Consider the following 112,326-nt stretch of genomic DNA (forward strand, 5'->3'; position numbering starts at 1 on the left):
TCCGGGCCCGGCTGGAGAAGCGTGCCGCCGAGCAGCCGGAGGCCGCCGCTCCGGTGTCGCTGCTGGCCGAGACCGTCGCCGACGGCACGTTCCTCGGCACCGGCGTGCTCTGGGGCATCAACGCCTTCAACGGGTACGCCCACCTCGGCATCACGCTGCTGCCGGAGGCGCGCGGCCAGGGCTACGGCACCGAGGTGATCCGGCTGCTCTGCCGGTACGGCTTCCGCAACCGCAACCTGCGCCGGCTGGAGATCGAGACGCTCGCCGGCAACACGGCCATGCGGCGTACCGCCGAGCGGTGCGGCTTCGTCCACGAGGGCACCCAGCGGGACCGCGAGTACGACGGCGACGGCTTCACCGACCTGGTGATCTACGGCCTGCTGCGGCGCGACTGGACGCCGTAGCAGGCGGTCCCGCGCTCAGCCGGTGCGGTAGAACCGCTGCGCGCCCGGGTGCAACGGGATCGGGCGGGTCGCCGCGGCACTGGACCGGTTGAAGTTCGCCGCCTCGGGGTGCACCTGGATCAACTCGCCCTGCCAGGTGAACAGCACCCGGGTCAGGTCGTACGCGAGCTGCTCCGGCATGTCCGCCGCTACCAGGATCACGTTCGACACGGTGATGGTCGGCGTCGGCTCGGGCGTGCCGTAGACCTCCTTCGGCAGCGTCGCGGTGGTGTAGACAGCGCCGAAGCGGGCGCTCAGCGGCTCGATCAGCTCGTCGATCGGCAGCAGCCGGAACGTGCCCGGCGCGGACGAGAGCAGATCCTTCACACCGGGAGTGGGCAGACCGCCGGAGAAGAACATGGCGTCCAGGCCCTTGGCGCGCATCCGCTTGACCGTCTCCGGCAGCGACAGGTTGAACCGCTGGATGTCCCGGTTCGGGTCGATGCCACCGGCGGTGAGCAGGCGCCCGGCGATGATGTCGGTGCCGGACTTCGGCGAACCGGTGGAGATGCGCTTGCCGCGCAGGTCGGCGAAGCTGCCGATCTTTCCGTCGGCGCGGACGATCACGTGGGTGTAGTTGCTGTAGACCCGGGCCAGCGCCCGTACCGGCTGCGGCTGCTTGTCGAACGCCCCGCGCCCGTCGACCGCGTCCGCCGCCGTGTCGGCCAGGCTGAACGCGATCTCCATGTCCCCGCTCGCCACCCGGGTGATGTTCTCCACCGACGCGCCGGTCGGCTCCGCCCGCGCCTCGTACCCGGGCAGGTGGCGGGTGATCAGGTCGGCGTACCCGCCGCCGAGCTGGTAGTACACGCCTGTGGTGTTGCCGGTGGCCAGGAAGATCCGCCCGCCGTGCCACGCCTCCGGGGCGGAGTCCTCGGCCGCGCAGCCGGCGACCAGCACCGCCGTCATCAGCGCGGCCAGCAGCCGCAGCGGGCGGCCGGTCACCGTCGCACCGCCGGTTCCAGCGCCTCCGCCACCCGCTGCACGAGCGTCGCCGTCTCGTAGCCGATCTGCCCCAGGTCGCAGCCGGGCGCGGCCAGCACGCCGAGCAGCGCCCGCTCACCCACGGCCATCACCAGCATCACCCCGCCGTCCATGTCGACGATCTGCTGGCGTACCCGGCCGGCGGACATCAGCCGGGCCGCGCCCACTGTCAGGCTCGCCAGCCCGCTGATCACCGCCGCGAGCTGGTCGACCTGGTCGGGGGCGAGGTCGGGTGAGGACGCCAGCCGCAGCCCGTCCTCGGAGACCGCGAGCGCGTGCGAGACGTCCGGCACCTGCTCGGCGAAGTTCGCCAGCAGCCAGTCCAGGCCGGCGGAGGACGGTGAGGTCATGGTCTTCTCCCGTTGGGTGTGGTGTTCGGGGCACGGCGGGTCGCGCTGGCCACCCCCTCGGCGAGGGCGGACAGCCGGGCACGTACCACTTCGGGGTCGAGCAGGTCGATCGCCGGCGGCGGCGCGGTGGTGTCCGGCATCGGCTCGGGCAGGTGGCCGCCCACCTGCCGCCGTGGCAGCCCGGCGGCGGTGGTCGGGACGGGCGTCGGCGGCACGCTCACCGGCCGGATCCGCGCCGCGCTCGGCGCCAGCAGCGCGCCACCGGGCGTGCGGACGGCGGCGACGCCGCGCACCGGGCCGACGGTCGTGGCGCTGGTGACGAGACTGCGGCCACCGGCCGGCCCGGACTTGAACCAGGCCGCGGCGCGCTGTCGCCGCTCGGCCGTCGGCCGGGACGCCACCGACTCGACCCGGGTCAGCACCGATTCCGGTACGTCGACCTGCGCCACAGTGCCGGTGCCCGGGTTGTGCAACTGCACCCGGATCCCGTGCCGGGCGGCCAGGTGGGCCACCACGTGCAGGCCCATGCTGCCCGCCGCCGCGCTGGACAGCGTGGCCGGCGCGGCCAGCCGATCGTTGATCTCGGTCAGCCGGCTCTCGCTGACACCGATGCCCTGGTCGTGTACGCGCAGCACCAGCCCGTCGACGGTGCGCCGCCCGTCGACGAGCACCCGGGCCTCCGGTGGCGAGTAGACGGTGGCGTTCTCCAGCAGCTCGGCCAGCAGGTGCACCAGGTTGCCGGCCGCCGCGCCGTGCACCGCAGCGGTCGGCACGTCGATCTCGACCCGCGGGTAGTCCTCGATCTCGGAGGCCGCCGCCCGCACCACGTCGTCCAGCAGCAACGCGCCCTCGTGCCCCCGGCCGGGCTCGCCACCGGCGAGCACCAGCAGGTTCTCGCCGTTGCGGCGCAACCGGGCGGCGAGGTGGTCCAGCGCGAACAGGCGGGCCAGCGCGTCCGGGTCGGTCTCCTCGCGCTCGAAGTCGTCGAGCAGCCGCAGCTGCCGGGTGATGAGCGTACGGATGCGCCGGGCCAGCGCCTCCGCCATCCGGGTCACGTCCAGCCGCAACTCGGCCTGCTGCCCGGCCAGCCGCAACGCGGCCCGGTTCACCGTGTCGAACGCCTCGGCGACCTGCGCCACCTCGTCCTTGCCGCGCCTGATCCCGTCGGTCATCCGGGTCGCCGGACCCTCCGCCGGGGTCCGCTCGCCCGCCGCGATCGCGGTGATCCGTTCCGGCAGCTCCCGGTTCGCCATGGTGAGCGCGGCCACCCGCAGCCGGCGCAACCGGCGGCTGGTGCGTACCGCCAGCAGCACTGCGGTGACGAGCGAGCCGAGTGCGACGGTGCTCGTCGCGCCGGCGGTCAGCACCGCACGCAACCGGGCCGTCCCGGCCAGGTCCGCCGCGTCCCGGTCCAGTCCGTCGGTCAGGTCCCGGCCGAGCAGGTTGTATCGGCGGATCGCGCCGCTCTGCGCCACGTACCAGGCGTCACCGTCGGTCTTCACCGTGCCCGGCGCGCCGTCGGAGTCGAGCACGGCGTCACGTATCCGGCGGGCAGTGGTCACGTCGGTGCCGTCGACCAGCCGGTACCAGGCCCTGTTCGCCGGGGCGGAGGCGATCCGCAGGAACTCGGCCTGCCGCTGCTCCCGGGCACCCCGCAGCCGGCCCAGCCGGGCCAGCTCGCCACTCTGCAGTCCACCCCTGACGAACACCGCCCGCAGCAGGTCGCGCTCCAGCGCGGACAGGTGCTCCTGGGCGGCCACCGCTGCCACCTCGCGCGCCTGGTTGGCCAGGTCGGCGTCGCGGAGCTGACTCGGCAGCGCGTCCGCGACCGCGAGCAGCGACTCCACGAGCGACACGTACGCCGGGTCGCCGCGCTCACCGGCCAACGCCAGGTCCCGGGTGGGTGCGAGCTGCGCCAGGCGCCCGCCCACGTCGTCGAGCACCCCGGCCAGATCCGGGGCGGCCCGGCGCGCGTCACCCTGCGCCGAGCGGTAGCGCTCCACCGCCGTGTCCACCCGCCGGCGCTGCGCGTCCACGAGCGGGCGGCCGGACGTACCGCCGCGCTGGCGCAACGCGGCCGTCTCGGCCAGTTCGCGTTCCAGCTCGTGCACCAGCCGTACGGTCGCGGTGGCGGTGCCGGCCAGCACGCGGGCCCGGTCGGCGTCGGCGGACGCGTCGAGCGCGGCGCCGGTCTGCGCCGCCCCCAGCACGACCAGACCGGCAGTGGCCACCAGGATCGGGGCCAGCAGTTGGACGCGGACCGAGCGGAGGCGTCCGGTGCGGTCCGCGGAGCGGTGATGCCGGCGTACGCGGGCCGGGTGGGGCAGCGGCACGGGGGTCTCCGGGTCGGGTCGGTGGGCCGGGCCCGGACGCGCGTCCGGGCCCGGCCCGTTCGGGTCAGCTCGCGCCGAGGTCGCTCAGCGCCCGCTCCGCGCCGCGGTGCAGCGGCACCGGGTCGGTCTTGCGGGCGTTGCCCAGCTCGATGCCCTTCGCCGCCGGGTTCGCCTGGGCCAGGGCGTCCTTGGAGTCGAACACCGTCCGGGTGATCGCGCAGGCCACGTCGGCGTCCAGGTTGTCCCGCACCAGCAGCACGTTCGGCACCACGATGGTGGGCACGTCGGCCGGGGTCCGGTAGATGTCCTTGCCGATGGTGCCCGCCTGGTACGCCGGATTCAGCTCGGCCATCTTCGGCAGCAGCGGGCTGATGTCGACGAACTTCACCTTGTCGCCCGACGTGGTGAACAGGTCGGTGACCCCGCCGGTCGGCACGCCGCCGGACCAGAAGAAGCCGTCGATGCTGCCGTCCTTCATGCCGTCGACGGTCTTGGTGAGGTCCAGCCGCTGCGCCTGGATGTCCTTGGCCGGGTCCAGTCCGGCGGCGGTGAGCAGCCGGTTGGCGATGACCTCGGTGCCGGACTTGGGCGAGCCGGTGGAGATCTTCTTGCCCTTCATGTCGGCCACCGACGTGATCCCCGCGTCGGCGCGGACCACCACCTGCGTGTAGTTGTCGTAGATCCGGGCCAGCGCCTTCACCGGCTGCGGCGAGCTGAAGCTCCCCTTGCCCTGCACCGCGTTGACAGCGGTGTCGAACAGCGAGAACGCCACGTCGTACTGGCCGGCGACGAGCTGCTCGACGTTCTGCACCGAGGCGCCGGTCTCGGCGGCCGTCCCGGTGAGCTTGCCGTCGGTGGACTTGCTCAGTTCACCGGCGAGCGCGTTGCCGACCACGTAGTAGACGCCCGTGGCGTTTCCGGTGGCGATGCCGACCCGGGTGTCTTTGGTGACCTTGCAGCTGACCTCGCGGGCGGCGTCGTCCTTCGCCGCGCCGTCCTGACGGCCCCCGCAGCCGGCGGCACCGGCGGCGACCAGGACAAGTGCCCCGACACCCGCCACTATCCTCGCGTCGATCCGTCCCACTCTCTCTCCTCCCCAAGGTCCACGGATTCTTCGACCGCCGGGCGGCCGGTGTGCCCGGCGGCGCCACGTCGGACGTACACGCCCGCGACCGCGAGCGCGGCGAGCGCCGCGCCGATCGCCATGGGCAGTGGTTCCAGCCAGAGCAGCACCAGCCCGGCGATCGCGCCGACGATCCGCTCCGGCACGCCGGCCGGGCCCACACCGGGTAGCCAGCCGCCGGCCGCGACCGCCAGCACCGCGACACCCAGTGCCGACACCAGGCCGGCCGTCACGATCCGCCCGGCCCCGCCGATGCCGAGCAGGCCGAGACCGGTCGGTGTGATCACGAAGGCCAGCGGGATCAGGTACGCAGGCAGCGCGTACCGCAGGGTCTGCCACATGGTCGGCACCAGCCGGCCGCCGGTGACCGCGGCGGCGGCGACAGCTGCGAGCGCGGTCGGCGGCGAGACCTCGGACAGCACCGCGAAGTAGAAGACGAACATGGCCGCGGCGGGCGCTTCGACGCCCAGGTTGAGCAGCGCCGGTCCGATGATCACCCAGCCGATGACGAACGAGGCGGTGACCGGCACGGCGAGGCCGAGCAGGCTGAGCGCGACGGCGGCGAGCACCGCAGTCAGCGCCAGCACCACTGCCGGCTCGGAGCTGACCGCCTGCGCGCCGTCGATCAGCAGCGCGGCGGCCTGCGGCCCGAGGCCGGTCTTCGTGGTGGTGGCGGTGATGATGCCGGCCGCGGCGCAGACGGCGCTCACCGCGAGCACCCCGCGTACGCCGTCGCGCAGCGCCTCCACCAGCCGGGCCGGCGTGAGGCGGTGTCGCCGGTCCAGGAAGGACAGCACGGCGGCGAGCGCGGTGGCGATGACGACCGCGCGCATCGCCGACGCGCCGAGCGCCAGCACCACGATGATCACGAAGAGCGAGAGGAAGTGGTAGCCGAAGCGGGCCAGCAGCCGCCAGGCCGAGCCGGTGTCGATGACCACCGGGCGGACCCCGGAGCGCCGGGCGTCGATCTCGACGGAGAGCAGGATGCCCAGGTAGTAGAGGATGGTCGGCACCGTCGCCCAGCCGAGCACCTGGAGGTAGGAGACGCCCAGGTACTCGGCGATGATGAAAGCCGCGGCGCCCAGCGTCGGCGGCGACAGGATCGCCCCCACACCGGCGGCGGCGAGCATGCCGCCCGCCCGCTCGGCCGGGTAGCCGGCGCGGCGCAGGATGGGCCAGGTCACCGCGCCGATGCTGACCGTGGTGGCGGCGCCGGAGCCGGAGACCGTGCCGAGCAGGAAACCCGAGGCGACTGCGGTGCGCCCGGCGGCCGTCCGGGAGCGGCGGAACGCGGCGGCGGACAGCTCCACGAAGAACCGGCCCGCGCCGGACAGGTTGAGCACCGCGCCGTAGATGGTGAACAGCACGATGTAGGAGGCGGCCACGTCCAGCGGGGTGCCGTAGAAGCCGCTGTCGGAGTTGTAGAACGCGTCGACGAGTTGCCCGAAGTCGAGCCCTGCGTGCGCCACCGGCCACGACTGCGGCAGCAGCCCGCCGTAGTAGCCGTACCCGAGGAACAGCACGCAGACCGCCGGCAGGATCCATCCGGTCGTGCGCCGGCACGCCTCCAGCAGCAGGAGCAGCAGCCCGGTGCCGAACGCCACGTCCAGCGGATCGAGCAGGCCCTGCCGGTCGAGGAAGGCGTCGTACCCGCCGCCACCGGCGCCGATGGTGACCGGCAGCACCGGGTAGAGGCAGACGACGAGCGCCGCGAGGGCCAGCAGCCAGTCCACGGGCGTCGGTCCGCGCCGGTCGTCCGCGTCGGCCGCGTCAGCCTTGGCGCGTCGTAGCCGCACCCCCGAGGGGTACGCGAGGAACACGATCGGCAGGACGCCGGCCAGGAAGAAGATCAGGTAGTACTTGCTGCCCTGGGCCAGCGGGAAGAACACCTGCCAGAGCGTCAGCAGCCCGACCGCGACGGTGATGCCGGTGAAGAGGACACCGACCGGTCCGGCGAGTACGCGTCCCGGCTTCTCCTCCTCGAACCGGGCGGCCAGTTCGCGGGCGTCCTGGGTCTGTTCCTGGCTCTCGCTCTTGTCGCGGGTCTCGTTCTCGCCCGTGGTGTCGTGCTCGCCTGCGGTGTGGTGCTCGTCCGCGGTGTGGTGCTCGCCTGCGGTGCGGTGCGCTGCTCGGCTGTGGTGGTGCGTCTCGCCCGGCCCGTCGTCGGCCCACTCGGGCCCGGCGACGCTTCCGTCGTCCGGCGGCAGCGACACCACCTCGGCGTCCACGTCGGACCCCGGTCGTCCGCCGGACGGCGGCCGGGGTTTGGGGGGAGTCGCGTCGGAGGGGCGAACGGGCGGCACGAGGGGGCACGATACGCGAATAGCGCGCATGTTGGGAACATTGCCGATCATGATTGCAATGAGTGACGGAATGGAGCTTCGCTCACTCGCGTCACTTATTTCTTGAAACTGTTTCGCAATGGCGGGAGAAGGGTTCTCCCGGCTCTCTCCCGATATCACTTACAACGATGAAGAAGCGACGTGCCGGGGATGCTTGTCGTCACGCAACGTGTCCACTGAGGTGAGTGCGTCTTTCGTGGCGCTCGCGCGGACGGCGCCCGTAGCGCCCCGCTCGCGCCGTGCTGTGTGCGCTCGCGCCCGCCACGCTCACCCGGTTGGGAAATGGCTGGAAAGCGTCTTCGCCGTCTCGCGTTTCCACGATCGACTCCACTTCGCCGAGGTGGTGGCATCGGAAGACGGATCACGCGTTACCTCAGCGCCCCGGCCTTCGCCGCCCGTACACCGCGCTCTCGCTTCCGCACAGGTGGCCGGTCGACCGGTGGCCGACCCTCGGTGAGTGGAACGTCATGGGTGCTTCCGGCCCCGTTTGACACCCATGACGTTCCACTCGTCGTGACGGTCGTCGTGATGGTGGCGATCGGTGGTCGCGGTGGAGCGACGGCTCGCCGGGATTCGGGCGGGAAGTGGTGGGGCGACGGTGGGAGCGCTGCCCCCGCCGCCTTTGCTCTGCATCCATCGGCGCACATGGTTACGGAGCGTGTCTGTCGCGCGCGTGGCTGCAGAGCCAGAGGCGGCGAGCGGGCGGAAGGTGCCGACGGGGGAGGCGGCGACAGGGCGCGGGCAGTGGAGCGGGTGGGAGTTGAGGGCCGGGCGGGGCCGTGGAAGGGGCCGGCAGGGAGGTGGGTGGGGACGGTCGCCGGCGGTCGAGCGGCCGGTTTGCGGGTGCGGTGGTTATCGCTGCCCTCGTCAGGGCATGTCGTGCGGGACGACATGACGACGAGGAGGTGCCATGGCCGCCCGCGACGACGCCCACGACGTCCACGAGGACACCCGCGACGGGCGCGAGGACGCCCCCACCACGCGCGACGACGCCCGCGCCGGGCACGACCGGCCCGACGGGCGGAAGCACGCCGGACCGGTGGGGCCGGACGACGGGCCGGACAGCCCGGCCGACCTGTCGGCGACGGGCTGGATGGCGACCCTCAAGCGGACCGTGCGGGAGTTCCAGGACGACAGCCTGACCGACTGGGCCGCCGCGCTCACCTACTACGGCGTGCTCTCCATCTTCCCGGGCGTCCTGGTGCTGATCTCGGTGCTCGGCCTGCTCGGGGACCGGGCCACCGAGGGGGTGCGGGACACCGTCGGGCAGGCGGTGCCGGAGGAGAACATCCGCCGCATCATCGAGAGCGCTATCGACCAGGCGGGCCAGTCCGGCGGGCTGGCGAGCATCGCGGCGATCGTCGGTCTGGTGGCGGCGTTCTGGTCGGCGTCCGGCTACGTCGCCGCGTTCATGCGGGCCTCGAACAGCATCTACGACGTGCCGGAGGGGCGGCCGATCTGGAAGACGCTGCCGGTACGCCTCGGCGTGACCGCGGTGATCGGCGTGATGCTGCTGATCAGCGCCGTGATCGTGGTGTTCACCGGCGGGCTTGCCGAGCAGGCCGGGAACGCGATCGGGCTGGGCGAGACCGCCGTGACGGTGTGGAACATCGCCAAGTGGCCGGTGTTGCTGGTGCTGGTGAGCCTGATGTTCGCGATCCTCTACTGGGCCTCGCCGAACGCCCGGCACGGCGGCTTCCGCTGGGTCAGTCCCGGCGGCGTGCTCGCGGTGGTGCTCTGGCTGGTGGTCTCCGGCCTGTTCGCGCTCTACGTCAGCAACTTCGGCTCGTACAACAAGACGTACGGCGCGGTGGCCGGCGTGATCATCTTCCTGGTGTGGCTCTGGCTGAGCAACGTCGCCATCCTGCTCGGCGCCGAGTTCGACGCCGAGCTGGAGCGCAGCCGCGCCATCGCGGCCGGGCACCCGGCCGACGAGGAGCCCTACGTGGAGCTGCGCGACGACCGCAAGCTGCGCAAGAAGGGCCGCGCGCACTCCCGCTGAACCCAGAACGCATCGCCCCGCCCGGAAGAATCCCCGGCGGGGCGATGCGTTTTCATGATCCGGAACTCGCTTTTGTTCGTATGGACAAAAGTTTGCATCAGACGTGCCGAAGCTATGGACATGCGGCCCAGAAGGCTCCTACTGTGTCGGACACAACACACATCGCTGTCGTCGATGTGACGGACTTCCGATGCGGAGGTGACTGCCGGTGCGGACGGTCGACCCCCTGCACGTACGGCTTCTGCGACTGCTCCGGGACGAGGGCGCGGTGTCCCGCGCCGAACTCGGCGACCGGCTCCAGATGCCCCGCCCGCGCCTGCTCGCCGAGCTGGAACGCCTGGTCTCCCTCGGCTACGTGGCCGAGGCGGGGCTGGCTGCCTCCCGGGGCGGGCGGCGCTCCACCCTCGTCGAACTGAGCCCGCACCTGCGGTTCGCCGCCGTCGACCTGGGCGCCAGTTCGATCGACGTGGAGGTGGTGAACGGCCGGCTGGAGACGGTGGCCGCCTACACCGAGACCGCTGACATCCGCTCCGGCCCGAAGGTGACGCTCCAGCGGGTCAACGAGCTGCTGCACAAGGCCAAGGTGGACGGCGCGTACGAGCGGCTCGACGCGGTGGGCATCGGCGTACCGGGGCCGGTCAGCTTCCGCGACGGCGTGCCGGTCTCCCCGCCGATCATGCCGGGCTGGGACCGGTTCCCGGTCCGCGAGCTGCTCACCCGTGAGCACGGCTGCCCGGCCGTGGTCGACAACGACGTCAACATCATGGCGATCGGCGAGCGGCACGGCGGCGTGGCCCACTCGGTCGACGACTTCCTGTTCATCAAGATCGGTACTGGTATCGGCTGCGGCATCTACCTGCACGGCGAGGTCTACCGGGGCACCGACGGCTGCGCCGGGGACATCGGCCACATCCAGGTCGACCCGAACGGCCCGATGTGCAGCTGCGGCAACCTCGGCTGCCTCGAGGCGGTGTTCAGCGGCGCCGCGCTGGCCCGGGAGGCGACAGTCGCGGCCCGCACCGAGGTGTCCCCGGCACTGGCCGAGCGGCTCGCGGCCCGGGGGGTGGTGACCGCGCTGGACGTGGCGCAGGGGGCGATCGAGGGGGACGTCACCTGCATCCAGCTCATCCGCGACGGCGGCCGGCGGGTCGGGAGCGTACTGGCCGGGCTGGTCAGCTTCACCAACCCGTCGATGATCGTGATCGGCGGCGGGCTCGCCCAGCTCGGGCACATCCTGCTGGCCGAGATCCGCAGCGTGGTCTACCGCCGCTCGCTGCCGCTCGCCACCGGCAACCTGCCCGTCGTCCTGTCCGAGCTGGGCCCGCGCGCCGGCGTCGCCGGCGCGGCGGTGCTGGCCAGTGACCTCGCATTCGGGGAGGCAGCGTGAGCGACACCGGCAAGCCGCTCGTCGAGGCGCCCGCGGACGCCGTCGCGGGCGAGGTGGTCCTGCGCCTCACCGACGTCGTCAAGACGTTCCCGGGGGTACGCGCGCTCGACGGCGTGCAACTGGAGGTGCGGGCCGGAGAGGTCCACTGCCTGCTGGGGCAGAACGGCGCCGGTAAGTCCACACTCATCAAGGTGCTGGCCGGGGTGCACCGGCCGGACTCCGGCGAGGTGCTCTGGCGGGGCGAGCCGGCCTCGTTCGCCAACCCGCAGGCCGCCATGCGCGCCGGCATCGCCACGATCTACCAGGAACTCGACCTGGTCGACGACCTGTCGGTGGCGGAGAACGCGTTCCTCGGCCACGAGCCGCGCCGGTTCGGCTTCGTCCGGCGGGGGCACATGGCCCGGCGTACCCGGCAGATCCTGGCACGGCTCGGCCACCCGGAGATCCCGCCGGGACGGCTGGTGCGGCACCTGCCCGCCGCCGGGAAGCAGATCGTCAGCATGGCCCGGGCGCTGTCCCACGAGGCGCGGCTGATCATCATGGACGAGCCGAGCGCGGTGCTGGCCCACGACGAGGTGGCGAACCTGTTCCGGATCATCCGGGAACTCACCGCGCAGGGCATCGCGGTCATCTACATCTCGCACCGGCTGGAGGAGATCCGCGAGATCGGCGACCGGGTCACCGTACTCAAGGACGGCCGGACCACGGCGGCGAGCCTGCCGGCCCGCGAGACGCCGACCCGCGACCTGGTCGCCCGGATGACCGGGCGGACCATCGAGTACGTCTTCCCGCAGCGCCCGGCCGACCACGGGGGCGGCGCGGAGCTGTTGCGGGTGGACGGGCTGACCCGGCACGGCGAGTTCGCCGACGTCTCGCTCGGGGTCCGGGCGGGAGAGATCGTCGGCATCGCCGGGCTGGTCGGTTCCGGCCGGTCGGAACTGCTGGAGACCATCTACGGCGCGCGCCGGGCGCACGCCGGGACGGTCCGGGTGGACGGCCGTGCGCTGCGTCCCGGCAGTGTGGGCGCGGCGGTACGGGCCGGGATGGGCATGGCGCCGGAGGAGCGCAAGAGTCAGGCGCTGCTGCTCGGCGAACCGATCTACCGCAACGTCACGCTCGCCACGTTCAGCAGGTACGCCCGCCTCGGCTTCACCGACACCGGACGGGAACGCGCCGAGGCGGACCGGATCGCCGCGTCGCTGGAGCTGCGGCCCCGGGACGTACGCCGGCCGGTGCGCACGCTGTCGGGCGGCAACCAGCAGAAGGTGGTGGTCGGGCGGTGGCTGCTCGGTGACACCCGGCTGCTGCTGCTCGACGAGCCGACCCGGGGCGTGGACGTGGGCGCCCGCGCCGAGCTGTACCAGGTGATCCGCGATCTGGCCGCCCGTGGCGTCGGGGTGCTGCTGGTCTCCAGCGAGGTGCCCGAGGTGCTGGGCCTGGCCGACCGGGTGCTGGTGATGCGGGAGGGCCGGGTGGTCCGCGAGGCCCCGGCCGGCGAACTGGACGAGAACACAGTGCTCGACCTCGTCATGGCGGGGTCTCTCATGGAAGGCGCACCGGCATGAGCGATGTCAGAGAATCCTCGCTGCCCGCGCAGTCGCCGCCGGTGGAGCGGACGGAGACCGCGAAGGTCGGCGCGCCGGCGAAGCTCTCCTGGTGGCGCGGTGACGGCGGGGAGGGCGTCAAGCGCAACCTCGGCCTGCTCGCCACGCTCGTCGTGCTGGTGGTCATCGGCGTCCTGACCCGCCCCGACCTCTACGGCGACCCGAATTGGGTGTGGGGCAACACGCTCACCATCCTCAAGCTCGCCTCGGTGGTCGGCGTGGTCACAGTCGGCATGACGTTCGTGATCATCGGCGGGGGCATCGACCTGTCGGTCGGCGCGATCGTCGCCCTCGCCGGGGTCTGGTGCACCACAGTGGCCACGCAGAGCTACGGCGCGGGCGGCATGATCTTCACCGCGCTCACAGTCGGGCTCGCCGTCGGCGTGGTGAACGGGCTGCTCGTCTCGTACGGGCGGCTGGTGCCGTTCATCGCCACGCTCGCCATGCTCGTGGCCGCCCGGGGGCTGGCGGCGGAGATCTCCGACAAGCAGACCCAGGTGTCGGGCAACACGTTCATCAACGGCATCGCCAGCACGAACGTGCTCGGCATCCCGCTGCTGGTCTACATCCTGGTGGCGGTGGTGGCGGCCGGCTGGGTGCTGCTGAACCGGACCACGTTCGGCCGCCGTACGGTGGCGGTCGGCGGCAACCCGGAGGCGGCCCGGCTGGCAGGCATCAACGTCCGCCGGCACACGGTGCTCCTCTACGCGCTGTCCGGCCTGTGCTGCGGCATCGCCGCGGTCATGCTGACCGCGCAGGCCACCTCCGCGCAGGCGGCGATGGCCAACCTCTACGAGCTGGACGCGATCGCCGCCGCGATCATCGGCGGCACGCTGCTCAGCGGCGGGCGGGGCACGATCATCGGTTCCCTGCTCGGAGTGATCATCTTCTCCACCATCACCAACCTGTTCGCCATCAACAACCTCTCCGCCGAGGCCCAGAACATGGTCAAGGGCGGCATCATCGTCGCCGCCGTCCTGGTCCAGCAGGTGCAGTTCGGCAGCCTGACCCAGTTCCTCGCCCGCAACCGCGCCACCACCACCTGACCCCACCCGCGCACACCCCGGCTGCCGTCGTACCGACTGTGGTCCGGCCCGCCACACCCGAAACCACCCCACCACCTCATCCCAGGAGGCGTCATGAGAACACCGCGCCATGACCTGTCCCGCCGCCGGCTGCTCTTCGGCGGGGCCGCCGTCTCCGCCGGGGTGCTGCTCGCCGGCTGCACCAGCAACGAGCAGAACCCGACCGAGGCGCAGACCAAGGCGGCCGGTTCCGGCGCCAACACCGAGACGGGCAAGAAGGTGAGCATCGGCTTCTCCGCCCCGGCCGCCGACCACGGCTGGATCGCCGCCATCACCAACAACGCCAAGGCGCAGGCCGGGGCGTACCAGGACGTCGAGCTGAAGTCGGTCGAGGCCGGCGCGGACGCGGCGGCCCAGCGGGCGGCGCTGTCCACGCTGATCTCGCAGAAGCCCGACGTGATCGTGCTGCTGCCGCACGACGGCAAGGAACTCAACGCGTTCGGCCTGGAGGCGATGAAGGCCGGCATCCCGGTGGTCAACCTGGACCGGGCCTTCCCGGACGCGCGGGCCTACCGGCTGCAGATCAAGGGCGACAACTACGGCATGGGGGTGGCCGCCGCCACCTACATCGCCGAGCAGCTCAAGGCCAAGGGCGTCAGCAACCCGGTGATCGGCGAGATCCCCGGCATCGAGTCGCTGGAGCTGACCCAGGAACGGTCGAAGGGGTTCGCCGACACGCTCGCCTCGTACGGGTTCAAGGTCGCCAACCGGCGGCCCGCGGAGTTCACTGTGGACTCGGGGCAGCAGGCCGCCACCGGGCTGTTCCAGGCGCTGCCGAAGATCGACGCGGTCTGGAACCACGACGACGACCAGGGCATCGGTGTGCTCGCGGCGGTCAACCAGGCCAACCGCAAGGAATTCGTCATGGTCGGTGGCGCCGGCTCCAAGAAGGCCATGGAGGACATCGCCGCCGACAACACGGTCCTCAAAGCCACAGTCACCTACAGCCCGTCGATGGCCTCCTCGGCCATCTCCCTGGCCCGCCTGATCGGCCAGGGCAAGGGCATGTCCGACCTGGTCGAACTCCAGGTACCGAAGGAGATCGTGCTCGCCTCCGAGACGATCACCAAGGAGAACGCGAGCGACTACCTGAAGCTCGGGTTCTGACACACGGGGGGAGACCCACCTTGTCCAGTCACGACAGCATCCTGCGGGTCGGCATGGTCGGCTACGCGTTCATGGGCGCCGCGCACTCCCAGGCGTGGCGCACCGTGAACCGGGTGTTCGACCTGCCGGCGCGGGTGCGGATGGCGCTCGTCTGCGGCCGCGACGAGCCGAAGGTGGCCGAGGCCGCCGACCGGCTCGGCTGGGACGGCTACACCACCGACTGGCGGCGGCTCGTCGAGTCCGACGAGATCGACGTGGTCGACATCTGCACGCCGGGGGACAGCCACAGCGAGATCGCACTCGCCGCGCTCGCCGCGGGCAAGCACGTGCTGTGCGAGAAGCCGCTGGCGAACAGCGTCGCCGAGGCCCGCGAGATGACCGAGGCCGCGGCCCGGGCACGCGAGTCCGGGGTACGCGCGATGTGCGGCTTCAACTACCGGCGGGTGCCCGCTGTCGCCCTGATGGGGCAGCTGGTGGCCGACGGGCGGATCGGCGAGATCCGGCACGTCCGGGCGACCTACCTCCAGGACTGGATCGTCGACCCGCAGTTCCCGCTGGTGTGGCGGTTGCAGAAGGACAGGGCGGGCTCCGGCGCGCTCGGTGACATCGGCGCGCACATCATCGACCTGACCCAGTACGTCACCGGCCAGCTCGTCACCGGGGTCAGCGCGCTCACCGAGACGTTCGTGCGGCAGCGGCCGCTCGTCGCCGGGTCGAGCGGCCTGGCCGCGCAGGCCGACGGCAACGGCAGCGCGACGGGCCAGGTGACAGTTGACGACGCGGCGGTGTTCGTGGCCAGGCTCGACGGGGGAGCGCTGGCCACGTACGAGGCGACCCGGTTCGCCACCGGCCGCAAGAACGCCCTGCGGGTCGAGATCAACGGCTCGCGCGGCAGTGTCGTGTTCGACCTGGAACGCCTCAACGAGCTGGAGTTCCTGGACGCCACCCGGCCGGCCGCCGAGCAGGGCTTCAGCCGGATCCTGGTGACCGAGCCGGACCACCCGTACCTGGGTGCGTGGTGGCCGCCCGGCCACATCATCGGCTACGAGCACTCCTTCACCCACCAGGCGCGCGACTTCGTCGAGGCGGTCGCCACCGGCGCCGACCCGGCCCCGTCGTTCGCCGACGCGTTGCAGGTCCAGCTCGTGCTCGACGCGGTGACCCGCTCGGCCGAGCGGGCCGCCTGGACGGAGGTGGAGCCCGCCCTGGCCGAAGCTTCCGCCTGACCCGAGACGGCCCCTACGGGGTCCGTCGACACTCACCGGCGCCGGCCGGCGAGGGCCCGCCGCGGTTGCGCCCCGCGGCGGGGACGAGGCCGGCTCCGGGGAGCGTGCCGCCGGTGTCCGCCGGCACGACCAGCACGGCCCTCCGGTGCGGCCGGACCGGGATTCCCCGGCCGCACCGGTGGACCGGCCATACCTGGGGAGGTAGCGCGAATGCGTACGGGTGTCTGGCTGGTGGGTGCGCGCGGCTCGGTCGCCACCACGAGCGTGGTCGGGGGACTGGCCCTGCGGGCCGGGCTCACCGCGCCGACCGGCTGCGTGACCGAGCTGCCCGACCTGCGCGGGCCCGCCCTGCCGGGCTTCGCCGATCTCGTCTTCGGCGGCCACGACGTGGTCACCACCCCGCTCACCAAACGCGCCGAGGCGCTCGCCGCCGCAGGCGTGCTGCCCGCCCGGCTGGCCGACGCCGTGGCGCCCGACCTGGCCGCCGTCGAGGCGTCGCTGCGGCCCGCGCCCACCGAGGGCGGCCAGGGTGAGCGGATCGCCGCCGTGGTGCGCGACCTGACCGAGTTCCGCACCCGGCACGGGCTGGACCGGGTGGTGGTGGTCAACGTCGCCGCCACCGAACCGGCGCCCGCCCCGCACCCGGCCCACAGCGACCTGGCCGCGCTGCGCGACGCGCTGACCGGCCCGGCCGACGTGCTGCCGCCCAGCTCCGGATACGCGTACGCGGCGTTCACCGCGGGCTGCCCGTACGTGGACTTCACCCCGTCGACGGGCGCCCGCCTGCCGGCCCTGGCCGCGCTCGCCGCCGAACGAAAGCTGCCGTACGCCGGGCACGACGGCAAGACCGGCGAGACGCTGCTCAAGTCGGTGCTCGCGCCGATGTTCGCGATGCGGCACCTGGCCGTGCGCTCCTGGTCCGGCACGAACCTGCTCGGCGGCGGCGACGGCGCCACGCTCGCCGACCCGGCCGCCAACGCCGCGAAGGTGGGCAGCAAACAGCGGGTGCTCGCCGAGACGCTCGGCTACCTGCCGCAGGGCCACACCCGGATCGAGTACGTCGAGGAACTCGGCGACTTCAAGACCGCGTGGGACCTGGTCACGTTCGCCGGTTTCCTGGGCACCGGAATGCGGATGGAGTTCACCTGGCACGGCTGCGACTCGGCGCTCGCCGCGCCGCTCGTGCTGGACCTGGCCCGGCTCACCGCCGCCGCGCACGCCGCCGGCCGCCACGGCCCGCTGACCGAGCTGGCGTTCTTCTTCAAGGACCCGCTCGGCGCGACCGGCCACGCGCTCGGTGAACAGTGGACGGTGCTGCGGGAGTTCGCCGCCGGCCTGCACGCCCGGGTGACGCCGTGACCCGCCTGGCCGACCTGGCCGAGCTGGTCCGGGCGCCCGCCGCGCTCTCCGTACCCGGGGACGTGCTCTCCGGCGCGGCGGCCGCCGGTGCGCTCGGTCCGCGTACACCGGCCCTGGCCGGCGCGTCGGTGCTGCTGTACTGGGCCGGGATGGCCGCCAACGACTGGGCCGACCGGCGGCTGGACGCGGTCGAGCGGCCGGAGCGGCCGATCCCGTCCGGCCGGGTGCGCCCGTCGGTCGCGCTCGGCGTCGCGTCCGGCCTGACCGCCGCCGGGCTCGCGGTCGCCACCGCCGCCGGGGGCCGCCGGGCGGCGGCAGTCGCGCTGCCGCTCGCGGCCACGATCTGGGGGTACGACCTGCGCGCGAAGAACACCGCCGCCGGGCCGGCGGTGATGGCCGCGTGCCGAGGGCTGGACGTGCTGCTCGGCGCGTCCGGCGGGCGGGTGGTCCGGGCGCTCCCGGCCGCGCTCACAGTCGCCGCGCACACCTGGACCGTGACCGCGCTGTCCCGCCGCGAGGTGACCGGCGCGGACCGGCGGTTGCCCGGCCTCACGCTCGCCGGCACCGCGCTGATCGCGCTCACCACCCCGGCCCGGCCGACCGTGTTAAGCGGGGCCCCCTCCTCTACCGGATGCGTTAAGAGGGGGCCCTTCCTTCGGCTCGGGGAGCTGGTGCCGGCGGTGCTCGCCGCCGGGTACGCCGCCCGGTACGGCCGGGCGCAGGCCCGCGTGCTCGCCGACCCGTCACCGGCCCGGGTGCGAGCCGCGGTCGGCGCCGGGATCACCGGGCTGCCCGCGTTGCAGGGCGCGCTGACCGCCCGCGCCGGGGCCCGGCTGCTCGGCCTCGCCGTGGCCGGCGCCGCGCCGCTCGGCCGCCGCCTGGCCCGACTGATCTCACCGACATGACCGCCGCGCCGGCCACCCGGCCCACCGCCGGCCCGCTGTCCGGGCCGGGCGCGCTGCGCTTCGGGTACGGCACCAACGGCTTCGCCAACCACCGGCTCGGGGACGCGCTCGCGGTCCTCGCCGACCTCGGCTACGTGGGCGTCGCGCTCACCCTCGACCACGACCACCTGGACCCGTTCGCCCCCGGCCTGGCCCGCCGGGTCGCCGCCGTCAGTCGACGGCTGGACGCGCTGGGGCTGGCCGTGGTGGTCGAGACCGGCGCCCGGTACCTGCTCGACCCGCGGCACAAGCACGCGCCGACGCTGCTGCACGACGACCCGGCCCGGCGGGTGGAGTTCCTGCGCCGGGCCGTCCGGATCGGCGCCGACCTGGGCGCGGAGGCGGTCTCCTTCTGGGCCGGGGTACGCCCACCCGGCGTACCACCCGGCGTCGCCGCCGACCGCCTGGTGGCGGGCTGCGCGACGGTGTGCGCCGCGGCGGCGGAGGCGGGCGTGCCGCTGGGCTTCGAACCGGAGCCGGGCATGTTCGTCGAGGACATCGCCGGGTGGTGGCGGCTGCGCGAGGCGCTGGGCGCGCCGCCCGGCTTCGGCATCACGCTCGACATCGGGCACTGTCGCTGCCTGGAGCCGATGCCGGTGCCGCAGTGCGTGTCGGCGGTCGCCGCGCACCTGGTCAACGTGCAGATCGACGACATGCGCCGGGGCGTGCACGAGCACCTGGAGTTCGGCACCGGCGAGATCGACTTCCCGCCGGTGCTGCGCGCCCTGGCCGACGCCGGCTACCGCGGGCTGGTGGCCGTGGAACTGCCCCGCCACTCGCACGCCGCACCGGCCGTCGCCGCCCGCTCACTGGACTTCCTGTGCGCCGCCGCCTCGCGCGGCGAGGGGCGGTGACCCACCACCTTCCACCCGGCAGAGGGGAGACGGCATGACACCCGACCGACTGCGCGCCGCGCTTCGGGGCGTACCCGATCCGCAGTGGCTGGACGCGGCGCTGCGCCGCGTCGCGACCGAACCCACGGCCATCGGGCGGTTCTTCGCCGCCGCCGCCCGGCGGTGCGGTCGCCTGCCGGTGCCCGACCCGCCCGGCTGGACGGCGGACGAGGCGGCCCGGGCGCTGCTGCTGACCGCGCTGCCGCACGGCCACGCCGCCGCCGCGGAGACGCTGTACCGGCAGGGCGACGCCGCCGAGAAACGCGGCGTGCTGCGCGCGCTGCCGCTGCTGCCGATCGGCGCGGAGTGCGTGCCGCTGCTGCACGACGCGATCCGCACCAACGACACCCGGCTGGTGGCCGCGGCGCTCGGCCCGTACGCCAGGCACCTGGAGCAGGCGACCTGGCGGCAGGCGGTGCTCAAGTGCGTGTTCACCGGCGTGCCGCTGGCGGTTGTCGACGGCCTGCCGGAGCGGGCCGACGGCGAGCTGGCCCGGATGCTCGCCGCGTTCGCCGCCGAACGGCACGCCGCCGGCCGCGACATGCCCGCCGACGCGACCGACGTGCTGCGCCGGCTGACCATCCCCACCACGGAGGCGTGACATGCGCATCTTCGACCCGCACATCCACATGACGTCCCGCACCACCGACGACTACGAGCGGATGGCCGCCGCGGGCGTCCGCGCGGTGGTCGAGCCGGCGTTCTGGCTGGGCCAGCCGCGTACGAGCGTGGACAGCTTCGTGGACTACTTCGACTCGCTGATCGGGTGGGAGCCGTTCCGGGCCGGCCAGTTCGGCATCCGGCACCACGCCACTGTGGCGCTGAACCCGAAGGAGGCGAACGACCCGCGCTGCCGCCCGGTGCTCGACCTGCTGCCCCGCTACCTGGACAAGGACGGCGTGGTGGCGGTCGGCGAGATCGGCTACGACGCGATGACGCCGGCCGAGGACGCCGCGCTGGCCGGTCAGCTCGCCCTGGCCGTCGCGCACGACCTGCCGGCGCTGGTGCACACGCCGCACCGGGACAAGGCGCGCGGCGTCGAGCGGACGCTTGCGGTGGTCGCCGAGTCGGGCATCCCGCCGGGACGGGTGCTCGTCGACCACCTCAACGAGGTGACCGTCGAGCTGGTCCGGGACACCGGCTGCTGGCTGGGCTTCTCGATCTATCCGGAGACGAAGATGTCGCCGCCGCGGATGGTGGGGCTGCTGAAGCGGTACGGCACCGAGCGGATGCTGGTGAACTCGGCGGCCGACTGGGGCCGGTCGGATCCGCTGCTGACCCGGGCCACCGGGGAGGCGATGCTGCTGGCCGGGTTCGACGCCGACGACGTGGACCGGGTGCTGTGGCGCAACCCGGTCGAGTTCTACGGCCAGTCCGGCCGGCTCGACCTGACCGACCTGGAGGCGAGCGACCCCACCTTCGCCGGCAACTCGATCGCCCGTGGGGGGCAGTGATGCGGCTGCGCCACGCCGACGGCACGACCGTCCATCTCGGCTACTGCACGAACGTGCACCCGGCCGAGGACCTGCCGGGCATCGTCGCCCAGCTCGACACGTACGCGGTGGCGGTCCGCCGGGCGCTCGACACCGACCGGCTCGGGCTCGGACTCTGGCTGGCCGCGCCGGTCGCCGCCGCGCTCGCCGCCGACCCGCCGGCCCGGCGCCGGCTGCGCCACGAGCTGGCGGTACGCGGGCTGGAGGTGGTCACGCTCAACGGCTTCCCGTACGCCGCGTTCCAGGCCCCTGTGGTCAAGGGCGCGGTGTACCACCCGGACTGGACCACGCCGCAACGGTCGGCGTACACGCTGGACCTGGCCCGGGTTCTCGCCGACCTGCTGCCGGACGACGCCGTCCGGGGTTCGATCTCGACGCTGCCGATCGCCTGGCGCACCCCGTGGGATTCCGGGCGGGCCGCCACCGCCCGGCGTCGCCTGGACGCGCTGGCCGAGGGCCTGGCCGCCGTGCAGCGGGAGACGGGCCGGGTGATCCGGGTCGGCTTCGAACCGGAACCGGGCTGTCTGGTGGAGTCGACGGGACAAGCACGCGAGGTATTCTCAGACATGGATACCGACCGGCTCGGGATCTGCGTGGATCTCGCGCACCTGGCGTGTGCCTGGGAGCAGCCGGCGGATGCCCTGGCCGGGCTGCGTGCCGCCGGTCTCCCCGTGGTGAAGGTCCAGGTGTCCGCAGCGGTCGAGGCCCCTGACCCGCCCGCCGCGAACGCGGCGCTGCGCCGGTTCGTCGAACCGCGCTTCCTGCACCAGACGCGGGCTGCCGGTTGCGCCGGCGCCGCCGATCCGGCCGATCCGGCGTACGCGGCCGACGACCTCGACGCCGCGCTCGACGCGCGGCTGCCCGGGGCGTGGCGGGTGCACTACCACGTGCCGTTGCACGCACCGCCCGAGCCGCCGCTGCGCTCCACAGCGCCGGTGCTGCGCGAGGCGCTGGCCGCGTTGTACGCCGGTCCCGTCGCCGGCTGCGACCACCTCGACGTCGAGACGTACACCTGGGGGGTGCTGCCGGAGGCGCGGCGGCCGCGCGGCGACGTGGAGCTGGCCGCCGGCATCGCCGCCGAGCTGGCGTTCGCCCGCGACGAGCTGACCGCGCTCGGCCTGGCCACGACGGTGGGGGCGTCCTCGTGAGCCGGCGGCTCGTGGTGCTCGACGTGGTCGGGCTGACGCCGCGGCTGCTGGCGCACATGCCCCGGCTGCGCGCGGTGGCTGACGCCGGGTTCGCCGCCGAGCTGGGCACCGTGCTGCCGGCGGTGACCTGCTCGGCGCAGTCCACGTTCCTCACCGGCGAGCTGCCCGCCGGGCACGGCGTGGTGGGCAACGGCTGGTACTTCCGCGACCTGGGCGAGGTGCTGCTCTGGCGGCAGCACAACGGGCTCGTCGGCGGCGAGAAGGTGTGGCAGGCGGCCCGTCGCGTCGAGCCGGGCTACCGGGTGGCGAACGTCTGCTGGTGGTACGCGATGGGCGCGGACGTGGACTGGACGGTCACGCCGCGCCCGGTCTATTACGCCGACGGGCGCAAGGAGCCCGACTGCTGGACCGACCCGCCCGAGCTGCGGGACACCCTCACCGACGCGCTCGGCACGTTCCCGCTGTTCAGCTACTGGGGGCCGGGTGCCGGGCTGTCGTCCTCGGCGTGGATCAGCCGGGCCGCGCAGCGCATCCTCGCCGATCACGCTCCCGACCTGACGCTGGTCTACCTGCCGCACCTGGACTACGACCTGCAACGCTTCGGCCCGTCCGGCCCGCAGGCAGCCGCCGCGGCGGCGGAGCTGGACACCGTGCTCGGCCCGCTGCTCGACGCCGCGCGGGAGCGGGACGCCACAGTGGTGGCGTTGTCCGAGTACGGCATCACCGACGTGTCCCGCCCGGTGGACGTGAACCGGATGCTGCGCGCCGAGGGGCTGTTGCGGGTCTACACCCAGGCCGGGATGGAATATCTCGACCCGTGGACGTCGCGGGCGTTCGCGGTGGCCGACCACCAGGTGGCGCACGTCTACGTCAAGGATCCGGCGGACGTGCCGGCGGTGGCGAAGCTCTGCGCGTCGCTGCCGGGCGTGGCCGAGGTGCTCGACGCCGCCGGGCAGGCCGGGTACGGGCTGGATCACCCCCGCTCGGGTGAGCTGGTGCTGGTGGCCGAGCCGGACGCCTGGTTCACGTACTACTACTGGCTCGACGACGCGCGGGCGCCCGACTTCGCCCGGCTGGTGGAGATCCACCGCAAGCCCGGCTACGACCCGGCCGAGCTGTTCTTCGACCCGGCCGCGCCGGGTGCGGCGAAGCGCCGCGCGGCGGTGGCGCTGGCCCGCAAGAAGCTCGGGCTGCGCTACCTGATGTCAGTGGTGGGGCTGGACGCGGGCGCGCGTGCGGTGCGTGGTTCACACGGGCGCCTGCCCGCCGACCCGGCGGACGGCCCGGTGCTGCTCTGCTCCGACCGGGCCGCGATCCGGCCCCGGGTGGAGGCCACCGATGTGAAGGCGTTGCTGCTCGAACTCGCCGGACTGGCCAGGGAGGCACCATGACCGTAACCGTCGCACCGACCGATCCGGCCCTGCTGCGGGGCCGCTTCGACGCCGCGCTAGCCGCGTTCCTGGACGCGAGAGAGCCGGATCGGCCGGACGACGGTACGGGGGCCGTCCACACCGCTGTGCGCTGGTTCGTCCTGGCCGGCGGTAAGCGGATGCGGCCGCTGTTCTGCTACTGGGGCTGGCGGGGGTTCGGTGGCCCGGACGCCTCGCCGATCGTGGTCGCCGCCGCCTCGCTGGAGCTGTTCCACGCGTTCGCGCTGATCCACGACGACATCGTGGACCGCAGCGACCGCCGCCGGGGCGCGCCGACGCTGCACCGGTTCTTCGCCGAGCTGCACGCCGCGTCCGGCTGGCCGGGCGACCCGGCGGCGTACGGGCGGCAGGCCGCGGTGCTCTGCGGCGACCTCTGCGCCACCTGGTCGGCGCAGATGTTCCACGGGTGCGGGTTGCCGCCCGAGCGGCTGCGCCGGGGGCACGTGCTGCTGGCCCGGATGCGCTCGGAGGTGATCGCGGGGGAGTACCTGGACGTGGTCGGGGCGGCCGGGGACGGTTCGGTGGCGAACGCGCTCACAGTGGTACGGCTGAAGACGGCCCGCTACACGGTGACCCGTCCGGTGCAGATCGGTGCCGCGCTCGCCGGTGCGGCGCCGGAGGAGGTGGCCGCGCTGGCCGGGTTCGGCGACCCGCTCGGTGACGCGTTCCAGCTGCGCGACGACCTGCTCGGCGTCTTCGGTGACCCGTCGGTGACCGGCAAGTCCAACCTGGACGACCTGCGTGAGGGCAAGCCGACGGTGCTGCTGGCGCTGGCCCGGGCGTCCGCCTCGCCGGCCGGTGCGGCCCGGCTGGGGGAGCTGGTCGGCGATCCCGGCCTCGACCAGTCGGCCGCGGCCGAGGTGCGGGGCATCGTCGAGGAGTCCGGTGCCCGGGAGGCGGTGGAGCGGATGATCCGTACCCGGGCCGACGCGGCACTTGTCGCGCTGGACGCGTTGCCGCTGGCGGAACCGGCGCGGCGGGTGCTGGCGGCGCTCGCGGAGCGGGCGGTCGACCGCCACGAGTGACACCTACTTTTGTCGCTGAGCGCCGAAAGTCAAAGCCAATCGATCAGAAGCTATGGACAGGCTGATCGAAAGGTCTTAATGTCGTGCACAGCACAACGCTGTTTCGCCGAGGCGACCGCCCCGCACCGCCCGCCTCGGCGAGGTGACCTCCGGTCCCGACCGGAGGTCGCGGCCCGCCGACCTCCCCGGCAGGCCGGCGCAGCATCCCCCTGCTCGGCATCCGGCGCGACGCGCGCCCGTTCCTGGCTGCGCGCGTCAGGAAGGGACAGCACAGCATGTCCAGCCACCACCACCCCCGTGCCCGACGACCGTTCGCCGCTGCCGCAGCGCTGCTGCTCGCGGCCACCGCCGGCACCGTCACAGTGGCCGCGGCGTCCGTCCCGGCGTCCGCCCACCCGATCCCGGCGAGCGACTTCCAGCAGGTCGAACTCGCCCGCGGTGTCGCCGAGACCGGCGAACCGATGTCGCTCGCGGTGCTGCCCGACCGGTCGGTCCTGCACACCGCCCGCAACGGCACGCTGCGCCGCACCGACGCGGCCGGCGCCACCACGGTCATCGGCACGCTGCCTGTCTACACCCACGACGAGGAGGGGCTCCAGGGCGTCGGCGTCGACCCCGGCTTCGCCTCCAACCGGCACATCTACCTCTACTACGCGCCGCCGCTGTCCACCCCGGCCGGCGACGCGCCCGCCACCGGCACCGACTTCTCCGCCTGGCAGGGCGTCAACCGGCTCTCCCGGTTCACCCTCAACGCCGACTTCACGCTCAACCAGGCCAGCAAGGTCGACGTGCTCGACGTACCGGCCGACCGGGGGCTGTGCTGCCACGTCGGCGGCGACATCGACTTCGACGCCGCGGGCAACCTCTACCTGTCCACCGGCGACGACACCAACCCGTTCGACTCGGCCGGCTATGCGCCGATCGACGAGCGCACCAACCGCAACCCCGGGTACGACGCGCAGCGCAGCGCCGGCAACACCAACGACCTGCGGGGCAAGATCCTGCGGATCAAGGTGAACGCCAACGGCACCTACTCGATCCCGGCCGGCAACCTCTTCGCGCCCGGCACCGCGCGGACCCGCCCGGAGATCTACGCGATGGGCTTCCGCAACCCGTTCCGGATCAGCGTCGACAAGGCCACCGGCATCGTCTACGTGGGCGACTACGGGCCGGACGCCGGCACCACCACGGCCCGCGGCCCGTCCGGGCAGGTCGAGTTCAACCGGGTGACAGGGCCCGGCAACTACGGCTGGCCGTACTGCACCGGCACCAACACCGCCACCGAGACGTACGCCGAGTGGGACTTCGCCGCCGGCACCGCCGGCCCGAAGTTCAACTGCACCGGCGGGCCGACGAACAACTCGTTCCGCAACACCGGCCTGGCCACGCTGCCGGCGGCGAAGCCGTCCTGGATCCGCTACGCCGGTGACGCCGGCAGCCCGCCCGAGTTCGGCGGCGGCTCAGAGTCGCCGATGGGCGGCCCGGTCTACCGGTACGACGCGGCGAACCCGTCCACCACGAAGTTCCCGCAGTCCTTCGACGGGCAGTTCTTCGCCACCGAGTTCGGCCGGGGCTGGATCAAGCCGATCCACGTCGGCGCGGACGGCTCACCCGGCACCATCGACAGCTTCCCGTGGACCGGCAAGCAGGTGATGGACTCGGCGTTCGGCCCGGACGGCGCGTACTACGTGCTCGACTACGGCACCGGCTACTTCAACGGCGACGCCAACTCGGCGCTGTACCGCTTCGACTACCTGGGCGGCGCCAACCGCGCCCCGGTGGCCCGCGCCGCGGCCGACCGGACCTCCGGCGCCGCGCCGCTGACTGTGGCCTTCTCCTCGGCCGGCTCGTCCGACCCGGAGGGCGGCGCGCTGACGTACGCCTGGACGTTCGGCGACGGCGGCACCTCGACCGCCGCGAACCCCTCGCACACCTACACCACCAACGGCAGGTACACCGCCACCCTCACCGTGCGCGACCCGCAGGGCGCCACCGGCACCGCGAGCGTGACGATCACAGTGGGCAACACCGCGCCGACAGTCGTCATCGAGACGCCCGGCAACGGCAAGCTGTTCTCCTTCGGCGACACCGTGCCGTTCCGGATCACCGTCACCGACCCGGAGGACGCCACGATCGACTGCACGAAGGTCAAGATGACCTACGTGCTCGGCCACGACCAGCACGGCCACCAGATCACCTCGGCGACCGGCTGCACCGGCTCGATCGCCGTACCCGTCGACGGTGAGCACGACGACGCGGCGAACATCTTCGCCGTCTTCGACGCCGAGTACACCGACTCCGGCGGCCTCACCACGCACACCCAGCACACGCTCCAGCCCCGGCACCGGCAGGCCGAGCACTTCAAGACCTCGTCCGGGATCAACACGTTCGACAAGGCCACCGCCGAGGGCGGCAAGACCGTCGGCGACATCCACAACGGGGACTGGATCGCGTTCCAGCCGTACCTGCTCGCCGACGCCACCGGGTTCACCGCCCGGGTGTCGTCCGCCGGCGCCGGCGGCACGCTCCAGGTGCGGGCCGGCTCGGCCACCGGCACCGTGCTCGGCTCGGCCACCGTCCCGGTCACCGGCGCCTGGGACACGTTCACCACAGTCACCGGCGCGATCGCCAATCCGCCGGCCGGCACCACCACGCTCTACCTGACGTTCGCCGGTGGCACCGGGGCGCTCTACGACCTGGACGCGTTCACGCTCACCACGTCGGCGGTCCGTACCGGCCCGGTGAAGGGCCTGGCCGGGAAGTGCCTGGACGTGCGCAACGCCGCCACCGCCGACGGCACCCAGATCCAGCTCTACACCTGCAACGGCACGACGGCGCAGTCGTGGACCGTGACGCCGAACGGCACCGTGAAGGCGCTCGGCAAGTGCCTGGACGTATCCGGCGGGGCCAGCGCGGACGGCACGAAGATCCAGCTCTACACGTGCAACGGCACCGGGGCGCAGAACTGGTCCGCGCAGGCCGACGGGACGGTACGTAACCCGCAGTCGGGCAAGTGCCTGGACGTGTCCGGCAACAACTCGGCCGACGGCACGGCGGTGCATCTGTGGACCTGCACCGGCGCGGCGAACCAGCGCTGGACCCTGCCGTGAGGATGAAGGAGAACCAGATGAAACTCGTGCGTACCGCACTGGGGGCGGTGACCGCCGTCCTCGCCACCATCGCCTGCACCGTCCCCGCGGGCCCGGCGGCCGCCGCCGACGCCCCCTACGACGTGCTCGTTTTCTCCAAGACCGCCGGCTTCCGCCACGACTCCATCGCGGTCGGCACGCAGGCCGTACGGGAACTGGGCGCGGCGAACAACTTCACCGTCACCGCGACCGAGGACGCCGCCCAGTTCACCACCGCCAACCTGGCCCGCTTCGAGGCGGTGATCTTCCTCAACACCACGGGGGACGTCCTCAACGCCACCCAGCAGTCGGCGTTCGAGGCGTACATCGGCGCCGGCGGCGGGTACGTCGGCGTGCACTCCGCCGCCGACACCGAGTACGACTGGCCGTTCTACGGCAACCTCGTCGGCGCCTGGTTCGCCTCCCACCCGGCCATCCAGCCGGCCACGGTGAAGGTGGAGGACCGGGCGCACGCCGCCACCGCGCACCTGCCGCAGCGGTGGAACCGCACCGACGAGTGGTACGACTACCGCACCAACGCCCGCTCCACCGCGCACGTGCTGGCCAGCCTGGACGAGTCCACGTACTCCGGCGGCTCGATGGGCGGCGACCACCCGCACGCCTGGTGCAAGACGTACAGCGGCGGCCGGTCCTTCTACACCGGCGGCGGCCACACCCAGGCGTCCTACGCCGACGCGGCGTTCCGGGCGCACCTGCTCGGCGGCATCCGCTACGCCGCCGGGCGCACGAAGGCCGACTGCCGGCCGGAGACCGGCTACACCGCGCTCTACAACGGCGGCACCACCGGCTGGTCGCAGGCCGGGCCGGGCAGCTTCACCAATGCCGACGCCACGCTCACCTCGGTCGGCGGCATGGGTCTCTACTGGTACAGCGCCAAGCAGTTCACCAACTACTCGCTGAAGCTGGACTGGCGGCTGGCCGGTGACGACAACTCGGGCGTGTTCGTCGGCTTCCCGCCGTCGAGCGACCCGAACTCGGCGGTGAACAACGGCTACGAGATCCAGATCGACCCCACCGACGCGGCCGACCGGACCACCGGCGCGATCTACGGTTTCAAGTCCGCCGACCTGGCGGCCCGGGACGCGGCGCTCAACCCGGCGGGGGAGTGGAACACCTACGAGATCCTGGTCGAGTCCGAGCGGCTCCAGGTCTTCCTCAACGGCGTGCGGATCAACGACTTCACGAACACCGACCCGGTGCGGTCGCTCGCCGGGCACGTCGGCATCCAGAACCACGGCACCGGCGACGACGTGTCGTTCCGCAACATCCGGATCAAGGAACTCGGCGGCACGCCGCCGCCGACCGGCAACACCACCGTCCAGGCCGAGGCGTTCGGTTCGGCGAGCGGCGTCAGCGCGTACCCCAAGGCCGGCGCCAACGGCGGCCAGACCCTGGGGTACGTGGACCCGGGCGACTGGGCCGCGTACCCGGGTCTGGACCTGACCGGTGTGACGTCGCTGCGCGCCCGGGTGGTGTCCGGTGGCCCGGGCGGCACACTCCAGGTGCGGACCGGCTCGCCGAGCGGTCCGGTGCTCGGCCAGGTGGCGGTGCCGAACACCGGTAGCTGGACCACGTTCGCCGACGTGAGCACCGCGCTCACAGGCGTGCCGTCCGGTACGCAGACGGTCCACCTGACGTTCACCGGCAGCGGCTCCGGGCTGTTCGACGTCGACGACTTCACGCTGGTCCGCTCGACCGGCACCGGCGGTGCCGGCCCGATCAAGGGCCTGGCCGGCAAGTGCCTGGACGTGCGGAGCGGATCGTCGGCCGACGGCACCCAGATCCAGCTCTACACCTGCAACGGCTCGTCGGCGCAGTCGTGGACGGTGACGCCGAACGGGCCGGTGAAGGCGCTCGGCAAGTGCCTGGACGTGTCGGGCGGCGGCAGTGCGGACGGCACGAAGATCCAGCTCTACACGTGCAACGGCACCGGGGCGCAGAACTGGTCGGCGCAGGCGGACGGCACGGTGCGTAACCCGCAGTCGGGCAAGTGCCTGGACGTGTCCGGCAACAACTCGGCCGACGGCACGGCGGTGCACCTGTGGACGTGCACCGGTGCGGCGAACCAGCGCTGGACCCTGCCCTGACGGAGGCCATAGAGTGGAGGCGGCGACCGCGAGGTGGCCGGTGACCCGGCGGGAGGCGCAACCCGTCCGGGAGCAGACGCTCCGGCGTCCACCGGTTCCCACGCGCCGCCGCCTCCGGTCGTCCTCGCCCCGGTCCGCGACGGAATCCCCCATCACCACAGGGGAGAAGGACAATGGCGCGACCCATCACGCTCTTCACCGGCCAGTGGGCCGATCTGCCGTTCGACGAGGTCTGCCGGCTCGCCGCCGAGTGGGGCTACGACGGGCTGGAGATCGCCTGCTGGGGCGACCACTTCGAGGTGGACAAGGCGCTCGCCGACGACTCGTACGTGGAGCGCAAGCGGGCCACCCTCGCCAAGCACAACCTCCAGGTGTTCGCCGTCTCCAACCACCTGGTCGGGCAGGCCGTCTGCGACCACCCGATCGACGAGCGGCACCAGGACATCCTGCCGGCCCGGATCTGGGGCGACGGCGAGCCGGAGGGGGTGCGGCAGCGGGCCGCCGAGGAGATCAAGGACACCGCGCGGGCGGCGGCGAAGCTCGGCGTGAACACAGTCGTCGGCTTCACCGGCTCGTCCATCTGGCACACGGTGGCGATGTTCCCGCCGGTGCCGCCGGCCGTGATCGAGCGCGGCTACCAGGACTTCGCCGACAGGTGGAACCCGATCCTCGACGTCTTCGACGAGGTGGGGGTGCGGTTCGCGCACGAGGTGCACCCCAGCGAGATCGCCTACGACTACTGGACGACGAAGCGCACGCTGGAGGCGATCGGGCACCGGGAGGCGTTCGGGCTCAACTGGGATCCGTCGCACTTCGTCTGGCAGGACCTGGACCCGGTGAACTTCATCTTCGACTTCGCCGACCGGATCTACCACGTCGACTGCAAGGACGCGAAGGTCCGTACCGGCGACGGGCGGCGCGGCCGGCTCTCCTCCCACCTGCCCTGGGCCGACCTGCGGCGCGGCTGGGACTTCGTCTCCACCGGCCACGGCGACGTGCCGTGGGAGGACTGCTTCCGGGCGCTCAACGCGATCGGCTACGACGGCCCGATCTCGATCGAGTGGGAGGACGCCGGCATGGACCGCCTGGTCGGCGCGCCGGAGGCGCTCCAGTTCGTCCGCCGCCTGGCGTTCGACGCCCCGTCCGCGGCCTTCGACGCCGCCTTCAGCAGCAGCCGCGACTGACCGGTCAGCGGGCGGCGTAGACCTGGTCGCTGACCAGGCGCGCCGCCCCGACCAGGCCGGCGGTGTCGCCGAGGTCGGACAGGACGATCGGCATGCTGCCGGTGGCCAGCGGCGTGGAGCGCCGGTAGACGACGCCCCGGATCTCCGCGAGCAGCACCGGACCGATCCCGCCGGGTGCGCCGCCGATGATCACGATGGCCGGGTTGACGAAGCTGACCAGCCCGACCAGCACCCGCCCGAGCCGGCGGGCGGCGTCGCGCACCAGCGTCTGCGCCGCCGGGTCGCCCTCGGTGGCCGCCGCCGCCACGTCGGCCACCGACAGCGTCCCGGCCGCGGCCAGCCGGTCCGCCAGCGCCGTCGAGCGCCCGGCCCGCGCGGCGCTCACCGCCTCGCGCACCAGTGCGACATCCCCGCAGTACGCCTCGACGCACCCGTTGTTGCCGCAGCCGCAGAGCGGCCCGTCCTCGGTGAGCTGGAAGTGGCCGATGTCGCCGGCCCCGCTGGCCGCACCCCGGTAGAGCGCGCCGGCGAGCACCAGCCCGCAGCCGATCGCCTCGCCCAGCTTGACGTAGAGGAAGTCGTCGAACGGGCGGCCGGTGCCGGCGTGCCGTTCGCCGAGGGCCATCGCGTTGGCGTCGTTGTCGACCTGCACCGGGCAGCCCAGCTCGGCGGCGAGCGTGTCGCGTACCGGGAAGCGGTGCCAGCCGGGCAGGGCCGGCGCGGACACCGGCGTGCCGTCGCGGACCTCGACCGGCGCGGGCAGCGCGACGCCGACGCCGGTGAGCGACGACAGTCCCGCCTCGACACGCAGTTTGCCGAGCAGTTCGACGATGCGCCCGACCACCACGTCCGGGCCGAGCCGGACGTCCACCGGCTCGTCGTGCCGGGCGAGCGGGTTCAGTTCGCCGTCGGTGAGCGCGACCCGCAGGAGGCCGTCGCCGACGAGCACCGCGCCGAACCGGACCTGCGCGCCGATGCGCAGCAGCGACGAGCGGCGTCCGCCCCGGGACGCGGCCGGCCCGGCGGTCTCCACCAGGCCGAGCGTGGTCAGCCGGTCGACCTCGGCGGCGAACCGGGCCCGGGGCAGGCCGAGGAGGTCGGCCAGCTCGACCCGGGAGCGTGGGCCGTCGTCGCGCAGCAGGCGCAGCAGTCGCGCCTGATCCGCCGTCTCCGGTCCGACCATCGGCATCTGGTCACCTCCCCACGGAGAATGTGCCACATCGCCGCCCGCGCACACGGGAGCGGGCCGGTCACCCGGAGGTGACCGGCCCGCTGTCCGCTGGTGTCAGAGCGTGTTGCCGGTGCTGGACGGCTTGGTGCTCGTGCCGGTGGTGGTCGAGCCGGACGCGCTGGTCGAGCCCGTCCCGTTGGCGCTGCGGCTGCCGACCGCGGCCGGCGTGCCGGCGAACGGCTTGTCGGCGTCGGTCATGCCCGGCTTGCCGCCGTTGGTGGCGAGCTTCTCACCGAGCTTGGTGTGCCCCAGCTTGTCCTTGCCCTCCGAGTAGAGCCGGGTCGCCTGGGCCTGCGCGACCCCGGCCGCCTCCTGGACGGTCGGGTGGTCGAGCACCTTGCGCCCGCGGACCACCAGCTCCTCGTACTTCTCCCGGCCGGCACGGGCGCCCAGGACGAATCCCGCAGCCAGCCCGCCAAGAAACATGATCTTTCCGCGCATGGCGGCTCCTTCCGTACCTGACGCTCTCGCCGGTTTCCGCCAGCTCGGCGGAATGACCGTCTCGCGCCTGCTTCTCTGTCGACGGCTAACTACCCATCCTGCTCTCCGCTCATGCCTCCCTGTGCCGAGATGACGATTTGTCCGTAATCCTGGCGCGTCAGCCGGTCCGGTCCTCCTCCGGTAACCCCCTGGCGCACCACCCCCCGATGTCCTGTACTCTTGTCCCCGTCGCACGGAGCGGAGAGATCCGAACCGAGCGGTGCACGGTCCCCTGTAGCTCAATTGGCAGAGCAGCCGGCTGTTAACCGGCAGGTTATTGGTTCGAGTCCAATCGGGGGAGCTTCGCTCCACGTCACGCCCGTCGGCATCGCCGGCGGGCGTTAGTCGTCGCTGGCCCCCTTCGCGTGCCTGGCTGCCCGGTTTCCGCCCCCGAGTCCTCGTTCGCCCGGCAGGATGGTCGGCGTCGACTTAGACTCCCGCTGCGTCGATTGATGCGTCGATTCGAGGACGGTGGAGATGGCCGCAGGACGCAGCCGCTGGACCGCGACGCTGATCGCGGTGGCGGTGGTGCTCGGCTGGCTGATCGTCGGCGGCATCGCCGGCCCCTACTCCGGCAAGCTCGGCGAGGTCTCCACCAACGACAACGCCTCCTTCCTCCCGGCCGACGCCGAGGCCACCCGGGCGCAGGACCTGGCCGCCGGATTCGTCGACCGGGAGACCACCCCGGCACTCGTGGTCTACGAACGACCCGGCGGCCTCACCCCCGCCGACCAGCAGCGCATCCGGGCCGACGCGGCCCGCTTCGCCGAGGTGCCGGGCGTGGTCGGTCCGCTGCCGCCACCGGTCGTCAGCCAGGACGAGCAGGCCGCCCAGGTGATCGTGCCGATCGACAGCTCCGAGGGCGAACAGATCCGGTCCGTTGTGGAACGCCTGCGCGACATCGCCGGCCCGGACCGCGACGGGCTCACCGTCGACGTGGCCGGACCCGCAGGGCTGCTCGGCGACCTGATCGAGGTGTTCGGCGCGATCGACGGGCCGCTGCTCCTGGTCACGCTGACAGTGGTGCTGGTCATCCTGCTCGTCGTCTACCGCAGCCCGGTCCTCTGGATCTTCCCGCTGCTGGCCGCCGGGATGTCGTACTCGCTCGCCGCCGTCTTCGTCTACCTGCTCGCCGACCACGACATCGTCAAGCTCAACGGGCAGGCACAGGGCATCCTCACCGTGCTCGTCTTCGGCGCCGGCACCGACTACGCGCTGCTGCTCATCGCCCGCTACCGGGAGGAACTGCACCGGCACGAGCGCCCGTGGGACGCCATGCGGACCGCCTGGAAGGGCGCCGCCCCGGCCATCATCGCCTCCGGCGCCACAGTCATCGTGAGCCTGCTCTGCCTGCTGCTGTCCAGCCTCAACTCCAACCGCGCGCTCGGCCCGGTCAGTGCCGTCGGCATCGCCGCCACGCTGCTGGTCATGCTCACCTTCCTGCCCGCGCTGCTGGTCCTCGGCGGCCGGTGGGCGTTCTGGCCCCGGCGACCCCGCTACGACCAGGCCGACCCGCGCACCGAGCACGGCATCTGGGGGCGGATCGCCGGCTTCGTGGCGCGCCGTGCGCGTACCGTCTGGGGCGTCACCGCCGTGGTGCTCGCCGCCCTCGCGATCGGGGTGACCCAGCTCGGCGCCACCACGCTCGGCCAGTCCCAGCTGTTCACCCAGCGCACCGACTCGGTGGCCGGGCAGGAGGTCATCGACAGGCACTTCCCGGCCGGCACCGGCAGCCCCGCCACCATCTTCACCACCCAGGGCACCGCCCGGCAGGTCGCCCAGGTGGCGCAGGGCGTACCGGGAGTCGCCTCGGTGCTGCCGCTCGGCGAGCGGGGCGAGAACGCGCCGCCCGACCCGAACGCGCCCCCCAAGGTGGTCGACGGGCGGGTGCAGCTCAACGTCACGCTCGCCGACCCGCCGGACAGCAACGGCGCCGAACGCACCATCCGCGACCTGCGCGAGGCGGTGCACCGGGTACCCGGCGCCGACGCCGTGGTCGGCGGCTTCACCGCGATCAACGTGGACACCGCCGACGCCTCGGTACGCGACCGCGACGTGATCATCCCGGTGGTGCTGCTGGTCATCGCGGTCATCCTGGCGCTGCTGCTGCGCGCCCTGGTCGCCCCGGTGCTGCTGATCGCCACCGTGGTGCTGTCGTTCCTGGCCACGCTGGGCCTGTGCGCGCTGCTGTTCCGGTACGTCTTCGACTTCCCCGGCGTCGACCAGTCGTTCCCGCTGTTCGCGTTCGTGTTCCTGGTCGCGCTCGGCATCGACTACAACATCTTCCTGATGAGCCGGGTCCGTGAGGAGTCGGTGCGCCGCGGCACCCGCGCCGGTGTGCTCGCCGGGCTGGCCGTCACCGGCGGCGTGATCACCTCCGCCGGCATCGTGCTCGCCGCCACGTTCTCCGCGCTCGCCGTCCTGCCGCTCGTGGTGCTCGTCGAGCTGGGCGTGGCGGTCGCTGTCGGCGTACTGCTGGACACCATCGTGGTCCGCTCGCTGCTGGTGCCCGCGCTCGCGTACGACATCGGGCCGAAGGTCTGGTGGCCGGGCCGCTTGTCGCGGTCGCACCGCGAGGGCGACCGGGCCGGGGCGGGGGTGGACCGTGCCTGACACGGACGTGGTGATCGTCGGCGGCGGCCTGGCCGGTCTCGCCGCCGCCCGGCGGCTGCACCGCGCCGGCGTGCCGTGGCGGCTGCTGGAGGCGGGCGACCGGCTCGGCGGGCGGGTCGCCACCGACCGCGTCGACGGGTTCCTGCTCGACCGGGGCTTCCAGGTGCTCAACACCGCCTACCCGCGGCTCACCGGACTGGTCGACGTCGGCACTCTCACGATGGGCTGGTTCACCTCCGGCGTGCTGGTGCGCCGCGGCGACCGGCTGGAACGCCTGGTCAACCCGCTGCGCGAACCCACCGGCGCACCCGGCACGCTCACCGCGGGCATCGGATCGCTGACCGATCGGTTGCGGTTCGCCACGCTCGCCGCCGGCTATGCCACGGTGCCGGTCGGGCGGCTCCTCGACACACCCGAGACCAGCGCCGAGAAGGCGCTACGCCGGGCCGGGCTCTCCGACGCGATCATCGAAGAACTGCTCCGGCCGTTCCTGTCCGGCGTGCTGCTCGACCGCGAGCTGGCCACCTCCAGCCACGTCCTCGCGGTCGTCATGCGCTCCTTCGCCCGCGGCCGGATCGGCCTGCCTGCGGACGGGATGCAGGCGCTGCCGAAGGCGCTCGCCGCGCCGCTGCCCGCCGAGCTGATCGAGCTGAACACCCCGGTCACCGAGGTCGCGCCCGGCCGGGTCCGCACCCCGTCCGGCGAGATCACCGCCCGCGCCGTCGTGGTCGCCGCCGACCCGCCGGCGGCGGCCACGCTGCTGCCAGGGCTGCCGAGGGTACGCATGCACGCGTACACCACCTACTACCACCGCACCGGCACGGCGCCACTGGACGAGCCGATCCTGCTGCTCGACGGCGACCGGCGCGAACTCGTCGCCAACACGGTGGTGGTGAGCCGGGCCGCACCCACGTACGCACCCGACGGCCAGCACCTCGTCGCCACCTCGGTGGTCGGCCCGCAGGCCCCACCCGAACCGGTGATCCGGCGCGAACTGGACCGCCTCTACGGCCGCTCCACCGCCGACTGGACCCACCTCACCACAGTCACCGTGCCGGAGGCGCTCCCCGCCGCACCGCCGCCACAGGGCCGGCTGCGCAAGCCGGTGGCGCTCGGCGACGGCCTGTACGTGGCCGGAGACCACCGGGACAGCCCGTCCATCCAGGGGGCGCTCGCCAGCGGGTGGCGTACGGTCGGCGCGGTCCTCGCGGAGTTGCGGCGCGGGTGAGCCATCGGCGGGTAGCGCGTTGTTATCCTCGCGTTGCCCATCGTGCTGTCGCGGCCGTGTTTCCGCCCGGTAGGTGGTGGTCCGCGCAGCGATCGGCGGGTTACGATCCGGCGCGGTCACGGGGCGGTAGCTCAGCCGGTTAGAGCAGGGGACTCATAATCCCTCGGTCGCGGGTTCGAACCCCGCCCGCCCCACCAGTTGTTTTCCCTGTTCAGCCCTGCTGCCGGCGGTGCGGACCGATCGCGTCGAGGTCCGGTCCGACGCCCTCGGTCCGCACTGAGTCCGCAGCAGCACGACCCGCCGCCCGGTCGAGGCGATCCGCCGCCAGCACCAGCCCGGTCCTTCGCCACGTCATGCGCGATAGTGAACCATGCGATCGCCAGACGATCAGCCATCCGTGATCTTCTTCTAATCGAAGGTCGGCATGGGCCATCCGTGGGCCAGTATCCGTGGCGCACAGCGGGCACGAGCGGGCACGAGAGGCGACCGGGACGACCGCCGCCCACAGGCGTTTCGGGCATCACGACCGCTTGAGCACGCTCTTCCAAACTGACGATGCGAGCGCAATCGCTGCGGTCTCGCCGTGCCCGTTGCGTGCCCGTTGAGGTGGGCGACGACGGTCAACGGCGGTCAGATCCTGGGCGTGACAGGCAGCGTGGCGACGCAGGCCAAGCCAGGTCATTGCCGAGCGACTTCCGCCCGTGTCCACACTTCCTAAACCGTGCGGCTGTACAGCCAGTCGTACAGCCAAGACCACCGGCTGACGCCGACGCCATCCGACAACGACGGACGCGCTGACCAGGTGCGCAACCACCCGACCAGCCATCCGCGATCTTCTTCTAGCCTGAAGGCCCTTGTGCCGTCTGGCGTTCAGCCCTGCCAGCGTGTTGAGTCAAAGCCCATGAAGGAGTTCCGGCTTCATTCACGCCACTGCCCTCACGGCCAGCCCGATAGGGTGCGCCGGCTCGACATCGACACCGACTACGGCGCCTTCCCGGTCTGGACCCGGGTCACGCTGCCCCCGGTGCATGGTCGGTCGCCGAGAGAGGTGTGTGCCTCCGTTGGCCCCGAGCACCTACAGATCTCCGCCGAGCTGGCTGCCGACCTGCAGGCCTGGGCGAGCTGGCAAGACCAACACCAACACGCCGCATGGCGTGGACCGAGCGACAAACCGGAGCCCTCGACCGACGAAGATCAGGCGCGTTGGCGTGCCAACGGCCGAATTCTCGCTGAACGCTTGGCGCGAGAGACCGGCGATGAGGTCGTTTACCAGTGGCCCTCAGACGGCAGAGATCCGGAGTGCACCTATTGCGGAACCGGCGGCTCTCGCGGTCGCGTCCGCGCTGGTGGTGTAAGAGACGGCCATCGCGTGATCCGGTCTGATGTTATGCGGCGATCGAGGTCGGGTCGGTCTGGTCGGTGGCGTGTTGGTCTGTGTCGATGGTGATCAGGCGGGCTTTAGCGAGTAGTTCGAGGCCCATGTAGCGGCGTCCTTCGGTCCACTCGTCGGTCTGCTCGGCCAGGACGGCGCCGACGAGGCGGATGATCGCCGCCCGGTTCGGGAAGATCCCGACGACGTCGGTGCGACGGCGGATTTCCTTGTTGAGCCGCTCCTGTGGGTTGTTCGACCAGATCTGGCGCCAGATCTCGCGGGGGAAGCCGGTGAACGCCAGGAGGTCGTCGCGGGCGGCGTCGAGGTGCTCGGCCGCGGCCGGGAACTTCGCTTCGATCGTGGTCACGACCCGGTCGAACTGGGCGCGGACAGCGTCGGCGTCGGGCTGGTCGAAGATCGTGCGGACCAGGGTGGCGATCCACGGCTGCGCCGACTTGGGCACCTTCGTCAGCAGGTTGCGCAGATAGTGGGTCCTGCACCGCTGCCACGAAGCTCCCGGCAAAGCCGCCCCGATCGCGGCCACGAGGCCGGCGTGGGCGTCGGAGATGACCAGGCGGACACCGGACAGGCCTCGGGCGGTCAGGCTGCGCAGGAACGCCAACCAGCCGGCGCCGTCCTCGTCGGAGGCCACGTCCAGGCCCAGCACTTCACGGCCGCCGTCGGCGTTGACCCCAACCGCGATCAGGGCGTGGACGTTGACGGTCCGGCCGTGCTCGCGGACCTTCATCGTCAGGGCGTCCATCCACACAAACGTGTAGTGGGCGGCGTCCAAGGGTCGGTTGCGGAACGCCTCCACCTGCGCGTCCAGATGCGCGGCCATCTCCGAGACCTGCGACTTGGACAGCTGCCGGATCCCGAGCTGCTCGACCAGCTTCTCCACCCGCCGAGTCGACACCCCCAGCAGATAGCTCGTGGCCACGACCGAGACCAGGGCCTGCTCGGCCCGACGCCGGTGGGTCAGCAACCACTCCGGGAAGTAGCTGCCGTGTCGCAGCTTCGGGATCGCCAGGTCGATCGTGCCGGCGCGGGTGTCCCATTCCCGAGGCCGGTAACCGTTGCGCGAGTTGACCCGCTCATCGCTGCGCTGCCCGTACCCGGCGCCGCAGATCGCGTCGGCCTCGGCGGACATCACCGCCTGCACGAACGTCTTGATCATCGCTTGCAACACGTCCGACGACGCGCCCTCGATCTGCTCGCGCAGCAGGTCAACAGGGTTCACACTCTCTGAAGCGGCCATCGCGTCCTCTTCTCCTTCTCTGACTTGGTCGTCTTGAAGGATCGACGCGATGGCCGTCTCTCATCTACGCAACACGCCCATCACGGGCAAGTCGTACACCACTCCCGTGGACGCAACCGCTCTCGCACGGTCCGCATCCAGTCCGCAAGAGGGTGACGGAAGGCGAGGAAGTGGTGTGAGATGTCGAGAGCCGTTTCCGCTGCTAGAGCCCGGTATCCGCAGGCGGGTCGAGAACGCAACTTGATCTCATAATCCCTCGGTCGCGGGTTCGAACCCCGCCCGCCCCACCACCCGTTTTCCCTGGTCGGCCATGCTGGTGGCGACCCGCACGCATCGCGTCGAGGTCCGGTCCGACGCTCTCAGTCCGCACTGAGGCCGGTCTACGACTGCGACGAGGAGATAGCGAAGTTCCTGGCGAGCCTTCCTAGGAACTTGGCGGGTCGGTTCCGTCGCACGGGACACCGATACCTAGCTGTACTTGCGCCGTCTGCCCCCGCGACCGAATTGTGAGCGGTAGGCAGGTCGCCCGCGCAACCCACGTGCCGCCGACGAAGGCCAGCCACTGAGATTGGTCGTCGACAGGTGCGCAGGCGCGCACACGGGCGCGCACGGCCGGCACCACTGACGAGCCCCATCCGAGACGCGCCCTGTCCTCCCAGCCGGGTGCCACCCGAAGATCGACCACTGCGCCGCCGCGTACGACCAATCCCCATTTGGCGAACAGCCGGGCTGCCGGGTCCGGTTGCCCCGATTCCTCTGCTTGGAGCACCGGCCGGTCAGGTACCGCGACGTCCTCTCCCACGAGCCGATAACCCGCCGGCGGTTCCTGCATCGCATCGACCGATACAGTGCATGACTCCTGCCTGGCGCTCCCGTCAGTTGACGGGGACGCGCTCGGGTCAGTACCCAGAGATGCAGTTGGTGCGGGTGGTCGGGCCTCACCCTGGCCGGAACCGCTTGAGGACGTACAGGCTGCTGGCGTCACCATCAGGCAGACGCTGAGCGGCCACCACAACATGCGGCTGGTCCATCGCACGCGCGTCACCTCCTGAACGGCGAGGCCTTCGACGGTTGGGGCGCGACCCGTGAAGCGTCACCGTACCGAAAGGCGGGATGCGTTCGATGCCGCCCGCCCTGCCACGCGAGACGCCCTGCGCAGCCGAGCTACCAGTACCTGCCGCAGGTCGGCTCGAGCTTGTCGACCGCGCTCTCCAGGTCGCCCGTGTCGCTCGCCACCTTCACGATCGCTTCCGCATATTCGAGCTTGGGCTTGATCGAGCGGACCTCGACGTCCTTCCGGCCTGCGGCCATGGTGAGCACCTGGAACTTCTTCCGCAGCGTGCGGTCGGTCTGCTCGCCGGCCACCCTGTTCGCCACCGCCTCGAGGTTGACCAATCGGGTGGACGCCTCCGCCCGGGCGTTGACGAGCTCGGCCTCCACTGTCGAAGTGGAGGCGACCCCGACCAGGATGATCAGGCCGGCGATGGCCTTCTCCAACGGACCTCTGACGGTGGTGCAGGCCGCCTTGCTGCTGGTGGTGGCCACTTGCGTGGCCTTCCTGGTCGTGGGCGCGGCCGCGGGGGCCGTCGAGGACCGGGGAGTCCCCGAGGACCGTGAGGTCTGCGAGGGGCGGGGGGTCGGCGAGGGCTCGGGCGCGAGGCTCGGTGTGGCCGTCGGCGCCGAGGGCATGGGAGTGGGTGACTCCGTATCGGTGCTCGCCGCCACGGCGGTGGGCGTGCCCGGCGTCTCGTCGGCGCGGCCACACGCCGAGGCGGTGAGCAGCATCGCAGCGACCGCCACGCAGAGCCCGAACCGTCACGTCGTATCCCATCTCGCGATCTTGCGGGAGCGTGACGATACATGTCGCACGCAGTGGCGGCCATCAACCAGATGGACCGCCCGGGTGACAATCGCGCGCATGAGCGCTGCTGACGTCGTAACGGTTGATCTCACTTCGGATCAGCGGTTCCTGCTACGGCGCGGGTTGGCCGAGTGGGGTGGCCCCGCGCATTCCACTGATGAACTCGCCCGGGTCATGGGCTTCCAGGACCGGGCGGACCTCTACCACGGCGAGGGCCGGGCCCGTCGGGAGCGCTCTACCCAACTCACGCCTGCGGTTGGTGCCGCGCCGAGCCGGGGCCGCCTCGGGAGATGCCCGCTCCTGGAAGCCGGCGCTCATTGCTCGGGCACGACCCGGACGATGCTGCTGCCACTGGACGTGGCGTTGCCTCCGTCGATCACTGAGGTGACCAGGTCGTAGAAGCCCGGCTCGGCGTCGGGGCCGATCACGATCGTGCTGGCGGGACGCTCGCCCGGAGTGCCGGTCGGCCGGACCGGTGTCGCCGTGAAGGTGACGAGCCCCGGGACCGCCGAAGCGGCCTTGAGGTCGTCCACAGTGCCGTACGGGCCCGTCAGTCGTGCGGTCAACTCGACCTGCGGGGAGGTGGAGCCCGGCTCGTCCGGGGACTCGACCGTCCAGTGGACGGTCAGGGTCTGGCCCGGTTGGTACGGCCTGTCGACGTTTAGGTCCTCGCAGCAGGTGTACGGCGGCGGCACCTCCGCCACCATCTCGGACGGTTCGGCGGCGCAGGCTGCCAGCAACGGAACGGCGAGGCAGCTGAGAAGGCGCAGGCGCGGCGAGTTCATGCGCGAGATCGTAGGCGTGGCGCGCCGCTGCCAGGGGGCGGCGGGCAGATGCACCGCAGTCTATGGTTGCGGCGTGAACAGACGCCTGTGGGTGGTGTCGGCACTGGCCGTGACCGCGCTGCTCGCCTTGCCGGTGACCGTCGTCGGCGTCCACGTGACCCACCCTCGGGACGAGGACGGATACCTGGCGTACCTGAAGCAGTACGGCGACCGGCAGAACGGTCGGCCGCTGGCGGTGTTGCCGCCGACCGCGGATCTGGTCGCCGAGGGCGACGCGGCATGCGACTGGTTGCGCGAGCAGCCGTACGCGCTCTGGCGGCACGATCCGGAGTACCGGGAGCTTGTCGTCTACGAGCGCTACGTCCGGCAGGTCGAGAACCGCCTGCCGGCCTGGGGCGACGAGCTGCCCGACCGGCGATCGGTGACGGGAGCCGCGTGGACCCACCTCTGCCCGGCGGAGTGGGAACTACGCCAGCCCCGCCGTAACCCCTTCGCCCCCAAGCCGCCGGACTGAACGCCCAGCGCGCCGCAGGCGCGGTCAGTGCGCGCGGTTCGTGGCCATCCAGGCGGTGGCGAAGTCGACCAGGGTGCGCTGGCGCATCAGCCGTGCCGTCGCGCTGGCGACCTGGCCGGTCGTCGCGCCGCCTGTCGCCTCGAAGTCGGTGCCCAGCCGGTCGAAGTCCTCCTCGTCGGTGACGACGTCGGTCCACGTGGTCCACCGGCTCGTGCCGTCCGGCAGCCGTACCGCCGAGCCCGTCACCGCCCGCGGCGGCGACGCCTGCCGCCACTCCGCGAGGTGCAGCGAGGTGTTGGAGCTGTGGTCGCAGCCGAGCAGCAGCACCTTGCCGTCGAGCCGGTACACCGCGCCGAGCGGTGAGTGCTCGCCCAGCGCGTCGTCGAGGCGGTGTCCCTCCACGACGTCGGCGGCGTGCGCGCCGAGCGCGGCGAAGGACACCTGCGGGTGGTCGCTGCGGCGGGCGCCCGGCCAGGTGCGTACCGTCTCGGCGACCGCGCCCATCCACCGGCTCGGCGTGCACGCCGGGTCGAAGCCGGGCGTCTGCGCGCGGATGACCGGCCACCACGCCTCGGGTACGGGCGGATGCCGCCACTCGGCCGGGTCCGTGTTCTCCGGGGTGTGCGTCGGCACGACGAGGGTGCCCTCCGGCCCGAGCGCCGCCAACAGCGCCCGCACCACCGCCTCCGTGCCACCGGCGACGAACCCGAGACTCCGGTACGACGAGTGCAGCAGCAGAACGTCACCCGGGACGATGCCGAGCGCGCGCAGGTCGTACGCGATCGAGCTGACGGTGTGCGGTGCGGCCTGGTCCACCCGCCGCAGTGTAGGCGGGGCCGAGCCTGGACCGGGGACGGTGCCGACGCCCGCGGAAACCGTTTCGCCGATCCCGGGATAGCGGCGGTGCCTTCCGGCGTCTGTCACTGGTGAACGAGGAGACGAGGGTGGTGCGGTGGACGAGGACGAGCGGGCGGTGCTGGCCGAGTTCGTGGCGAGCCGTGCCCCGGCGCTGATACGGGTCGCCTACCTGCTCACCGGTGACCGCAGCAGTGCCGAGGATCTGTTCCAGTCGGCGCTGTCGAAGATCATTCCGAAGTGGCGGAGCATCCGGCACGCCGACCCGGAGGGCTACCTCCGTGCCGTCATGTACCGGGAGCAGGTGAGCTGGTGGCGGCGGTTGCGTCGTCGCCGGGAGTCCCCGGCCGGTGTGCGGGAGCCGGTGGTGGCCGACCCGGCCGGCGGTACGGATCTCCGGCTGGCGTTGCGGGCGGCGCTGTGGGAGTTGCCGCCCGCGCAGCGCACCGTCGTGGTCCTGCGCTACTACGAGGACCTGCCGGAGGCCCAGGTCGCCGAACTGCTGGGCTGCTCGGTCGGGACGGTGCGCAGCCGGACCCACCGGGCGGTCACCCGACTGCGTCAGATCCTGCCGGACAGCGAGCTTCTGGAGATGCGGCGATGAGTGATCCGTTCGAAGGTCTGCTCCGCTCCACCCTCACCGACATCGCCGAGGAGGCACCGACTGTGCAGGACTCATTGACCAGGGCGGAACGGCGCGTGCGTAACCGTCGACGCAACACGGTGGCGGCAGGTGCGGCGGGCATCCTGGCGGTGCTGGTGATCGGGGCGCCGTTTGCCTACGCCGGCCGCGGCGACGACCCGGTGATCTCGCCGCAGCCGGGCACGAGCGCCCCGCAGCCGGACCGGACCGAGCCCGTTCCGGCCCCGCCGGGCCTGGCGTCGCCCGTCCCGGTCGGCCCGGACGGCCGGCGGATGCCGGACGGCGCGGACCCGACTCGCCCGGGCGCACCGTCGCCCGTCCCGGTAGGCCCGGAGGGCACGAGCCCGCCTGACAGCGCGGTCCCGTCACCCGTCCCGCTGGGTCCGGAGGGCACGAGCCCGCCGGGCGGTGCGATGCCGTCGCCCAGCCCCATCAGGCGCTGACCGTCGTACGCCGGCACCCTCCGGGCCGGTGCGAGAGCCGGGCCTGCCCCGACCGTGGCGGGCCCGGCCCTCGGCGCGGTCAGTCCATGTGGGTACGCCCGACCGATCCGAGCCGGGTGGAGACGGCCCTACCGACGTTCGGCGTCAGTCCCACGGCGGGGCGTGCCGGTTCACGTAGTCGCGGGCGCGGGGGAGCGGATCACCCCAGTACTGGTGTGGCATGCGGGAGAAGTGCTCCCGGCAGAAGGTGGCGAGATCGTCGACGATCGCGATCCGCTCCAGGGGGCGCCGTTCGAACTCCCGGTTGGCCGCGAGCAGATCCGCCTCCGGGTTCCAGCCGGCGTGGTCGAACGCCCGGTCCGCCCAGGTCGCGTACACGTGGAAGACCTGGCTCTGACCCGCGAACCGCAACCCCGCGAGACCGATCGGCCGATCCGGGTAGGTGTCCCGGCACACCCAGGCCAGGATGTGGCAGGCCCCGGCGGCGAAGAACGGCTGGTCGGCGCGTTCCCAGGCGAGTCGCTGGTCGGCCCGTTCCTGCGGCGTACGCCGGAAGACGCCCGCTGCCGTCACTGCCACAGGCGCACCCTAGCCGAGCGCAGCGCTGCAGTGCACGACGGCGGACGGCACGACATGCACCTGCACGCCCGCGGCCGGGGCGAAGATCGGGCTCGGCATGCCGGTGAGCCAGCGCGCGGCGGCCCAGGCCAGCGCCGCCGCAAGTCCGGCCTGCACGGCGAGTACGGACTTGATCCGCAACTGCTGCATCCGGTCCCGCCCGGCCGCGCGGCCGCGCTCGTTCACGCGTTCCCACGCCTCGTCGAACCGTTCCGCGTCCAGGCCGGCGCGCCGCGACGACCCCCGCCGGCCGCCGCGACCCGCACGCTGCCCGGTCACCGCCGGCGGCTACCCGCAAAAGCCGCCGCCATTCCCGGCCTCCGTCGTGGTCAGGCGCCCGGTTCGAGGTACGCGGCCAGGTGCGCCAGCGAGGACGCGATGCCCTCCTCGTGCACCCTCTGGTCGATGCCCGGCGGCACGCCGGTGGCGGTGACCGTCACAGCGGTGCCGTCGCCGGTCGCCGCGAGGTGCCAGGTCATGGTCATGGTGCCCGCGTACGCCGGGTCGTCGGCCTGGAACACGGCCGTCTGCACCACCCGGAGCGCCGGTACGAGTTCGGCGAACCCGACGTCGACCACGTCCGTCGCGTCCGACGTCTTACCGGGGCTGCCGGCCGGGTCGAGGTAGGTGAGCACCATCCGGAACCCGCCGCCCGGCCGTGGATCCCAGCGCTCGATCCGCCCGCGCATCCCGTCCGGCGGCAACCACGCCTCCAGGGCGGCCCGGTCGACGAGCGCGTCGTACACCGCCGCCGGTGGCGCGGCGATCGTCCTGCTGCCCCGATCGATCCTGCTCACCCCCCAACCCTAGGCCCGCGCCTCCCGCCCGCGGGTGCTCCTCGTCGATCTTGGAGTTGTGGTCGTGAACGAATGCGGCTGAGACGGGCGATTCAGGCGTCACAAGTCCAAGATCGGCGGGGAGCGGGAGCGGGGCGCGCCCGGTACGCTGCCGCGAATGCCGGTACGACAACACCTCCACGACTCGCTGCTGCTCGGTGACGACGACACCCCGCTGGCCCGGATGCGGCTGCGGGACGACGACGGCACGGCGGTCGCGGCCGACGTCCGGCCGCTGCCCGAGGCGCCGCTCACCCGGCTCGTCGCGCAGATGCGGCGCGACCTCGCCGGGCACCGGCTGGAGACGCCGGACGAGGCGCTGGCGGCGGCACTGGTGGCCGACGGGCTGACGCTGGACCGGGCCGCCACCGACATGCGACACGACCTGACCGGCGTACCCGAACCGGTGGCGCTGCCGGACGGCTGGTCGCTCGGCGCCCCCGGCTGGGACGACGACCTCGCCGCGGGGCTGGACGCGGCGTACGGCCCGGACCACCCGGACGGCCGCTGGCAGCCGAGCGACACCGACGAGGTACGGGCGATGTTCGACACCGGCGAGCCGGTGCCACCCCTGGTGCCCGCCTCGGCCCGGCTGATCGACCCGGACGGCCGCAGCGCCGGGCACGTGCTGTGCGCCGGGCCGGTGCCGTGGACCGACGACGACTGCGTCTGGATCCTCAACCTGGGTGTGGCGCCCCGCGCACAGCGGCGCGGGCTCGGCCGGGCGCTGCTCGTGCACGCGTTGCGCGGCGCGCGGGAGGTCGGGCTGCCGTCAGTCGGCCTGTCGGTGGTCGACGGCAACCCGGCCCGCCGCATGTACGACGCCGTCGGCTTCCGCGTCCTCACCCGGGTGCTCACCGTCCGGATCCCCGACGCGTAGCCCACTCGATGCGTCCCGAGGTGGCGAATCGAGTACGCGTGCTCATTCGCCCGGCCCGCCGGCCGGGCAGGATCGAATGCGTGACAACGAGACGTGCGCTGCTCGGCGGTCTGCTCCTGGCACTGGCCACGGCCGGTGCCTGGGTGGCGTGGCTGAGCTGGGAGTCCGGCTGGACCGTGGACCCGCAGACCGGCGACATGAGCGGGCCGTACGCGGTCTGGCAGGTCGCCGCCGCGGTGCTGACCCTGGGCGCGCTGGCCGCGGTAGGCGGCTGGTGGCTGAACATCTGGCTGGTGGCAACGGTGATGACAGTGGCGTTCACCGTCCCGTGGGCGGTGCACGCCGCCTCGACCGACGACACCGGCCTGTGGGCGGTCGGGGCGGCGCTGGTGGCCATCGGCACGACCATCGGGACGACGCTGGTCGGCGGCGCCGCCGGGTGGCTGCGCCGCCGGACCGCGTGACGACCGTCGTCAGCCGCGGTTCAGGCGTTCGGCGTACGCGTCGCGCAGCTCCGCCCAGCCGAAGTCCTTCGCCTCCGCGCCCCGGATCGGGCCGACCGGGTCGCCGTCGAGCAGATGGGCGGCGACGTCCAGGCAGAGGTGCCAGCCGGCAGCAGTCATCGGGGCGAGGTCGGGCCGGTCGACCCGGTGCCGCAGCGTGAGCGTGGTGCCGTCGCCGGTCGGGGCCAGCTCCCAGCGGAGCAGGTCGTCGCCCCAGGTGTACTCCAGCAGGTGCGGCCGGTCCGCGCGCAGCACCTGGGCCGGCGCCGGGTGGGCCTGCTCGCCGTCGACGGTGCTGAGCACGGCGTCACCGGTGCGGCCCAGGTCGCGGTCGGCCAGGAACGGCGCCCACGCGGCGAGCTGATCCGGGTCGGTGAGCGCGGCCCACACCGTCTCCGGCGGGTGCCGCAGGGCGCGGACGAAGACCAGGTCCCACCTGTCGTTCGCGGGTTCCAGATTCACCCGGGCGAGCGGGCCGGGACGGAACGTGTCGCGGTCCATCTGTCACTCCTGACTGTCGAGATGGCGTTCCAGGGCGTCGAGATGCGCGGTCCACATCGACCGGTACGGCCCGAGCCAGTCGTCGACTGCGCGTAGCGGCGCCACGTCGACCCGGTAGATCCGCCGCTGCGCCGCCGTACGGCAGGTGACCAGGCCGGCGTCGCGGAGCACCCGCAGGTGCTTGGAGACCGCCGGCTGGCTCATGCCCAGCGCGTCCACCAGCTCGCCGACACTGCTCTCCGCGCGGCGCAGCCGGTCGAGGATGCGGCGCCGGGAGGGCTCGGCCAGCACGGTGAAGGCGTCGACGGTCACCCTCGCAATATGCCTCACCGGTTATATGCCTGGCAAGGAATGACAGGTCGCGCTGCCCCGGCCCGGCGGGCTCCATATGCTCGGGGGATGGAACTGCGGATCTTCACCGAGCCCCAGCAGGGGGCCACATACGACCAGCTCCTCGCCGTGGCCCGCCGCGCGGAGGAGACCGGCTTCGCCGCGTTCTTCCGCTCCGACCACTACCTCAAGATGGGTTCGGTGAGCGGTGATCCCGGCCCGACCGACGCGTGGACCACGCTCGCCGGGCTGGCCCGCGACACCACCCGGATCCGGCTCGGCACGCTCATGACAGCCGCCACGTTCCGGCTGCCGGGCCCGCTGGCGATCACCGTGGCGCAGGTCGACCAGATGAGCGGCGGCCGGGTCGAGCTGGGCATCGGCACCGGCTGGTACGCCGAGGAGCACACCGCGTACGGCATCCCGTTCCCGTCGCTGGGGGAGCGGTTCGACCGGCTGGAGGAACAGCTCGCCGTCATCACCGGGCTCTGGTCCACCCCGGCGGGCTCCACGTTCGACTTCCCCGGCACGTACTACCCGGTCAGCGACTCGCCCGCGCTGCCCAAGCCGGTGCAGCGCCCCCGCCCGCCGATCCTGCTCGGCGGCATGGGACCGAAGCGCACACCCCGCCTGGCCGCCCGGTACGCCGACGAGTTCAACCTGCCGTTCGCCTCGGTCGAGGACACCGTCGCGCAGTTCGGGCGGGTACGCGACGCGTGCGCCCAGATCGACCGCGACCCGTCCACGATGACCTGGTCCAACGCGCTCGTGCTCTGCTGCGGCCGCAACGAGGCCGAGGTGAAGCGCCGCGCCGAGGCGATCGGGCGCGACCCGGCCGAGCTGCGCGCCAACGGCGCCGCCGGCACGCCCGCCGAGGTGGTCGACACGCTCGGCCGGTACGCCGAGGCGGGCAGCTCGCGCGCCTACCTCCAGGTGCTTGACCTGACCGACCTGGACCACCTGGAGCTGGTAGCCGCCGAGGTGATGCCCCAGCTCTGACCCGGGCTCGCCCGCCCCTTTGCGGCCCGGCCCCGCCGCCCCGGCCGTCCCCGTCGATCTTGGAGTTGTGGCACCTGACAAGCCTCGCTTGAGCGACAATCCGGGCGCCACAACTCCAAGATCGACGAGCCGGGGCGGGCCGAGCCGGGGCGGGGCAGCGGATGGGTCAGCTCGCTGTGGCGCGGCGGACGGTGTCGAGGCGGCCGTCGCGGTCGCTGTCCAGGTACGTCACGTCGGGCACACCGTCGCCGTCCAGGTCGACCTGCACCACGTCGGCCACGCCGTCGCCGTCCAGGTCGGTCACCACCTCGACGGAACCGTCCAGGTGCCGGGTCACGATCGACCGGCCCGACGCCTGGCGCGGCGGCGGCCCCGGATGAGGCACCGGGTCCGGCTCGGGCTCCGGCGTGGGCCCCGGCACCGGCGCGGTCGCGGCAGGCCCCATCCCCACAGCGGCAGGCGTCACCCCCACGGCGGCGGGCGGCATCCCCGCAGCGGCGGGCGCCATCCCCACAGCGGCGGGCGGCATCTCCGCAGCGTCGGGGTCCACGCCGGTCGGGTCGATCTCCTCCTCCGACGGGTACACGTCGCCGCGGAGGCTCGGGTCGCGGTAGCTGCTCATCCCGCCAGGATTCCCGCCGAGTGGCCGGGGCAACCCTGCCGCCGCATGATGGCGGATGATGCAGCGCATGACGGACACCAACTGGGCCGGAAACGTCAGCTGGTCGGCGCGTACCCGATCGCGGCCGACCTCGACCGACGAGCTGCGCCGGCTGGTCGCGGAGGCCGACCTGGTCCGGGCCGTCGGCACCGGCCACTCGTTCAACCGGCTCGGCGACACCACCGGCACCCAGGTCGCGCTGGACGGCCTGCCGCCCACCGTCGCGCTCGACCCCGACCGCGGCGCGGTCACCGTCGCGGCCGGCCTGCGCTACGGCGACCTGGCCACCGCGCTCCAGGCTCAGGGGTACGCGCTGGCGAATCTCGCCTCGCTGCCGCACATCTCGGTGGCCGGCTCGGTCGCCACCGCCACCCACGGGTCCGGAGCGCGGAACCGCAACCTCGCCGCCGCCGTCGCCGCGCTGGAACTGGTCACCGCCGACGGCGACCTGATCACCGTGGACCGCGGTGACCCGCGGTTCGCCGGGCTGGTGGTCAACCTGGGCGCGCTGGGCGTGGTCACCCGGCTCACGCTCGACGTGGTGCCCACGTACGCGGTGCGCCAGCACGTCCGTCTCGGCCTGCCCCGCGCGGCGCTGGACGAGGCGCTGGACGCCGCGTACAGCGTCAGCGTCTTCACCTCGTGGCGCTCGGAGCGCTTCGACCAGGTGTGGGTCAAGCAGTACGCCGACCAGGCCCCGCCGCCCGCCGACTGGCTGGACACGGTGGCCGCCGACTCGCCCCGGCACCCGGTGCCCGGCATGTCGCCGGAGCACTGCACCGCGCAGCTCGGTGAGCCGGGGCCGTGGCACGAGCGGCTGCCGCACTTCCGGCTCGGCTTCACCCCGAGCAGCGGCGACGAGTTGCAGTCGGAGTGGCACGTGGCCCGGTCCGACGCGTCGGCGGCGCTCGCCGCGCTCGACCCGGTCGCCGACCGGATCGCCGCCGTGCTCCAGATCTGCGAGCTGCGGACGATCGCCGCCGACGAGCTGTGGCTTAGCCCGAACTTCCGGCGCGACTCGCTGGCGCTGCACTTCACCTGGATCGGTGACCCGATGGCTGTCGCGCCGGTGCTGGCCGAGGTGGAGGAGCGGCTCGCCCCGTTCGCGCCGCGCCCGCACTGGGGGAAGCTGTTCGAGCGCGATCCCGCCGCCGGGTACCCCCGGCACGCCGACTTCGCCGCGCTGCTGCGCGAGTTCGACCCGAAGGGGAAGTTCCGCACCGCCGAGATGGACCGCTACTTCCCGCGGGACTGAGTTACCGCCCGGCCGGCACCTGCTGGCGGAGGCTGCCACGCTGGACCGCCCGGCTGATGTCGCTGGGCGAGACGATGCCGACGAGCTGGTCGTCGACCACCACGAGCGCCCGGCCGTCGGAGCACTCGTTGAGCCGGGGGAGCAGGTCGGTGAGCTGTTCGTCCGGGCGGGCGAGCACCAGTTCGTCGGCCCGGCAGGACACCTCGGCCAGCGTGGTCGAGGCGCGGCGGTCCGCCGCGATGCCGCGTACCCGATCGAGCGTGACCAGACCGACCGGCCTGCCGTCGACTGTGAGCGGCAGCGCCGAGTGCCGGTACGCGAAGAGGTAGTGGTCGACGAAGTCGGCCACTGTGAGGTCGCCGGACGCGGTCTGCGGCTGCGGCGTCATCACGTCGCCCACCCGGATGCCGCGCAGCGCGTCGCCCATCCGGGCGGCGCGTTCCTCCTGGCCGGCGGCGCCGAGCAGGAACCAGCCGATCAGCGCCAGCCAGAGCCCGCCGAACCCGGCGCCGGTGAAGAACCGCCACAGCCCCAGCCCGATCAGCACGACACCGAGCACCCAGCCCGCGCGGGCCGCCACCACAGACGCCTTGGTCCGGTCGCCGGTGAACTTCCAGACCGCCGCGCGCAACAGCCGCCCGCCGTCGAGCGGGGCGGCGGGCAGCACGTTGAAGATCGCCAGCAGCACGTTGATGCCCGCGAGCCAGGCCAGCGCGCCGAGCAGCAGCCCGTGCCCGCCCGCGGCGGCGACCGCCACCGCGATAGCCGCGAAGACCACGCCGATGATCAGGCTGACCAGCGGCCCGACCCCGGCGATCCGCAGCTCGGCGCCCGGGTCCTTCGCCTCGCCCTTCAGCTCGGCGACGCCGCCGAACAGCCACAGCGTGATGCCCTCGACCTCGATGCCGTTGCGCTTGGCGACCACCGCGTGCGCCACCTCGTGGGCCAGCAGGCCGAGGAAGAAGACCACAGCGGCGGCCAGGCCGGCCGCGATGTAGGCGACGGGGGAGTGACCGGGGTACGAGGAAGGGAACAGGCTCGCCGACAGCGCCCACGCGATCAGCACGAAGATGACCAGGACACTCCAGTTGACGCCGACCGGTACGCCGGCGATTCGACCCAGACGGAAACTCGCCCTCATGTTCCCGTCATACCCGGCGCACCCACCCGCACACCAGGGCCGGCAGGCGGCACTTTTGCACTTGTACGAGTCGTACGAGCTGTACGATCGGGATATGAGTGAGCCCGCCGCCGAACTGCCGATCTCCGATGCCCGAGACAGCCTCGCGGATGTCGTGTCGCGTGCCCACTACGCCGGGCGGATCACTTACGTGACCCGCCGGGGGCAGCGCTTGGCGGCCATCGTCCCCGCCGAGCTTGCCGAAGCGATCGAGCGAGCCGAGGACGCCGCAGATGTCTCGGCGGCCCGCGATGCCCTGGCCCGTATCGACGCCGGCGACACCCCCGTCCCGCTGGCCGACCTGCGCGACGAGCTCGGCCTGTGACGCTGCCACCGGAGCCGGTCTTCGCCGTCCGGGTCGATCGAGCCGCTGCCAAGCTGCTGCGCAAACTCGATAGACCCGTGCAGGCCCGCCTTGTCGACGCCCTCGCCTCGCTGGCCATCGAGCCCCGTCCGGCCGGGGTGAAGGCGCTAGCCGGGCATCCCGGTCTACTGCGCGTACGGGTCGGTGACTACCGCATTATCTACACCGTCCGCGATCGTGAACTGATCGTCCTCGTGGTTCACCTCGGCCATCGTGGCGATGTCTATGACACGCTCTGAGCCTGAGTCCGGTGAGATCATGATGCCGCCGCTCCGGTGTAGGCGCGGGCAACGGTCAGCGGCTCAGCGTCTCGCTCTTGACGGCCCGGATGAAGGCGGCCCAAGTGCCCGGCGGGAAAGCGAGGGCCGGGCCAGCGGGGTTCTTGCTGTCGCGCAGGCCGACCACGTCGGGGAGATTGTCGGCCACCTCCACGCACTCCCCGCCGTTGTTGCTGCGGGTCGACTTGCGCCAGGCGGCGCCGGTCAGGTCAGGCACGGGAGTACTCCTCTGCGACATGCTGGATCAGGCTCTTCGACTTGGACTCGCTCAGCGCGCGGCTCGCTATGTCAGTCCAGATGGTGTTGTAGGCGTCGGTCTCGTGTGGCTTGTCGAGGTAGATGGCACCGGTAGCGGCTTCCAGGTATGTCACCGGCGGTTCCACCTCCTTGCCGCTGCTGTCTCGCGGAAATTCCAGGATCGAGAAAGCCCCGGCCATCGCTCCGGCGTGCAGCCCGGAAGAAAAAGCTAGAACCTGCACGGTTACGTTGGGTAGCTCTGCGGCCTTCAGGATCTGGTGTAGCTGCTCGGTCATGATGGTCGCTCCACCAACCGGACGCCGCAACACCGCCTCGTTGATTATCACGCTGAGTTGTGGGGCGGAGAAGCGGGTGAGAAGTGCCTGCCGCTCCACGCGGAGCTGGATGGCTCGCTCTTGGCCCTCGCGGTCACCTGCCTCGATGGCGCCGCCGGGCATCCGGAAGAGCTGCTCTGCGTAGGCGCGGGTCTGGAGTAGGCCGGGAACCAACTCGGCTTGGTACTGCCGGATGCTGGACGCCGCTGCTTCAAGGCCGATGTAGAGCTGGAACCAGCGCGGAAGGCCCGAGCCGATGTAGTCGTGCCACCAGTTCTTGTTCTCTCGCGTGGCCGATGCCATCGCGAGGACCAGTTCGGTGTCTTCCTCGGAAGCTCCGTAGAGCTTGAGCATCTCCTTGACGTCCGCTGCGCGGAAGCGGACGTTCTCGGCACCGCTCTCAATGCGGTAAAGGGTTGCCCGCGCCCGGTCCAGTTCTTCGGCCGCCTTCTCCATCGTCAGCCCGGCAGCCTTGCGAAGTGATTCGAGCTTCCTGCCGAGCTGCCGTCGAAGCATCGTGGATCCCGTTACGGCCTGTGACACCCCTGCCTCCGATGGTCAGGTAGCGGTTGACGCGCGTTCGCTCAATTTAGCGCCCCCCATGTATCAGAAACAATAGACACGTCACGCTGAGTTCTATGAATGATGTCCAGCGCTGCTAGTACACCTCTTGTTAGACGTTGCATTCGATCCGATGCGGTGCTTCACTGCCTCTGCGGCCACTGTGGAGTTATTGCTGCTCAGTGGCCATGTGAGCCCTGCTGACGTACTGCTGGTCGAAGGCTGCGGTGGCAGGTGCCGGGGTGGGTCCGCCGGTGCGGGGCGGGCCGGCGGACCCGCCCTTCCACGGTTCGATCTCGATGGTGAGAGGCAGGTCCTGTCATGCGCGTCTTCCTCCGGCGTGTCCGGCGTCGCCGGCGGTCGGTCCTCGGATCGACCTGCTACCGCTCGTCGGCGTACCACCCGCTGCGTCCCTGGCAGGTGCGTGAGCGGAGCTTCCGGCCGACCCCGCTGGGACGGCGCGGGCTCGACCCGCAGGAGGTCCGGGAGTTCCTCGACCGCGTCGCCGGTGACCTGGCCGCCGTCTACGACGCGCTGGCGCAGAGCCGCCGGGAGACGGACCGAATCAAGAACGCGCTGCGCCGCTGGCAGTCGGAGCAGGCCCGGGCGCGCAACGAACGGGGATACGACAGGTGACCGAGCGCTGGGTGATCCACCTGCCGGTCGTCGTCAACGACCTGCTCTCCGCTCAGCGGCTGGCCCGGGTGGTGGCGCACTGGACCCACGTCCTGCCACAGACCGAGCCCGGCGGCACCACTGTCTCGGCGGAGGACGACCAGAACGTCCGCCACTGGGTGTTCTGCGACCGGTTGCTGCCCGGTGGGCAGCGGTGTCTGCTCCGGCCCGGACACGACGGTGAGTGCTCCCGGCGGTTCCGGCCGCGATGAGCATGCGCCGGAGCAGCGTCGGACGCCCGCAACCGGAAGCGGAATATGCACGAGCCGTGGTCGAGAACGTGAGTGGCTGCGCCAGTTCGGGGGCGACGGGGCGGCCGGCGCGTGAACGGGCTCGTCCTGGACACCTCGGCGCTGCTCCCGGCGGCCCACCCGGCATCGAGGGCCGGAGTCGGTCAGTCGGCCTTCCCGGCCGGGACGACCCACGTCGTCGGCTGGCCGGTGATCGCGGTGATCAGGTCGAAGTCACCGTCGTAGTGCAGAACGGTCACGCCATGCCGTTCGGCCGTCGCGGCGATCAGCAGATCGGCCATCGAGAGCGCGCGGTGGTTGCCCTTGTGCAGCGCCTGCACCTGGATGTCGATCGCACGATCCCAGATGTCGTCGGGCATGGCGAGCCAGTCGAAACCGCGGAGCAGCCATCGAGCGCGCTTCGCGTCCTTGGCCGAGCGGGCGCTGTGTACGACCTCGATCTCGATGGCGCCGCAGACCGCCAGCAGACCGCGATCGGACAACTCGTCCAGGACCGGCGCCACGGCGGGCTTCGGCCACCGGGCCAGCGCCGACTTGTCGAGGAGGTAGCGCTCCCGCGTCATGCCGCTTCGGGCTTCGACGCCTGCCCCGGGTCGGTGAGGTCCGGCAGGCCGCCGCTCTTGAGCCAGTCGGCGAACTCCCGGCGCTTCTCCCGGTTGACCACTTCCTGCAGCGCGGCGTTGACAGTGGCCTTCTTGGTGCCCGTGCCGAGGATCTCGGCGGCCTCGGCCAGGAGGTCGTCGTCGACATCGAGAATGGTGCGGGACATGGCGTGCCTCCTCGTCCAGCAGGCGAACGAGGCGATGATATCAATTTCTCGGCTTCTTGATATACGTCTGCGGCGGTGTCGGGCGTGGTCAGCGTCGTCGAGGGGCCTCGGCGACCACTGTCGAGGAGAACTCGTTCGCCGCCTCCACCGCCCACTCCAGCGCGAAGTCCGCCTCCTCCTCCCAGCCCGGTTCGCCGCCGACGAAGTGCGACCGGCCGGGGAACTCCCGGTAGCCGGTGAGCGCCGTCGAACTCCGGTAGAGGTTGGAGATGCTGGTGGCCAGCGACGCGGGCACCACGTGGTCCTCGCCGCCCGAGGTGATCAGCAGCGGGGCGCGGTCGCTGCGCTTCTTGTCGATCTCGGTGGCCGAGTTCGGATCCAGGTTGGCGAACGCCGCCTCGAACAGCACGTGTCCGGCGCCCGGTACGGCGTACCGCTCCCAGGCCGCGTCGGACTGCTCCTGGCTGATGGTGTTGCCGAAGGCGTACCGGAAGTCCTCCGGGGTGAACGGCACGGCGCGGTGCCGGTTCGCCGGGTTGTGCAGGATGGAGTACCCGGAGCGCAGCGTGCTGGGCGGCAGCTTGAGCACGCCCCGTACCGGCGCGGGGTGCACGGCGACCACCGCGGCGCCGAGGCGGCGGTCCGCCAGCAACTGGGCGATCAGGCCGCCGAACGAGTGGCCCATGATGATCGGCGGGCGCGGCAGGTCCCTGATGATCGCCTCGTAGTGGTCGGCGATGTCGGCGATGCGCTGCGCGGCGATCGGCGCCGGGTCGGCCCGCAGCTCCTCCACCTCGCGGTCCATGCCGGGCCAGGCGGGCGTGAGCACCTGGAAGCCGCGCGCGGCGTACCGCTGCGCCCAGTGCTCCCAGCTCCGCGAGGTCATCCAGAGCCCGTGGATGAGCACGATCGTGTCGACCCGTCCCGTCGGTACGCTCATGTCTAGTCTCCCCGTTTCGCCGCTGGACGGCCCGCGCGTACCCGGACTGGGTGCCGGCAATCCTGTCTGATCGAACGGACAGGGAACGGACGGGTGGCCCGGATGATCAGCGTCCTGAGTCGACTGTCAGGATGACGGCATGACGGTCAGACTTGCCGACAGGGTTGCCCTGGTGACGGGCGGGAGCCGGGGTATCGGCGCCGCCGTCGCGCGCCGGCTGGCCGAGGACGGCATCCACGTCGCGTTCACCTACCGCACCGCGGAGGACAGCGCGAAGTCCGTGGTGAGCCAGATCGAGGCGTACGGCCGGACCGGGCTGGCGATCAATGCGGACAGTACCGACGCGACGGCCGTGGTCGGCGCCGTGGAGCGGACCGTCGCCGAGTTGGGGCGGTTGGACATCCTGGTCAACAACGCCGGGGTGTTCGCGGGTGGGCCGATCGAGTCGGTCAGCCTAGAGGCCCTGGACCGGGCGATCGCGGTGAACGTGCGCGGGGTCTACCTCGTCACCCAGGCGGCGGTACGCCACATGGGTGCGGGTGGGCGGATCGTCAACATCGGCAGCAGCTTCGCCAGCCGTGTCCCGGCACCCGGGGTGAGCGCGTACGCGATGACCAAGAGCGCCGTGAACGGGCTGACCCGGGCGCTCGCCCGCGAGCTCGGTCCGCGTGGGATCACCGTCAACCTGATCCTGCCCGGCTCGACCGACACCGACATGAACCCGGCGGACAGCGCGGGCGCGGACGGGCAGCGGTCGCACATCGCCCTCGGCCGGTACGCGGATCCGGACGACGTGGCGGCGACTGTCAGTCACCTGGTGGGCGCCGGCGGACGGCACATCACCGGCGCGTCGATCGCGGTCGACGGCGGCGCGACGGCCTGAGCGGATCCGGGCCGACGGCCGGCTGCTGGGCCGAGCCCGGTCAGGGCAGGCGGTCGACCACCACGAAGGCGGTGCCCGGCTCGACCTCGGTCAGCAGCAGGCGCTGGGCGCTGCGGGTGAGCCGGATGCAGCCGTTCGTGACGTTCTTGCCGAGCGTGTCGTCGTTGTACCAGCTGTGCAGGCCGATGTGGGCCCCGCGCAGCCCGGTCGGCACCGCGCCCGGGTCGTCGGGGATCGCGCCGAGGGCGAAGATGTCGACGCCGCCGTAGACGGCCTCCGGGGGCGGGGTGCGGCCCAGCACGAACGTACGGCCCAACGGGGTGAGCTGCCCGGACATGCCGAGGCTGACCGGCCAGGTGCGCATCGCGCGCCCGTCCCGGCTCCAGGTGAGGCGGTGGGTGCGCCGCTCCACCACGATCTGGTCGCGCAGCACCACAGTGGTCCAGCCACCGGACGGCAGCCAGGCGATGGTGCGGTTCGCCGACGGCAGCAGCACCGCCGTCCAGCCGGAGCGGCGGTCGACGATCGGCACGGTGAGCCGTACGCCGCTGATGGTCGGCGCGAGGAACGCCAGCGGCCGGCCGCCCGGTGCGTCGTAGGCGGCCACGTTCCGGTTCGGGCGCAGCCCTTCGCTCAGCGGGCGGGTGTCGGCCGGGTCCGGGTCGGGCGGGAAGCCGCGCGGCGCCGGGTCGTAGGTGACCACCGGCAGGTCGTCCGGTGCCGGCGCGGCGGGCGGCACCGACTCCACCGGCGACGGGCTCGGCGCGGCGGTCGTGGCCGGGGGCGCGGCGGCGGGCGGCGCCGCCTGGCGCGCGGGCGCGGCGGTGAGCGCGCGGCCGACCAGCAGCGCGGTGACGAGCAGCAGCGGTACGGCGAGCGCGGCGATCAGCCAGCCGGGAGGCCGGCGCGTGGCGAACCGGTCGAAAAGCACGAAACCGACTGTAACCGACCGGAAGCCCCCGTACCCGGTACTGCGGGTACGGGGGCTTCGCGGCCCGGGTGGCTCAGCTGAGCTTCGCGCCGATGTGGATGGCGATCCCGTCGTGCGCGGCGATGTTCGCGGCGAACCAGCCGGACGAGTCCACGGTGATCACCGGGCCGCTGCACGAGCCGTTGCTGAACGTGCCATGGATGACGTCGCAGTAGCGGCCCGCCGGCAGTCCGGTGTAGTACGACCGGCCGTTCACCGCGCTGTCCTCGTCGTTGATCGTCAGGTAGCCCTTGCCGGTACGGCTGAACGCGATGTGCTGGTAGCCGTTGTCGTACCAGTTGGAGACCCCGGCGCCCTCGGTGGCGTTGCGGAAGCCGACCATGTTGGCGATGACCGGCCAGCGGTGCTCGCACTCCCAGCCCGAGTAGCAGGTGACGTTGGTGATCCGGTTGCTGCCGTCGGCGGGCGGGCCCTGGTCCCGGCCGCTGTACGTGAAGCTCGACATCACCGCCGGGGTGCCGTACGGCCAGACCAGCATGAACGCGTTGGCGAGCGCGTACGTGCCGCGGTTGCGGTAGGTGAGTACGCCGCCCTCGCGCTGGGTGTCGTGGTTGTCGGTGAAGACCACCGCCTTCGCGCTCGACAGGTAGCCCCAGGACTCGCCGAAGTTCCGCAGATACGCGAGGCGCTCGTTGTTGAACATCCGGGCCAGGTCCTTGCCGTACCGGAACTCGTGCACGTCGCCGTTGCCGGTGTACTCGGTCGGCTGGATCGGCTCACCGGCGCCGTAGATGACCTCCTGCACCAGGTACGCGCTGCGGTTCAGCTTGGCCTTGATCGCGGCGATGTCGGCGGCCGGCATGTGCTTGCTGCCGTCCAGGCGGAAACCGTCGACGCCGAGCGAGAGCAGGTCGTTGAGGTACGCGGCCAGCCGGCCGCGCACGTACTCCGACTCGGTCTTGAGGTCGGCCAGGTTGACCAGCTCGCAGTTCTGCACCTCGTACCGGTCGTTGTAGTTGGCGATGTCGTTGTTGCCGTTGCGGCCGCAGTAGTGGAAGTCCTGCGCCGAGTAGACGCCCGGGTAGTTGTAGTGGCCGTACGACGAGCCGGCCCAGCCGGTGCCGCCGTTCTCCTGCCCGGACATGTGGTTGACCACGGCGTCGACGATCACCTTGACGCCCGCGGCGTGGCACGTGTTCACCATGGACTGGAACTGCGCGCGGGTGCCCTTGCGGGACTCGATCCGGTAGCTGACCGGCTGGTACGACACCCACCACGGGCTGCTGTTGACGTGCTCCTGCGGCGGGGACACCTGCACGTAGCCGTAGCCCTTCGGGCCCAGCGTGCTGGTGCACTCGGCGGCCACCGAGGTCCAGTTCCACTCGAAGAGCTGGACGATGACCTTCTTGGCGCCGGGGGTGGCGGCGGCGGCCGGGGGCGCCGCCGCGGTGAGGGGGACGAGCAGACTCGCGGCCAGACCCAGGGCGAGCGCGGCGGCGCGGCATCGGCGTCGATGCATCAGGACTCCTGCGGGGTGCGGGGATGCGGGGGAGTGGAGCCTGTATCAGTGCCGGCTTCTTGCAACCAGCCTGAAATTTTGCGGCAAGGTTACGAGCCTGTTGCAAAGTCTGTCAACGCATGGGCATCCGTCGTTGCGTCAGGCGCTACACGCGCGTCCGGTCCGGACGGTTCGAGAATCCGGCCGAGAAATTCGCCACCGGAGGTGATCCGTCCGCGCCGTCCCTCCGTACCTGAGGTGGGAGCAGGGTCGGCCGGTGGGGGCGCCGCCGCGAGACGATCGAGGAGCAGATGGCCCGGGCACAGCAGAACGAGAAGGCGACGACCGTCCGGACCACCACCACCAGTCGTGGTGCCCGGACGATGTCGAAGTCCGCGATGGTGGCGCTGACCGCCTCCGCGCTCGGCCTCGCGTGGGCCGGGGTGGAGCTGGCCGGCGCCGGCGGCGTCATGTACTCGTACGGATTCTTCTTCACCGAGTTCTTCGCCGGGGTGGTCGCCCTGGTCTCGCTCAGCATCACCGTGATGCTGGGCCTGCTCGCCACCGACCGCCTGGTGCTGCTCATCCGGCACCGCGTGCTGCTCCAGTCGGCGCACCGCGCCACCGGCGTGCTCGGCGTGGCCGGGCTGGTCTTCCACGTCATCACCAAGGTCGCGATCGGCCGGGCCGGGCCGACCGACGCGGTGGTGCCGTTCATCAGCGGCAGCGGCCTCTACATCGGGCTCGGCACCGTCGCCGCGCTGCTCATGGTGGGCGTGCTCTGGACCGGCCTGATCCGGGTCCGGTTCGCCGGCGTCGGCCCGAAGTGGTTCTGGCGCGGACTGCACTCGATGGCGTACGTGTCCTGGCCGTTCGCGCTCGTGCACGGCCTCAACGCCGGCCGGCCCGCCGCCGGCTGGGTGGTGCTGAGCTACCTCGCCTGCGTGGTGCTGGTGGTGATGGCGCTGCTGGTCCGCGTCTCGGTCCACCTCGGCAAGCGCAGCCGCGAGCAGCACCAGGCCGTCGCGCTCAACAAGGCGATGGCCGGCAAGGGCGAGGAGCGTACCGGCGTGTTCGCCGCGCTCACCCGGAAGAAGGCCGCGGACAAGGAGGACAGCGGCGCCGGCCGGGGCCGCTGGGCCGAGGCGACAGCCACCTGGACCGCACCGGCGGGCACCGCCCGGCGGCGCGACCCGGAGCGGTTCGCCGTACCCGTGGTGCCGGAACCCGGGTCGCTGCGCGAGCCGGTCCGCGCAGCCGCCGCCCGGCGACGCGACGCCGAACCGGACGCGCCTGCCCGACGCGCCCGCACCCAGGAGGCGCCCGCCCGCCGCCGCGACGAGGAGCGCGAGCCCGTCGTCCGCGCCCGGGACGAGGAGGCGGCGCCGGCCCGCCGGACCGACGGCGAGCGGCCCCGCCGCCGTCGCCGCGACGACGAGGAGCGCGTGACCCGCCGGTCCCGGAACGAGGAGCGGGTGAGTCGCCGGTCCCGGGACGACGAGGATCTGGTCGCCAGGTACTCGGCTCCGCCGGAGAGCGGCGGCCGGCACTCGGCGCCGCCGGACACCGGCGGCCGCCACTCCGCACCCCCGGACAGCAGCCGGTACGCCACCGCGGCCGAGGTGGCCCGCTACTCCGCGCCGCCGCGCGCGACCGACGAGCCGGAGGAGCCGTGGGACAGCCCGCGCCGCTGGGAGAGCCGCCCGGTCTCCGGTGAGCCGATCTCGGCCGGCCCGATCTCCGGCACCCCGCTCTCGGCCGAACCGCTCAGCGGGTCCGGCCGCCGCTACCGCGACGAGGAGGACGTGCCGGAGGAGCCGGACTACTGGCGCCCGCCGGCCCGCTACGCCGCCGACGAGGCGTTCGTGGACGACACCCCGACGCTCGTCGACCTCGCCTCCCGCCGGGCGATGCGCGCGGGCAAGGAGAGCCGGTCCGGCCGTCGCAAGCGGGCCGACGCGGACGCGGTCGACGGCGCGTACTGGGCCGGGCTGCGAGGTGAGGCCCGGTGACGCGCACGACGGTCCCGCCGGTCGCCTGTGTCGGCGAGCCCCGCCTGACCGCCGGGTTCGCCGAGTTCGGCCGGCTCGACCTGCTGGCCCACGAGGAGGTGCACGGCCCGATCGGCCCGATGGAACCGGCGGCGCTGCTGCGACTCGCCGAGGCGATCGACCTCAAGGGCAAGGGCGGCGCGGGCTTCCCGTTCGCCCGCAAGCTGCGCGCCGTGCTGGAGTCCTGTGAGCGGCAGGACCTCGGCGCCGTGGTGGTGGTCAACGCCACCGAGGGGGAGCCGGCGAGCTGGAAGGACAAGGTGCTGCTCACCCGCGCCCCGCACCTGATCCTGGACGGCGCCGCGCTCGCCGCGTTCGCGCTCGACGCCGAGGAGATCGTGATCGGGGTGGCCGACGACGACGTGGGCCGGCCCTCGCTGACCGAGGCGTTGCAGGAACGGCGGATGCCGGTGCCGACCACCATCGTCACGGTGCCGCACCGGTTCATCTCCGGTGAGGGCGGCGCGCTGGTCAACGGCATCAACGGCCTGCCGCACATCCCGCCCGGCACGAAGAAGCGTTCCAGCGACTCCGGCGTCGGCGGTCTGCCCACGCTGCTGTCGAACGCCGAGACGTACTCCCAGCTCGCCGTCGCCGCCCGGATCGGCCCGTACGAGTACGCCGCCCTCGGCACCGACGACGAGCCGGGCACCGTGCTGCTCACAGTCACCGGGTCGGCGAAGCGCCCCGCCGTGGTGGAGTGCGCGGCCGGCACCCCGCTGCGGGAGATCCTCGACCTGTGCGAGGTGCCGCCCGGCCCGGGCATCCTGATGGGCGGCTACCACGGCAAGTGGATCACCGCGGCGGCCGCCGAGCGGGCCGAGGTGTCCCGCAAAGGGCTCACCGCCGTGGGCGGCACGCTCGGCGCCGGCATCATCGTGCCGCTCGGTGCCGACACCTGCCCGCTCGGCGAGGCCGCGCAGGTGGTGCGCTACCTGGCGGGCGAGTCCGCCGGGCAGTGCGGCCCGTGCAAGATGGGCCTGCCCGACCTGGCCCGCTCGGTCGACCTCGCGGTCTCCGGCAGCGCACCGGTCGAGCTGGTCCGGGCCGCCGCCGGCGACGTCAAGGGACGCGGCGCGTGCAGCCACCCGGACGGCACCGCCCGGTTCGCGCTGTCCGCCATGGAGGTGTTCGCCGACGACCTGCGGCTGCACGCCACCGGCGAGGGCTGCGGCAAACGCGTCAAGGGCATGATGGGCCTGCCCGGCGCGCCGGACGCCAACCCGCAGAAGCTCACCCTGGACTGGTCGCGCTGCGACGGCCACGGGCTGTGCGCGCACGTCGTACCGGACTTCATCCGGCTCGACGGCAACGGCTACCCGGCGTTCCCGCCCACCCCGGTGCCGACGTGGCTGCGCGAGGGCGCGCTCAAGGCGGTCAAGGTCTGTCCCGAACTCGCGCTCCGCCTGGTCCGGGCCGAGTAGAACCAGGAGCCGCCGATGCGTACCGCCGCTCGTGTGACAGCCGTCGCCCTACTGGCCGCCACGCTCGCCGCCGCGACCGCCTGCGCCGCCGGGCCCGAGCCCGGGGACCGGGCCGGAGCGGTCGCACCGGCGCCCCCGGCCGCCGCGTCCCCGTCCGGGCCGGCATCCGGTCCGGCGTCCGCGTCACCGGCCGTGGTGCCGGCCGCGCTGTCGTTCACCGGCAAGACCCTCGACGGTACGGCGTTCGACGCCGCCGCCCTGGCCGGGCGGCCGGTCGTGCTCTGGTTCTGGGCGCCCTGGTGCGCCACCTGCGCCAGCCAGGCATGGACGGTGGCCGAGATCGCGCCCACCTACCGCGACACGGTCCCCATCGTCGGCGTCGCCGGACTCGGCGAGCAGAAGGCCATGAAGTCGTTCGTCACCGAGTTCGACCTGGGCGGCACGACACAGATCGACGACCGGGCGGGCGCGCTGTGGCGCCGGTTCAAGGTGGCCGAGCAGAGCACATTCGTCGTCCTGGACCGCACCGGCCGGGTCGTCCACCAGGGATTCCTGGACGGCGAGGCACTGACCCGGCAGGTCGAGACGCTGGCCCGGGGATGACCGGCGCGCTGCTGCTCGCGCTCACCGCGGGCATGCTCGGCGCGGTCAACCCGTGCGGCTTCGCGATGCTGCCCGCGTACCTCTCGCTGCTCGTCGCCGGCCCCGACGGCGGGCGCGGCGCGGTCGGCCGCGCGCTCACCGCGACCGCCGGTCTCACCCTCGGGTACGTGCTGGTGTTCGGCGCGTTCGGGCTCGCCCTGGCACCGGCGGCGGACTGGCTGCGGCCCCGGCTGCCGTGGCTGACGGTGACGCTCGGCGTGCTGCTGGCGCTGGCCGGATGCTGGCTGCTCGCCGGCCGGCGGCTGCCCACGCCGCGCCCGCTGCGTGTCGCGCCCCGGCTCACCCGCACCTGGCCGTCCATGGCGCTGTTCGGCGCGGCGTACGCGCTCACGTCGCTGACCTGCGCGATTGCGCCGTTCCTGGCGATCGTGGTGACCAGCCTGCGGGCCGGGTCGCCGCTGCGCGGCCTGGCGCTGTTCGGCGCGTACGCGCTGGGGATGGCGCTCGTGGTCGGCGTGGCCGCGCTCGCCGTGGCGCTGCTGCGCGGCCGGGTCGTGGCGCGGCTGCGCGGCGCGGGCGCGTGGGTGCCGCGGCTGAGCGGCCTGGTGCTGCTGGTAGCGGGCGGCTACGTCGCCTGGTACGGCTGGTACGAGGTACGCCTCGCCCAGGGCCGCTACGACGCCTTCACCGACCCGGTCATCCGCACCGCCGCCCGCATCCAGCAGTCAGTGGTGAGCACAGTCGACACGCTAGGCCCCGCCGTCCTCGCGGCGCTGCTCCTAGCCGCGCTGCTCCTCGCCGCCCTCACCCGCCGCTCCCGCCCCCGCCCCCTCTCCCGCGATCTTGCAGTTGGTGCCCGGGCGGAAGGGGTGAAGCGGACTTCTCGCGGGCCGGAAGTGCAAGATCGCGGGGGAGAGGCGGGGGCGGGGACGCGGGTCAGCGCGGGGTGAGGCGGTCGGTGCCGAGCTTGTCGCGGAGGACCTCCGGGACCACCACCGAGCCGTCGGGCTGCTGGCACTGCTCCAGGATGGCCGGGAACAGGCGGCTGGTGGCGAGCGCCGAGCCGTTGAGCGTGTGCACGAAACGGGTCTGCTTCGCGCCCGGCTCGCGGTAGCGGATCGCCGCCCGGCGGGCCTGGTAGTCGCCGGCCCAGGAGACCGACGACACCTCCTTGTACTTGCCGGTGCTCGGCATCCACACCTCGACGTCGAGCGTCTTCTTCATCGAGGCGCTCGCGTCACCGGCGGCGAGCAGGCTGGTCTGGAAGTGCAGACCGAGCTTGCCGACCAGGCCCTCGACGTGCCCGACCATCGCCTCCAGCGCCTCGCCCGCCTGCTCCGGCAGAGTGAACTGGAAGATCTCCACCTTGTTGAACTGGTGGCCGCGCACGGTGCCGCGCTCGTCGGAGTGCGAACCGGCCGCCTCGCGCCGGTAGCACGGCGTGTACGCGAACGCCTTCAACGGCAGCTTCGGCGTCTCCAGGATCTCGTCCTGGTACGCGCCGAGGATCGCCGTCTCCGCGGTGGGCAGCAGGAACTGGCCGCGCGAGGACGACTGCTTGTCGATGTGGTAGACGTCGTCGTGGAACTTCGGGAACTGCCCGGCGGCGAAACCGGCGCTGTCCAGCAGCAGGTGCGGCGGGAGCAGGAACTCGTAGCCGGCCTGGATGTTCTGCTCGATCAGCCAGTTCACCAGCGCCCACTCCAGCCGGGCGCCCAGACCGGTGTACATCCAGAAGCCCGAGCCGCCGAGCTTCACGCCCCGCTCGTGGTCGACCAGGCCGAGCGCGCGGCTCAGCTCCACGTGGTCGCGTACCTTCTCGATGGCCGGCGCCTCGCCGAACGTCCGCACCACCCGGTTGGCCTCCTTGCCCCCGGGGACCACGTCGTCGGCGGGCAGGTTCGGCAGCTCGCTCATCGCCGAGCGGAGCCGGGACTGCACCTCGTCGAGCTGGGACTCCAGCTCCGCGAGCTGCTTGCGCTCGGCCTCCGGGGCGACCGGCTGCGGCGTGCCGCCGGACCGTTTCGCCTCCGCGTACGCGCGCGCCTCGGCCTTGCGGCGCTGCCGCTCGGCGTCGATCTCCGTGATCAGGGCGCGTCGTTCCTGGTCGAGCCGCTGGATGTCGTCCAGCGCCCGGGTGACCTCGGCGGGATCCAGACGCTTCGCCAGCGCGGTCGCCACCGCCTCGCGATCCTTCCGGATCAACTCCATGTCGAGCATGCTGCTCGTACGCCTCCGTCCAGGCAGTCAGGTGGGACCTCCAGATGCTACCGTCGCGCCCCCGCCGCCCCGGCCCGGCCCGCGCAGCCCGCCGCCGCGAGGCCCTTTCCGGTGACGGTGCGTGGTGGTGCCGCCGTCGGTGCGCCGTTCTCACTTTCCGTGATGGCGCTCCGGTGCTCGTGCCGCCCCGCTGCGGCTCGCTAGCTCGCTGAACTGGTCAATCTCGCGGATCCGCTCTCCGGCGGACATGCCCCTCCGGTGACTTTGCTCTGCAGCCACCGACGCGGCGTTCGACGGAGCGTCAGCGTCGCGCCGATGGCTGCAGAGCAAAGTGCGTGAGGGGTGACGCACCCAGGAGGGCGGCGGCGTCACGCACAGTCACGGATGCCTGCCGCAGAGCGGTACCGACGCCGGCGAGCGCGGAACGTCAGAGGCGTACCGGCATCAGGACCGAGAAGGCGTGCGCGTCGTCGGCCCGCCGTACGGCCAGCGGGGCGATCGGGCCGTCCAGCTCCAGCACGAGCTGGCCGTCGCCGGACCCCAGCGCGTCCAGCAGGTACTCGCGGTTCACCGCCACCCGAAGCGCATCCGGGCCGCCCGCGCCCGCGCCCGCCGCGCCCGCCCCGCCCTCCACGCCCTCCACGCCCCCGGCGGCGACCACGCCGTTCGGGTCGACCAGGCGCAGCTCACCCCGGCCGTCCAGGCCGAGCGCGACCACCTCGTGCTCGACTCCCTCGTGCGCGCGGTGGCAGACCGGGACGCCGTCGGCGGTGAGCGCCGCGCGCAGCGCCGCGCCGTCGAACGGGATCCGGTACGTGGGCACGTCGCCGAGCTGCGCCCGCAGCAGCCGCCGGTAGTCGGGGAAGTCGTACGGCAACGGGACGGCGGTCAGCGGCCGGCCCGCCGCCGTGACGGTCACCCGGTCGGTGGCGACGACGACCTCGGCGGAGTCGGCGCCGTCGAGGTCCAGCAGCGCGCGGAGTTCGTCGACGGCGGCCACCGGCAGCAGCGCGCTCACCGGCGGGCCGTCGACGGTGCCGCCGACCCGGGCCACGGCGAGCCGGTGCCGGTCGGTGGCGACCAGCCGGACACCGTCCGGCTCGACCTCCACCAGCACGCCGGACAGGACCGGCAGGCCGGGGTCGGCGCCGACGGCGAAGCGTACGGCGTCCACGGCGGCGGCGAGGTCGGTGCGGGACAGCACGAGGCGGGTGGTCACGATGGTCTCCTCCGGGTCGATCAGGCTGCGGATCCGGGAGAGTTCGCGACGCGCGTCGGCCAGGCCGTCCTCCAGGCGGCGCAGGTGCGCGTCCAGCAGCCGGTGCACCTCGGCCGGCCGGTGCCGGTTCCGCAGCGCCTCGGCGATGCCGGCCAGCGGCATCCCGACCCGGCGCAGCCCTGCTACCAGGCGGGCCGGGTCCACCTGCTCCTCGGTGTACCAGCGGTAGCCGGTCACCGGGTCCACCCGGGCCGGGGCCAGCACGCCGGAACGGTCGTAGAACCGCAGCGCACTGACCGTCAACCCGCTGGCCCGGGCCAGTTCGCCGATGCTGCGAAGCTCGCTCTCCACGGCCGTCATCCTGTGACCTCAAGCGGGTCGAGGGTCAACCTCACGCCGGCAGGGTGCGGAACGTGATGCCCGCGCGTACCAGCCGATCCAGCAGCGCGTCACCCATCGCCGCGACCGGCGTGACCTGCCCGGCGGTCTCCGGCAGGTCGTCGAAGGCCAGGCACAGCGCCGACTCGGCGAGCATCTTGGCCGTCTCGTCGTAACCCGGGTCGCCGCCGGCCACCTCGGTCACCACCCGCCGGTCGCCGGCGGTGCCCACGAACCGCACCCGGAACCACGACTTGGCCCGCTGCTCGGCGGTCGGGCCCTGCCCGGAGGCGAGCCGCCCGAGCAGCCAGCGCCGCGTCGGCGCCACCTTCACCAACCCCACCACGCCGGCCAGTCCGACGCCGGCGACCAGCACAGTGGGCAGCCGCTTCATCGCCGCGAAGTGCCGGTAGCGGAAGTCCGGGCCGTACTCCGGGCGGGCCGCCGCGGACCGGCGGACCACCTGCGGGTCGATGGTGGGCAGCGGCACCGCCCACTGGCCGAACTCGCGTACCCGGCCGACCTTGCCCGGCACCGCGCGGACCCGGCGTCCGTCCGGGCCGGGCTCCATCGCCCGGCGGGCCCGCGCCGCGCGGCTCATCTCACCGGTACGGGAGAACGCGGTGAGCGCCGAGTGGTACGTCCCGGCGGAGAACCGGCCACCGGCCCGCACGTAGCCGTCCACGGCGATCGGCCCGTCGGCCGGCAGTTGCTTGACCGTGTACCAGACGCCCAGGTCGTGCGGGATCGAGTCGAAGCCGCAGGCGTGCACCAGGCGTGCCCCGGTGCGCACCGCCTCGGCGTGGTGCCGCACGTACATCCGGTCGACGAACTCCGGCTCGCCGGTGATGTCGAGATAGTCGGTGCCGGCCGCGGCACAGGCGGCCACCAGCGGCTCGCCGTGGTGCACGTACGGGCCGACTGTCGTGGCCACCACCCGGGCGCTCTCCGCCACCGCCCGCAGCGACGCCGGGTCGGTCACGTCGGCGGTGAGCAGCGGCAGGTCGGCCAGGGCCGGGTCGATCGCGGCCAGCCGGTCCCGCACCGCGGCCAGCTTGTCCGGGTTGCGCCCGGCGAGTGCCCAGCGCAGCCGGTCCGGCGCGTGCCGGGCCAGGTACTCGGCGGTCAGTCCGCCGGTGAAGCCGGTGGCGCCGAACAGGACGAGGTCGTACGGACGGTCTGCGCGCATCCGCCGAGTGTGCCATCCACAGCGCCCACCTTCACGGGGTGAAGAGCACCCGGACGCAGCCGTCGGCCCGGTCCCGGAACAACGCGTACCCCTCGGCGCCGCGCTCCAGCGGCATCCGATGGGTGGCCAGGTGCTCGGTGACCAGCTCGTCGCGGGCCATCCGTTCCAGCAGCGCCGGGATCGCGGCACTGCCCCGGCGCCGGGCGGCGCGGACGGCGAGCCCCTTGTCGGCGAACGCGCCGAGCGGGAACCGGTCCACGAATCCGGGCCGGGCGCCGAGCACCACCACCACGCCGCCCTTGCGGCAGGCGTGCACCGCCTCGCGCAGCGCCGCCCCGCCGTCCGGCTCGGCCACCGGCCACCGGCCCGGCGCGGCCGGTGCCCCGGAGGCGTCGACGCACACGTCCGGGCCCCGGCCGCCGCTGCGTTCGCGCAGCTCGGCGAGCACGTCCACGTACCTGTGGTTGAGCGCCTCCACGCCGTCGTGCCCGGTGACCATCCGCAGCCGGTCGTCCCGGTCGTCGACCACCACCACCCGGTCCGCGCCGCGGGCCACCGCCGCGTCGGCGGTGAGCTGGCCGACCGCGCCCGCGCCCCAGACCGCCACCACGTCGCCGGGGGCGACCTCGCCCAGCTCGGCGCCGTACCAGCCGGCCGGTGCGGCGTCGGCGGCGAACACCGCCCGCTCGTCGCTCACCGACTCCGGCACGGCGAACGCGCCCACATCGGCGTACGGCACCCGCACGTACTCGGCGTGACCACCGGCGAAGCCGCCCAGCCGGGCCGGGCGGCCGTACCCGCCGGCGGGCGGCTGCCCCCACTCCGGCTCGGCCGCCACGCCGCTCGTGCCGTTGTCACAGCACGCCGGCAGTCCTTGGCGGCAGAACCAGCACGCCCCGCAGGCCACCGCCGCGCCCACCACCACCCGGTCGGCGACCCGGTGCCGGCGTACCTCCGGACCGACCTCGACCACGTCGCCGAGGAACTCGCGTCCGAGCACCTCCCCGGCGGACGCCTCGGGCACCTGCCCGGCCAGAAGCGGCAGGTCCGCGCCGCAGGTCGTGCTCCGCCGGACCCGGACGATCATGTCCTGGGCGTTGCGCAGCTCCGGGTCCGGGACGCGGCGCACCTCCACGAGACCGGCTCCCGCCCAGCACAGCGCCCTCACGTCACGGTCCCCGGCCGGTCCAGCGGCGAACGGTCCGCCCGCAGCACCTCGCCGGTCTCCAGGAGCTGCTTGGTCTGCCGCAGCACGTGGCGCAGGAACCGGCCCGGGTCGTCGCCGACCAGGTGTGCGGCGAACCCCGGGAGCGTGCACTCCCCGCCCAGCGGGCGGACCGCCAGCTCGGTACCGCGACCGCCGGGGGCCGGACGGGCCCACAGCTCGACCGCGCCGTCGAGGTGGCGCAGCGGCTCGGGCCACCGCCCGGCCGGGAGCACCTGCTCGGGCGCCCCGGCGATCGTCACCACCTGCCACCGGCCCGGCCGCGGGTCGGCGCCGGACCGCCGCGCCCGGCGGCGGGCCAGCACCCGCGCGCCCGCCGGAGCCAGCACCCGTACCCCCGCCAGCACCAGCGCGCCCGCCGCCAGCCGCCCGCTCCGCGCCACCTGACCTCCCGCCGTCCCCGAGTGGCCGGCCACCCGGCCGGCCGCCCCGCGTGCCTACAGGGTGCGCGCCGCCCGGGTGAGCGGGGTTCGCCCCGAAGGGGTGAACCGGCGCGCTGCGGGTAACCGCTGCCCGCACCGACGGGGGGAGGGACGCATGCCGGAGGAGGCAGACCAGGTCGTCACCGCGCCGAGCGGCACAAGCGACATCACCGGTACGCCCGATCTGCTCACCACCGGCCTCGATTCGCCCGATGTCGCCGGTGGTGCGCTGCCGGGTGGCCCGCCGCTGCTGGCGTCCCGGTTGACGCCGCCCGTGCCGCCTGAGCCGGTCCTGCTGCGTCCCCGGCTGCTCGACCGGCTGGGACAGGGCGCGTCCGGGCCGGTGACGCTCGTCTGCGCGCCGGCCGGCTGGGGCAAGACGACGCTGCTGTCGACCTGGGCGCAGGGGGAGCGGGACGGGCCGGCGCCGGCCTGGGTCACGGTGGCCGAGGGGGAGACCACCCGGCGGCTCTGGGGCTACCTCGCGGCGGCCCTGCGTACCGCCGCCGCCGACGATCCGGACGACGGGCCGCCACCGATGCCGGACGGGCCGCCCCGGCCCGAGCAGCTCGAAACGCTCGCCGCCGCGCTCGCCACCCGTGAACGACCCGTGCTGCTGGTCCTGGACGACCTGCACCGGGTCACCGACCCGGCCGCCCTGACCGGGCTGGAGTTCCTGCTCCGGCACTCCGACGGCCGGCTGCGGCTGGTGGCCGGCGCGCGCGGCGAACCACCGCTGGCGCTGCACCGCTGGCGGCTGGCCGGCGAGCTGACCGTGATCGGCGCCGACGACCTGGCGTTCACCGCCGACGAGGTGGCCGACCTGCTCGTCGCGCACGGCGTGGCCGTACCCGCCCCGGCCGTGACCCGGCTCGTCGAACGGACCACCGGCTGGCCGGCCGGGCTGCGCTTCGCCGCGCTCGCGCTCGGCGACGGCGCCGACCCGGCGCGCACCGTGGAACGGTTCGCCGGTGACCAGCCGGACGTCGCCGCGTACCTGCGGGACGAGGTGCTCGCCCCGCTGGAACCGGCGACCCGCGACGTCCTGCGCCGGGTGGCGGTGGCCGTCGCGGTCCACGCCGACCTGGCGGCCGCGCTGACCGGGCGGCCCGACGCCGGGCACCTGCTCGCCGAGGCGGCCCGGGAGGGCGGCTTCCTCTACCAGGACGGCGGCAGCCCACCCTGGTACCGGCCGCACCCGCTGCTGGCCGACGTGCTGCGCGACGAGCTGGACCGGCTGCCCGCCGACGAGGTGCGGGAACTGCACCGGCGGGCCGCCGGCTGGTACGGCACCCACGACCGTCCGGCCGAGGCGCTGCGGCACGCGCTTCTCGCCGCTGAGTGGGCCGACGCCACCGAGCTGCTCGTCACCCGCTGGCCCGAGCTGGCGCCGGACGAGCCGGCCGCCGTACCCGCTCCGCCCGAGCCGCCCGCCGAGGCGGTCCGCCGGGATCCGGAGCTGGCGCTGGCCGCCGCCGCCGAACGGGCGTACGCCGGGGATCGGGCCGCCGCCGACGCGCAGCTGCGGCGGGCGCTGGCCGAGGCCGCCGGCCTGCCCGCGCCCCGCCGTGACCGGTTCGGCCGGCTGGCCGCCGCCGTGGAGCTGAGCCTCGCCCGGCTCGGCGGCGACCACGAGGAGGTACGCCGGGCCGCCGACCGCCTGCTGGCCACCATCGCCGCTGACGAGTCCCCGGGCGGCCCGGACGCCGACAGTGCCGTTGCCGGTGATCCCGGCGATCCGCGCGCCGGGACGGCCGAGCGGGACGACGTGCGCGCGGTGGCCGGTGCCGCGCACGGGCTGGCCGCGCTGGCCGAGGGGGAGCTGTCCACGGCCCGGGACCGGTTCGCCGCCGCGCGGGAGGCGGCGCGGCGGGCCGGGCGGCCGCGTACCGAACTGCTCTGCGTCAGCCGCTCGGCGCTGCTGGAGGCGGCCCGGGGCGCGCTGCGGGCCGCCGAGGAACTGGCCCGGGAGGCGCTGGCGATGCCGCCGTGTCAGGGCTGGTCGTCGCGGTCCGACTGCGGCTACGCGTACCTGGCGCTGGCGTTCGTGGACTGGCAGCGGGACCGGCCGGCGGAGGCCACGGCCCACCTGGCGCTCGCCGGGCCGGCCGGTGCGGAGCCGGGCGGCGCGGCGCTCACCGCGCTGTGCCGGGCCGGGCTGCTGGCCGACGGTGGCGACCCGGGCGGCGCGCTGCGCACGCTCGCCGGGGCGCGCGCGGTCGCGCCCGGCGCGGAGCTGGGCGAATGGTTCGCCGCCGACGAGGCCCAGGTACGCGCCGCCGTCGGCGACGTCGACGGTGCCCGGACGCTGCTCGACGCGGCGGGTGACGGGCCGGCGCCGGCGCTGGTGGCCGCGCGGCTGCGGCTGCGCGCCGGTGACGCCCGCGCGGCCGAGCGTGCGCTGCCCGACTGGACCGCGCCCGGCGCGGCGGACTGGCCGTTGCCGGTGCGGCTGGGCGCCGGGCTGCTCGACGCGGCGCTCGCCGACGCCTCCGGTGACGCTCGGCGCGCCGGGCGGCTGCTGGAGGAGGTGCTGGCGCTCGCCGAGCCGGACGGCTTCCGGCGCGTCTTCACCCGGGCCGACCCGGGGGTACGGGACCTGCTCGCCGCGCGCCTGGACTCGGGCACCGCGTACTGGGCCACGGTGAGCGAGCTGGTCCGGGGCGTGGACGCGCAACCGGCAGCGGCACCGGCCGACGGTCCGGCCCGGTCGCTCGACGAGCCGCTCACCGAGCGGGAACTGACCATCCTGCGCTATCTCCAGAGCATCCTGTCCAACGTGGAGATCGCCGCCGAGCTGTCACTGTCGGTCAACACGGTCAAGACGCACGTGCGCAACATCTACCGCAAGCTCGACGCGACCCGCCGGCGGGACGCCGTCCGGCGGGCGCGCGAGCTGCGGTTGATCTGACAGTCAGCCGTCGTCGGTGGCGGCGTCCACCACTGCCAGCAGTTCGGCCAGGTCGTAGCCGCCGTCGTGCCGGACGTCGTTGACGAACAACGTCGGGGTGCCGTTGACGCCGCTGCGGATGCCGCCGACGAAGTCCTGCCGGACCCGGTCGGCGTACTCCTGCCGGCCGACCTCCGCGGCGATCTCCTCCGGCGACAGGCCGATCTGCTCGACGCCGAGCGACAGGTGCACCTGGTCGAGCTGGTCCTGGTGCTGGTAGAGCCAGTCGTACATCTCCCAGAACCGGCCCCGGGCGGCGGCGGCCTCGGCGGTCTCCGCGGCGGTCTCCGCGTACGGGTGGACGTTGGTGATCGGGAAGTGCCGGTACACCAGACGCACCATGTCGGCCCGCTGGCGCAGCACCTCTGCCAGGTTCGGGTAGGCGGCGCCGCAGAACCGGCACTGGAAGTCGCCGTACTCGACGACGGTGACCGGCGCGTCCACCGGCCCGCGGACATGGTCGCGTTCGGTCACCGGGATCCGCAGCCGCGCGGTGGTGACCTGAAGGGGCGTGGTCATCCGGTACTCACCCGCCGATCCGCGTCCAGCTGTTCCAGCGCGTCGAGGATCCCGTCCACGCCCGGGTTCACCTCGGGCGGGGACAGATGGCTCCAGGCCACCCGGCCGTCCGGGTCGAGGACCACGAGTGCCCGGTCCGACTGCCCGTGCGGCGCGTACGCGCCGTACCGGCGCGACACCTCGCCCTTGGGCTCGAAGTCGGCGAGCAGCGGGAACCGGATACCCCGGCTCTCGGCGAACGCCCGGTGCGAGTCGACGCTGTCCACCGAGATGCCCAGCAGCACCGCGTCGTACCGCTCCAGCTCGGGCAGGGCGGCCTGGTACAGGGTCATCTGCTCGCCGCACACAGGTGACCAGTCCGCCGGGTAGAAGGCCAGCACCACGGGACGGCCCCGGAACTGCCCGGGGCCCACCTCCCGTCCGTCCGGCGCCGCCGGGAGCGTGAACCCGGGCGCGGCCCGCCCGGGTGTGATCAGCCCGTTCGGATCACTCATGCCTCCCACCATGGCCGCGGCCCGGGTGAGGCGGGCTCACCCGGGCGGGGTGGTTCCGTCAGCGCACGGCGAGGTGGTTGCGCACTTCCCGGATGCCCGGGGCGTTCCACACCACCCGCTCGATCTCCTCGCGCTCGCCTGCGGAGTGGACCTGCCCGTCCAGCAGCACCGTGTCGCCGTGCACCCGCACGTCGACCTGCTCGGCCTCGGTGGCGGCGTTGCGGGCCAGCGCATCCACGATCCGCTCGGCCAGGTCACCGCCGTCGGCGCGCACGGCGGGGCGTACCGCGATGCCGTTGCTCACCCCGCACACGCCGGTGAGCCGGGCGACCGAGCGTTCGGCGGCCCGCCGCTGGTACTCCCATTCGACCTCGCCGTGCAGCGTGACCCAGCCGTCGGCCACCGTCACCTGCAACGCCTCGATCGGCACGAACGCGTCCCACTCCAGCGCCCGTACGGCCGCGACCGCGATCTCCGGGTCCTCCCGCCCGGCCGCGGTGTCGATCCGGACGGCGATGTCGTTGGCGACCGCGCGGACGCGGGCGACCCGGTGCGCGGCCCGCTCGGCGGCCCACTTCTTGGCGTAGCTGTCCACCCGTCCGGTGAGCGTCACCACGCCCTCGGTGACGGTCACCCCGATCTCGTCCGGGCCGACCCGCGGCTCCCAGGTCAACTCGTCGAGCACGGCGGACTGGATGTCCCGGTCGGTACGCGTGATCGTGTCGGTGGCCATCCGGCTCCCCCTCCCGTCGATCGCGGCGCGGGCACGTGGTCCCGCACCCGCGATCCTGCGCGCGCCCCGGGTGAGCGGGCCTCACCCGGGGCGGGTGAGGCAGCACGACGGCCGCTCCCGGGAGTCCCGGGGGCGGCCGTCGTCGTGTCGTACGGGCGGGTCAGCCGTCCAGGCCGGCCGGCGAGTTCGGCCGGTCCACGTCCACGAACTCGATCTCGTCCGCGGCCCGGTCCCGGCTGCCGGCGGCGCGCGCCGCGGTGCCGGCGGCCCAGCCGATCGCCGCGCCCGCCAGCGCCGCCGCGATCAGCAGCGTCCAGGGCAGCGCGGGCCGGCGGCCGGCGAGCGCGTCGAAGGCGAGGGAGGCCCGGCGGCGTGCCTCCTCGGCGGCGGAGCCGACCAGGTCGGTGGCGTCGTCGGCCAGGCCGGAGGAGCCGCGGCGGGCGGTCCGGGTGGCGTCGCGCACGCTGTCACCGGCGGAACCGACGGCGGAGAGCAGGTTCTGCCACGCCTGGTCGGCGACCCGCTCGGCCTTGCCCCGGCGGTCCAGCAGGTTGGATCCGAACATCGTTCTACCTCCTCGGGTGCCGAAGGCCGGCGGCCACTTCGGACTCCGGTGTCCATCCGGCGGGTTCACTGTCTCGGGCAGTGCCCCACCGGCGCGCGTGGCAAACCACGCCGTGGTTCCCGACCGTGAGCAGCGAACGGGACGAACCACCCGAACGCGCCGGGACCGGTGCCCACGGGACGTGCGTGCGCCCGCTACCCTGGTCGGCGGATCGGCGGGCCCGCCCGGTCGCACGGTTGGCCGCGACCCGCCATACAGGGGAAACTGGAACCCGGAGGTCCGGATTGGGTACGCCCAGGTGTGCCCAGTTCGCGAATTGCTCATCCCGGGGGGTGGCGACCGGGCCGTCGGAGGAATACTCTCGGTCGCGGCCCGCGTACTGATGAGGCGCCCGTCATGGGCGAGTGGAGGTGCTCGCGTGAGCCTGTCGATCGTGAAGTCGGTGCGGCCGGGTGGTGTCGTCCAGATCGCGCCCCGTGGGGAGATCGACGTCGACACCGCGTACGAGGTGCGGGAAGCGATCGCCGAAGTGCTCGCCAAGGGCCGTCCCTCGCGAATCGAGCTGAACATGCGGCTCGTCACGTTCATCGACTCGGTCGGCATCAGCGCCATGGTCGCCGGCTTCCAGACCTGCGAGGTCAGCGGCGTCAAGCTCGTGGTCACCGAGCCGAGCCGGTTCGTGCACCGGCAGCTCTGGGTGACCGGCCTGCTCGGCCTGTTCGGCGCGCCCGAGCCGTGGTTCGCCGACGACACCCCCGAGGTGCTGCCCGGCGCCTGAGCGCGCCGTTCACACCCCCTGCTGCCAGGGGACCTTCTACCCGTTGCCAGTCCGGCGTCGGTACGGGACGATCGTCGCGACGCACGACGGCGAGGGGGCCCGCTTGCAGAGCAGCGACAGCTTCAGCTACACCGTGCAGGCCCGGTGCACCCGGGCCGAAGCGGTGGCGCTACTGGGTGACCTGAGTCGCCAGGGCGAGCTGCATCCGCTGATCGTCCGGGTCCGGAAGCTGCCGGCCCGGCCGGGCGCGCTGGCCAGCTACGCGATCACCGACCGGCTGCAACTCGGCCCGCTGCACTTCCCGGTCACGTACCAGGCGGACGTGCTGATCGCCGGCGAGGACGAGGTCGTCACAGTGGCGCGTCAGCAGCCCGCGACGACGGTCCGCAACCACACCCGGCTGCGCGACGAGCCGGACGGCACGGTACGCATCGACGTGGAGATCACGCTCACCGCTCCGGCGCCACTGTTCGGGTACGCGTTCCGCCAGGCCCGGGCGGCTCACCTGGGCCTGGCGGCTCGTCTCGGAGCGACCCTGGAGGGCCGGCCGGCCTGATCCGGCCGGCCCTCTCGGGGCGCGCTCAGTACACCGACAGGTGCACGTGGTTGGTGTGGTCGCTGGACGGGTCGCCGTTGCCGCCGCTGTACGACTTCCACCCGCTGCTGGGCAGCCAGATCTGCTTGAACCAGATCACGTAGAGCACGGCGAGCGGGTCGGCGTTGCGCACGAAGTACGCGGCCAGGTTGTTGCCGTACGTCCGGTCACCGCCGGTGGCCACGCCGCCGAAGCCGTTCTTCTGCGCGGCGAAGTCACAGGCCCGCCCCTTCGGGTGCTCACCAGAGCCGCTGGGCCGGTGGCACGAGACGTACCGGGTGAAGCCCGCCGCCTTGGCCTGTTGCAGCGCGTGCAGCGTGCGCGGGGTGATGCAGCCGTTCGCCGGGGTCGGGTCGTTGACGCTGCACGACTCCGACGGCCAGGAGCCGTCCGAGTTGCGCGGTGCCGGCTTCGCGTTCTTGCTGGAGGTGCCCTGGACGCTGCCACCGCCGCTGCTGCTGCGCGAGGCCCGGTCGTTCGCCACCTCCAGGGCGCGCTCGGCCTGCTCCTTGCGCTTGGCCATCACCGTCACCTGCTTGCGCTGCTCGCGGATCTCTCCGTCGAGCTGGGCGCGGGTGCGGGTGGCCTCGTCCCGGGTGGTGATCAGGTCGCGCAGCGTACGGTCCTCGTGCGCGGCGACCTGCTCCAGCGCGGCGGCCCGGTCCATGAAGCCCTCCGGGCTGCTGCTGCCGAGCAGCGCCCCGGCGGTCCCCAGACGGCCGTTGCGGTACGCCACGGCGGCGATCTCGCCGACCTTGGCGTCGCGTACGGCCAGCTCGGCGCCGACCGTCTTGAGTTGTTCGTTCAGCTGCTTCTGGCGGCTCACCGACCGGTTCAGCGCGGCTTTCGCCTCCAGCCAGCCCTTGCTGGCCGCGTCGAGCTGGGCACGCAGTTCGGGCGTGCCACCCTCGTCGTCGCCGGGCGCTGCGGCGAGCAGGCCGGTCGCCGGCGCCGCCGAGGCGGGGGAGACCGGAACGGTCGCGACGCCGAGGGTCAGCGTCGCGACGAGCAGGGCCGCCAACCGGGCGGCCGTCCGTCGTACAGGTGCCACTGGGGGCATTCACACGTCCTTCCGTCAACGCCGACCGGGTTAGCTGACGGGTTCGGGACGGAAGATCCCTACCGCTGACGCGGATGCACCCCACGTACGTGGTTCCCCGGCTCGTCCCTGCGGACGATTAGGCGACGGCCGCCCCACCGGGGCCGGGTGGCGCCCGCGGGTGCGGCCGCGACCGAGACTACCGGCGCTGCCCGGGCACGGCTCCGTGGAGCAGTGCCACTAGGCGGGGCAAAACCGGCATAAGACTACATTAGCCACAGTGATTTAAGTGTGTCCTAATCACCACTCGGTCTGTCCGCACACTCCGGCCGACGCTCCGGGTTCGACCTGCAACGTGGCGTGATCGATGGAGAAGTCCTCGTGCAGGGCGGCCCGCGCGGCGGCCAGCACCACGCCCGGGTCCACGCCCGGATCGGTGGTCAGGTGCGCCGAGGCCACCTCCATGCCCGAGGTGAGCGTCCAGACGTGCAGGTCGTGCACCTCGGCCACGCCCGGTACGGCGGCCAGCCGGTCGTGCACGGCGGTGACCTGCAGGTGCTCCGGCGCGGCCTGCACCAGGATGCGCAGCGCGGCCCGGCCGAGCCGCCAGGTGCGCGGCAGGATGAACACGCCGATGCCGACGGCGACCAGCGGGTCCGCCCACCACCAGTCGGTCGCCGCGATGACCAGCGCGGCGGCGATCACGCCGAGCGAGCCGAGCAGGTCGCCGAGCACCTCCAGGTACGCCCCGCGCAGGTTGATGCTCTCCTTCGACCCGGCGCGCAGCAGCGCGAACGCGACGATGTTGGCGAGCAGGCCGAGCACCGCCACCACGAGCATCGGGCCGGCCAGCACCTCCGGCGGCTCGCCGAACCGGCGTACCGCCTCGACCAGGACGTAGATGGCGACGGCGCCGAGCAGAACGGCGTTGGCGAGGGCGGCGAGCACCTCCAGCCGGTAGAGCCCGAACGTGCGCTGCGGGTCGGTGCCGGCGCGGCGGGTCGCGGTGATCGCCGCGAGGGCCATGCCGATGCCGAGGACGTCGGTGAACATGTGCCCGGCGTCGGAGAGCAGCGCCAGCGAGCCGGTCGTGAAGGCGGCCACCGCCTCGACCACCATCAGGGCGGCGAGCAGCGCGAAGGCGGCCCAGAGGCGGCCCCGGTGGCGGTGCGCCGCGTTGGTCACCGCGCCGCTGTGGTCATGACCTGCGCCCACGCCAACACCCTTCCTGCCCCGTACCGGCCAGGCCCAATGTATGTTCACATCGCTATGTATGCAACTGAACGATGGGTGACAGCCGGGTCACGGTCGGGTGTCCGTCAGGAGGGGTCGAGCGTGGTGAGACGCTGGGTGGCCCGGGACAGCGCCACGTAGAGCGTGCGGACACCCGAGCCGGGGTCGGCCCGGATCTCGCTCGGCGCCACCAGCACCACGCCGTCGTACTCCATGCCCTTGGCCTGGAGGCTGGTCACCACCTGGAGGCGGCCCGCGCCGAGCCCGCCCAGCCAGCCGGCCACCTCGTCCCGGCGCGGCACCGGCGTGATCACGCCGACGGTGCCCTCCACCTGCGCGAGCAGCGCCTCGGCCGCCTCGACGGTGGCCGCCGGCAGGTCGGCGGCGGGCACCGTGCGCTCGACCGGCGGCACGCCCGTGGACCGCACCGCGTCGGGCAGCGGCAGATCCGGGTAGAGACGGCGGATCTCCGCCGCCGCCACCGCGAAGATCTCCGCCGAGTTGCGGTAGTTGGTGGTCAGCTCGTAGCGGTGCCGCTTGCGCCGGCCCAGCGCCTGGTCCCGGGCCCGGTCCAGCTCCTGCGGGTCGCCGGTCCAGGCGGTCTGCGCCGGGTCACCGACCACCGTCCAGGACGCCAGCCGCCCGCGCCGGCCGACCATCCGCCACTGCATCGGCGAGACGTCCTGCGACTCGTCCACCACCACGTGCGCGTAGTCGCGGTAGTCGTCCGGACGCTCCCGCGCCGCCGCGCGGGCGGCGCGCTGCCGATCGGCGTACGTGCTCAGCTCGCGCACGCCACCGGCGAGCTGGTACGGGTCGCGCTTGGGGCGGGCCCGCCGCACCGGCTTGCCGAGCAGCGCGTCCAGCTCGTCCAGCAGCGCGATGTCGGCCACCGTCAGCCCTTCGGTCGCGAGGCTCCGGTACGCGTCGCCGAGCAGCCGGATCTCCGCAGAGGAGAGGATCCCACCGGCGTAGCGGCGCAGCCGGTCCGGGCGGGCCAGCCAGTCCAGCACGTGCCGCGGGTGCAGCCGGGGCCACCACGCCTTGAGGAACTCGCGGAACTCCGGCCGTTCGATGATCTCGTCCTCGAACGCGGGCTGCTCCGGCAGCCGGCCCACCCGCAGCGTGCGGGCCTGCGCGTAGAGCGCGGCGAGCACCGCGTCGAACGCTGCCCGGCGTACCTCGTTGCGGCGCGCCCCACGGGCCAGCGTCCGGTCCCGGATCGCGTCCAGCGCGGGGCGTTCCAGGCGCAGCAGCTCGCCCCGGTAGAGCAGGCGCAGCTCGGCGGGGGAGTCCGGCACCGCGTCGCGTACCGCGCGTTCCAGCACCCGGCGCATCCGCAGCGAACCCTTCACCGCCGCCACGTCCGGCGGGTCGGTCCGGGACGCGGACAGGCCGGGGAACAGCGAGCCCAGCGAGTGCAGCGTGGCGGTCTCCTCGCCCAGCGAGGGCAGCACCGAGGCGATGTACTCGACGAACACGCCGGACGGGCCGACCACCAGGATGCCGCCGCCGGCGTACCGGGCCCGGTCGGAGTAGAGCAGGTACGCGGCCCGGTGCAGCGCCACCGCCGTCTTCCCGGTACCGGGGCCGCCGGAGACGATCGTGACGCCGTTGCCGGGGGAACGGATCGCCTCGTCCTGCTCGCGCTGGATGGTGGCGACGATGTCGCGCATGCCCCGGCCGGTGGCCCGGGACAGCGTGGCAAGCAGCGCCCCGTCACCGACCACCGCCATGTCCGGCGGCGCGGCCTCCGGGTCCAGCAGGTCGTCCTCGATCCGGGTGACCTTCTCGGACGCGGACTGGATCGTGCGCCGGCGCACCACACCGCGCGGCTCGGCGGGCGTGGCCTGGTAGAACGCGGCGGCGGCGGGTGCCCGCCAGTCCACCACCAGCGTCTCCGCGTCCACGCCCCGCACGCCGAGGCGGCCGACGTGCAGCACCTGCCCGGTACGCAGGTCCAGCCGGCCGAACACCAGCCCCTCGTGCTCGGCGTCCAGCACGTGCCGGCGCTGGGCGGCGTGGAAGACCATCGCGTCCCGCTCGACCAGCGCGCCGAAGTTGCCGACCCGGGCCAGCCGGTAGCCCTCCCGCTCGGCGTCGGCCGCCGACCGGCGCAGTTCGGCCAGCCGGGCGTACACCCGGTCGAGGTGGCGCTGCTCGGCGGCGATCTCCCGGTCCAGCGTGGTCTGGTCGGTCAACGCGGATGCTCCTGTGTTCGGAGGGCACGACGGGCTGAATGAGGGTACGGGCCGCCGGCAACCGCCACGCCGGGGCATGCCGCGCACGTGGCGTACGTCAGTGCCGCTCGCGAGCGGGAGACGCTCAGAGGCGGGTCGCCGGCCGGCCGGCCAGCACCCGGTCCAGCACGCCGGCGAGGGCGGCGTTCACCTCGTCGGGGCGCTCCATCATGAGCATGTGCCCGGCACCCGGGCAGACGGTCAGCTCCGTGGTGGGCAGCGCCGCCGCGATCGACTCGGCGCAGGGCGGCGGGGTGAGCCGGTCCCGGTCCCCGACCAGCGCGGCGGCCGGCAGCCCGCCGAGCGCGGCGAGCGTCTCCAGCCGGTGCTGGGCGCCGATCGAGGCGCGGAAACCGCCGATCGAGCGCAGCGTGGCCCGGGCCACCGCTGAGGTGACAAGCCGGATGTCGGCCGGGTCGCAGCGGTCGCCGAACAGCATCCAGCGGATGCTCGGGCGCAGCGCGCGCAGCAGCGCGTGCGGGGGCCGCCAGCCGCCGCAGCGGGCCAGCACCCCGGCGCCTGTCGTCTCGGCCAGACGGATCAGCCGGGTGATCCGGGGGGAGAGGCCGTACGCGGTGTGCGTGTGCCCCTCGGCGGTGGTGGAGACGAAGACCAGCCCGGCGGTACGCGCGGCGAACCGGTCGGGGTGCCGGTGGGCGTACTCCATCACCGTCATCCCGCCCATCGAGTGCCCGACCAGGACGATCGGACCGGACGGGACGATCTCGTCGATCACCGCCGCCAGGTCGTCACCGAGCTGCGCGAGGGTGGCGTCGCGCAGCGCCAGGCAGCTCGACCGGCCGTGGCCGCGCGCGTCGTACGTGACCAGGCGGACCCGGCCGCCGAAGCGTTCCCGCAGCTCGGCGACCTGGCGGTGCCAGCTGCGCCCGTCCAGCGTCCAGCCGTGCAGCAGGACGGCGGTCACCGCGGCGTCGACCGGCCCGGTGACGCTGACGTGCAGGCGTACGTCGTCGGGGAGCCGCAGTTCCAGGTCCGGCATCGTCCACCTCCCGGGCCCGCCGATGTGTGTCCACCGGATGACCCGGCGGTGACACCGGCGTTACCCGCCATGAGACCACGGCAACCGGCCCGGAGAGAAGATTCCCGTCCGGCCCCACGAGGTCGGATCGGTGACCAGGCTGGGAGGCATGCCGTCCACCAGCCCGCGCGCCGCGCTGGCCGAGCTGCTCTCCGGCAACCGCCGTTTCGTCAGCGGGCAGCCGTTGCACGGGCACGACGTCACCGCCGCCGCGGCGGTGGCCTCCGGCGACCAGCAGCCGTACGCGGTGGTGCTGGGCTGTATCGACTCCCGGGTGCCGTTGGAGGCGATCTTCGACCAGACGTTCGGTTCGATCTGCGTGATCCGTACCGGCGGGCACGTGCTGGACCGGGCCGTCCGGGGCTCGATCGAGTACGTGGTGGAGCAACTGGGCGTACGCCTGGTGATGGTGCTGGGCCACGAGCGCTGCGGCGCGGTCGGCTCGACCGTCGAGGCGCTGCGCACCGGACGGCGGCCCGGCGGGGACCTGGCGTACGTGGTGGACCGGATCGCCCCGGCGGTCACCGACGTCGGGGTGGACGACCCGGACGCGCATCCGCTGGCGATCCGCCGCCACGTCCGGCGGACGGTGGCGGCGTTGCGCCGCGACGACCGGCTGGCCGGGCCGGTGGACGCAGGTGAGCTGGCAGTGGAGGGCGCGCTCTACGACCTGGCCACGGGCGAGGTGACGCTGCTGCCGCAGGACCAGACGCGAAACCGCCCGCCGGGGTGATCCCGGCGGGCGGTCGCGGTGGTGCGGGTGAGGGCGTTCAGCCCTCGAAGACGCCGGCCTCGACGAGGCGCTTCTCGGTGGCGTCCCAGCCGTGGTCCGGGTAGGACGCGGCCAGGCCGTTGATCTCGGCGCGGATCTTGGCGGCGTGGCCGGCGGCGGCCAGCACGCGGATCTCCTCGACGAAGGCGTCGGAGTCGGTGCGCAGGTGCGCGGTCTTGCCGTTGGTCAGGTTGCGCACGTAGGCGTGCTTGCCGCCGTTGAGCGGGATCAGGTACTTGAACTCGCCCAGCACGCTGAGGGCGCCACCCTGGCCAGCCTGGCCGGCCCGGACGGACGCGCGCGCGGTCTTAGAGGTGTTGCTCGCCACGGAGGTACTCCTTGCAGACGTACGGTGGGGACGGAAGCCGTCCGGGGGCTGTATGCGGATGACGCCCGGGTGGGCGCCGGCCCGCGAAGATGTACGGCGGCACAGAACCGCCCAGAGAACTGTACACGACCACGACACCTGGCTGGTCGTCGCGGCGTCAGAGGGCACAACCAGGTCCACCACCCGGGTATTTCCCGCTCCGGGGGCCGGCGAATTTTCCGATTCGCTGGCGCACCACCAGTCACACGGGTCATCATGTGTGCCAGGTACCACTCGGTAGGACGAGGTCGTAGGGGAAGACGCACCTCGGCTCATCGGGAGGTCACCGTGCCAACGCGTGGCGTCGTATACGTCCACTCGACCCCGCTCGCCGTGTGCTCGCACGTCGAGTGGGCGATCGCGCGCGTCCTCGCCGCGCCGGTCAACCTGCACTGGACGGCGCAGCCCGCCGACCCGGGCGCCCGTCGCGCCGAGTGCGGCTGGACCGGCAGCCCGGGGACCGGCGCGGAGTTGGCCGCTGCCCTCCGGCAGTGGCCCATGATCCGTTTCGAGGTCACCGAGGAACCCAGTCCCGGCGTCGACGGCGAGCGCTTCATGTACGTACCGGGCCGCGGCCTGTTCCGCGCCGCTGTCGGCGCGGCCGGCGACATCCAGCTCGGCGAGGACCGGCTCCGCAGCCTGATGGCCGCCGCACGCAGCCCGGAGGCGCTGGCCCACGCCCTGGACAAGGCGCTCGGCACCGCCTGGGACGCCGAACTGGAGCCCTACCGGTACGCCGGGGACGGTGCGCCGGTGACGCTGCTCACCCGGGTCGGGTGACGGCGGCCGAGTTGCCCCGATACGGTGGGCCGCGTGTCGATTTCCCCGCGGCGCTCCGCCGTCGCGCTCGCCGCACTGACCGCGCTGCTCGTCTCCGGGTGCTCGGACGGGCCGGACCGGCCCCGACCTGCCCCGACGAGCCCGGCGCCGTCGTCCGCAGCGCCCGCGCCGAGTGACCCGCCGGCCGCCGATCCGGCCGCCCGCGCGGCCGCGCTCGTCGGCACGCTGAGCGACGAGGACCTGGTCGGGCAGGTGCTGATGCCGTACGCGTACGGCAGCTCGGCCACCGAGGTGTCGGCCGGGTCGGCGGCCGGGAACCGGGCGCTGGCAGGGGTCGACACCCCCGCCGAGATGGTGGCGAAGTACCGGCTCGGCGGGCTGATCCTGGTCGGCTTCAGCGCCGACGACCCGACCTCGGGCAACCAGGCCACCACGAACGTGGACAACCCCAAGCAGGTCCGTGCGCTCACCGACGGACTGCGCGCCGCCGCCGGCAAGCTGCCCGCGGGTGCCGCGCCGTTCCTGATCGGCACCGACCAGGAGTACGGCGTGGTCACCCGGATCACCGACGGGGTGACGCTGCTGCCCAGCCCGCTCGCCGCCGGCGCCGCCGGGAACCCGGCGCTGACCGAGGCCGCCTGGCGGGCCGCCGGGGCAGAGCTGGCCGCCATGGGCGTCAACCTCGACTTCGCGCCGGTCGCCGACGTGCTGGCGACCCGCAGCGCGGTGATCGGCTCCCGGTCCTTCGGCGCCGACCCGGCGACCGCGTCCCCCCAGGTGGCGGGCGCGGTACGCGGCCTGCAGGCCGAGGGCGTCGGTGCCGCGGTCAAGCACTTCCCCGGGCACGGCCTGAGCGCCGAGGACTCGCACACCGAACTGCCCGTGATCAAGCAGTCCCGCGCCGAGCTGGACCGCCTCGCGTTCCCGCCGTTCCGGGCCGGCATCGGCGCCGGGGCCATGGCGGTGATGTCGGCCCACCTGGACGTCAAGGCAGTCGACCCGGGCACCCCCGCCACGTTCTCCCGCAAGCTGCTCACCGACGTGCTGCGCGGCCAGCTCGGCTTCCAGGGCGTGGTGATCACCGACGGGATGAACATGGCCCCGGCGAAGAAGTGGTCGCCGGGCGAGGCCGCGGTGCGCGCGCTCAACGCCGGCAACGACCTCATCCTGATGACCCCGAACGTCACCCAGGCGTACGACGGGCTGCGCGCCGCGCTCAAGGACGGCTCGCTGCCCCGCGCCCGCCTGGTCGAGGCGGTCACCCGGGTGCTGACCATGAAGTTCCGGCTGGCCGGGCGGGACATCCCGGCGCTGTCCACGCTCGACGGCGCAGCCCACCGCAAGGCCGCCGACGACCTGGCCACCGCCGCCGTGACTGTGCTGCGCGGCAAGTGCGGCGGGGCGGTGACCGGCCCGGTGAGCGTGACCTCCTCCGGCGGCCGGGAGCGCACCCGCAAGCTGCTGACCGAGGCGCTCACGGCGGCCGGGGTCAAGGTGGTGCCCTCCGGCGGCACGGTGGTGCACCTGGTCGGTTACGGCGACGGCGCGAAGGACCTGAGCGCCGGCGCCGCCGTGACGGTGGCGATGGACACGCCGTACGTGCTGTCCGGGGCGAAGTCCCCGACGCTGATGGCGACCTACTCGTCCACCCGGGCCTCGATGACCGGGCTCGCCGCGGTGCTCGCCGGCAAGGCCCGCCCGGCCGGCCGCTCCCCGGTGCCGGTCTCCGGCCTGCCGGCCACCACCTGCCGCACCTGACCCGGCCGCCCGCCCGGATCGCGCCGAAACCCGGATGCGTCCGGGCGGCCCCGGCTGGCAGGGTGGCGCCCATGGGAGAGGCAGCACAGGGTTTCCGCTACGTCGAGCGCGCCGACGGCACGGTGGTCATCACGCATCACGGCCGGGTCGCCGGCACGCTGCGCGGCGGCCGGGCCGCGCAGTTCCTGGCCGAGGTCGGCGACGACCCGCAGCTGGCCATGGCCCGGTGGACCGGCAACTACCGGCGCGGCAACGAGCGGACCGCCCGGCAGCACCCCCGCAACCGCGGCTGAGGTGTAAGGAAGGGCCCCCTCTTAACGCCTGCGGTAGAGGAAGGGCCCCTTCTTAACAGTGACTGTTAAGAAGGGGCCCTTCCTTACCTCAGGGCGGAACCTCAGGGGCGGGTGAAGACCAGCGCCACGTTGTGCCCGCCGAAGCCGAACGCGTTGTTCAGCGCCGCCGGGATCTCCATGTGACGTGCCTTGTGCGCCGCGACGTCCAGGGTCAGGCCCTCGTCCGGGTCGTCCAGGTTGATCGTCGGCGGGATCACGCCGTCCCGGATGGCCAGGATGGTGGCGATCGACTCCAGCGCGCCGGCCGCACCGAGCAGGTGCCCGGTCATCGACTTCGTGGCGGTGAGCACCGGGTGGTCGCCGACCGCCTGACGCAGCGCGCCGATCTCCAGCATGTCCCCGACCGGGGTGGAGGTGGCGTGCGCGTTGACGTGCACGATGTCGGTACGGGCCACGTCCGCGTCGGCGACCGCCCGGGCGATGGCCCGGATGGCGCCCTCACCCTCGGCGTGCGGCTGCACGATGTCGTACGCGTCCGAGGTGATCCCCGCGCCGGCCAGGCGCGCGTACACCCGGGCGCCCCGGGCGGCGGCGTGGTCGGCGCGCTCCAGGATCACCACGCCCGCGCCCTCACCGAGCACAAAGCCGTCGCGACCCGAGTCCCACGGCCGGGAGGCCCGCTCCGGCTCGTCGTTGCGGGTCGACATGGCCCGCATCGAGCTGAAGCCGGCGATCGGCAGCGGGTGGATGACCGCCTCGGTGCCGCCGGCCACCACCACGTCGGCCCGGCCGGCGCGGATGATGTCCAGCCCCAGCGCGATCGCCTCCGCGCCGGTCGCGCAGGCGCTGGCCACGGTGTGCACCCCGGCCTTGGCGCCCAGCTCCAGACCGACCCAGGCGGCCGGGCCGTTCGGCATCAGCATCGGGATGGTGTGCGGGGAGACCCGCCGCGGTCCGGACGCCTCCAGGATGTCGTCCTGGGCGAGCAGGGTGGTGGCGCCGCCGATGCCCGAGCCGACGCTCACCGCCAGGCGCTCCGGGTCCGGCCCGGCCTCGTCCAGACCGGCGTCTGCCCACGCCTGCTTGGCGGCGATGATGGCGATCGCCTCCGAGCGGTCCAGCCGGCGCAGCTTCACCCGGTCCAGCACCTCGGACGGGTCGACCGCCAGTTCGGCGGCGATCCGGACGGGCAGTTGCGCGGCCCACTCCTGGGTGAGCGCACCCACCCCGGAGCGGCCGGCGAGCATGGCGTCCCAGGTCGACGCGACGTCCCCGCCGAGCGGGGTCGTCGCGCCGAGCCCGGTGACGACGACGTCGGGACGACTCATGATCAGGACTGCGCCTCGATGTAGCTGACCGCGTCCCCGACGGTCTTGAGGTTCTGCACCTCGTTGTCCGGGATCTTGACGCCGAACTTCTCCTCGGCCGCCACCACGACCTCGACCATGGAGAGCGAGTCGACGTCGAGGTCGTCGGTGAAGGACTTCCCCTCGGCCACGTCGTCCGGGTTCACCCCGGCAACCTCTTCGAGGATCTCGGCGAGGCCGGCGGTGATCTCGTCACGGGTCATTGCGGTTGGTTCCTCTCATCGGGGGTTACCGGTGACCGGCGTCGCCGGTCACACACCTCGGCGCGTTCGCGCCCGAGGGGGTCTCAGGGGCAGCGCACGACCTGACCGGCGTAGGTCAGGCCGCCGCCGAAACCGAACAGCAGCACCGGGGCGCCCGAGGGCACCTCCCGCCGCTCGACCAGCTTCGACAGGGCCAGCGGGATGCTCGCCGCCGACGTGTTGCCGGACTCGACGATGTCCTTGGCGATGATCGCGTCCGGGATGTTCAGCCGCTTGGCGATGCCGTCGATGATCCGGGCGTTGGCCTGGTGCGGCACGAACGCGGCCAGCTCCGACGGGTCCACCCCGGCGCGCTCGCACGCCTGGAGCGCGAGCGGGGCCAGCGCGGTGGTGGCCCACCGGAACACCGACTGCCCCTCCTGGGTGATGTACGGCTGCCAGCCCTCGATCCGGACCGCGTCGCTCTTCTCCGGCGCGGAGCCCCAGACCACCGGCCCGATCCCGGCCGGCTCGTCGTCGGCGGTCGCGCTGACCACCGCCGCCCCGGCGCCGTCGGCGAAGATGATGCAGGTCGAGCGGTCGGTCCAGTCGGTGAAGTCGGAGAGCTTCTCCGCGCCGATGACGATCGCGTTGCGCGCCGCGCCGGCCCGGATCGCGTGGTCCACGGTGCCCAGCGCGTACGCGAAACCGGAGCAGGCGGTGTTGAGGTCGTACGCCCCGGGCGCGTTGATGCCCAGCTTGGCCGCGACCCGGCAGGCCACGTTGGGGCTGCGGTCCACGGACGTGCAGGTCGCCACCACGACCAGGTCGATGTCGGCGGCGGTCAGCCCGGCGTTGGCGAGCGCCTTGCCGGCGGCGGCGGTGGCCATGTCGGCCACCGTCTCGTCGCCCGCGATCCGCCGGGTGACGATGCCGACCCGGTCCCGGATCCACTCGTCGTTGGTGTCGACCATCTGGGCGATCTCGTCGTTCGTGACGACGCGGGAGGGCTGGTAGTGCCCCATCGCGACGATCCGGCTGCCGGCCATTTAGTGCGTTCCTCCGATACGGACGAGGGGCTGGCCCGGTGCGACCGGGTCGTCGTGGTGTGCGAGCCACTCGACGAGCGGCCCGTTGTCGTGCGCGGTCACCTCGACCGGCCCCCGGCCCGTGGTGACGTGGCCGAGGACCTGTCCGGCGCGTACCCCGGCGCCCTCGGCCGGTCCGGCCGACCGGTCGAGGCGGCCGGCGGCGGGGGAGACGACCACCCGGAACGACGGCGCGGTCGGCCGGGCGGCGGGACCGGCGTGCCGGGCGATCAGGCGGCGCGCGGCGGGCAGGTCGGCCGGCGTGTTCAGGGTGACGATCTCGGGCGCGCCCTCGCCCTTGAGCTCCCGCTTGACCAGCCCGGCCAGGGTGCCGGCCGGCGGCAGCTCGATCACGCCGGTGACGCCGAGGTCGGCCAGCGTACGCATGCACAGGTCCCAGCGGACCGGAGCGGTCACCTGCCGGACCAGCCGGCGTACCGTCTCGGGGCCGTGCCCGACCGGTGCGCCGTCGAGGTTGGACAGCAGGATCCGGGCCGGGGCGGAGGCCGGGACACCGGCGGCGACCGCGGCGAGCGCGGTCTCGGCCGGCGCCATGTACGGCGTGTGGAACGCGCCCGCCACCTGGAGCCGGATGACCCGGGTGCGGGTCGGCGGCTCGGCGGCGAGCCTGTCCAGCGCGTCGACAGCGCCGGCGGCCACGATCTGACCGGCGCCGTTGCGGTTGGCCGGGTGCAGCCCGTGCGCCGTCAGCGCGGCGAGCACCTCGTCCGGGTCGCCGCCGAGCACGGCGGCCATCCCGGTCGGCTCCAGCGCGCAGGCGGCGGCCATCTCCCGCCCGCGTACGCCGGCGAGCGTCACGGCGGCCTCGGCCGGCAGCACCCCGGCCAGCGCGGCGGCACCCAGCTCGCCGACGCTGTGCCCGGCGACCAGCCCGACGTCGTGCATCGGCAGGTGCTCGGCGGCGAGCAGCGCGGCGGCGACCAGCAGCGGCTGGGTACGGGCGGTGTCCTTGATCTCGTCCGCGTCCGCCCGGGTGCCCAGGTGGATCAGGTCCACCCCGGCCAGCGCCGACCACCAGCGCAGACGCGCCTCGGCGCCGGGGAGGTCGAGCCACGGCGCGAGGAAGCCGGGCTTCTGCGAACCCTGTCCGGGAGAGAGTACGGCGAGCACGTGTACGACTCTGACGGATACCGGCGTGCCGCGCTGTAACGTACGGCACCAAACCGCACTAGAACCTTTAGAGGAATCCTACAAAGATTGTCGGCGATCATCGCCGGTCGGAGACCGTCGGCACCACCGGGTCGAGGCGTCCCACTGTCAGCGCGACCTGCAACGCGAACGCGTCGCGCGGGGCCAGCGGCGAGAATCCGGTCACCTCGGCGATCCGCTTCAGCCGGTAGCGCACGGTGTTCGGGTGCACGAACAGCGCCCGGGCCGCGCTCTCCAGCGTGCCGCCGGCGGCGAAGAACGCGTCGAGCGTCTCCAGCAGCTCGCCGCCGGAGCGGGCCAGTGCCGCGTACACGTCGTGGCGCAACCGGCGGCGGGCCTCGGTGTCACCGGCCAGCGCGCGTTCCGGAAGCAGCTCGTCGGCGGCGACCGGGCACGGCGCGGTCGGCCAGGCCGGCGCGGCCCGGAACCCGGCCAGCGCGGCCCGCGCCGACTCGGTGGCCTCGTCCAGGCTGGGCACCGCCGGCCCGACCACCACCGGCCCCTCACCGAAGGCGGTACGCAGCTTCTCCGTGGCCGCCACCGGATCGGCAGCCCCGCCCAGCACGATGACCAGGCGGTCGCCGTGCACGCCGCCGATCACCTCGACGCCGATCCGCCGGGCCTGCCGGTAGACGGTGTGCAGCACGGCTGCCACCTCACCGCCGGGGGAGCGGCCCACCGCCACCGCCACCGGCGGCGCGTCCGTCCAGCCCAGCGCGGCGGCGCGGCTGGCCAGCACGTCCGGGGAGTCGCCCCGCAGCAGCGCGTCGACCAGCAGCGCCTGCAACCGGGCGTCCCAGGAGCCGCGGCTCTCGGCGGCCCGGGCGTAGACCCGCGCGGCGGCGAACGCGATCTCCCGGGAGAAGCGCAGCACCGCCTCCCGCAGCGACTGCTCCTCGCCCGGTACGGCCAGCTCCGACACCTGCTCCTCGACCACGTCGATGGTCACCTTGATCAGCGCCACGGTCTGCTGGAGGCTGATCGAGCGGGCCAGCGCCTGCGGTGCGGCGGCGAAGACCTCGTCCGACACCTCCTGGGTGCGGTCGGTCGCGCCGCCGCCCTGCCGCAGCCACAGCACCAGCGAGCGCACGCCGGCCTGGGCGACGAGCATGACCCAGGAGCGCTGGTCGGCGGGCAGCTCACGGAACCACGGCAGCGTCTCGTCCATCCGCGCCACGCTGGCGGTGGCCAGGCCGCCCGCCGCCCGCTCGATGCGACGCAGCGTCGCCGACGTCTCCGTTCCGCCCGGTTCGCTCACCGCACCAGCCTGACACGGCGTGACCAGCGGATCCACTTCGAGGTGACGCCCTCGCCGCGGCGTGACGATCTCCACCGGTACGCGCTGACGATCTCGTCCGGCCGGGCCAGTACGGTGTCAGGGCACGCCGGGCCAGACTCCGGCCGGGCGGGCGAGGGCGACGCGTGAGGGGGGCCGGGGATGGCGCAGGGGGAGGCCGAGCACGGTTGCGCCCAGGGTGAGGCCTGCCGGCGGGGTCACGACCAGCCGGCGACTGCCACGCATCCGCGCCGGCCGTGCCTGAACCACCAGGGGGAGCAGCCGGCCGGCCGGGTGCCGGAGCGTGCCGAGGACGAGCCGGGCGTGCCCCGGCAGCGGGCGGCGGAGCCGGCGCACCTGGCCGACGACGAGCCGGCCGACCGGAGCTGCCGCAGCGACCTGTCGGGCTGGGCGGGAGCCCACCGTCACGGCGCGGTACGCCCGCGCAACCGCACCACACGCCGGGAGCGCCCGCCGCGCCGCTGGTGCTGACGCGCCGCCTGCCGGGCTGACCGGGTGCGGCCGGGCTCAGCGGGTGCGGCCGGGCTCAGCGGGTGCGGCGGCGGACCAGCAGCGCGATGCCGGCCAGCCCGGCGGTGATGACGAGCACGATGCCCACGTTGAGCAGCAGCAGCCGCTGGAGCTCGCCGAGCGCGGTGTCGATGTTCTGCACCGGGTCGAGCGCCTCCTCCGGAAGCACCCGCTCGCCGCCGCCGACGCCTCCAGCGAGCGTGTCGAACTGCGCCGGCATCGGCACGCCGACCGAGCGCAGCGTCTCGGGCATGTTGAGCCGCCCGAAGAACCAGCCGGCCCGGGTGCTGCTCAGGTCCGGCTGCTTGCCCGGCCGGTAGATCCGGGGACCGCCCTTGGCCAGCGGGAACAGGTCGTAGGTGCGCTGCGGGCCGGCGGCGGCGAGCACCACCACCGTGTACTTCGGACCGAGATCCTTCGCGGCCGGGCCGCGCAGCTGGCCGGTCGTGCCCAGCCACTTGACCTGGTCGATCACCAGGTTGACCTCGTTCGGGCTGGTGTCGGCGCGCAGTTTCAGCGGCGCGTCGAGCCGCTCGCCGCTGATGTCGACACCGGTCGGGGCCGGCTTCGGCTTGGGCGCCGCCTGCGCCGCCGCGGTGCCGGTCAGGGCCAGCGCGCACGCCAGGGCCGCCACGCTCCCGGTCACGGCGACCAGCAGCCGTTTCACCCTTCGGATCATCGCCGCCTCCTCGCCCCGTTCGATGGCTGGCTTCCGCTGCAGGTCACACTGGACCGGTGTCCACCACAAAGACTCCGCAGAACGGCGCTCGGTTGCAGCTGGTGGAAGAGTATTTGGAACTATCTGCGAGCTGAGACCGACCAATGAGCGGTCGATGATCATCGGCCGGATCCTACCCGGACGGAGGGAACCATGGGGGGCAGGGTCGCCCGTGTGGCGCGTACCTGGGCGGTGGTGCTCGGGGTGGTCGCGGCGTTCGCGCTGCTGTCGGCCGCGCCCGCCGCCGCGCACAACTCGCTGACCGGCAGTGATCCGCGCGACGGGGCCCGGCTGGCCGCCGCGCCGGAGCGGATCGAGCTGCGGTTCCTCGCCACGCCGAAGGAGGCGACGACCGAGGTCACAGTCACCGGCCCGGACAACGTGGCCGCTACCGGCGGCGCGCCGACGTTCTCCGGCAAGCGCGTGATCGTGCCGTTCCGGCCGGGCGCGGCCGGCCTCTACATCGTGACCTACCGGCTGGCCTCCGACGACGGCCACCCGATCAAGGGGGAGGTCCGGTTCACCCTGACCACCGGCACCCCGGCCGAGTCGCCGTCGGCGACGGTGCCGCCCGCCAGCGCCGCCCCCGCCACTTCCGCCGCTCTGCCCACCAGCGCGGTGCCGAGCCCCACCCCGGCCGCCGCCGGGGCGGACGATGACGGGGGTACGGGCTGGCTGTGGGCGGCCGGCACGGTGGTGGTGCTCGCGGCGCTGGGCGGCGGGCTGCTGCTGCGCCGCCGGGCCACCCGCCGGTGATCGTGGCCAGTGCGCGGGACCACTCTGCGTGACACTGCCGGCGCAATGATCGCCGAAAACATGTATGCCTCTGAGTCATAATTATGACTCAGAGGCATACCGGCCAATAGAGGAACCGCTTTCTGGCCACGACACGCCCGAGCGTCGGGAACGGGCGCCGTGCCGCGGCTCAGACCAGGCGTACGCGTGCGGCGCGCAGCCGGGTCAGCGTACGGTCGCGGCCGAGCACCTCCAGCGACTCGAACAGCGGCAGGCCCACGGTGCGTCCGGTGACCGCGACGCGTACCGGCGCCTGCGCCTTGCCGAGCTTCAGCCCGCGCTCCGCGCCGACCGCCTCCAGCGTGGCCTTCAGCGACTCGGCGTCCCAGGACTCCAGCGCCTCGAACGCCACGATCGCCGCGTCCAGCAGGTCGGCGGCGCCCTCCTTCATGGCCTTGGCCCATGCCGCCTCGTCGATCAGCGGGTCGGCCAGGAACAGGAAGTCGACGTTCGGCACGATCTCGCTGAGCACCGCGATCCGGGTCTGCGCCAGCGGGGCCACCGCCGCGAACGCGGCCGGGTCGAACTCGTCGGGCTGCCACGGCGGCGGGGCGATGGTCTCGGTGCCGGTGAGCCACGGCCGGCACGCCTCGACGAAGTCCTCCACCGGCAGCGCCCGGATGTAGTCGCCGTTGAACGCGCGCAGCTTCTTCTCGTCGAAGAACGCCGGGGACGGGTTCACCTCGTCCAGCCGGAACTCCTCCTCGATCACCGACCAGGGCACGATCTCCCGGTCGCCCGACGGCGCCCAGCCCAGCAGCATCAGGTAGTTGCGCATCGCGTCGGCGAGGTAGCCCTCGTCCCGGTACGCCTCCAGCGCGACCTTGTCCCGCCGCTTGGACAGCTTCTGCCGCTTCTCGTTCACCACCACCGGCACGTGCGCCCAGATCGGCGGCTTGACGCCGAGCGCGTCCCACAGCAGCTGCTGCTTCGGGGTGTTCGGCAGGTGCTCCTCGGCCCGGATCACGTGGGTGATGCCCATGCTCATGTCGTCGACCACGTTCGCCAGCAGGAACACCGGGGAGCCGTCGCCACGGGCGATGACGAAGTCCTCGATCAGCTTGTTCTCGAACGTCGGCTCGCCGCGGACCAGGTCGACCACCACTGTCTCGCCCTCGTCCGGCGTCCGGAAACGCAGTGCCCGTCCCTCGCCCGGCTCCAGGCCGCGGTCCCGGCAGAAGCCGTCGTAGCCGCGCTGCTGCGGGCCGGTACGCGCCTGCACGTCCTCGCGGGTGCAGTCGCAGTAGTAGGCCCGGCCGCCCTCGTACAGCCGCTGCGCGGCGGCCCGGTGCTCGCCCGCGTACGAGGACTGGAAGTACGGGCCCTCGTAGCTGCCCCGGGCGATGCCGATCCAGTCGAGCGCGGACAGGATGCCCTCGGTCCACTCGGGCCGATTGCGTGCCGCGTCGGTGTCCTCGATGCGCAGCACGAACACCCCGCCCTGCTGCTTGGCGAAGATCCAGTTCTGCAGCGCCGAACGGGCGCCGCCGACGTGGAACATACCGGTCGGGGAAGGGGCGAAGCGTACACGTACCGTCACGCCCCCCAGCCTACGGCGGACCGCGAGGGGTTTCCGGCAGGGGGCCGGGTCAGGGCACCGACTTGATCTTCACGACCAGGGCGCTGCCGAGCAGGGTGACTGCCGCGGTGACCGCGTACAGCGTCGGGTAGCCGCCGAGGTGCACGACGATCGGCGCGGACAGCGCCGGACCGAGCACCTGCGGCGCCGAGTTGGCGATGTTGATCACGCCGAGGTCCTTGGCCCGGTCGGTCGCGGCGGGCAGCACCTGGGTGATCAGGGCCGCGTCCACCGACAGGTAGACGCCGTAGCCCGCGCCGAGCAGCAGCGCCGCGACGATCGCCATCGGCCAGGTGGGCGCCGCCGCCAGCAGCACCGCCGCCACCGCCATGATCAGCCCGGAGGTGATCACGAAGACCTTGCGCCGGCCGGAGCGGTCGGACATGCGCCCGGCGACCACCGCGGTGAGCATCATGCCCAGCGTGTAGAGCAGGATCAGCACCAGCAGGGAGCCCTCGGGGTCGGCCACCCGTACCCCGTCGGTGAGGAAGTAGAGCAGGTAGAGCGTGCCCAGCGCGTTTCCGGTCTGCACCAGGAACCGGGTGAACCAGGCCCAGGCGAAGTCGGGGTGGCGGCGCGGGCTGATCCACATCGAGGCGAACAGCGAGCGCAGCCGCAGCGGTGAGCGGTGCTCCCGGGGCAGGTGGTCGTCCTGGGTCAGCAGCGCGAACGGCAGCGACAGCAGCAGCACGGCGAGCGCGATCGCCGCGTACCCGGCCGCGTTTCCGGTGACCACGGCGGTGACCAGCACCGCGCCGAGCACCAGACCCAGCGCCTGCGGGATGCCCACCCAGCCGGACACGCCGCCGCGCTGCGCCACCGGCACGCGGTCCGGGATCGCGGCGGTGAGGCTGGCCAGCATCGCGTTGAAGCAGACCTGCGCTGCGACCCAGGCCATCGCCACCCCGGCGATGGTGTTCTGCCGGGCCAGCAGCACCAGGGCGAGCGCGCCGATGACCGCGCCGAGCGCGGTCCAGACGTGGCGGCGGCCGAAGTGCCGGTTGGCCAGCCGCAGCGAGGTGCGGTCGGACAGCGCCCCGGCGAGCGGGTTCGCCAGCACCGCGGCGAGCGCGCCGATGCCGGTGACCACCGCCAGCATGGCCTCCTTGTCGGCCGGGGCGATCCGTTCCACCTGCTGCGGCAGCAGCACCTGGATCGGGGTGAAGAACGCCATCCAGACGCCCAGGTTGGCCGCGAAGATCAGCGCCATCCAGCTCCGCCGTACCGGGACGGTCGGCTCGGCGAGCGCCGCCGGCAGCGAGGCCGGCGTCGGGTTCACAGTGGTCACCGCCGGACCAGATCCCGGAACCAGGTGTACGACGACTTCGGCGTCCGCCGCTGGGTGTCGAAGTCGACATGCACCAGGCCGAACCGCTTGGTGAAGCCCTCGGCCCACTCCCAGTTGTCCAGCAGCGACCAGACGAAGTACCCGGTCACCGGCACGCCCCCGGCCATCGCCTCGCGCACCGCGCGGATGTGCCCGTCCAGGTACGCGATCCGCTCCGGGTCGTGCACCCGGCCGTCGGCGTCCGGCGCGTCGTCGTACGCGCAGCCGCTCTCGGTGACCTGGATCGGCGGCAGCGCGTCGCCGTACCGCTCGTGCAGGAGGAGCAGCAGCTCGCGCAGCCCGCCCGGGGCCACCGGCCAGTCGAACGCGGTACGCGGGTAGCCGTCCAGTGGCACGATCTCGAACGGCAGCGGCGAGTCCGCCTCCGGCGCCCGGATGCCGGTCGGGTTGTAGTAGTTGACGCCGAGGACGTCGATCGGGGCGGCGATGACGTCCAGGTCGCCGTCGCGCACCACTGCGGGGTCGGGGCCGAGCGCGTCCGGGTAGCCGCGTCCGAGCAGCGGATCGGTGAACAGGCGGTTGTGCAGCGCGTCGTACGCCGCGGCGGCGGCCCGGTCCGCGTCGGTGTCGCCGGCCAGGCGCACCGGGGAGTAGTTGTTGGCGATCGCCACCGGGGACGTGCTGCGGGCGCGCAGCGCGGCGACCGCGAGGCCGTGCCCGAGGAGCTGGTGGTGGGCCACCGGGAACGCGTCGAACAGCAGCGTGCGGCCCGGCGCGTGCTCGCCCATGCCGTGGCCGAGGCTCATGTGGATGAACGGCTCGTTGAGCGTGATCCAGAGCTTCACCCGGTCGCCGAGGCGGGCCGCGGTCAGGTCGGCGTACTCGGCGAAGCGGGCGGCGGTGTCCCGGTTGAGCCAGCCGCCGGCGTCCTCCAGTGCCTGCGGCAGGTCCCAGTGGAACAGCGTGGCGACCGGGTCCACACCGGCGGCGAGCAGTCCGTCCACCAGCCGGTCGTAGAAGTCCAGCCCGGCGGCGTTCGCCGGGCCGGTGCCCGCCGGCTGGATCCGGGGCCAGGCGATCGAGAACCGGTACGCGGACACCCCCAGCCCGGCCAGCAGCGCGGTGTCCTCGGCGTACCTGTGGTAGTGGTCGCACGCCTGGTCGCCGGTGCTGCCGTCGGCGATCCGGCCGGGGGAGTGGGCGAACGTGTCCCAGATGGACGGACCACGCCCGTCGACTGTGGTCGCACCCTCGATCTGGTACGCGGAGGTGGAGACCCCCCAGCGGAAGCCGGCGGGGAACTCGGGCATCGGCGCGGTCGTCAAGTCACCCTCCAGGAACGTGAAGCGTGCTCGCGACTCTAGGGCTCTGCGGACCGACGCGCCATAGGCCGAGATGACTGGGTGGCGCAAGGGAGTTCGGCGTGTCTTTTCCGAACCCGTCCGCTTAAGTCCGATTTACACATAGAGTGCCAAATATCGCGGATGTGATTTAAGTGGGGGAAAGATACTCATGATCCTCGTGGAACGAAGCGCGCACGTGGCGGCGCCGGTGGATGTGGTCTGGGACGTCGTGCAGCGCGCCGAGCAGCTGCCGGCCTGGCTGGCGGGAGTCCGCGCGGCCGAGGTCCTGTCCGGGGAGGGATTCGGGCGGCGGCAGCTGGTCCAGGCCGGACGCGGCGCCGCGCACGAGGCCGAGGTGATCGCCTTCCAGGAGCCGACCCTGATCGGCTGGCGCGAACGCGCGAAGGGCGCCGGCGCCCGGGCCGAGGCGCGCACCGAGATCTACGTCCAGCTGACCCCGGACGAGGAGGGTGGCGGCACCGTCGTACGCCTGATCGTTGTGCGGTGGCCCGCCGGACCCGTCAAGGCGGCCCTGCTCCGGCTCGGCCTGCGCCGGGTCGGCGCCGACCTGGAGGACTCGCTGGCCCGGCTGACCGACCTGGCCGCCGTCGGCTGACCGAGCCCGTCCCGGCGTCGCCCGCGATGGTGACGGCCCGGCGTTCCCGCCAGGGACGCCGGGCCGTCGTCGTCTGTGCCCGAGGTGTTAAGAAGGGGCCCCTCCTCTACCGGAGGCGTTAAGAAGGGGCCCTTCCTTTCAGCTGTCGCCGCCGGTCTCGCCGACCGGGGCGGCGTTGACGTCGTCCAGCGCGTACTTGCGGGCCGCGTCGGCCGGCACGTGCGCCGGCACCACGCCGCGCAGCGCGAGCTGGCGCAGCGTGGCGACCGCTACCGACTCGGCGTCCACGTGGAAGTGGCGGCGCAGCGCGTGCCGGGTGTCCGACATGCCGAAGCCGTCGGTGCCGAGCGAGGTGTAGTCCCCGGGTACCCAGCGCGCGATCAGGTCCGGCACCGCGCGCATCCAGTCGCTCACAGCGACCTTCGGCCCGTCGGCGTCGGCCAGCTTCCGCGCGATGTACGGCACGCGCGGCTCCTCGCCCGGGTTGAGCAGGTTGTGCTCCTCGCACTCCACCGCGTCGCGGCGCAGCTCGGTCCAGGACGTCACCGACCACACGTCGGCGGACACGCCCCAGTCCTCGGCGAGCAGCTGCTGGGCCTTGAGCGCCCACTGCATGCCGGTGCCGGAGGCGAGGATGTTCGCCTTCGGCGCGTCGTCACCGACCTGCGGCGCGGGGGAGTAGCGGTGGATGCCCTTGAGGATGCCCTCGACGTCCACGCCCTCCGGCTCGGCCGGCTGGAAGATCGGCTCGTTGTAGATGGTGAGGTAGTAGAAGATGTTCTCCGGCGCCTCGCCGTACATCCGGTGCAGGCCGTTCTCCACGATGTGCGCCAGCTCGAAGGCGAACGCCGCGTCGTAGGAGACCACCGCCGGGTTGGTGGCGGCGAGCAGCAGCGAGTGGCCGTCCTCGTGCTGGAGGCCCTCACCGTTGAGCGTGGTCCGGCCGGCTGTCGCGCCGAGCACGAAGCCCCGCGCCATCTGGTCCGCCGCCGCCCAGAACCCGTCGCCCGTGCGCTGGAAGCCGAACATCGAGTAGAAGATGTACAGCGGGATCATCGGCTCGCCGTGGGTGGCGTACGCCGTGCCCGCGGCCGTGAACGAGGCCACCGAACCGGCCTCGTTGATCCCCTCGTGCAGGATCTGGCCGGTGGTCGACTCCTTGTAGGACAGGAACAGCTCCCGGTCCACCGAGGTGTAGCGCTGGCCGTGCGGCGAGTAGATCTTCTGGGTCGGGAACAGCGAGTCCATACCGAAGGTACGGGCCTCGTCCGGGATGATCGGCACCCAGCGCTTGCCGAACTCCTTGTCCTTCATGATGTCCTTGAGCAGGCGGACGAACGCCATCGTGGTGGCGACCTTCTGCTTGCCCGACCCGCGCTTGACGTCGGAGAACCGCTCGGTGCCCGGGATGGCCAGCGTCTTGCGCGCGGTGCTGCGCGTGGGCAGGTAGCCGCCGAGCTGCTGACGCCGGTCCTTCAGGTACGCGATCTCGTCGGACTTCTCGCCCGGGGTGTAGTACGGCGGGAGGTACGGGTTCTCCTCCAGCTGCTTGTCCGGGATGTCCAGGTAGAGGCGGTCGCGGAAGAGCTTCAGGTCCTCCAGCGTCAGCTTCTTCATCTGGTGGGTGGCGTTGCGGCCCTCGAAGTGCGAGCCGAGCGTCCAGCCCTTGATCGTCTTGGCGAGGATCACCGTCGGCTGGCCGGTGTGCTCCATCGCCGCCTTGTAGGCCGCGTAGAGCTTGCGGTAGTCGTGGCCACCCCGCTTGAGGTTCCAGATCTCGTCGTCGGACAGGTGCTCGACCATCTTGCGGGTCCGCGGGTCGCGGCCGAAGAAGTGCTCCCGCACGTACGAACCGGACTCCGCCTTGTAGGTCTGGTAGTCACCGTCGGGCGTGGTGTTCATCAGGTTGACCAGCGCGCCGTCGGTGTCCGCGGCGAGCAGCGGATCCCACTCGCGGCCCCAGACCACCTTGATGACGTTCCAGCCGGCGCCCCGGAAGAACGCCTCCAGCTCCTGCATGACCTTGCCGTTGCCGCGGACCGGTCCGTCCAGGCGCTGGAGGTTGCAGTTGATCACGAAGGTGAGGTTGTCCAGCTCCTCGCGGGCGGCCACGCCGATCGCGCCGAGCGACTCGACCTCGTCCATCTCACCGTCGCCGAGGAACGCCCAGACGTGCTGCTGGGAGGTGTCCTTGATGCCGCGGTGGTGCAGGTAGCGGTTGAACCGCGCCTGGTAGATCGCGTTCAGCGGGCCGAGGCCCATGGAGACGGTGGGGAACTCCCAGAAGTCCGGCATCAGCCGCGGGTGCGGGTACGACGGGAGCCCGCCGCCGGGGTGCGACAGCTCCTGCCGGAAGCCGTCGAGCTGGCTCTCGCTGAGCCGGCCCTCCAGGAACGCCCGCGCGTACATGCCGGGGGAGGCGTGACCCTGGTAGAAGATCTGGTCGCCGCCGCCCGGGTGGTTCTTGCCCCGGAAGAAGTGGTTGAAGCCCACCTCGTAGAGGGACGCCGAGCTGGCGAACGTGGAGATGTGCCCACCGACGCCGATCTCCGGGCGCTGCGCCCGGTGCACCAGCATCGCGGCGTTCCACCTGATGTACGCCCGCAGCCGCCGCTCGACGTGCTCGTCACCCGGGAACCACGGTTCGCGCTCCGGCGGGATCGTGTTGATGTAGTCGGTGGTGGTCAGTGACGGCACCCCGACCTGCCGCTCGCGGGCCCGCTCCAGCAGGCGCAGCATGACGTACCGGGCTCGCTTTGTCCCGCGCTCGTCGATGACACCGTCGAGTGACTCGACCCATTCGCTGGTCTCTTCAGGGTCGATGTCCGGAAGCTGGCTCGGCAGACCAGCGGTGATCACCGGGCGCTTGCGTTCCGTAGCCACAGGCGTTCCCTCGGTTTCGTGTGGGATAGGTCTCTAGCGCCATCCTGCCCCCTGGTGGCGTGTGCCGTCACCTCTCCCACCCCCAGACGCGACGCTGAACACAGGTACCCATCAGTAACTTTGCGCTATCACCGGATGCGCTATCGGCGGGCGGGGCGGTGAACCGGGCACTGCGGCAGAATGCGCCGTATGCGCAGTGAGGTGATCACCGTCCGGACCGGCTCCCGGCCGACCGTCCGGGACATCACGAGCGAGGCCGAGCGGTTCGTGTCCGGGGCCGGCGACGGCCTGCTGCACGTCTTCGTCCCGCACGCCACCGCCGGGCTGGCGATCATCGAGACCGGTGCCGGCTCCGACGACGACCTGCTGCGGGCGCTCGACGACCTGCTCCCCACCGACGACAGGTGGCGGCACCGGCACGGCTCACCCGGGCACGGCCGCGACCACGTGCTGCCGGCGTTCGTGCCGCCGTACGCGACGCTGCCGGTGCTCGGCGGGCGGCTCCAGCTCGGCACCTGGCAGTCGATCTGCCTGGTCGACACCAACGGCGACAACCCCGACCGTCAGGTGCGCTTCTCGTTCCTGGCCGGCTGACCGGCCGGACCGGGCGTGCGACGTCCGGCCCGGCCGCGCCGTCACGGTCGGACCGTCTCCGCCTCCACCGTCTGCCGGCCCTGGTCGACGCCGGGGGCGGCGGTGCGCGCCGCGGCCGGCGGCCGGTCGTGGGTCAGGTTCAGCCCGGGTACGCGGTCCTCGATCACGAACGTGGCCCGGGTGTACGCGGGCGCGTCCGGCCGGCTCACGTACGGCAGCACGTCGAAGTCGGCGGTCAGCTCGGTCGGGGTGATCGTGGTGCGGACGTACCCCCGAAGGTTGTTCTGGAAGCGCAGGTGCGGGTTGAACGCCAGCCACGGGTGCGACCCGGTCGGCGAGTCGGCGCCGTCCCCGGTCGAGGTGATCGACGAGCAGACCAGCTCGCTGCCGACGGTGCGCGAGGTCGGGTCGGCGTAGTCCAGCTTCAGGTCGCTGGCCCAGTGCGCGTGCACGTCGCCGGTGAGCACCACCGGGTTGCGCACCCCGGCGGCCGTCCAGCCCCGGGTGATCCGGTCCCGGGATGCGACGTACCCGTCCCAGGCGTCCATGCTCGTCACCGTCAGCGGACCGGAGTTGTTGTCCCGCTGGGCGAAGAACACCTGCTGGCCGAGCAGGTCCCAGCGGGCCTCGGAACGGCGGAAGCCGTCCAGCAGCCACGCCTCCTGCGCGGCGCCGGTGATCGAGCGGGCCGGGTCGGACGCCTCCGCGCAGCTCTTGTAGCCGTCGCCGCACGCCTGGTCGTCCCGGTACTGCCGGGTGTCGAGCATGTGGAAGGTGGCCAGCCGGCCCCAGCGCACCCGCCGGTAGAGCTGCATGTCGATGCCGCGCGGGATCGAGGTGCGGCGCAGCGGCATGTTCTCGTAGTACGCCTGGAACGCCGCCGCCCGCCGGGCGGGGAAGTCCGGGTCGGGCGCCTCGGGCACCTCGTCGGCCCAGTTGTTCTCCACCTCGTGGTCGTCGAAGACCACCACCCAGGGCGCGACCGCGTGCGCCGCCTGGAGGTCGGTGTCGGTCTTGTACTGGGCGTGCCGCTGCCGGTAGTTCGCCAGCGTCCGGGTCTCCGGGCCCTCGTGGTCACGCGGGTTGCCGCCGGGGACGTTGTACGTGTCCTTGGCGTACTCGTACTGGTAGTCGCCGAGGTGCAGGATCAGCTCCGGCTCGGTCTCGGCCAGCCGCCGGTACGCGGTGAAGTAGCCGTGCTCGTACTGCGAGCAGGAGGCGAAGCCCATGGCGAGCGCGGAGGGCATCGACCACGGCGCCGGGGCGGTGCGGGTGCGCCCGGCCGGGGACGCCCAGCGCTCGGCCCGGAACCGGTAGAAGTACTCCCGTCCGGGCAGCAGGCCGTCCAGTTCGACGTGCACGCTGTGCGCGGACTCCGGCCGGGCCAGCCGTACGCCGCGGCGCACCACGTGCCGGAAGCGCTCGTCGACGGCCACCTCCCAGGACACCGGCACGACCCGCGACGGCATGCCGCCCAGGCCGTCCTCGGCCAGCGGCTCCGGCGCCAGCCGGGTCCAGAGCACGAAGCCCTCGTGGTCCGGGTCGCCGGAGGCCACGCCGAGCGTGAACGGGTCGCGGCGCAGCGGGCCGGGCGACGCGGCGGCCGCGACCGGCAGGCCGGCTGCCGCGCCGGCGGCGCCGAGCGCCGCGCCGCTGAGCAGGATGGTACGTCGGGACAGAGCCACGGTTTTCCTCCCCGGAGTCCGGTTCGTCGACTCCCGGCAGCCTCACGGACGTCGATGGCCGTCAGGTGAAGGGCGGACGACCGGCCGGGAATTTCCGCCGAACAGCGCTTCATGATCGGCAATCGGTTGCAGGAGGTGCCTGACCGTTCGGCTGATCGAAGATCGACTCGCCCATACGATGATCGGATGGCGCAATCCACCGTTCCCACCGTCCGTGACCGGGCGGACCTGGCCGGGGAGACCGTGCGCCGGATCCTGCACGTCGCCGCCGCGTTGCGGCACCACCAGGACGAGGGGATCGCGGCACTGGGCCTCACCCCGGCGGTCGCCCGGGCGCTGCACGAGCTGGACCCGGACCGCCCGCTCCCGGCCCGTGACCTCGCCGAGCAGCTCGGCTGCGACAGGTCCAACGTCACCGGCCTGGCCGACAAGCTGGAGCAGGCCGGGCTGGTGGAACGGCGTACCGACCCGGCCGACCGGCGGCAGAAGGCGCTCGTGGTCACCGGGCGGGGGCGGCAGGTACGCGACCGGGTCCGCCAGGTGATGTCGGACTCCCGACTCCTCGACGCCCTGAGCACCGACGAACTGGCCACACTGCGGGACCTGGTGCTCAAGGTCTCCGACGGAGGCTGCCCGCAGGAGTGTGGCCAGGTCTGAGCCACGCCGGGCGGAACGTGTCCGACTGGGCGAGGCGGGCCCGAGTCGGTAATGCTGTCCGCGTGACCACCCCGCACGATCTCGACGACCGGCTCCGAGCCGAACTGGCCGCGCTCGGGGCGCCCGACCAGCGGCGCGACCTGGGCGAACCGCTGCCCGACGGCGGTGCGTTGACCGGGGCGCAGGCGCTGGCCCTGTTCGACGCGCAGCTGACCAGCCGGCTGCTCGACCTGGCCGGGCGGTGGCTGTCGGGCTTCGGTGAGGGGTACTTCACTGTCGAGTCGGCCGGTCACGAGGGCGACGCCGCGGTGGCAGCCGCGCTGCGGCCGACCGATCCCGCGCTGCTGCACGCCCGCTCCGGCGCGTTCTACTGCCTGCGCGCCGCCCAGGCCGCCGGCGCCTTCCCCGCAGCCCCGCCGGACCTGCCGCCCGCGACCGGCGCCGACGCCCCACCCACCACCCCGGAACCGGGAAGATCTTGGAGCGAAAGCGCCCCTCCGGGGGCCGTTTCCCACCAAGATCTCGACGTTGACCCGGGGGAGCCGGAGGCGGCCAGCCTCCCCGTGGGCGCCGGGATCGTCGTGGACGCGGACGGGGACGCGACTGTCGTCGTACCCGATCTGCCGCAGCCCGCGCCCGACGACGCGTTCGCGGCGGCGGCGCGCGACGTGCTGCGCGGCATCGTCGCCTCCGCCGAGGAGCCCGCGGCCGGCGGGCGGGCGAAGGTCTTCGGCCGCGCCGACCTGGCGGTCGTGCCGACCACGTCGGCCGCCGGTTCGCACCTGCCGCGCGCCGTCGGCCTGGGGCTCGCGCTGGAGCGGCTGCGCCGCGGCGCGCGGCCCGCCGACGGCGAGGCCGAGGCGGCGCCCTGGCCGGCCGACGCCGTGGTGGTCTGCGCCTTCGACGACGGCGCGGCCGACCACGCCGCGGCCACGGCCGCGCTGAACACGACCGGCTGGTACGACCACACCGGCCTGCGCATCCCGGTGCTGTTCGTCTGCGCCGACGGCGGCGCCTCCGCCGAGGGCTGGGTGGCCGCCACGCTGCGGGCCCGGCCCGGCATCAGGTACTTCGCCGCCGACGGCACGGACGTGGCCGCGACCTACCGGGTCGCGGCGGAGGCGGCGGACTGGGTACGCCGCCAGCGCCGGCCCGCCGTGCTGCACCTGAGCGCGGTCCGCCTGATGGAGCAGGGTGACGGCGACGCGGCCCGCGACCCGCTGCTGGCCACCGCGCGGCTGCTGGTGACCTCCGGGTACGCCAGTGGCGAGGAACTGCTGGCCCGCTACGACGAGCGGGGCTGGCAACTGCGCCGCGTCGCCGAGGAGGTGCTGGACGAGCCGAAGCTCGCCTCCCCGGTCGAGATCGTGCGGGAGCTGGCGCCGCGCCGGCCGGTGCGGGTGTCCCGCGCGGTCGCCGAGGCGGCGGCGCACGCGGCCGGGCCGGGCGCCGGAGCGCGGGCGGAGGCGTTCGGCGGCAAGCCGCCGGAGCTGACCGGCCCGCTCACGCTGGCGCAGAGCATCAACGCCGCGCTCGCCGACGGCATGCTCGACCACCCCGGGACGGCGGTGTTCGGCCACGACGTGGCCGCACAGGGTGGGTTGTACGGCGTGACCGAGGGGCTGCGGGACCGGTTCGGGGCGGCGCGCGTGTTCGACACGCTGCCGGACGCGACCTCGATCCTCGGGCTCGGGCTGGGTGCCGGGCTGGCCGGCCTGCTGCCGGTGCCCGAGATCCGCCACCTGACGCTGCTGCACGGTGCCGAGGACCAGCTCCGCGGCGAGGCGGCTACCATGCGGTTCCTGTCGCGGGGCGCGTTCCGCAACCCGATGGTGGTGCGGGTGCCCGGCCTGGCGAGCCCGGAAGGACTCGGCGGCCACGACCGTAACGACGACTCGCTGGGGGCGCTGCGGGACGTACCGGGGCTGGTGGTGGCCGTGCCGGCCCGGCCGGACGACGCCGCGCCGATGCTGCGGACCTGCCTGGCGGCGGCACGGGTGGACGGCAGCGTCTGCGTGTTCGTGGAGCCGGTCGCGCTCTACCACGTGCGTGACCTGTACACGGACGGTGACGACGAGTGGACCGCCGAGTACGCCGAGCCGGGCACCTGGGCGGACCGGCACGTGCCGATCGGGCGGGCCCGCGTCTACGGGATCGGCTCCGCCGAGGACCTCACCATCATCACGTTCGGTAACGGGGTGCGGATGTCGCTGCGCGCCGCGGCCACGCTGGCCGAGGAGGGCGTGGGCAGCCGGGTGGTGGACCTGCGCTGGCTGGCCCCGCTGCCGGTGGCCGACATCATCAGGGAGTCCTCGGCGACCGGCCGGGTGCTGGTGGTGGACGAGACGCGGCGAACCGGCGGGGTGGGCGAGGGCGTCCTGTCCGCGCTCGTCGACACCGGGTACGTGGGCGCTGCACGCCGCGTAGCCGCACTTGACTCGTTTGTACCATTAGGTCCGGCTGCCCGTCAGGTTCTGGTCTCCGCGGAAGCCATCACCCAGGGTGCCCGTACGCTGCTGGCACGGTAAATTCCGTTCCACCCGGTGCGCCACTTGCGCGGCGAGCCGCAACTGTGTGGACTGAGCCCGACGGTGTCACCCGACGCCACGAGCAGGGATAGATGAGGAGGCACTCGACAGTGAGCGCGACCGCTGGCCAGGCCGACGGGGTACGCAGCCTGGCGGACCGGTTCGGTATCGAGCCGGGCATGGTCGTCATGGAGATGGGCTACGACGACGACGTCGACACCGATCTCCGGGACGCCCTGACCGACCGCTGTGGGGAACTCGTCGACGAGGACACCGACGAGGTGGTCGACGCGGTTCTGGTCTGGCACCGCGACGGCGACGGTGACCTGTTCGAGCTCCTCGTCGACGCCCTCGGGCCGCTCGCGGACAACGGCGTGGTCTGGCTCCTGACCCCGAAGGCCGGCCGCGACGGTCACGTCGAGCCGAGCGAGGTCGCGGAGAGCGCGCAGACCGCCGGGCTCCAGCAGACCTCCACCATCAACGCCGGCCGCGACTGGAGCGGGGCCCGCCTCGTCATGCGTCGCGGGTCCAAGAGCAAGAAGTAGGGCGGCGCCGCACACCCGGCGACCACGGTCGCCGGGTGTGGCAGGCTGATCATCTCCAGACCCGATCCCGAGGGAGCATGCATGCCCATCGAGGTTGGCGCCGAGGCGCCCGACTTCCTGCTCAAGGACCAGAACAACCAGGAGGTCCGGCTCTCCGACCTCCGCGGTAGCAAGACCGTGCTGCTGGTCTTCTACCCGCTCGCCTTCACCGGCATCTGCCAGGGCGAGCTGTGCGAGGTGCGGGACAACCTCAACGAGTACGTCAACGACGACGTCCAGGTGCTGACCGTCAGCGTCGACTCCGTGTACGCCCACAAGATCTGGGCCGACCGGGAGGGCTACCAGTTCCCGCTGCTGTCCGACTTCTGGCCGCACGGCGCGGTGGCGCAGGCGTACGGCGTCTTCAACGACGTCGCGGGCATCGCCAACCGGGGCACCTTCGTCATCGACAAGGCCGGCGTGGTCCGGTTCGCCGAGATGAACATGCCCGGCGAGGCGCGCGACCAGCAGGGCTGGCGCAAGGCACTGGCCGAGGCCGTCGCCGCCTGAGTCCCACACCCCAGGCACGTCGTTGCGCGGGGCCGGAGGCGGGCAGGTAAGCTGGCCGCTCCGGCCCGCCGTACGGGCGTTCCGGGCGCGTAGCTCAGTGGGAGAGCACTCGCCTTACAAGCGAGGGGTCGCAGGTTCGAAACCTGCCGCGCCCACCACCCACCAGCAGTGAAAACCGCCCCGAGAAGATCATTCCTCGGGGCGGTGACAGCAACAGGGGCCTACGTCGGCGTGCCGGGCGATGGCCTGGACGACGTGCGGCGGGACGCGCAACTCCATCAGCAGCGAGACGACGGTGTGCCGCAGGTCGTGCAGCCGGACCTCGGGGCAGCCGGCTTTCTCTCGGAGGCCGGCGAAGTGCAGGGCGAGATCACCAGCACGTAGCCAAGAAGGGTCTGCTGCACCGATATCGGCGTTCGGTGGCTGTAACGGCGCGCTCCTGGGATGAGGCTGTGCAGCGTCTCTCGGTCAGGGTCTAAGCGCCGGTAGCAAGACTGGCGCGATGAACGCTGCGACCGACACCAGCCCGGCGGCGACGGCGAGGGTGATCATGGCCCACCTCGGCGCTCTTACGACCTGACTGTCGGTGCTACCGGCGCTGGTCACGTCGCGCAGCATCGCCACGATTCGCTCGACGGTGCGCGCCTGGGTCCGCCCGTTGGTTCGGTACCTGCTGTTGCCGGCGTCCAATATGGGTGAGTCGACCCGGAACTGGACGTAGTCGCCGTTGGTCAGGTCGAGACGGATCTTTACGCCGCGCTGGGAGAAGTCGCCGAGCATGTGCCGGGGTATCGATATGCGGCGCAGCGCCGTCTCGATGCGGAGATATTCCGGTGTGACGACGAACCGGGCGGCCGGCCCGGCCAGGTAGCAGCCGGCAGCGCCGCTCGCGGCGAGCGCCAGTTCAAGCAGGCTGCCAGCGCGGGGCTGCTCATCCCAGTTCACCAGAGCGGCGCCGGCGAGCCCGCCAGCGATGACCGCCATATACAGGTAGGCAATGCCGCTGCTACGTCGTAGCGAGCGCCGCTGCCTCCCGACGTGGTGTGTCACCCCCAGTTCGTGGGGAACCTTCGGCAGGGTCGAGTCTGCGTACCTCAGGACGTTGGCCGAGGTGATTCGTCCAGCCACCGCTACCAGAAGCGCGACGGCACCGAATATCGCCGGGACCATGAATCTGCCGCCTCCATCGGCGACCTCGGCCGGAGTGCGGACCGCCCAGAGGACCGCCGCAACGGCCAACAGCAGCAGCCCGACGCCCGACACGATCAGCGTCAGCCCCCAAGTCCAGGTGAGCGCGCCGTTGTCGTGCCACTCGACACGTGATCGCTTGCCCACGCCACACCCCCGGCCGATGCCCGCCGGCTACGCGACCGGCGGCCGATCATGTTAAGAGCACCGGCCAAGTCATGTGAAGAGCACCGGTCCAATCGGCCGCCTGAACTGATCGGCGTTCAGCGGACGCGTCGCCCAGCAACCGCTGAACCACAGCCGCGCCAGGTCCGCTGCGGCAAGCTGCCTTCGGCCATGACCGGCAACTCCTAGACGTGAGACGGGCCAGGGCGCGGCGGCCGACAGCAACGGTGACCGTGCAGACGGAGCACCCAGAACTTACAAGCGAGGGGTCGCAGGTTCGAAACCTGCCGCTCCCACCATCAAGGGAAGGGTGCCACCACGCGAAGCGAATCCCGGCCACACCTCAACGCTTCCGCCCCGCATATCGGAGCGCGAGTCGTCGGATGATGGCCTCCCCGTCGGTAGCTGGTAGCCAGCTTGCTTCCTCGTGTGATTCGCTCTCTTCCCACTCAGGGATGTCGGAAGGGTCTTCGCCTCCGATGCCGAGCGATACATCGCTGTGACGGGCACGGAAGTAGAACCGCTCGCCACTCGGCAAGTGACCTTCCATCTGCACCGGAGCTGCCTCACACGTCATCTGCGCCTCCCAGCCCTCGCTTTGCAAGGTGGTGGCGAGGCGGAGCCAGGAGGCCATGTGCTGCTGCATCCACCCCTGTGGCGCAGTCTCCTGGTCCATGCGGTCATGGTTCCACATCACGTGGGGACCTTGGCCGCACGAGACACCTCTGGTGGGACGACGGACGAGCGTCGAATGCTGCTGGAGCCGTAGGGTGCCGGACATGCCTGAGGAAGAGGAAGTCGTTCTTCGTCTCGACCGACCGTCAGCGACGGCGCTTGCCGACCTGATCTACAACGTCGGGGAGCACCAGGCCGCCGGCATGGCCATCGCTGAGCTGTCGATGGACGACAGCGAGCGGCTCGGACGGGTGCTCCGTGACCTGTGGCGAGCCTTGGGCGTCCCGCTTCCGTACGGTGGTGTCAGCGGCAGAGAACCTCGTCGCCGGATCTGAGTCCCCGCCCTGGGAGTCGCTACAGCACGGGCGGGCGTAAGAAGGGCTCAGTCGACGACCAAGTGCTGGTGGCATCGGTCGCCGGCGGTATGCCGAGAACGGTGCCCCGCCTGCTGGGTCGACGGGTCGACTTCAAGGCACGGAGCCGGTTCGAACTCGGGTCAGGCCCGGGCAGCGGGGAACACCTCACCAGAATCCCCGATGCTCCTATTTGACCCAGGCTGTGGGGCTACCGCGTCGGCATGCCACCGTGAGGGCTGTTGACGATCAAGCTGACCGATGTCGGGGCTAGGTAGGGGTGATCCGGGAAGTAGTCGATGTGCAGGTGGCCGCCGCCCTGGTCGGCCGCCATTGCCTCGACGTTCGACGCGAGGACGGCCAGCGGGGCGGAGGCGCCGGAAATCTGGAGAACACCGCGTGCGTCGTCTATCGAGATGAGGACCATGCGGTGGGCTGCGGTCGAGACCTGGAGGCCGGAGAGTGCGGTGCCGCCGAAGTCGTCCGTGGCGTCAGGCTCCGCAGCATGGCCTCCGCTTCCGGCCACGATCAGCGCGGCCAAGGCGTGGTATTCACCGGCGGTTCCGGAGATGTCGACTTCACCGGACGCTGGATAGAAAAGGATCTTCATGCGGAATCTCCATCGCTCCCGGCTCATCCTCATGCCTGTTCGTGCGTCGCCCGCGCTAGTGATCGTCGATCATCGGCTCGGCCCACGCGGCGTGGTCGAACTCCCAAGTCCAGGTGATGCCGTCGGACCTGCCCGTGGCCGAGTCGACGGCAGCGGCGATCAGATGCTGCCCTGCGGGCACGATGGCGACCCGTCGCCGGACTCGCTTCGCCCGGCCGGCGTGTGTCGACGCCGCCGGGGCGGCTCGGTTCTAACCTGGCGTGGGGACGGTCTTGACGATCGCCGTTGCCAGGGAGGTGGCCTTCTCCTGAGCGGTTGCGGTGACGTCGGTGGCGGTGCTCAGTTTGGGCGGCCAGAAGGTGAGCGCCTCGACACTGATGAGCAGCGAGCCGTGCGCGAAGATCAGCCGCGCGTTGCCCGGCAGGAACGGCATGCCTTCCGCGCTTTCCGGGTTCACCCGGCTCACCGTCGCCGTGGTCAGCCGCGCGCTCGTCGATCCGATGGTCATCGTGCGTGCGCCCCACCGGGCGGTGGCCATCCCGATGTTGAGTCGGAAATCCTTACTGGGGCAACGTGCGGTGCGCGCCCTACGCGCGGCCGCAGCGGCCGCCGGGGCATCGCGCAGACCGATCACCGTGATGTTCAGAAGGGTTGTCGGGGGCTGGACGTCGGCGAAGATCCCTACGGGGTTGACCTCCAGGCCCGCGCCCCACACCTGATCGAACTCCAATCCGCCCCCGTTCGACCGGTCGGGGTCGGCAATGAGCAGGTCGCAGGGTTCATAGGGTTCGCCGACCTCGATCGTGCGCTCCCGGATGTCGTCGCCGACGTCGGCCCGCTCGACCAGCTGGCGAATCGTCGCCATCAGCGCCTCCTGCTCGGTGGGCGATGCCGACGGTGCGGGATCCACTGAGGGCGCCGGAGGCGGTGGCGGGTCGGCTCGTGTGACGCAGCCGGCAAGGCCCAGCACCACCAGTACGCCGGCGACAAATGATCCGCCGCGAACCCGATCAACGATCCTCACGAAATTCCCCGCTTCCGCTCGGGGTGCAGCATATGGCTCATCACGTCTGGCGTTTGCCCGTGCGCGGTCGCTGCGGTAGACGAGACTTGCGGGAGCCGCTCAGGCTGGATGGTCGCGCAGGAACGACTGGGCCGCCACCTTAGCGGCCGCGATCGCCTCCTCCGTCTGGTCGAAGGCCACGCCCCATCCGGCGTACAGCTCCAGGAAGCGATCGGCCACGGGTCGCAGCTCCGGCAACTGGGAATAGGCCGCGTGCCAGTAGATCTCGTACGCCAGATCCTCGGCGTCACCCTCTCCCGCAACGATGTCCGCCGCTGCCTGACGCATGAGGTGCAGCCGGGCGCCGCGCTCGTCCGGCACCGGCGAGCCGAGTTCGTCCATCGCCTGCCGGAACAGATCGACTGCCTCCCGCGACTGGCCCTTCGACAGGCCGGCAAGCTCACGCAGGCCCGGCGAGTCGACGCCTCGGGTCAGAGCGTGAGCAGCCGCCATCGGCAGGTCGTCGCCGACCGGTTCGTCCATCGCCAACCGGACGGCGAGGTCGCGCAGGTGCTCCACGCCCGAG

General features: G+C 72.9%; 110 protein-coding genes, 3 tRNA genes and 1 riboswitch (1 of these 114 cut by a window edge). Of the genes, 56 read left to right on the forward strand and 57 right to left on the reverse strand.

Annotation, left to right across the window (positions count from 1 at the left end):
* Positions 1-404, forward strand: partial view of a GNAT family N-acetyltransferase gene (locus FHX31_RS04920; RefSeq protein WP_013475555.1) — the 3' portion only. The gene continues 136 nt to the left of window position 1, outside the view; the window shows 404 of its 540 coding nt (coding positions 137-540); its start codon lies off the left edge, out of view; the stop codon is at positions 402-404.
* A gap of 15 nt (positions 405-419) precedes the next feature.
* Here the strand turns inward: FHX31_RS04920 and FHX31_RS04925 are convergent, their stop codons facing one another.
* The 5 genes from FHX31_RS04925 to FHX31_RS04945 all read right to left on the reverse strand — a co-directional run bounded on the left by FHX31_RS04925 (position 420) and on the right by FHX31_RS04945 (position 7,461).
* Positions 420-1,388, reverse strand: coding sequence for a TAXI family TRAP transporter solute-binding subunit (locus FHX31_RS04925; protein ID WP_114918562.1), 969 nt, complete (start codon positions 1,386-1,388; stop codon positions 420-422).
* A complete protein-coding gene (locus FHX31_RS04930; RefSeq protein ID WP_013475557.1) occupies positions 1,385-1,777 on the reverse strand; it encodes a roadblock/LC7 domain-containing protein in 393 nt (130 codons plus the stop codon). Before FHX31_RS04930 ends, FHX31_RS04925 begins: the two co-directional genes overlap by 4 nt.
* Entirely contained in the window at positions 1,774-4,110 is a 2,337-nt protein-coding gene (locus FHX31_RS04935) for a sensor histidine kinase (RefSeq protein ID WP_013475558.1), read from the reverse strand. The genes FHX31_RS04930 and FHX31_RS04935 overlap by 4 nt, the downstream gene beginning before the upstream one ends.
* A 64-nt stretch (positions 4,111-4,174) precedes the next feature.
* Positions 4,175-5,194: a TAXI family TRAP transporter solute-binding subunit gene (locus FHX31_RS04940; RefSeq protein WP_013475559.1), complete on the reverse strand. Its 1,020-nt coding sequence runs from the start codon at positions 5,192-5,194 to the stop codon at positions 4,175-4,177.
* Positions 5,170-7,461 carry a TRAP transporter permease gene (locus tag FHX31_RS04945; RefSeq protein ID WP_047893505.1) on the reverse strand — a complete coding sequence of 764 codons (2,292 nt, stop codon included), beginning with the start codon at positions 7,459-7,461 and terminating at the stop codon, positions 5,170-5,172. Before FHX31_RS04945 ends, FHX31_RS04940 begins: the two co-directional genes overlap by 25 nt.
* A 1,024-nt stretch (positions 7,462-8,485) precedes the next feature.
* On the opposite strand from FHX31_RS04945, the gene FHX31_RS04950 reads away from it, so the two are divergent.
* The 17 genes from FHX31_RS04950 to FHX31_RS05030 all read left to right on the forward strand — a co-directional run bounded on the left by FHX31_RS04950 (position 8,486) and on the right by FHX31_RS05030 (position 30,698).
* Positions 8,486-9,577, forward strand: a complete 1,092-nt coding sequence (locus FHX31_RS04950; RefSeq protein WP_071098099.1) for a YihY/virulence factor BrkB family protein — start codon at positions 8,486-8,488, stop codon at positions 9,575-9,577.
* A 208-nt stretch (positions 9,578-9,785) separates the two neighbouring features.
* Positions 9,786-10,964, forward strand: coding sequence for an ROK family protein (locus FHX31_RS04955; protein WP_013287913.1), 1,179 nt, complete (start codon positions 9,786-9,788; stop codon positions 10,962-10,964).
* A complete protein-coding gene (locus FHX31_RS04960; RefSeq protein WP_184975256.1) occupies positions 10,961-12,529 on the forward strand; it encodes a sugar ABC transporter ATP-binding protein in 1,569 nt (522 codons plus the stop codon). The genes FHX31_RS04955 and FHX31_RS04960 overlap by 4 nt, the downstream gene beginning before the upstream one ends.
* Positions 12,526-13,614 (forward strand): ABC transporter permease, encoded by a 1,089-nt coding sequence (locus FHX31_RS04965; RefSeq protein WP_013475563.1) that lies wholly within the window; start codon positions 12,526-12,528, stop codon positions 13,612-13,614. The genes FHX31_RS04960 and FHX31_RS04965 overlap by 4 nt, the downstream gene beginning before the upstream one ends.
* Before the next feature lie 93 nt (positions 13,615-13,707).
* Positions 13,708-14,760 (forward strand): substrate-binding domain-containing protein, encoded by a 1,053-nt coding sequence (locus tag FHX31_RS04970; RefSeq protein WP_013287910.1) that lies wholly within the window; start codon positions 13,708-13,710, stop codon positions 14,758-14,760.
* 53 nt (positions 14,761-14,813) lie between these two features.
* Positions 14,814-15,986: a Gfo/Idh/MocA family protein gene (locus FHX31_RS04975; RefSeq protein WP_392390783.1), complete on the forward strand. Its 1,173-nt coding sequence runs from the start codon at positions 14,814-14,816 to the stop codon at positions 15,984-15,986.
* 210 nt (positions 15,987-16,196) lie between these two features.
* Entirely contained in the window at positions 16,197-17,345 is a 1,149-nt protein-coding gene (locus FHX31_RS04980) for an inositol-3-phosphate synthase (RefSeq protein ID WP_123110323.1), read from the forward strand.
* A complete protein-coding gene (locus FHX31_RS04985) occupies positions 17,342-18,250 on the forward strand; it encodes an SCO3242 family prenyltransferase (protein ID WP_030271743.1) in 909 nt (302 codons plus the stop codon). The genes FHX31_RS04980 and FHX31_RS04985 overlap by 4 nt, the downstream gene beginning before the upstream one ends.
* The gene (locus FHX31_RS04990) at positions 18,247-19,143 is read left to right on the forward strand and encodes a sugar phosphate isomerase/epimerase family protein (RefSeq protein WP_013475566.1); all 897 of its coding nucleotides are present in this window, start codon (positions 18,247-18,249) and stop codon (positions 19,141-19,143) included. Before FHX31_RS04985 ends, FHX31_RS04990 begins: the two co-directional genes overlap by 4 nt.
* A 34-nt stretch (positions 19,144-19,177) precedes the next feature.
* The gene (locus tag FHX31_RS04995; RefSeq protein WP_013475567.1) at positions 19,178-19,783 is read left to right on the forward strand and encodes an EboA domain-containing protein; all 606 of its coding nucleotides are present in this window, start codon (positions 19,178-19,180) and stop codon (positions 19,781-19,783) included.
* Position 19,784: 1 nt separating this feature from the next.
* Positions 19,785-20,636 carry a TatD family hydrolase gene (locus tag FHX31_RS05000; RefSeq protein WP_013475568.1) on the forward strand — a complete coding sequence of 284 codons (852 nt, stop codon included), beginning with the start codon at positions 19,785-19,787 and terminating at the stop codon, positions 20,634-20,636.
* The gene (eboE, locus tag FHX31_RS05005) at positions 20,636-21,823 is read left to right on the forward strand and encodes a metabolite traffic protein EboE (protein ID WP_123110325.1); all 1,188 of its coding nucleotides are present in this window, start codon (positions 20,636-20,638) and stop codon (positions 21,821-21,823) included. Before FHX31_RS05000 ends, eboE begins: the two co-directional genes overlap by 1 nt.
* Positions 21,820-23,214 (forward strand): alkaline phosphatase family protein, encoded by a 1,395-nt coding sequence (locus FHX31_RS05010; protein ID WP_123110326.1) that lies wholly within the window; start codon positions 21,820-21,822, stop codon positions 23,212-23,214. Before eboE ends, FHX31_RS05010 begins: the two co-directional genes overlap by 4 nt.
* The gene (locus FHX31_RS05015; protein ID WP_013475571.1) at positions 23,211-24,278 is read left to right on the forward strand and encodes a polyprenyl synthetase family protein; all 1,068 of its coding nucleotides are present in this window, start codon (positions 23,211-23,213) and stop codon (positions 24,276-24,278) included. The genes FHX31_RS05010 and FHX31_RS05015 overlap by 4 nt, the downstream gene beginning before the upstream one ends.
* A 275-nt stretch (positions 24,279-24,553) precedes the next feature.
* On the forward strand, positions 24,554-27,388 hold the full coding sequence (locus FHX31_RS05020) for an RICIN domain-containing protein (protein WP_184975261.1): 2,835 nt from the start codon (positions 24,554-24,556) through the stop codon (positions 27,386-27,388).
* 17 nt (positions 27,389-27,405) lie between these two features.
* Positions 27,406-29,514 (forward strand): ThuA domain-containing protein, encoded by a 2,109-nt coding sequence (locus tag FHX31_RS05025; protein ID WP_184975264.1) that lies wholly within the window; start codon positions 27,406-27,408, stop codon positions 29,512-29,514.
* A 173-nt stretch (positions 29,515-29,687) separates the two neighbouring features.
* The gene (locus tag FHX31_RS05030) at positions 29,688-30,698 is read left to right on the forward strand and encodes a sugar phosphate isomerase/epimerase family protein (RefSeq protein ID WP_184975266.1); all 1,011 of its coding nucleotides are present in this window, start codon (positions 29,688-29,690) and stop codon (positions 30,696-30,698) included.
* A 4-nt stretch (positions 30,699-30,702) separates the two neighbouring features.
* Here the strand turns inward: FHX31_RS05030 and FHX31_RS05035 are convergent, their stop codons facing one another.
* Both FHX31_RS05035 and FHX31_RS05040 read right to left on the reverse strand, forming a co-directional pair.
* Entirely contained in the window at positions 30,703-31,887 is a 1,185-nt protein-coding gene (locus FHX31_RS05035; protein WP_013287897.1) for an ROK family transcriptional regulator, read from the reverse strand.
* Positions 31,888-31,983: 96 nt separating this feature from the next.
* Positions 31,984-32,370, reverse strand: coding sequence for a hypothetical protein (locus FHX31_RS05040; protein ID WP_013475576.1), 387 nt, complete (start codon positions 32,368-32,370; stop codon positions 31,984-31,986).
* Between the two features lie 267 nt (positions 32,371-32,637).
* On the opposite strand from FHX31_RS05040, the gene FHX31_RS05045 reads away from it, so the two are divergent.
* The 4 genes from FHX31_RS05045 (at position 32,638) to FHX31_RS05060 (ending at position 36,447) form a co-directional block, all read left to right on the forward strand.
* Positions 32,638-32,710: transfer RNA gene (locus FHX31_RS05045), tRNA-Asn, on the forward strand.
* 176 nt (positions 32,711-32,886) lie between these two features.
* Positions 32,887-35,022, forward strand: a complete 2,136-nt coding sequence (locus FHX31_RS05050) for an MMPL family transporter (RefSeq protein WP_013475577.1) — start codon at positions 32,887-32,889, stop codon at positions 35,020-35,022.
* The gene (locus tag FHX31_RS05055) at positions 35,015-36,250 is read left to right on the forward strand and encodes an FAD-dependent oxidoreductase (RefSeq protein WP_123110329.1); all 1,236 of its coding nucleotides are present in this window, start codon (positions 35,015-35,017) and stop codon (positions 36,248-36,250) included. The genes FHX31_RS05050 and FHX31_RS05055 overlap by 8 nt, the downstream gene beginning before the upstream one ends.
* A 120-nt stretch (positions 36,251-36,370) precedes the next feature.
* A tRNA-Ile gene (locus FHX31_RS05060) sits at positions 36,371-36,447 on the forward strand.
* A 14-nt stretch (positions 36,448-36,461) separates the two neighbouring features.
* Here FHX31_RS05060 and FHX31_RS05065 read toward each other — a convergent pair.
* The 4 genes from FHX31_RS05065 to FHX31_RS05080 all read right to left on the reverse strand — a co-directional run bounded on the left by FHX31_RS05065 (position 36,462) and on the right by FHX31_RS05080 (position 41,526).
* Positions 36,462-36,605: a hypothetical protein gene (locus tag FHX31_RS05065; RefSeq protein ID WP_176739781.1), complete on the reverse strand. Its 144-nt coding sequence runs from the start codon at positions 36,603-36,605 to the stop codon at positions 36,462-36,464.
* A 1,030-nt stretch (positions 36,606-37,635) separates the two neighbouring features.
* Positions 37,636-38,880, reverse strand: coding sequence for an IS256 family transposase (locus tag FHX31_RS05070; RefSeq protein WP_013284934.1), 1,245 nt, complete (start codon positions 38,878-38,880; stop codon positions 37,636-37,638).
* Positions 38,881-40,044: 1,164 nt separating this feature from the next.
* Complete coding sequence (locus tag FHX31_RS32525; protein ID WP_402882421.1) at positions 40,045-40,425, reverse strand: hypothetical protein; 381 nt, start codon at positions 40,423-40,425, stop codon at positions 40,045-40,047.
* A gap of 630 nt (positions 40,426-41,055) precedes the next feature.
* Positions 41,056-41,526 (reverse strand): hypothetical protein, encoded by a 471-nt coding sequence (locus tag FHX31_RS05080; protein ID WP_236619223.1) that lies wholly within the window; start codon positions 41,524-41,526, stop codon positions 41,056-41,058.
* Between the two features lie 73 nt (positions 41,527-41,599).
* On the opposite strand from FHX31_RS05080, the gene FHX31_RS05085 reads away from it, so the two are divergent.
* Positions 41,600-42,040 carry a DUF732 domain-containing protein gene (locus tag FHX31_RS05085; RefSeq protein WP_225319569.1) on the forward strand — a complete coding sequence of 147 codons (441 nt, stop codon included), beginning with the start codon at positions 41,600-41,602 and terminating at the stop codon, positions 42,038-42,040.
* A 24-nt stretch (positions 42,041-42,064) separates the two neighbouring features.
* Here the strand turns inward: FHX31_RS05085 and FHX31_RS05090 are convergent, their stop codons facing one another.
* Complete coding sequence (locus FHX31_RS05090) at positions 42,065-42,856, reverse strand: AAC(3) family N-acetyltransferase (RefSeq protein WP_184975269.1); 792 nt, start codon at positions 42,854-42,856, stop codon at positions 42,065-42,067.
* 136 nt (positions 42,857-42,992) lie between these two features.
* Between FHX31_RS05090 and FHX31_RS05095 the strand changes: the two genes are divergently transcribed.
* Both FHX31_RS05095 and FHX31_RS05100 read left to right on the forward strand, forming a co-directional pair.
* A complete protein-coding gene (locus FHX31_RS05095) occupies positions 42,993-43,499 on the forward strand; it encodes a SigE family RNA polymerase sigma factor (RefSeq protein ID WP_013475583.1) in 507 nt (168 codons plus the stop codon).
* Complete coding sequence (locus FHX31_RS05100; RefSeq protein ID WP_013475584.1) at positions 43,496-43,981, forward strand: hypothetical protein; 486 nt, start codon at positions 43,496-43,498, stop codon at positions 43,979-43,981. Before FHX31_RS05095 ends, FHX31_RS05100 begins: the two co-directional genes overlap by 4 nt.
* Positions 43,982-44,125: 144 nt before the next feature.
* Here FHX31_RS05100 and FHX31_RS05105 read toward each other — a convergent pair whose 3' ends face one another.
* The 3 genes from FHX31_RS05105 to FHX31_RS05115 are packed head-to-tail and all read right to left on the reverse strand — an operon-like array spanning position 44,126 to position 45,396.
* Entirely contained in the window at positions 44,126-44,560 is a 435-nt protein-coding gene (locus FHX31_RS05105; RefSeq protein ID WP_184975272.1) for a hypothetical protein, read from the reverse strand.
* Between the two features lie 9 nt (positions 44,561-44,569).
* Positions 44,570-44,878, reverse strand: coding sequence for a hypothetical protein (locus FHX31_RS05110; protein WP_184975275.1), 309 nt, complete (start codon positions 44,876-44,878; stop codon positions 44,570-44,572).
* 50 nt (positions 44,879-44,928) lie between these two features.
* Positions 44,929-45,396 carry an SRPBCC family protein gene (locus FHX31_RS05115; RefSeq protein WP_184975278.1) on the reverse strand — a complete coding sequence of 156 codons (468 nt, stop codon included), beginning with the start codon at positions 45,394-45,396 and terminating at the stop codon, positions 44,929-44,931.
* 157 nt (positions 45,397-45,553) lie between these two features.
* Here FHX31_RS05115 and FHX31_RS05120 point away from each other — a divergent pair, with 157 nt between their 5' ends.
* On the forward strand, positions 45,554-46,315 hold the full coding sequence (locus FHX31_RS05120; RefSeq protein ID WP_184975281.1) for a GNAT family N-acetyltransferase: 762 nt from the start codon (positions 45,554-45,556) through the stop codon (positions 46,313-46,315).
* Between the two features lie 80 nt (positions 46,316-46,395).
* Positions 46,396-46,779: a hypothetical protein gene (locus FHX31_RS05125; RefSeq protein WP_184975284.1), complete on the forward strand. Its 384-nt coding sequence runs from the start codon at positions 46,396-46,398 to the stop codon at positions 46,777-46,779.
* A gap of 9 nt (positions 46,780-46,788) precedes the next feature.
* Here FHX31_RS05125 and FHX31_RS05130 read toward each other — a convergent pair whose 3' ends face one another.
* Positions 46,789-47,319, reverse strand: coding sequence for an SRPBCC family protein (locus FHX31_RS05130; protein ID WP_013475588.1), 531 nt, complete (start codon positions 47,317-47,319; stop codon positions 46,789-46,791).
* Between the two features lie 3 nt (positions 47,320-47,322).
* Entirely contained in the window at positions 47,323-47,631 is a 309-nt protein-coding gene (locus FHX31_RS05135; protein WP_013475589.1) for an ArsR/SmtB family transcription factor, read from the reverse strand.
* Positions 47,632-47,718: 87 nt separating this feature from the next.
* Here FHX31_RS05135 and FHX31_RS05140 point away from each other — a divergent pair, with 87 nt between their 5' ends.
* Complete coding sequence (locus FHX31_RS05140) at positions 47,719-48,648, forward strand: LLM class F420-dependent oxidoreductase (RefSeq protein WP_013475590.1); 930 nt, start codon at positions 47,719-47,721, stop codon at positions 48,646-48,648.
* 166 nt (positions 48,649-48,814) lie between these two features.
* On the opposite strand, the gene FHX31_RS05145 is transcribed toward FHX31_RS05140, so the two are convergent.
* A complete protein-coding gene (locus tag FHX31_RS05145) occupies positions 48,815-49,270 on the reverse strand; it encodes a hypothetical protein (protein WP_013475591.1) in 456 nt (151 codons plus the stop codon).
* 67 nt (positions 49,271-49,337) lie between these two features.
* Between FHX31_RS05145 and FHX31_RS05150 the strand changes: the two genes are divergently transcribed.
* A complete protein-coding gene (locus FHX31_RS05150) occupies positions 49,338-50,564 on the forward strand; it encodes an FAD-binding protein (RefSeq protein ID WP_363801345.1) in 1,227 nt (408 codons plus the stop codon).
* 1 nt (position 50,565) lies between these two features.
* Here the strand turns inward: FHX31_RS05150 and FHX31_RS05155 are convergent, their stop codons facing one another.
* Positions 50,566-51,705 (reverse strand): site-2 protease family protein, encoded by a 1,140-nt coding sequence (locus FHX31_RS05155; protein WP_114918539.1) that lies wholly within the window; start codon positions 51,703-51,705, stop codon positions 50,566-50,568.
* 94 nt (positions 51,706-51,799) lie between these two features.
* Here FHX31_RS05155 and FHX31_RS05160 point away from each other — a divergent pair, with 94 nt between their 5' ends.
* A complete protein-coding gene (locus FHX31_RS05160; RefSeq protein WP_174361730.1) occupies positions 51,800-52,069 on the forward strand; it encodes a type II toxin-antitoxin system prevent-host-death family antitoxin in 270 nt (89 codons plus the stop codon).
* The gene (locus tag FHX31_RS05165; RefSeq protein ID WP_083395318.1) at positions 52,066-52,347 is read left to right on the forward strand and encodes a type II toxin-antitoxin system RelE family toxin; all 282 of its coding nucleotides are present in this window, start codon (positions 52,066-52,068) and stop codon (positions 52,345-52,347) included. Before FHX31_RS05160 ends, FHX31_RS05165 begins: the two co-directional genes overlap by 4 nt.
* Before the next feature lie 55 nt (positions 52,348-52,402).
* On the opposite strand, the gene FHX31_RS05170 is transcribed toward FHX31_RS05165, so the two are convergent.
* Entirely contained in the window at positions 52,403-52,603 is a 201-nt protein-coding gene (locus tag FHX31_RS05170) for a DUF397 domain-containing protein (protein ID WP_013287873.1), read from the reverse strand.
* The gene (locus FHX31_RS05175; RefSeq protein ID WP_174361729.1) at positions 52,596-53,474 is read right to left on the reverse strand and encodes a helix-turn-helix domain-containing protein; all 879 of its coding nucleotides are present in this window, start codon (positions 53,472-53,474) and stop codon (positions 52,596-52,598) included. Before FHX31_RS05175 ends, FHX31_RS05170 begins: the two co-directional genes overlap by 8 nt.
* A gap of 366 nt (positions 53,475-53,840) precedes the next feature.
* On the opposite strand from FHX31_RS05175, the gene FHX31_RS05180 reads away from it, so the two are divergent.
* Together FHX31_RS05180 and FHX31_RS05185 are read left to right on the forward strand one after the other, a co-directional pair.
* Positions 53,841-54,155, forward strand: a complete 315-nt coding sequence (locus FHX31_RS05180) for a DivIVA domain-containing protein (RefSeq protein ID WP_013475594.1) — start codon at positions 53,841-53,843, stop codon at positions 54,153-54,155.
* Positions 54,152-54,406 carry a hypothetical protein gene (locus FHX31_RS05185; RefSeq protein ID WP_013287870.1) on the forward strand — a complete coding sequence of 85 codons (255 nt, stop codon included), beginning with the start codon at positions 54,152-54,154 and terminating at the stop codon, positions 54,404-54,406. The genes FHX31_RS05180 and FHX31_RS05185 overlap by 4 nt, the downstream gene beginning before the upstream one ends.
* Positions 54,407-54,588: 182 nt before the next feature.
* On the opposite strand, the gene FHX31_RS05190 is transcribed toward FHX31_RS05185, so the two are convergent.
* From FHX31_RS05190 to FHX31_RS05200, 3 genes are all read right to left on the reverse strand, one after another.
* A complete protein-coding gene (locus tag FHX31_RS05190; protein WP_013475595.1) occupies positions 54,589-55,008 on the reverse strand; it encodes a PIN domain nuclease in 420 nt (139 codons plus the stop codon).
* Complete coding sequence (locus FHX31_RS05195; protein ID WP_013475596.1) at positions 55,005-55,214, reverse strand: type II toxin-antitoxin system VapB family antitoxin; 210 nt, start codon at positions 55,212-55,214, stop codon at positions 55,005-55,007. Before FHX31_RS05195 ends, FHX31_RS05190 begins: the two co-directional genes overlap by 4 nt.
* Before the next feature lie 88 nt (positions 55,215-55,302).
* A complete protein-coding gene (locus tag FHX31_RS05200; protein ID WP_184975289.1) occupies positions 55,303-56,154 on the reverse strand; it encodes an alpha/beta hydrolase in 852 nt (283 codons plus the stop codon).
* Between the two features lie 139 nt (positions 56,155-56,293).
* Here FHX31_RS05200 and FHX31_RS05205 point away from each other — a divergent pair, with 139 nt between their 5' ends.
* Complete coding sequence (locus FHX31_RS05205) at positions 56,294-57,037, forward strand: SDR family NAD(P)-dependent oxidoreductase (protein WP_013287866.1); 744 nt, start codon at positions 56,294-56,296, stop codon at positions 57,035-57,037.
* A gap of 40 nt (positions 57,038-57,077) precedes the next feature.
* On the opposite strand, the gene FHX31_RS05210 is transcribed toward FHX31_RS05205, so the two are convergent.
* Positions 57,078-57,968 carry a L,D-transpeptidase gene (locus tag FHX31_RS05210; RefSeq protein ID WP_013287865.1) on the reverse strand — a complete coding sequence of 297 codons (891 nt, stop codon included), beginning with the start codon at positions 57,966-57,968 and terminating at the stop codon, positions 57,078-57,080.
* Between the two features lie 73 nt (positions 57,969-58,041).
* Entirely contained in the window at positions 58,042-59,487 is a 1,446-nt protein-coding gene (locus FHX31_RS05215) for an alpha-amylase (protein WP_184975291.1), read from the reverse strand.
* Positions 59,488-59,777: 290 nt separating this feature from the next.
* Here FHX31_RS05215 and FHX31_RS05220 point away from each other — a divergent pair, with 290 nt between their 5' ends.
* From FHX31_RS05220 to FHX31_RS05235, 4 genes are read left to right on the forward strand one after another with little or no spacing between them, the layout of a single operon-like run.
* Positions 59,778-61,478 carry a hypothetical protein gene (locus tag FHX31_RS05220; RefSeq protein ID WP_013475600.1) on the forward strand — a complete coding sequence of 567 codons (1,701 nt, stop codon included), beginning with the start codon at positions 59,778-59,780 and terminating at the stop codon, positions 61,476-61,478.
* Positions 61,475-62,941 carry an NADH-quinone oxidoreductase subunit NuoF family protein gene (locus tag FHX31_RS05225; protein WP_013287862.1) on the forward strand — a complete coding sequence of 489 codons (1,467 nt, stop codon included), beginning with the start codon at positions 61,475-61,477 and terminating at the stop codon, positions 62,939-62,941. The genes FHX31_RS05220 and FHX31_RS05225 overlap by 4 nt, the downstream gene beginning before the upstream one ends.
* A gap of 15 nt (positions 62,942-62,956) precedes the next feature.
* Positions 62,957-63,544, forward strand: a complete 588-nt coding sequence (locus FHX31_RS05230; protein WP_184975294.1) for a TlpA family protein disulfide reductase — start codon at positions 62,957-62,959, stop codon at positions 63,542-63,544.
* A complete protein-coding gene (locus tag FHX31_RS05235; RefSeq protein ID WP_184975297.1) occupies positions 63,541-64,494 on the forward strand; it encodes a cytochrome c biogenesis CcdA family protein in 954 nt (317 codons plus the stop codon). The genes FHX31_RS05230 and FHX31_RS05235 overlap by 4 nt, the downstream gene beginning before the upstream one ends.
* Here the strand turns inward: FHX31_RS05235 and serS are convergent.
* The 5 genes from serS to FHX31_RS05260 all read right to left on the reverse strand — a co-directional run bounded on the left by serS (position 64,481) and on the right by FHX31_RS05260 (position 70,158).
* A complete protein-coding gene (serS, locus tag FHX31_RS05240; RefSeq protein ID WP_184975299.1) occupies positions 64,481-65,764 on the reverse strand; it encodes a serine--tRNA ligase in 1,284 nt (427 codons plus the stop codon). The genes FHX31_RS05235 and serS overlap by 14 nt on opposite strands.
* A 427-nt stretch (positions 65,765-66,191) precedes the next feature.
* Complete coding sequence (locus FHX31_RS05245; protein WP_184975302.1) at positions 66,192-67,343, reverse strand: DNA polymerase III subunit beta family protein; 1,152 nt, start codon at positions 67,341-67,343, stop codon at positions 66,192-66,194.
* A gap of 31 nt (positions 67,344-67,374) precedes the next feature.
* Positions 67,375-68,550, reverse strand: coding sequence for a saccharopine dehydrogenase family protein (locus FHX31_RS05250; RefSeq protein WP_114921106.1), 1,176 nt, complete (start codon positions 68,548-68,550; stop codon positions 67,375-67,377).
* Positions 68,551-68,581: 31 nt separating this feature from the next.
* Positions 68,582-69,718, reverse strand: a complete 1,137-nt coding sequence (locus FHX31_RS05255) for an alcohol dehydrogenase catalytic domain-containing protein (protein WP_071098149.1) — start codon at positions 69,716-69,718, stop codon at positions 68,582-68,584.
* Complete coding sequence (locus FHX31_RS05260; protein ID WP_114921105.1) at positions 69,715-70,158, reverse strand: hypothetical protein; 444 nt, start codon at positions 70,156-70,158, stop codon at positions 69,715-69,717. Before FHX31_RS05260 ends, FHX31_RS05255 begins: the two co-directional genes overlap by 4 nt.
* A gap of 154 nt (positions 70,159-70,312) precedes the next feature.
* On the opposite strand from FHX31_RS05260, the gene FHX31_RS05265 reads away from it, so the two are divergent.
* Positions 70,313-73,108, forward strand: coding sequence for a winged helix-turn-helix domain-containing protein (locus FHX31_RS05265; protein WP_184975305.1), 2,796 nt, complete (start codon positions 70,313-70,315; stop codon positions 73,106-73,108).
* 3 nt (positions 73,109-73,111) lie between these two features.
* Here the strand turns inward: FHX31_RS05265 and FHX31_RS05270 are convergent, their stop codons facing one another.
* The 4 genes from FHX31_RS05270 to FHX31_RS05285 form a co-directional block, all read right to left on the reverse strand.
* Positions 73,112-73,666: a DsbA family protein gene (locus tag FHX31_RS05270; RefSeq protein WP_013475608.1), complete on the reverse strand. Its 555-nt coding sequence runs from the start codon at positions 73,664-73,666 to the stop codon at positions 73,112-73,114.
* Positions 73,663-74,160 (reverse strand): redoxin domain-containing protein, encoded by a 498-nt coding sequence (locus tag FHX31_RS05275; RefSeq protein ID WP_013475609.1) that lies wholly within the window; start codon positions 74,158-74,160, stop codon positions 73,663-73,665. Before FHX31_RS05275 ends, FHX31_RS05270 begins: the two co-directional genes overlap by 4 nt.
* A 58-nt stretch (positions 74,161-74,218) precedes the next feature.
* Positions 74,219-74,893, reverse strand: a complete 675-nt coding sequence (locus tag FHX31_RS05280) for a BON domain-containing protein (RefSeq protein ID WP_030271660.1) — start codon at positions 74,891-74,893, stop codon at positions 74,219-74,221.
* Between the two features lie 160 nt (positions 74,894-75,053).
* Entirely contained in the window at positions 75,054-75,458 is a 405-nt protein-coding gene (locus FHX31_RS05285; RefSeq protein ID WP_184975308.1) for a hypothetical protein, read from the reverse strand.
* 418 nt (positions 75,459-75,876) lie between these two features.
* On the opposite strand from FHX31_RS05285, the gene FHX31_RS05290 reads away from it, so the two are divergent.
* A complete protein-coding gene (locus FHX31_RS05290) occupies positions 75,877-76,236 on the forward strand; it encodes an STAS domain-containing protein (protein ID WP_013287849.1) in 360 nt (119 codons plus the stop codon).
* Between the two features lie 43 nt (positions 76,237-76,279).
* On the forward strand, positions 76,280-76,792 hold the full coding sequence (locus FHX31_RS05295; RefSeq protein WP_235437368.1) for an SRPBCC family protein: 513 nt from the start codon (positions 76,280-76,282) through the stop codon (positions 76,790-76,792).
* A 25-nt stretch (positions 76,793-76,817) separates the two neighbouring features.
* On the opposite strand, the gene FHX31_RS05300 is transcribed toward FHX31_RS05295, so the two are convergent.
* The 4 genes from FHX31_RS05300 to FHX31_RS05315 form a co-directional block, all read right to left on the reverse strand.
* A complete protein-coding gene (locus tag FHX31_RS05300) occupies positions 76,818-77,891 on the reverse strand; it encodes a coiled-coil domain-containing protein (RefSeq protein ID WP_013475612.1) in 1,074 nt (357 codons plus the stop codon).
* A 4-nt stretch (positions 77,892-77,895) separates the two neighbouring features.
* Positions 77,896-78,026: riboswitch (cyclic di-AMP (ydaO/yuaA leader) on the reverse strand.
* Positions 78,027-78,170: 144 nt separating this feature from the next.
* Positions 78,171-79,085 carry a cation diffusion facilitator family transporter gene (locus FHX31_RS05305; protein WP_013475613.1) on the reverse strand — a complete coding sequence of 305 codons (915 nt, stop codon included), beginning with the start codon at positions 79,083-79,085 and terminating at the stop codon, positions 78,171-78,173.
* A 104-nt stretch (positions 79,086-79,189) separates the two neighbouring features.
* The gene (locus FHX31_RS05310) at positions 79,190-81,304 is read right to left on the reverse strand and encodes a HelD family protein (RefSeq protein WP_013475614.1); all 2,115 of its coding nucleotides are present in this window, start codon (positions 81,302-81,304) and stop codon (positions 79,190-79,192) included.
* A gap of 124 nt (positions 81,305-81,428) precedes the next feature.
* Positions 81,429-82,343 (reverse strand): alpha/beta fold hydrolase, encoded by a 915-nt coding sequence (locus FHX31_RS05315; protein ID WP_184975310.1) that lies wholly within the window; start codon positions 82,341-82,343, stop codon positions 81,429-81,431.
* A gap of 148 nt (positions 82,344-82,491) precedes the next feature.
* Here FHX31_RS05315 and FHX31_RS05320 point away from each other — a divergent pair, with 148 nt between their 5' ends.
* Positions 82,492-83,115: a carbonic anhydrase gene (locus FHX31_RS05320; RefSeq protein ID WP_184977748.1), complete on the forward strand. Its 624-nt coding sequence runs from the start codon at positions 82,492-82,494 to the stop codon at positions 83,113-83,115.
* Between the two features lie 37 nt (positions 83,116-83,152).
* Here the strand turns inward: FHX31_RS05320 and FHX31_RS05325 are convergent, their stop codons facing one another.
* Positions 83,153-83,482: a hypothetical protein gene (locus tag FHX31_RS05325; protein ID WP_013287842.1), complete on the reverse strand. Its 330-nt coding sequence runs from the start codon at positions 83,480-83,482 to the stop codon at positions 83,153-83,155.
* Between the two features lie 327 nt (positions 83,483-83,809).
* On the opposite strand from FHX31_RS05325, the gene FHX31_RS05330 reads away from it, so the two are divergent.
* The 3 genes from FHX31_RS05330 (at position 83,810) to FHX31_RS05340 (ending at position 86,352) form a co-directional block, all read left to right on the forward strand.
* The gene (locus tag FHX31_RS05330) at positions 83,810-84,301 is read left to right on the forward strand and encodes a DUF3145 domain-containing protein (RefSeq protein WP_013287841.1); all 492 of its coding nucleotides are present in this window, start codon (positions 83,810-83,812) and stop codon (positions 84,299-84,301) included.
* Positions 84,302-84,334: 33 nt separating this feature from the next.
* A complete protein-coding gene (locus tag FHX31_RS05335; RefSeq protein ID WP_184975312.1) occupies positions 84,335-86,059 on the forward strand; it encodes a glycoside hydrolase family 3 protein in 1,725 nt (574 codons plus the stop codon).
* A 71-nt stretch (positions 86,060-86,130) separates the two neighbouring features.
* A complete protein-coding gene (locus FHX31_RS05340; protein WP_013287840.1) occupies positions 86,131-86,352 on the forward strand; it encodes a hypothetical protein in 222 nt (73 codons plus the stop codon).
* Between the two features lie 101 nt (positions 86,353-86,453).
* On the opposite strand, the gene fabF is transcribed toward FHX31_RS05340, so the two are convergent.
* The 5 genes from fabF to FHX31_RS05365 form a co-directional block, all read right to left on the reverse strand.
* Positions 86,454-87,680 carry a beta-ketoacyl-ACP synthase II gene (gene fabF / locus FHX31_RS05345; RefSeq protein WP_013475619.1) on the reverse strand — a complete coding sequence of 409 codons (1,227 nt, stop codon included), beginning with the start codon at positions 87,678-87,680 and terminating at the stop codon, positions 86,454-86,456.
* A 2-nt stretch (positions 87,681-87,682) separates the two neighbouring features.
* Positions 87,683-87,922: an acyl carrier protein gene (locus FHX31_RS05350; protein ID WP_007072348.1), complete on the reverse strand. Its 240-nt coding sequence runs from the start codon at positions 87,920-87,922 to the stop codon at positions 87,683-87,685.
* An 83-nt stretch (positions 87,923-88,005) separates the two neighbouring features.
* Positions 88,006-88,950: a beta-ketoacyl-ACP synthase III gene (locus tag FHX31_RS05355; protein WP_013287838.1), complete on the reverse strand. Its 945-nt coding sequence runs from the start codon at positions 88,948-88,950 to the stop codon at positions 88,006-88,008.
* Complete coding sequence (locus tag FHX31_RS05360) at positions 88,951-90,120, reverse strand: acyltransferase domain-containing protein (RefSeq protein WP_184975315.1); 1,170 nt, start codon at positions 90,118-90,120, stop codon at positions 88,951-88,953.
* Between the two features lie 97 nt (positions 90,121-90,217).
* Positions 90,218-91,492, reverse strand: coding sequence for a PucR family transcriptional regulator (locus tag FHX31_RS05365; RefSeq protein WP_269635915.1), 1,275 nt, complete (start codon positions 91,490-91,492; stop codon positions 90,218-90,220).
* A gap of 105 nt (positions 91,493-91,597) precedes the next feature.
* Between FHX31_RS05365 and FHX31_RS05370 the strand changes: the two genes are divergently transcribed.
* The gene (locus FHX31_RS05370) at positions 91,598-91,927 is read left to right on the forward strand and encodes a hypothetical protein (protein ID WP_013475622.1); all 330 of its coding nucleotides are present in this window, start codon (positions 91,598-91,600) and stop codon (positions 91,925-91,927) included.
* 55 nt (positions 91,928-91,982) lie between these two features.
* Here the strand turns inward: FHX31_RS05370 and FHX31_RS05375 are convergent, their stop codons facing one another.
* Positions 91,983-92,645, reverse strand: coding sequence for a hypothetical protein (locus FHX31_RS05375; RefSeq protein ID WP_013475623.1), 663 nt, complete (start codon positions 92,643-92,645; stop codon positions 91,983-91,985).
* Positions 92,646-92,837: 192 nt separating this feature from the next.
* Here FHX31_RS05375 and FHX31_RS05380 point away from each other — a divergent pair, with 192 nt between their 5' ends.
* On the forward strand, positions 92,838-93,440 hold the full coding sequence (locus FHX31_RS05380; protein ID WP_013475624.1) for a copper resistance CopC family protein: 603 nt from the start codon (positions 92,838-92,840) through the stop codon (positions 93,438-93,440).
* 169 nt (positions 93,441-93,609) lie between these two features.
* On the opposite strand, the gene gltX is transcribed toward FHX31_RS05380, so the two are convergent.
* Genes gltX through FHX31_RS05395 form a run of 3 tightly spaced genes read right to left on the reverse strand, consistent with a single transcriptional unit; the run spans position 93,610 to position 97,656 of the window.
* A complete protein-coding gene (gltX, locus tag FHX31_RS05385; protein WP_030271635.1) occupies positions 93,610-95,019 on the reverse strand; it encodes a glutamate--tRNA ligase in 1,410 nt (469 codons plus the stop codon).
* Between the two features lie 49 nt (positions 95,020-95,068).
* Positions 95,069-96,346, reverse strand: coding sequence for an MFS transporter (locus tag FHX31_RS05390; protein ID WP_184975318.1), 1,278 nt, complete (start codon positions 96,344-96,346; stop codon positions 95,069-95,071).
* Complete coding sequence (locus FHX31_RS05395) at positions 96,343-97,656, reverse strand: GH1 family beta-glucosidase (protein WP_184977749.1); 1,314 nt, start codon at positions 97,654-97,656, stop codon at positions 96,343-96,345. The genes FHX31_RS05390 and FHX31_RS05395 overlap by 4 nt, the downstream gene beginning before the upstream one ends.
* Positions 97,657-97,858: 202 nt before the next feature.
* Here FHX31_RS05395 and FHX31_RS05400 point away from each other — a divergent pair, with 202 nt between their 5' ends.
* Complete coding sequence (locus tag FHX31_RS05400) at positions 97,859-98,305, forward strand: SRPBCC family protein (protein WP_013287829.1); 447 nt, start codon at positions 97,859-97,861, stop codon at positions 98,303-98,305.
* 138 nt (positions 98,306-98,443) lie between these two features.
* Here FHX31_RS05400 and aceE read toward each other — a convergent pair whose 3' ends face one another.
* Complete coding sequence (gene aceE / locus FHX31_RS05405; protein WP_030271632.1) at positions 98,444-101,188, reverse strand: pyruvate dehydrogenase (acetyl-transferring), homodimeric type; 2,745 nt, start codon at positions 101,186-101,188, stop codon at positions 98,444-98,446.
* 189 nt (positions 101,189-101,377) lie between these two features.
* Here aceE and FHX31_RS05410 point away from each other — a divergent pair, with 189 nt between their 5' ends.
* Positions 101,378-101,782: a secondary thiamine-phosphate synthase enzyme YjbQ gene (locus FHX31_RS05410; RefSeq protein WP_030271630.1), complete on the forward strand. Its 405-nt coding sequence runs from the start codon at positions 101,378-101,380 to the stop codon at positions 101,780-101,782.
* Between the two features lie 41 nt (positions 101,783-101,823).
* Here the strand turns inward: FHX31_RS05410 and FHX31_RS05415 are convergent, their stop codons facing one another.
* Complete coding sequence (locus tag FHX31_RS05415; RefSeq protein WP_013475627.1) at positions 101,824-103,467, reverse strand: alkaline phosphatase D family protein; 1,644 nt, start codon at positions 103,465-103,467, stop codon at positions 101,824-101,826.
* Between the two features lie 186 nt (positions 103,468-103,653).
* Between FHX31_RS05415 and FHX31_RS05420 the strand changes: the two genes are divergently transcribed.
* From FHX31_RS05420 to FHX31_RS05445, 6 genes are all read left to right on the forward strand, one after another.
* On the forward strand, positions 103,654-104,124 hold the full coding sequence (locus FHX31_RS05420; protein WP_013287825.1) for a MarR family winged helix-turn-helix transcriptional regulator: 471 nt from the start codon (positions 103,654-103,656) through the stop codon (positions 104,122-104,124).
* 62 nt (positions 104,125-104,186) lie between these two features.
* A complete protein-coding gene (locus tag FHX31_RS05425; protein WP_486481651.1) occupies positions 104,187-106,652 on the forward strand; it encodes a transketolase C-terminal domain-containing protein in 2,466 nt (821 codons plus the stop codon).
* 110 nt (positions 106,653-106,762) lie between these two features.
* Complete coding sequence (locus tag FHX31_RS05430) at positions 106,763-107,197, forward strand: DUF3052 domain-containing protein (protein WP_013287823.1); 435 nt, start codon at positions 106,763-106,765, stop codon at positions 107,195-107,197.
* Between the two features lie 81 nt (positions 107,198-107,278).
* A complete protein-coding gene (locus tag FHX31_RS05435) occupies positions 107,279-107,746 on the forward strand; it encodes a peroxiredoxin (RefSeq protein WP_013287822.1) in 468 nt (155 codons plus the stop codon).
* Positions 107,747-107,829: 83 nt separating this feature from the next.
* Positions 107,830-107,904, forward strand: a tRNA-Val gene (locus tag FHX31_RS05440).
* A 10-nt stretch (positions 107,905-107,914) separates the two neighbouring features.
* The gene (locus FHX31_RS05445; RefSeq protein ID WP_162881585.1) at positions 107,915-108,130 is read left to right on the forward strand and encodes a hypothetical protein; all 216 of its coding nucleotides are present in this window, start codon (positions 107,915-107,917) and stop codon (positions 108,128-108,130) included.
* 84 nt (positions 108,131-108,214) lie between these two features.
* Here the strand turns inward: FHX31_RS05445 and FHX31_RS05450 are convergent, their stop codons facing one another.
* Positions 108,215-109,081, reverse strand: coding sequence for a hypothetical protein (locus FHX31_RS05450; RefSeq protein ID WP_184975324.1), 867 nt, complete (start codon positions 109,079-109,081; stop codon positions 108,215-108,217).
* A gap of 361 nt (positions 109,082-109,442) precedes the next feature.
* Positions 109,443-109,775, reverse strand: coding sequence for a hypothetical protein (locus FHX31_RS05455; protein WP_255368255.1), 333 nt, complete (start codon positions 109,773-109,775; stop codon positions 109,443-109,445).
* 103 nt (positions 109,776-109,878) lie between these two features.
* On the opposite strand from FHX31_RS05455, the gene FHX31_RS05460 reads away from it, so the two are divergent.
* Positions 109,879-110,109, forward strand: coding sequence for a hypothetical protein (locus FHX31_RS05460; RefSeq protein ID WP_221488010.1), 231 nt, complete (start codon positions 109,879-109,881; stop codon positions 110,107-110,109).
* Between the two features lie 229 nt (positions 110,110-110,338).
* Here the strand turns inward: FHX31_RS05460 and FHX31_RS05465 are convergent, their stop codons facing one another.
* The 4 genes from FHX31_RS05465 to FHX31_RS05475 all read right to left on the reverse strand — a co-directional run bounded on the left by FHX31_RS05465 (position 110,339) and on the right by FHX31_RS05475 (position 112,319).
* Positions 110,339-110,737 (reverse strand): Imm32 family immunity protein, encoded by a 399-nt coding sequence (locus tag FHX31_RS05465; RefSeq protein WP_030274849.1) that lies wholly within the window; start codon positions 110,735-110,737, stop codon positions 110,339-110,341.
* 55 nt (positions 110,738-110,792) lie between these two features.
* Positions 110,793-110,918: a hypothetical protein gene (locus FHX31_RS32530; RefSeq protein ID WP_256092928.1), complete on the reverse strand. Its 126-nt coding sequence runs from the start codon at positions 110,916-110,918 to the stop codon at positions 110,793-110,795.
* A 69-nt stretch (positions 110,919-110,987) separates the two neighbouring features.
* The gene (locus tag FHX31_RS05470) at positions 110,988-111,602 is read right to left on the reverse strand and encodes a hypothetical protein (protein WP_123111283.1); all 615 of its coding nucleotides are present in this window, start codon (positions 111,600-111,602) and stop codon (positions 110,988-110,990) included.
* A 258-nt stretch (positions 111,603-111,860) separates the two neighbouring features.
* On the reverse strand, positions 111,861-112,319 hold the full coding sequence (locus FHX31_RS05475) for a hypothetical protein (RefSeq protein ID WP_123111258.1): 459 nt from the start codon (positions 112,317-112,319) through the stop codon (positions 111,861-111,863).
* Between the last annotated feature and the right edge of the window lie 7 nt (positions 112,320-112,326).

Source organism: Micromonospora sp. CNZ286, assembly GCF_014207755.1.

Excerpts from the sequence above, each read along its gene's own strand:
- FHX31_RS05370 (WP_013475622.1), top strand. The coding sequence starts at position 91,598 with ATGGCGCAGGGGGAGGCCGAGCACGGTTGCGCCCAGGGTGAGGCCTGC.
- FHX31_RS05275 (WP_013475609.1), bottom strand. The coding sequence starts at position 74,160 with ATGAGTGATCCGAACGGGCTGATCACACCCGGGCGGGCCGCGCCCGGG.
- FHX31_RS05175 (WP_174361729.1), bottom strand. The coding sequence starts at position 53,474 with ATGCTTCGACGGCAGCTCGGCAGGAAGCTCGAATCACTTCGCAAGGCT.
- FHX31_RS05300 (WP_013475612.1), bottom strand. The coding sequence starts at position 77,891 with ATGCCCCCAGTGGCACCTGTACGACGGACGGCCGCCCGGTTGGCGGCC.
- FHX31_RS05250 (WP_114921106.1), bottom strand. The coding sequence starts at position 68,550 with ATGCGCGCAGACCGTCCGTACGACCTCGTCCTGTTCGGCGCCACCGGC.
- serS (WP_184975299.1), bottom strand. The coding sequence starts at position 65,764 with ATGCTCGACATGGAGTTGATCCGGAAGGATCGCGAGGCGGTGGCGACC.
- FHX31_RS05435 (WP_013287822.1), top strand. The coding sequence starts at position 107,279 with ATGCCCATCGAGGTTGGCGCCGAGGCGCCCGACTTCCTGCTCAAGGAC.
- FHX31_RS05200 (WP_184975289.1), bottom strand. The coding sequence starts at position 56,154 with ATGAGCGTACCGACGGGACGGGTCGACACGATCGTGCTCATCCACGGG.
- fabF (WP_013475619.1), bottom strand. The coding sequence starts at position 87,680 with ATGAGTCGTCCCGACGTCGTCGTCACCGGGCTCGGCGCGACGACCCCG.
- FHX31_RS05395 (WP_184977749.1), bottom strand. The coding sequence starts at position 97,656 with ATGCCCGAGTTCCCCGCCGGCTTCCGCTGGGGGGTCTCCACCTCCGCG.
- FHX31_RS04990 (WP_013475566.1), top strand. The coding sequence starts at position 18,247 with ATGACCGCCGCGCCGGCCACCCGGCCCACCGCCGGCCCGCTGTCCGGG.
- FHX31_RS05015 (WP_013475571.1), top strand. The coding sequence starts at position 23,211 with ATGACCGTAACCGTCGCACCGACCGATCCGGCCCTGCTGCGGGGCCGC.
- FHX31_RS05050 (WP_013475577.1), top strand. The coding sequence starts at position 32,887 with ATGGCCGCAGGACGCAGCCGCTGGACCGCGACGCTGATCGCGGTGGCG.
- FHX31_RS05340 (WP_013287840.1), top strand. The coding sequence starts at position 86,131 with ATGGGAGAGGCAGCACAGGGTTTCCGCTACGTCGAGCGCGCCGACGGC.
- FHX31_RS05465 (WP_030274849.1), bottom strand. The coding sequence starts at position 110,737 with ATGAAGATCCTTTTCTATCCAGCGTCCGGTGAAGTCGACATCTCCGGA.
- eboE (WP_123110325.1), top strand. The coding sequence starts at position 20,636 with ATGCGGCTGCGCCACGCCGACGGCACGACCGTCCATCTCGGCTACTGC.
- FHX31_RS05030 (WP_184975266.1), top strand. The coding sequence starts at position 29,688 with ATGGCGCGACCCATCACGCTCTTCACCGGCCAGTGGGCCGATCTGCCG.
- FHX31_RS05400 (WP_013287829.1), top strand. The coding sequence starts at position 97,859 with ATGATCCTCGTGGAACGAAGCGCGCACGTGGCGGCGCCGGTGGATGTG.
- FHX31_RS05180 (WP_013475594.1), top strand. The coding sequence starts at position 53,841 with ATGCGCGTCTTCCTCCGGCGTGTCCGGCGTCGCCGGCGGTCGGTCCTC.
- FHX31_RS05420 (WP_013287825.1), top strand. The coding sequence starts at position 103,654 with ATGGCGCAATCCACCGTTCCCACCGTCCGTGACCGGGCGGACCTGGCC.
- FHX31_RS05195 (WP_013475596.1), bottom strand. The coding sequence starts at position 55,214 with ATGTCCCGCACCATTCTCGATGTCGACGACGACCTCCTGGCCGAGGCC.
- FHX31_RS05410 (WP_030271630.1), top strand. The coding sequence starts at position 101,378 with ATGCGCAGTGAGGTGATCACCGTCCGGACCGGCTCCCGGCCGACCGTC.
- FHX31_RS04995 (WP_013475567.1), top strand. The coding sequence starts at position 19,178 with ATGACACCCGACCGACTGCGCGCCGCGCTTCGGGGCGTACCCGATCCG.
- FHX31_RS05065 (WP_176739781.1), bottom strand. The coding sequence starts at position 36,605 with ATGACGTGGCGAAGGACCGGGCTGGTGCTGGCGGCGGATCGCCTCGAC.
- FHX31_RS05270 (WP_013475608.1), bottom strand. The coding sequence starts at position 73,666 with ATGACCACGCCCCTTCAGGTCACCACCGCGCGGCTGCGGATCCCGGTG.
- FHX31_RS05235 (WP_184975297.1), top strand. The coding sequence starts at position 63,541 with ATGACCGGCGCGCTGCTGCTCGCGCTCACCGCGGGCATGCTCGGCGCG.
- FHX31_RS05080 (WP_236619223.1), bottom strand. The coding sequence starts at position 41,526 with ATGAACTCGCCGCGCCTGCGCCTTCTCAGCTGCCTCGCCGTTCCGTTG.
- FHX31_RS05130 (WP_013475588.1), bottom strand. The coding sequence starts at position 47,319 with ATGGACCGCGACACGTTCCGTCCCGGCCCGCTCGCCCGGGTGAATCTG.
- FHX31_RS05100 (WP_013475584.1), top strand. The coding sequence starts at position 43,496 with ATGAGTGATCCGTTCGAAGGTCTGCTCCGCTCCACCCTCACCGACATC.
- FHX31_RS04950 (WP_071098099.1), top strand. The coding sequence starts at position 8,486 with ATGGCCGCCCGCGACGACGCCCACGACGTCCACGAGGACACCCGCGAC.
- FHX31_RS05215 (WP_184975291.1), bottom strand. The coding sequence starts at position 59,487 with ATGCATCGACGCCGATGCCGCGCCGCCGCGCTCGCCCTGGGTCTGGCC.
- FHX31_RS05155 (WP_114918539.1), bottom strand. The coding sequence starts at position 51,705 with ATGAGGGCGAGTTTCCGTCTGGGTCGAATCGCCGGCGTACCGGTCGGC.
- FHX31_RS05355 (WP_013287838.1), bottom strand. The coding sequence starts at position 88,950 with ATGGCCGGCAGCCGGATCGTCGCGATGGGGCACTACCAGCCCTCCCGC.
- FHX31_RS05140 (WP_013475590.1), top strand. The coding sequence starts at position 47,719 with ATGGAACTGCGGATCTTCACCGAGCCCCAGCAGGGGGCCACATACGAC.
- FHX31_RS05380 (WP_013475624.1), top strand. The coding sequence starts at position 92,838 with ATGGGGGGCAGGGTCGCCCGTGTGGCGCGTACCTGGGCGGTGGTGCTC.
- FHX31_RS04970 (WP_013287910.1), top strand. The coding sequence starts at position 13,708 with ATGAGAACACCGCGCCATGACCTGTCCCGCCGCCGGCTGCTCTTCGGC.
- FHX31_RS05230 (WP_184975294.1), top strand. The coding sequence starts at position 62,957 with ATGCGTACCGCCGCTCGTGTGACAGCCGTCGCCCTACTGGCCGCCACG.
- FHX31_RS05040 (WP_013475576.1), bottom strand. The coding sequence starts at position 32,370 with ATGCGCGGAAAGATCATGTTTCTTGGCGGGCTGGCTGCGGGATTCGTC.
- FHX31_RS05285 (WP_184975308.1), bottom strand. The coding sequence starts at position 75,458 with ATGTTCGGATCCAACCTGCTGGACCGCCGGGGCAAGGCCGAGCGGGTC.
- FHX31_RS05470 (WP_123111283.1), bottom strand. The coding sequence starts at position 111,602 with ATGGCGACGATTCGCCAGCTGGTCGAGCGGGCCGACGTCGGCGACGAC.
- FHX31_RS05020 (WP_184975261.1), top strand. The coding sequence starts at position 24,554 with ATGTCCAGCCACCACCACCCCCGTGCCCGACGACCGTTCGCCGCTGCC.
- FHX31_RS05320 (WP_184977748.1), top strand. The coding sequence starts at position 82,492 with ATGCCGTCCACCAGCCCGCGCGCCGCGCTGGCCGAGCTGCTCTCCGGC.
- FHX31_RS05070 (WP_013284934.1), bottom strand. The coding sequence starts at position 38,880 with ATGGCCGCTTCAGAGAGTGTGAACCCTGTTGACCTGCTGCGCGAGCAG.
- FHX31_RS05035 (WP_013287897.1), bottom strand. The coding sequence starts at position 31,887 with ATGCCGATGGTCGGACCGGAGACGGCGGATCAGGCGCGACTGCTGCGC.
- FHX31_RS05025 (WP_184975264.1), top strand. The coding sequence starts at position 27,406 with ATGAAACTCGTGCGTACCGCACTGGGGGCGGTGACCGCCGTCCTCGCC.
- FHX31_RS04930 (WP_013475557.1), bottom strand. The coding sequence starts at position 1,777 with ATGACCTCACCGTCCTCCGCCGGCCTGGACTGGCTGCTGGCGAACTTC.
- FHX31_RS05205 (WP_013287866.1), top strand. The coding sequence starts at position 56,294 with ATGACGGTCAGACTTGCCGACAGGGTTGCCCTGGTGACGGGCGGGAGC.
- FHX31_RS05460 (WP_221488010.1), top strand. The coding sequence starts at position 109,879 with ATGCCTGAGGAAGAGGAAGTCGTTCTTCGTCTCGACCGACCGTCAGCG.
- FHX31_RS04965 (WP_013475563.1), top strand. The coding sequence starts at position 12,526 with ATGAGCGATGTCAGAGAATCCTCGCTGCCCGCGCAGTCGCCGCCGGTG.
- FHX31_RS05265 (WP_184975305.1), top strand. The coding sequence starts at position 70,313 with ATGCCGGAGGAGGCAGACCAGGTCGTCACCGCGCCGAGCGGCACAAGC.
- FHX31_RS05220 (WP_013475600.1), top strand. The coding sequence starts at position 59,778 with ATGGCCCGGGCACAGCAGAACGAGAAGGCGACGACCGTCCGGACCACC.
- FHX31_RS05145 (WP_013475591.1), bottom strand. The coding sequence starts at position 49,270 with ATGAGCAGCTACCGCGACCCGAGCCTCCGCGGCGACGTGTACCCGTCG.
- FHX31_RS04975 (WP_392390783.1), top strand. The coding sequence starts at position 14,814 with ATGGTCGGCTACGCGTTCATGGGCGCCGCGCACTCCCAGGCGTGGCGC.
- FHX31_RS05455 (WP_255368255.1), bottom strand. The coding sequence starts at position 109,775 with ATGGACCAGGAGACTGCGCCACAGGGGTGGATGCAGCAGCACATGGCC.
- FHX31_RS05190 (WP_013475595.1), bottom strand. The coding sequence starts at position 55,008 with ATGACGCGGGAGCGCTACCTCCTCGACAAGTCGGCGCTGGCCCGGTGG.
- FHX31_RS05160 (WP_174361730.1), top strand. The coding sequence starts at position 51,800 with ATGAGTGAGCCCGCCGCCGAACTGCCGATCTCCGATGCCCGAGACAGC.
- FHX31_RS05375 (WP_013475623.1), bottom strand. The coding sequence starts at position 92,645 with ATGATCCGAAGGGTGAAACGGCTGCTGGTCGCCGTGACCGGGAGCGTG.
- FHX31_RS05000 (WP_013475568.1), top strand. The coding sequence starts at position 19,785 with ATGCGCATCTTCGACCCGCACATCCACATGACGTCCCGCACCACCGAC.
- FHX31_RS05350 (WP_007072348.1), bottom strand. The coding sequence starts at position 87,922 with ATGACCCGTGACGAGATCACCGCCGGCCTCGCCGAGATCCTCGAAGAG.
- FHX31_RS05150 (WP_363801345.1), top strand. The coding sequence starts at position 49,338 with ATGACGGACACCAACTGGGCCGGAAACGTCAGCTGGTCGGCGCGTACC.
- FHX31_RS05280 (WP_030271660.1), bottom strand. The coding sequence starts at position 74,893 with ATGGCCACCGACACGATCACGCGTACCGACCGGGACATCCAGTCCGCC.
- FHX31_RS05245 (WP_184975302.1), bottom strand. The coding sequence starts at position 67,343 with ATGACGGCCGTGGAGAGCGAGCTTCGCAGCATCGGCGAACTGGCCCGG.
- FHX31_RS04980 (WP_123110323.1), top strand. The coding sequence starts at position 16,197 with ATGCGTACGGGTGTCTGGCTGGTGGGTGCGCGCGGCTCGGTCGCCACC.
- FHX31_RS05120 (WP_184975281.1), top strand. The coding sequence starts at position 45,554 with ATGCCGGTACGACAACACCTCCACGACTCGCTGCTGCTCGGTGACGAC.
- FHX31_RS05315 (WP_184975310.1), bottom strand. The coding sequence starts at position 82,343 with ATGCCGGACCTGGAACTGCGGCTCCCCGACGACGTACGCCTGCACGTC.